Origin of the sequence: Parasphingomonas zepuensis, from assembly GCF_036663735.1 — a bacterium.
Classification (GTDB): Bacteria; Pseudomonadota; Alphaproteobacteria; order Sphingomonadales; family Sphingomonadaceae; genus Sphingomonas.
Map to the genome: position 1 here is coordinate 115344 of NZ_JAXOJO010000004.1, position 112800 is coordinate 228143.

Below are 112800 nucleotides of genomic sequence, written 5' to 3' on the forward strand. Positions count from 1 at the left end.
GCGGGCATCGTATGGTGCAACACGCCGATGATGCGCGAGCTGCGCGCACCATTCGGCGGCTGGAAGGAATCCGGCATCGGCGCTGACGGCGGCCGGGCGTGCGAGGATTTCTATACGCGGCAGAAAGCGGTCACGATCCCGCGCCGCCCGATCACCCTGAGGAAGCTCGGGGCTTAAGAGGCGGTCTTAGACCGCCCCCTTCGACGCATCGACGATCTCGTCGCCGCGGGCGAACCAGGTGGCGGGACGGGCGGCGAGATCGGCGAGCAGGCGTTCGAACGCGTCGATCCGGTAAGGCAGGCCCATGATGTACGGCGTGAGGTTGAGCGGCAGCATGCGGCCGCCGAAGGTCGCGCTTTCGGCTTCGAGCAGGTCATAGGCGTCGGTCATCTGCTCGACATAGGAATCGACCGAATGCTGCTGGTTGACCAGGATCTGGCGATCCGACAGCTCGTGGTTGAGCGGCAGGTTGACGATGTCGCCCTGGGCCGTGGTGAAGCGATAGGGAAGTTCGTCGTTCACCCAATCGCACATATAGTCGAGGCCTGCCTCGACCAGCAGGCCGGGCGTGGCGAAGCTTTGCGAGCGGGCGATCGAATGCCAGCCGCGCGGGCGCTTGCCTGAAACCTTTTCAAGCGAATCGAGCGATTTGAGGATCAACTCTCGCTCCGCGTCCGAATCCATGCCACCGGCAATGGCGCCGTTCATGTCAGTCGAATGCGCGACGATCTCATGGCCCGCGGCGACGATGTCGGCGATGATCGAGGGATAACGATGGGCAATGGCCGCGTTGACCGCGACCGAGACGGGCGCGCCGACCTTCGCGAAAGCATCGAGCAGGCGATAAAAGCCGACGCGCGTGCCATATTCGCGCGCCGTATAATGGCGATAATCGGGATAGGCGGTCTGCATGTGCCCCGGCGCGCGGAACGGCTTGTCGGCCGGGGTGATCGGAAACCATTCGAGATTGACCAGCATCCATACCGCGACGCCCCTGCCGCCGGGCCAGGCGAGCGGCGGTCGTTCGGTGATGCTCGACCATGGATAGAAATCATGGTCCATGCCGTGGCGGCGCCGGGAATATTCGAGATACGCGGGATCGAGCGCCATTACCGGCCTTTCGTCGTGTAGCGCGCCGCGTCAGCGGTGGCGGCGTCGTAATCATGGGCCAGGAAATGATCGGCGATGTCGCCGCTGCGCGTGATCCAGGCGCGCCCGTCGGCGGCGATGTGGCGTAGCACTTCTTCGAACGCGCCGATGCGGTGCGGCTGGCCGATCAAATAGGCGTGCAGCGGAATGCACATCACCGTGCCGGACTGTGCGCCTTCCGCCGCGAGACGATCAAATTGGCGGATCAGCGTTTCGGCATATTCCCGGGGGGACATGTTGTAGACCGAGAAGCCGTAATGATCGTTCACCTCCAGGCTGTACGGCATCGACACCAGCCGACCCGTAGCGACATGCACCGGCCCCGGCTGATCGTCGTGATACAGATCGCAGGTATAGGTGAGGCCATATTCGGCGATCAGATCGAGCGTGCGTGGCGTGTGGGTGAGGGCAGGGGCGAGCCATCCCTTGATCGTCTGGCCCGTCGCGTCGCGGACCGTGCGGATCGAATCCTCGATCAGCGCGCGCTCCTGCGCCTCGTCCATGCCGTAGCTGTAGCGTGTGTTGTAGACGCCGTGGCTGAAGAATTCCCAGCCAAGCGCATTCACCTGAGCGATGATCTCCGGGTGATGCTGGCACATCGCGACCGACAGCGAGACGGAGCCCCTGAAACCGTGGCGTTCCATGACGTCGACCAGCCGCTGGTGGCCGACGCGGTTGCCGTAATCGCGGTGGCTGTAGCCGACCACGTCCGGATGCGGCTTCGCCCAGCTCTTGCGATGCGGGTTGGCCGGCGGATCCAGTTCGTAGAATTCGATGTTCGGGGAGATCCAGACGGCGACTGTCTTGCCGTCGGGCCAGGCGATCTTCGCACGATCGCGGTAAGGGCGGAAATCGTACAGGCCGGGATCGGCATCACCTTCCCGCATCAACGCGCCTCCAGCCAGTCGATCACGGTCTGGACCGGCTCGACATCGGCATATTTCAGCTGAAGATCGGTGAGGTTGGCGAAGTGATAGCTCTCATGCTTGTCGGCACAGGTCTCGATCGGGACAATCGTGCGATAGCCGCGCGAGAGCGAGTCGACCGCGGCCGCGCGGACGCAACCCGAGGTCGAGCCGCCGGTGATCACCACCGTATCCACCTTGTGCCACACGAGCAGGCTCTGCAGCGGCGTTTCGAAGAAGGGCGAGGGCATGCGCTTGGTGTAGATCGCGTCCTTCGCATGATCGATCTCGCAGCGATCGTCAAACGCGTGGCGGCGCGAGTCATATTTGATGTTCTGCAGAGAATCCGGGGTGTTGGTGCGCGTTCCCCACACACCGGCATCGGACGCGTCCTCGGCATAGGCGACGTGAGTCCACACCACCGGCATGCCCTTGGCGCGTGCCAGGCGGGAGATGGTGTTGACGTATTCGATCTGGCGCGGATCGGTTTCATAGGCAGTCTTGAATTCGTCGATGCGGGTATAGGCGTTCTGGAAATCGACGTTCACGATCGCGAGTTTGTCGCCGAAGCCGAACTTGGCACGCGCCGGGTTGGCCATCACCTCGTCGAACAGCTGTCGCGCGGTCTTGCCGTCGCTGACCATCTTCGTGCCGACGATATTCATGCAACCTCCTCGATCCGGCGCACAGCGGCCGTCTTGAACCCGAGCGGCAGGCCCGCATCGGGGATAAAACCATAAAGCGGCTCGCCCGGCAGGGCGTGCGCCAGAATATCGCGCACCGCGGTCAGCCGATCGATATCGATGCCGGTGCGCAGGCCCATCGCCTCGAGCATGAAGACGAGATCCTCCGTGACGATATTGCCGGACGCCCCCGGCGCAAAGGGACAACCGCCAAGACCACCCAGAGACGAATCGAGTGTGGTGAGGCCGCAGTCGAGCGCGGCGAGCGCATTGGCAAGGCCGAGGCCGCGCGTATTGTGCAGATGGATGCCGGTGACGGCATCGTGGCCGACGGCATTCCGCACCAGCGCGATCAGCCGCTTCACCGCGGCGGGATCGGCATAGCCGGTGGTATCGGAGATGCCGACCTCGTCGCAGCCGGCCGCCATCAGCCCCTCGGCGAGACGGGCGATCTGGGCGTCGGGAATCGGGCCTTCGAGCGTGCAGCCGAACGCCGTCGACAGGCTGCCTTCGAAATGCGGCCGGCGTTCCGCGGGCAAGGCAGCGATCATTGTGGCGATTTCCCTGGCACCGGCCAGCACCTGTTCGTGCGTGCGGCGCAGATTGGCCAGAGAATGAGTCTCGGACACCGACAAGGGCAGGGTGATCTTGTGCGCGCCGGCCTCGATCGCGGCCTGCGCGCCGCGCACGTTGGGAACCAGCACGGCGACGGTGAGGCCGGGGATGGTGCGCGCGTGAGCGACGATCTCGGCAGTGTCGGCGAGTTGCGGCAGGACGCTGGCGGGGACGAAACTGCCGACCTCGATCTCGCGCACGCCGGCGGCCGCTTCGGCGCTGATCCACGCCTTTTTCGTCTCGGTTGGCATGATCGGCGAGATGCTCTGCAAGCCGTCGCGCGGGCCCACCTCGCTGACGAGAATGTCGATGCCGTCCATGACGTTCACTGGAGGACCTTTCGTTGCCCGTTGCGTTATTTGTCTTACGTCTATATCAAATGAAATGCGCCATTCAAGGCGTGCTTACAGCAATATCGAGATACGAATGCAGCAGAGCGCCTTCCCGCTGGCCGGCCTGAAAGTTGTCGAATTCACTCATATGGTGATGGGTCCAGCGGTCGGCGTGATCCTGGCGGACCTTGGTGCCGAGGTCGTCAAGGTCGAGCCGATCGGCGGCGACCAAACGCGCGAGCTGCTCGGTTCGGGCGCGGGATATTTTCCGATGTTCAACCGCAACAAGCGCAGCATCTGCCTCGACCTGAAGAGCGAAGCCGGGCTGAAGGTGGCGCGCCAGCTGGCCGTCGACGCCGATATCCTGATCGAGAATTTCCGCCCCGGCACGCTCGCCCGGCTGGGGCTGTCGTACGAATCGCTGAAAGTCGAGAATCCGGGGCTGATCTATTGTTCGGCCAAGGGATTCCTCGCCGGCCCCTATGAGAACCGCACCGCGCTCGACGAAGTGACTCAGATGATGGGTGGCCTTGCCTATATGACCGGGCCGCCCGGGCGCCCGCTTCGCGCGGGTTCCTCGGTGATCGACATCACCGGCGGCATGTTCGGCGTGATCGGCATCCTTGCCGCGCTGGAACGCCGCCACCGCACCGGGGAAGGGGGCGAGGTGCGCTGCTCGCTGTACGAGACCACCGCCTTCCTGGTCGGCCAGCATATGGCGCAGGCTGCGGTGACCGGTCAGGCGGCGCGGCCGATGCCAGTGCGCATTTCGGCCTGGGCGATCTATGACGTATTCGATACCGCCGTGCCGGACGAGCAATTGTTCGTCGGCGTGGTGAGCGATGCGCAATGGGTGGCGTTCTGCACTGCGTTCGGGCTGGACGCGCTGGGGGCCGATCCGCGCTTCGTCAAGAACAACCAGCGCGTGCTGGCGCGCGACGAGATTGTGCCGCAGATTCGCGCCTTGTTCGGCGCGATGCCGCGCGCCGAGCTGATCGCGAAAGTGGAGGCGATCGGCCTGCCGTTCGCCCCGATCGCGCGGCCCGAGGATCTGTTCGACGATGCCCATCTGAATGCGGGCGGCCTGATCGAGCTGACCCTGCCCGATGGCCGTACGACCAAGCTGCCGGGCCTGCCGGTCGAGCTGGACGGCGCGCGGCTTGAGCTTCAGCGCGACATTCCCCAGATCGGCGCCGACAGCGATGCCGTGCTGGCCGAGCTTGGCTATGGGGCGCCGGCGATCGCCGAGCTGCGGGCGAACGGTGGAGTCGCCTGACCATGGGCCGTACGCTGTTCGACAAATTATGGGACCTGCACACCATCGCCGATCTGGGGGAGGGGACTGACCTGCTCCTGATCGACCGGATATTACTGCACGAACGCACCGGCAGCGTTGCGCTGGAGAGCCTGGCCGAGGCGGGCCGTGCGGTCGCCGTGCCGGCCCAGGTATTCGTGACGATGGACCATATCGTCGATACGCTGCCGGGGCGGGGCGATCGCACGATCATGCCGACCGGCACGCAGTTCATCACTGCCACGCGCAAGGCAGCGCTGGACGCCGGGCTGACCCTGTTCGACATCGGCGACCCGCGGCAGGGCATCGTGCATGTGATCTCGCCCGAGCAGGGCATCGTGCTGCCGGGCCTGTCGCTGGTCTGCCCGGACAGCCATACCTGCACGCAAGGGGCGCTTGGCGCGCTGGCCTGGGGCATCGGATCGACCGAGGCCGAACATGCGCTGGCGACCGCCACGCTGCGAGTGCGCAAGCCGAAGACGATGCGGATCACCGTCCGCGGGCGGCTCGGCACGGGGGTGACGGCGAAGGATCTGGCGCTGCATATCGTCTCGCGGTTCGGATCGGCCGGGGCGAGCGGGCATCATCTCGAATATGCCGGTGAGGCCGTTCGCGCGCTCGACGTCGAGGGGCGGCTGACCCTGTGCAACATGGCGACCGAGCTCGCTGCCTTTTCCGCCATCATCGCGCCGGACGAAATGGTGTTCGCCTATCTGCAGGGGCGCAGCTACGCACCCGACGCCGCGGCATGGGACGAGGCGGTGGCATTCTGGCGCACGCTGAACTCCGACGAGGACGCGGTGTTCGACACGGATCATGTCATCGATGCGGCCGATGTGCCGCCGATGGTGTCCTGGGGCACCAGCCCGCAACAGGCGCTGGCGCTGGGCGATCCGGTGCCGGCCTTCGATGCAGTGGCGTGCGGGACCCAGGCGGGGCATGACCGCGCGCTCAGCTATATGGGGCTTCAGCCCGGTGACCGGCTGGAGACGCTGCCGATCGACGCCGCATTCATCGGATCGTGTACCAATGCGCGCATCTCCGACCTGCGGCGCGCGGCGGACATCCTGCGCGGACGCAAGGTGGCGGCGGGCGTGAAGGCGATCTGCGTGCCGGGCTCGACCGCCGTCAAGGCCGCGGCCGAGGCCGAGGGGCTGGATCGCGTTTTCCGCGACGCCGGGTTCGAATGGCGCGAGGCAGGGTGCTCCATGTGTTTCTTCGCCGGTGGCGAGAGCTTCGGTTTCCGGCAGCGGGTGATCACCTCGACCAACCGCAATTTCGAGAGCCGGCAGGGGCCGGAGACTCGATCGCACCTGGCCTCGCCGGAGACGGTGGCGGCCTCGGCCATCGCCGGGCATATCGCCGATCCGCGGATGCTGGCGGCATGAGCGCGGCCCCGTTCCGATCGCTCGCCGCCGTCGCACTGCCGCTGGTGCGCGACAATATCGATACCGACGCGATCATCCCGTCGCGCGAGATGAAATCGGTATCGAAGAAGGGGCTGGCGGACGGACTGTTCGCCGGGTGGCGCTATACCGCGATCGGCGGGCGCGAGCCCGAGCCCGGTTTCGTGCTCAACCGGCCTGAATTTGCCGGGGCGAAGATCCTGATCGGCGGCGCGAATTTCGGCTGCGGATCGAGCCGCGAACATGCCGCCTGGGCGCTGGCCGAATATGGCTTCCGCGCAGTGATCGCGACGAGCTTCAACCCGATCTTTCGCGGCAATTGCGTGCGCAACGGCATCGTGCCGGTCGAACTGACCGAAGATGCGGTGCGCGCGATCGCCGATATGGTCGAGGCAAGCGATGGCGGCGAACAGGTCACGATCGATCTGGAGGCCATGCGCGTGTCGGTGGCGGATCGCGACTGGGCCTTCCGGATCGACGACGAGGCGCGGCGGATGCTGCTGTTCGGGATCGACGCGATCGACCTGACGCTCGAACGCGGCGCCGAGATCGCGGCGTTCCAGGCGGCCGACCGGGCGCTCAGGCCCTGGGCCTATCTCGGCTGACCCGGCCCAACAGGAGTTCCCCCATGTCGAACGCCCGTACCGCCTTGCTGCTGATGGATTTCCAGGCCGACATCGCCGAGCATTCGCGGGCGGCCGGCACGGTGCAGGTCGCGCTCGATGCGCTGGCGGCGGCGCGGGCCAGCGGGGTGAGGGTGATCTTCGTCAAGGTGGGCTTCCGCGATGGCTATCCCGAGATCGGCGAGGAGACTCCGGTCTTTTCCGGGGCGAAAGCGGCGGGTCGGTTCAGCGGCGCATCGTCGCGGCTGCTCGAGGAATTCGTGCCGCAGGACGGCGAGCCGGTGATCGACAAGCGCCGCTTCAGCGCCTTTGCCGGTAGCGGCCTGGAACTGGTGCTGCGCACGCACGACATCCGCGATCTGGTGCTGGCCGGCGTATCGACGGGTGGCGTGGTGCTCTCGACGCTACGCCACGCGTTCGACATGGCCTATCGCATGACCGTGCTGTCGGATGGCTGTTTCGATCCGGATGCCGAAGTGCACGACGTGCTGATGCGGAAGATATTCCCGCGCCAGGCCAGGGTGGTTTCGGGCGCCGAGTGGGCGGCTGGCCTGGGATCAAGCGGATGATATGGTCGACCCGCCGGGGTGGATCGCCGCATCGCTGATCTGAGATTGCGGGGTCGCGATCAATCACTACCGTTCGCGCAAGGCGATCGCCGACTCAAAGGGACATCCAGCGCGGCCTCGAGGTCTGCTGCGGCCTTTCGCACAAATCGACCGACGCTTGTGCCGTCGCCGTCTTTTGCCGGCTTGCTGTCGTGACCTCGTCTGCGACGCGCAATTCGCCGGGCAAGCCGAATTGCTGCAGCGGGGGCTCCAGCTTGATTCCCGCCGTCAACCCGTGGAAAGCGGGAAGTCGCCAGCTCTCCATGGGCTGATAATTGAAAGACCCCAGCAATGGCCAAGTCCGATCCCGAGGCAAGCGAATCCCAAATGCCAGCTCAGCGTGCCGTCGACGATGACTACATCCCGTCCCTTGAGAAAGGGCTGGCCGTACTGGAGCTATTCGGTGCCGAAAACCCGGAATGGACGCTAAGCCAGATCGCGCGTGAGCTTAAGCTCACACCAGGCAGCACGCGGCGGATTCTGCGGACTTTGGAAAAGCTGGGATACGCAGTCTCCGACGAAGGGCGTTTCTGCCTTACCCCTCGGGTCCTCAACCTCGGCTTTGCCTACCTGTCGTCTCAGCCTTTTTCCAAAACTGCCCAGCCGCTGCTCGTTCGGCTGGCGCGCCAGCTCGACGCCACGTGCTGCATCACCGTCCTGGACGAACGCGAGATCGTGTACATCGCGCGCGGCACGCACAAGCAGATCGAGCCGTTCTACGTCCATGTCGGCGCCAGACTCCCGGCATACGCCACCGCACCCGGAAAGGTCCTGCTTGCCGGGTTGCCGGCAGACGAATTAAAGCGCCGGCTGAAGGGTTGGAAACTGGACCCGTTTACCCCCAACACCGTATCCAGCGTGGATCAGTTGCGCGACCAGGTCGCCATGGCACGCATCCGCGGTTTCGCCATCAACGATCAGGAGATATTCCTCGGACAACGCTCGATCGCCGTCCCGCTGTCGCTGGGCGGGATGCAATCTGCGGCAATCGTAGCGGCGACATCGGTCACCAAGGCTTCGGTTGAGCGCCTGATCACGGATTTACTGGGACCCTTGCAAACAGCGGCAGGAGAGATCGAGCAAGCTGCCTCCTCCTTGCTGTAGTTACGCGACCTTGAATGATCGAAGATCAGGTTTGCCAGGAACTCTTCCACGTTGCGCAGATCTTGTTGCCGTCGGGATCGCGGAGATAGGCAATATACGGCTGCCCGTAACTGTCCGGGCGAATGCCCGGGGCTCCATCGTCGGCCCCGCCATTGGCCAGGCCGGCGCGATGGAACGCGTCGACCTGGTCAGTGCTGCCGGCACGGAAGCCAATCGTTCTACCGTTGGCCGAGGTGGCTGCTTCGCCATTGCGCGGAGCACGCACCGCGAACCCGTAGTCGCCACAGCGACAGGACACACCGGCGCGCCTTGTGACGCCCCGTTGGCATACCCCAGGGCGCGCGTCACCGCGTCGTAGAAGGCGCGTGCTTTTTCCAGATCGTTCGTACTGACCAGCACATGATTGAACAGCATCGCGGCGGTCCTCAGCCTGCTCGGCTGGTGTTGGCGGCATCGGTGCAGCCAGCATCATCCAGGGGGATGCCGGCGACGGAAATGCGCTGCATGATCCGCCGTTGGCCGTGATAATCGTTCACCGCATAGTGCAGGACCTGAAGATTGTCCCAGAACGCAACCGTGCCGGGCCTCCACTTCAATCGCACCTGATATTCCGGCTTATAGGCTCCAGCCTCCTTGAGAGTCGGAAATTTTTCCGGTAAATGCGGTACGTGCTCGTCACATGCATGAACCAGCGGCGTGAAAATCCCGGTGGCCAACGCCGCGGATTGATCGGGTCAAGGGACGTTCGAGCATGTTTCGATAACAGGCATATGCCGGTGGATATAGACCAGACAAAGAGCCCGCCAGGCGCGGTGACTGGCCGGCCAAGTCTTTCATAAGGGTAAGCGAAAACCATGATCATGATAGCGCGCCTGGTGAAGGCTGGCGTCCGGCGCGGCCTCGTCGCCGCAGCGGCAGCCGGCCTGCTGTCCGCCACGGCCGGGGCGGCGCCGATCGTCATCGAACGGCAGGGGTCGTTCTTCGCGGGTGGCACGACGATCGGCGATTCCACCAGCGGTCAGCTGTCGTGCGACCATGGCTTCGTCGAATATCAGGTTCCCGCACATGCCAGGAAGACCGCGCTGCTGTTGTGGCACAGCTCCAGCGTGGCGGTATGGCAAAACCGCTGGGACGGCGGAGAGGGATTCCAGAGCATCTTCCTGCGCCGGAGCTATCCCGTATATCTGTGGGATGGGCCGCGCGTGGGCCGGGCCAATTGGGGTTGCCAGCCCTACACCTACAAGCCCGTGCCTGGGCGCGATCAGGGCAATTTCACTGCGTGGCGCCTCGGTTCCGAATACCCCAACTGGTACCCGGGCATCCAGTTCCCGGTCGGTGATCCGGCGGCATGGAACCAGGCCACGCGCGCGCGATATGACGAATTCGACACGGTGGAGAACGCGCTGCTGCAAGCCGCCGCCGCGGCGGCGGCGATCGATCGGATCGGCCCGACCGTTCTCGTTACCAATTCGGCCGGCGGGCTGCGCGCCTTTCTGGCAGCGCTCAAGAGCGACAACGTCAAGGGTATCGTTGCCTATGAATCGCCTGGCTATATCTTCCCGGAAGGGCAGGGGCCAGCGGCAGGGTCGGGTCCGTTCGGGCCGATCACCGTGCCGCTCGAGGAGTTCAAACGGCTGACCCGTTTTCCGATCCAGATCGTGTTCGGTGACAACATCGCCCGGTCAAAGAACTGGAGCGCGGCGTACAGTCTGTGCCAGCAATTTGTGGCGATCGTGAACGCCAATGGCGGCCACGCGGAGATCCTGTCGCTGCCGACCGTCGGCCTGAAGGGCAACACGCATATGCCTTTTGCCGATCTCAACAATGTCGCGGTCGCGGATCAACTCTCGGCCTTCCTCAAGCGCAACAAGCTCGATCGGCGATGAAGGGCTGGCCAGGGTTCAGCCGATCCGACGAGGCACCATCGGTCCGATCAGGGCCGTGGTGGCATGTTAAGTCCGCGCTGTGTCGTGAAACGCGTAGCGGCAATTATCGCGCCGCGTGCGACCGTCATAGCTGACCGGCATCCCAAGGGCCGTGCATTTCTCCGCAAGTCGCTGGCCGATGCGACCAAGTCCGGCGATTCCCACGCGGCGGGTGCTGACCCGGTGCGCACTTGGAAACCGCGCCCTGGACCACGCTCCGCTGCGCGCGAACCGGTCTGCCTCCACGATCTTTCGCTGTACGGCGTACATCAGGCCAAGTGCGAAATCGGCAACATCCTCGGTGAACTGGTCGGGGGTGTGGGCCAATTCCACCCCACGCGCCGCAAGCGCGATCGCGTCGATATTGTCCAGCCCAGCCCCCAGTGACAGAACCAGGCCAAGGTCTGGCAGCGCTTCGATCAAACCGGGCGGGACGCCCAGCACCGCTCTGGTCGCAACCGCGCGATAGTGCGCGGAAATGGCATCGACCGCGATTGCGTGAGCACCCTCGAGCGGCTCGTCGACCAGGGCAAAATCCTTCGACAAGGCGTGACGCAGATCAGCGGGCAAATCCGCGATTACCGCCATTTCTGGCCGTCGGTCCGTCATTCACCATTCCTTGCTCCGCGTCGCTTGCATGACCTATAGATTTGGGTCAATAGCTCAAGCGACGCGGATGGGTGTCGCCGAGCCTGCGCTGAATCGAGCCAGGCTGGATCTTTGGGGATCGCATCGTGACTGAATATCCCGATCCTGCATCTGCCCCATGGCCAACGGTGCAACTGCCGCGCGGCGCGTGGGACTGCCACATGCACGTGTTCGGGCCGTTTGATCAATTTCCTGTTGCGGAAGCAGGCGCCTATGCGCCGCCCGTGGCCGATCGCCAGATGCATCGCACGCTGCTCGACGTGCTGGGCTTCGATCGTGCGGTGCTGATCCAGCCTTCGTCCTATGGAGGCGATCATCGCGCCCTGCTTGATGCGGTGGCGCGAAGCGGCGGGCGGCTGTGCGGAATCGGTTCCTGCGATCGATCGGTCAGCGGGCAAGCGCTGAGTGAGTTGCGCGCGCTCGGCATCGTCGGGCTGCGGTTCGTGGGCGTCGCCGGGCCGGGCGGTGGCCGCTATCCCGGAACCCAGGGCCTTGACATGCTTGAGTTGTTGCGGGGCGACATGGCCCATGCCGGCATGCATGCACAGCTATGGGCCGATCTGGATATGTGCACCGATGCGGCGTTTTCCGCGGCGGCGCACGGCATGCCCCTGGTCCTCGATCATCTTGCCGGCATGACTCCCGACGATCGCCCTGGGTCGTACCGGTTCGACCGCATGGCCGATGCGCTCGCCAGCGGCACGGTGTGGATCAAGCTCACGTATATGCGTCGGTCAGCCCTGCCGCTCGATTATAGCGACATGCGAGCAACTGTCGCTGCACTGGTGGAGGCGGCGCCGGATCGGGTGATCTGGGGATCCGACTGGCCCTTCGTGCGGATGGACGCGCGCCCGGATTCCGAGATTCTGCTCCACCAACTCCATGCCTGGCTGGGGCACGACGCATTCGTTCGCTGCGTCAGGGACAACCCGGCGGCGCTCTTCGTCACTGGAAATCATACCGGCAAAATGCTTGACGGCCCGAACGGCTCAATTTAAAGGTAAAACCTAGTTATATGGATGTTGTAACAGCATGATTACCGAAGACCTGATACAGGAGATTTCGGAATCGCTGTATTCGGCTGCTTTGCGGCGGGTGCCACCCGACACCCTGCGTGCCCTGGAAAACGCCCGCGAGCGTGAGGAGCAGGAGAGCGCTCGAGCGACCCTGGGCCTCATGGTACGCAGCACGCGCCTGGCTGAGGAAAATGACAAGTTCGTCTGCTCCGACAGCGGAGTGCCAACCTATGTCGTGGAAATTGGCGGCTCGGCTCGATGGCGCGGCGATATCAAGGCTGCCGAACGGGCGCGCGAACGTCTGCCGGAAATCATGGCGACCCTCACGCAGCGCCGCGACGCGGCGGAAAGCCGGAACTGATTATGGCAAATGCTCATCCCGTCTTCCTCGATCCGGCCGACAGCGCGGCGTTCAAGCGCGGCGTCTTCAATGCGATCATTGCGCCGCGTCCGATCGGCTGGCTCAGCACGGTCGATGGCGAAGGCTGCGCGAACCTGGCGCCGTTTTCCTATTTCAACATCGTTTCGAATCTGCCTCCGATCCTGATGTTCTCCTGCAACACGCCTGAGGATCGGGCTGCCAAGGATACGCTGGCGAATGTGCGGCTGAACGGCGAATTCGTCTTCAATCTGGTCGGCGCCGATCAGGTTGCGGCGATGAACGAGACATCTTCGCCCGTCCCTTACGGTATCGACGAATTCGAGCATTTCGGAATCGAAAAGGCGGCTTGCCGGATGGTTGCGCCGCCGCGTGTCGCGCAATCGCCGTGCAGCCTGGAATGCAAGGTAATGAAGATCGTCTCGTTCGGCGGTGGCGATCTCGGCCCTCAGACCAACGTCACGTTCGGCCAGGTGGTGGGGATGCATATCGCCCCTGGTTACCTGCATGATGACGGTCATTTCGACACCCTTGCCGCCCGGCCCGTGTCCCGACTGGGCGGTGCGGAATATGCGGTGACCGAAGAAAGCTTCGTGCTGGCGCGCAAATTTACCCGAGCCAATGAAGCCACTTACTGAAAGCTCCATCAGCGCATGACCCAACCCCTCCGACCGCCCCTGTTTCTGGATCTGCAATCGCACGGCGTGCAGCCGGGCCGTGCCGCCGCACGGGGGCAGAACTTCACGATCGAACGAATCTGCGGTGAGCCGGGCGGCGGCTATTCGTTTGCCTCGCGCACCGAAATCATCATCCTGTTGCCCGAAACCGGCGCAAGGCTGTCCGGAGACCATCAGGGGGATTTGCCCGGCCACGCCATCGCCATTCTGCCCGCCGGGACCTATGCAGTCGAGAAGGTCGGCGCGGGCGATGTATATATCCTCGCAACCGACCGTTCCGACGCAGCCGGCGGCGTCGAAACCATCAATGCGAGGGCCTATGCCGCGCCCGATGAACGTGTGCGCGCGGTTGGCGCGCCCTATGCCCGCATTGCATTCCTGGACCAGCTTCGCATCTACCGCATCGAAGACGTGGCGATACCGCCCGACAATGGCAGGCTGCGCTTCATCCAGAGCGAAACGATGAGCCTGAACTGGGTCGAATATGATGGCGCCCGTGATCGCGGCGCGTTGAGCCCCCACGCGCATGCCGACGCCGAGCAGGCGACCCTGGCGATCGACGGCAGCTTCGTTCATCACTTGCGTACCCCCTGGGGTCGCGACGCGGAGGCGTGGCGTGAAGACCTGCATCTCGTCGCCGGGCCGGCCAGCGTCGTCATCATCCCCCCGGAGATCATCCATACGACAGAGGGTAATGGCGACGGACGGCACGTGCTCGTCGATGTCTTCGCGCCGCCGCGGCAGGATTTCATCGCGAGGAACTGGGTCTTCAACGCGGGGGAATATGCCGCCCCGGTCGAGCGGCAGGCATGATCGCGGACGGCCCGCGCGGCCTGTTCATCAAGACGCCGGCGCCACAGATCGTCGAGATCATCGCGCTGGCGGGCCCCGATTTCGCGGTGATCGATGCCGAACATGCCCCGTTCGATCGGGTGACGCTTGATCTGATGCTGCTTGCCGGGCGCGCCGCCGGCCTGCCGCTGCTGGTGCGGGTCGCGGACGCGCGCGCCAGTTCGATCGGCGGGGCGCTCGATCTTGGCGCCGCCGGAGTGATGGTGCCGCATATCGCGTCGGTGGAGATGGCCCGGGCGGCGGTTGCCAATGCGCGTTACCGTGGTGGCACGCGCGGCTTCTCCAGTGCGCCGCGCCACGCAGGCTATGGCACGCACACCATGCGCGACATCATCGATGCGGCGGACCGTGCCCAGGTCCTCGTTCAGATCGAGCATCCGGACGCCGCGGCGCAGGCCGGCGCCATCCTGGCGCAGGACGGAGTCGACGGGATCGTCGTCGGGCGTGCCGACCTGGCCATCGCGATGGGCGAGAGCGATACGGCTTCACCAAGGGTGGAAGAGGTCGTGCTGGCGATCTTTTCCGCGGTTCGTGCCAGCGGCAAGATCAAGGGCGTGGTGGTGTCGAGCGAGGCCGAGCGACGTCGTTACGCGCAATTGGGAGCAAACTGGTATATCATGGGAAATGATCAAAGCCTTTTGCGCTCAGCTGCCCGCCAGCTACTCTCGGCCTGATTTCGAAGGAGATAGGCTGTGAAACCGCATGCCTCCCAGCCCGCCTTGTGGACATCCGGCAGCCAGCCTGGCGACGCCAAGGCGGACCACAGCACCCGGGGCATTGCCCGCTACCACCAGCTGGCAACTGTCTTCCGGCGGCATATCGAAACCGGAATATGGGAAGTCGGCAGCCAGATCCCCACGGTAATCGAATTGGCCGAGTCCTACGACGTAGCGCGAGAGACGGTGCGTCAGGCGCTTGGCATGCTTGCGGCTGACGGGCTGATCCGTCGTTTCCGCGCCAAGGGCACGTTCGTGACGGCCGCGCCGCGCGAACAAAGCTGGTGCCAGCTGGAAACCAACTTCCTTGGTCTGTTGCAGGCCCGGGAAGGCGCGCAAATCGAATTGCTTGATGAAGAACGCAAGGTTGGCATCAGCGGCAAGATCGAATTCGGCCTGGCGGACGGGACGTATCGCAAACTGCGCCGCCGACACTGGCGTGAGGACCAGCCCTACATGATCGCCGAAGTGTTCATTTCGGAAAAATGGGCCAACAAGATTCCCCGGGCGGCCTTCACCAACCGGACTGCGCTGAAGCTGGTTGCGGATATCGACGGACTGATCATTGCCGACGTCGAACAGATCATGACGATCAGTGTGGCTGATCTTGTGGCATCGGATGCCTTGCAGATCGCGCTCAACGCACCGGTCGCGCAGATCGAGCGGTACGTCACCGACACGGACGGAATGCTGGTGCTATTTGCGCGCAACACCTATCGTGGCGACGTGGTTCGGCTCAACATCAAGTCGAAATGACTTCCGGCGATCAGCAGCGAGCGAGAACGCGTTGCCGAGAGGAATTCGCACTGAAGGGCCGCTTGGTGCCGATCGACCTCCATCTAGCCCTTTACTGACCTAAAAACTGGATATATAGGTTTTGGTTCAGGGAGCGCGGGATCGCAGTGCGAATCTCGCTTATAGGGAGAGGCACGCATGGATCGTCCGCAGATGGCGGGAATTTGCTTCGCCATCGCCTCGGCGGTGCTGGGGGCGATTGGCCTGCTTCAGTCGAAGCCGCTGCCCCTGTCCGCGCGCCTGGGTGAAATGGCGCCCATCGATGCAAACAACGACGGACGCATTTCGGCTAGTGAATGGAAGTCAGCCGGCAGGGCTGCTCCAGCCCTGAGTGCGCTCGATTCCGACCATGACGGCTATCTCGAGCCAGGCGAAGTCAAACGTCGCCGCGGCGCGGGCGCAAGGCATTGAGCGTGGTTGTCCCCGCCAATGACGCGGCCCCTATCGCTGGGGAAAAGCGCGCGAAACTCTCCGGGCAGCAGCTCTGGACCCTGGCGCTGCTTGGCGTCCTGGCCGGTTTCAACATGGTCGATCGGGGGTTGCTGGCGCTCAATCTCGAATCGATCAAGCTCGAGCTGGGGGCGTCCGATACCCAGATGAGCATTGCCGCCGGCATTGGCTTCTTCCTGCTCAACGCCATTGCCGGGGTTCCGCTCGCGCGTCTTGCCGAACGGTACAGCCGCCGGGACATCATCGCCATCGGCTTCGGCTTCTACAGCTTCATCATGGGCACGATCGGCATGGTGACCAACTTTGCCGGCCTGCTCTTTACCCGAATGCTGCTTGGCATCGGCGAAGCGTCTGGCAATGCGCCGTCCAGTGCGATGGTCAACGATCTGGTCCCGCCCCGGAACCGACGGATGGCGCTGGCGGGCTTGCGCGTATTCAGCGCCATCGTCGTTTTGGTGATGATGAGCAGCCTGGGCCATATCTCGGACACATATGGCTGGCGCGCGTCCTTTTACGTCCTGGCCTTGCCAGCGATCCTGTTCGTCCCCCTGATGATCTTCACGGTGCGTGAGCCCGATCGTGAGAAGGGGACCGATGGCAAGACCGTCAAGCCGGTCAGCATGCGCGAAGCCTGGGCTCAGTGGCGCCGTTCGCCCGCATTTCTGCTGGTTCTTGCCGGATTTGCGCTTTCGGGTGTGACCTTGCAGGCCAACAGCGCCTGGGCGGCCGCTTTCCTCGCGCGCGTCCGCGAACTGTCGCCGACCGAAATCGGTGTGTTGTCGGGGATCTCGCGCGGTCCGGCGCTGCTGATCGGTTCGCTGGTCGGGGCCTGGGTGACCGATCATTTCGCGCGACGCGATCATCGCTGGCGCTTCTGGGTGCCGGGCGGGATGCTGATCCTGGGCGCGCCGGCCGAACTGACCTATCTGATGGCTGACAGCTACTGGGTCTGGATGCCGGCATATCTGTTGACCGGCATGCTCATCATGGGTTCGCAAGCATCCGCCGTTGCCATCTGTATGGATGTTTCGGGTGCCGGCCTGCGCGCAACCGGTCTGGCCGTCGCCCTGCTCGTCAGCAACCTGATCGCCGACCTCATCGGGCCAACGAGCATCGGCATCATGAATGACACGATCTTCGCGTCGCTCGGCACTGATGCGCTGCGTTATTCCTTGGGTATCGTCGCCTTCGCCGCTGCGCTGGGCGGCATCCTGATGGTCTCTGCCGCGCGCTTCGAGACTGAGCGGACCCGGTCGGGCTGAGCCCGTCCCAACGTGGGTTGTACAGCTGGCGTGGCGGTCGGTTCGGACCGGGGTGGCCGTCGGATCAGAGATGCCGACCGGGCCGGCCAGCCGCACCAACGGAGTTCAAGAGCGACTATGATCGACAAGACGTTCGCCACTGCCGGCGCAGCCGTTGCCGGCCTGTTCGACGGTGCCTCCGTGATGGTCGGTGGCTTCGGCACGGCGGGAATGCCGGACGAGCTTATCGACGCGGTAATTGCCTCCAACGTCGGTGACCTGACCATCATTAGCAACAATGCCGGAAATGGTGAGACCGGCGTGGCCGCGCTGATCAAGGCCGGACGAGTCCGGAAGATCATTTGCTCCTTTCCGCGCCAGATCGATTCCCACCACTTCGACGCGCGGTTTCGTGCCGGCGAGATCGATCTGGAACTGGTCCCGCAGGGCAATCTGGCCGCGCGCATTCAGGCTGCAGGCGCTGGCTTGGGAGCGATATTTACCCCGACGGGGTTTGGCACCCAACTTGCCGACGGCAAGGAAACGCGCCGGATCTCGGGCCGGGACTATGTGCTCGAATATCCGATCCATGCCGACTTCGCCTTGATCAAGGCACATCATGGCGATCGCTGGGGTAACCTTGTCTATCGCAAGACCGCGCGCAACTTCGGCCCGATAATGGCGATGGCTGCCGCCACCTGCATCGCACAGGTTTCGCAGGTCGTCGAACTCGGCGCGCTCGATCCGGAAGCGATCGTGACGCCGGGTATCTTCGTCCAGCGGGTGGTGGAAATCCCCGCTGCATCCGCTGCCATCGCCGCGTGAAGGAGGTTTTCAGATGATCCGCCTCGATCGAAGCCAGATGGCGCAGCGTGTCGCGCAGGACATTCCCGAAGGCGCCTATGTCAATCTTGGCATCGGTTTGCCCACCAGGGTGGCCGATTTCCTGCCGGTGGATCGCGAGATCTTCCTCCAGAGCGAAAATGGCCTGCTCGGCATGGGCCCGGCGGCCGCGGCCGGCGAGGAGGATTGGGAGCTGATCAACGCGGGCAAGCAAGCCGTCACGCTTCTCGCTGGCGGCGCTTATTTCCATCATGCCGACAGCTTCGCCATGATGCGCGGCGGCCATATCGATATCTGCGTTCTGGGCGCGTTTCAGGTCTCGGTGGCCGGTGACATCGCCAACTGGCACACCGGGGAGCCGGGCGCGATTCCGGCCGTCGGTGGTGCGATGGACCTCGCGATCGGCGCCAAGCAGACGTTCGTGATGATGGAATTGCTGACCAGGCAAGGGGAGAGCAAGCTCGTCGCCGAATGTACCTATCCGTTGACCGGACTCGCCTGCGTTTCGCGCGTCTACACTGACCTTGCGGTGTTCGACATCGGTCGCGCCGGTGCCGTGGTGACCGAGATGGTCGACGGTCTCAGCCTTGACGAGCTGAGGCGCCTCACCGGCGTTCCACTGGCCGACGCGCCGCTTCGCACTGCCTGATTTCACGTTGAAAGGGACGATAGTTGACTGATGCCTTCATCTGCGACGCCGTTCGTACGCCGGTCGGGCGCTATGGCGGAGGCTTGGCTGGGGTACGGGCAGACGATCTTGGCGCTATCCCGTTGAAGGCGTTGGCCGAGCGCAATTCCGGGCTTGATCCCACGGCGATCGAGGAGGTGTTCAACGGCTGCGCCAACCAGGCGGGCGAGGATAATCGCAACGTGGCGCGAATGAGCCTGCTGCTGGCCGGGCTCCCCGCAACGGTCCCGGGCGTCACGCTCAACCGGTTGTGCGCGTCGGGTCTCGAAGCGGTCGGCGCTGCGGCGCGGGCGATCCTGTCGGGCGAGATGGCGATCGCGATCGCGGGGGGCGTCGAAAGCATGAGCCGGGCGCCGTTCGTCATGGCCAAGGCGGAGGGCGCGTTCGCCCGTGATCAGACGCTCATGGATACGACCATGGGCTGGCGCTTCGTCAACCCGGCGCTCGACGCGCTTTACGGCACCGAAACCATGCCCCGCACCGGTGAAAACGTGGCGGAAGCATTCAACGTCACCAGGGCCGACCAGGATGCCTTTGCCCTGCGCAGCCAGCAGCGCGCGAACCTTGCCCGCGAGGCTGGCTTTCATGCCGCCGAAATCATTCCAGTTGCCACGCCGGGCCGGAAGCGCGGCGAAATCCTTCTTGTCAATTCCGACGAACATCCCCGGGCGGGCACGAGCATCGAGACGTTGGCGGCGCTGAAACCGCTGTTCGGCGCCAGCGGAACGGTAACCGCCGGCAACGCGTCCGGCATCAACGACGGCGCGGCGGCGATGATCGTCGCCAGCGAAGCCGCCGCGAAGCTTCACGGCCTGACCCCGCGGGCGCGGATCCTCGGGATCGCCTCAGCCGGTGTCGAGCCACGGGTGATGGGGATCGGGCCAGTGCCGGCGACGGAGAAGCTGATGGCGCGGCTTGGTCTCTCGATTGGGGACTTCGACGCGATCGAACTGAACGAGGCGTTCGCCAGCCAGAGCCTGGCCGTGCTGCGTGCGCTCAGGCTCGAGGACGATGCCCCCCATGTCAACGCGAATGGCGGTGCGATCGCGCTCGGTCACCCGCTGGGCATGTCAGGCGCGCGCCTCGCGCTAACGCTGGTTCATCAACTTGAGCAGTCGGGCGGCAAGCTCGGCCTCGCGACGTTGTGCGTCGGTGTAGGCATGGGGGTCGCACTGGCGCTGGAGCGCGTGTGATCGCCGGCACGGTTTGAACTGCCGCGAAACTACCTACACGACCGCAGCTTCCGCCAAACGGCGCGCGGCCTGGCCGGTCGAAACGACCACTCAGGCGCGCGCGCGTTGATCTTCATCAGGCAGTTCGGCGAGCCGGACGAGCCGGCTCGCCTTGCGTCTAGAAGCTCTTTTCGAGCGTGAGGTAGAACTGGCGCGGCGCTGCCGGCTGCGCCCCGGTATAGGCTGCGCCAAGTGCCTGGGAGTCGAACACGTTGTAGAAATACACTTTCTTGAACAGGTTCGTTACCCCGGCAGCGATGCTGAAGCCATGCGGGTCGTTCTTGTACGTCAAGCGCGCATTGAACACCGACCGGGCGGGCAAAAGGTTATCGAACGTCGTCGACGTTCCCGAAACGACCTGGCTCGATTCATAGACCCAGTCGATGCGCGGGGTCACTGATCCGGCCAGGGCGGCGATATCGAAGCCGTATTGGATGCCGGTATTGGCAGTCCAGAACGGGGTATTCTGACGCTTGTTGACCAGCCTTTCCCGAATGTCCGGTGCGGTCAGCTTGGAATAGCCGATCGAACCGTTGATCAGCAGGTTGTCGACCGGGTTGATCGTATATTCGGCCTCGAAGCCACGGATCTTGGCCGGTTGATTCCGATAATAGGTGCGGCCGAGGCAAGTGATGCCGGTATTCGCCGGGACCAGCACCCCGCATGCGGTGGAACCGGCGGGCCCGCCAGCGAGAGGCACCAGCGTACGGTTCCCGGGGACTGGCTGGCCACTGGCATTGAGCAGCGCCTCCGCGCCCGATATCGAGGTCGGCCGGTTTTTGAAATCGGTATAGAAAGCCGCGACGTTCAGACGCACCCGACGATCGAGTAGATCGAGTTTGGCCCCGATCTCATACGCGATGTCGTCATTGCCGTCATACTGGGCGATCTGGGATGGCTGCTGCGGGCGTGGGTCGAAGCCCGGGAGCGAGTTGCCCGTGGCGGCGGAGACGTAAATCAAGGCGTTGCGCGTGGCCTGGTAATTCAGGCCAGCTTTCCAATCCAGCCGCCGCTGCTTCGGCACGACGTAGAAAATGGTGTCGCTGGGGCTCGGGGACGTGTCGAGCACATTGTAGAAATCGACGACCTTCTTGTCGTCCGAGTAGCGCAAACCGCCTACGATACCGAAGTCTTCGCCGAATGGACGTACCGTCGCATTGGCGAAAAGCGCTTTGCTGGTTGGGTTGAATTCGGAGTCGATCAGCCGCTGGAAAGAGCTTTGCGGAGATATGAACGCAGCGTGCTGCGAGCCGTCCGCCGTAAAATAGAAACCGCCGACCACCCAGTCGATGAGGGCGCTATGGCCTGAAAGGCGGGCTTCCGCGGTCCAATATTTTTCGGAGAAGGTGTTCGAGCGCAAAACCACGTTAACGGGGGAGCCATCGTCGTCATAGGAATGGTTCTCGATCATGTTCCGATGAGATACCACCGCCAGGAAGTTGATGTCGGACGTGACATCCCAGTTGAGCTTCGCCGAGACGCCCCAATTTTTGAGATCGATGAACGGAGAGAAGTGCGCACCGCCGCGCACCGCTACGCCGCCAACCTTCAGCCCGTTATAGAAGCTGTTGCCGGGAATGACGGTTCCGGCCGCGATGGGATCGCTGAAGCTGGCGAAGGTGCTGTACGGACTGCCCGTGACGAACCGGTTATCGTAAACGATGCCGTAAGACGCGGCCGCCGAGACGACGGTTGACGACACGCGGTTGTTGACGATGTTCACGATGGTGTCGGCGTTATTCTCGCTGGTGTCGCGAATATAATCTCCCGTGACGGTGATCTTGACGTCGTCAACCGGCTTCCACAGCAGCGATCCTCGATAGGCCTGAACGTCCTCGCCGCCCTGATGGCCGACGACGCAGCTCTTCGGGGTGTGCCCGGAAGTCGGCATATTGAGCTGCGATGAATACGGCAGCGAGCCCGCAAGTTCCGGTGTACCGCGCCGCTGCATTTCGCAGGTGAAATCGAGGATTTTCTGATAACCGGTCCGCTTCTTCGCGAGGCCGGACACGGACAAGGCAAGCCGCTCGCCCAGTGGCAGGTTGAGCGCCCCACGGATATCCATGCGGTCATACGAACCAGCGGTCACCTGGACGCGGCCCGACACCTCATTTGTCGAAGGCTGGGTGCTGACGATGTTGACCGCGCCGGCAAGCGAGTTGCGGCCGAACAAGGTGCCCTGCGGACCACGCAGCACTTCGATATGGTCGATTTCGAGAAGATCGAAATTGGAGCCGAGCAGCGTGGGATAATATACGTCGTCCAGATAGAAGGCGACCACGGGCTCGCTGGCGAGGCTGGTATCGCGGTTGCCGATGCCGCGGATCGTCGCGTCGATGCCAGGACCGAACGCACCCTGCGATTTGCGGAACTGCGCGTTGGGCACAACCGCGGTGAGCTCACCCACGCTGGTGATACCCTGCTGTGCCATGGATTCCGACGTGACCGCGGTGATCGCGATCGGGGTATCCTGCAGGTTGGTCGACCGCCGGGTGGCGGTAACGATGATGTCCTGGATGCCCCCATTGTCCGCGGCCTGCTCGGGGGTGTCGCCTTGCGCATCTTCCGCCGGGACAGCCTGTGCCGATGCAGCGGTGGCCAGTAGCGCCAGTGGGATGGCCAGGGCGGTCATGGCCGCCAATTCCAGTCTTTTCATCGCAATCTCCCTTTAATCCCGTTGCAGGCGCGCGTTGTGGATGCAGGGAATCCTGTCCTTGCTGACCCAGTCGCGCTTCCAATACCGGATATTTTTCCGGTTAAGCGGCTATAACGAACTGCCCCTGCGCTCGCAAATAGAAAATTTGGGTTGGTATATGGCGATCGGAAAGTCTGCCCATAGCAATCTCAACAAAAATGGCTGAGAAGCTGTGTCAACGAAGACAAATGTTAAAGCGGCATTAGTAAATATTCGTCGGTATTTCTTCGATTTCGGCTTCGAATCGTCAAGATATTTAGTATGTTCGTTGTTCATCGGGTTAAAGTATTGCCGAAGAATGGTAGTACGACCGTCTCGAAACGCGATGACACTTTGTTTGTATGATTGCCCGGGTAAACCTCAAGCTGGTTTGGGATAGCATAGTTATCTAGGTTTTTATGAAGCTGGGTAGCGGCGGGAACGATCGAATCCTGATCGCCGACATCGATGCCGATCGCGCGATAGCTTCGCAGTGCGGCAACATGCTGATCAATGATGGCCAGCGGAGCGTTGGCCGCCCGCTTGGCAAGGATGTCGGGCCGCAACTCGCCGGTTTCGCTGACCGGCAAATCGACAAACAATGGCGGCTTGGCCGGATTGGGAGAAAATGCCGCGGACGTCGCCAGCGGGCCGGCATATTTGAATGGCAAGCCCACCGCGTCGGATGGCGCCTTGAAGGTGGCGATCTCCGCGACCGTCTCGGTGGCCAGTCCCTGTACGCCCAGCGGGGCGAGGCAACAGGGTGACATCAGATAGAGTGCGCCGAACCGTCCCGGCCGCCGCATGCCGATACGCGCGGCACCATAGCCGCCCATCGAGTGGCCCATCAGTCCGCGTGATGCGGGCCGGGGGATCGACCGATAGGTTCGATCGATAAAGGCCGGCAGTTCCTCGGCAATGAAGTCCTCGAAATTGCCGGTAACCTGCGACTGACCATAGAAGGAGCCGCCATATTCGTTGCTGCCGTCGGGAAAGACGATGATCATCTCGGGCGTTCCCGTGGCGAAAGCTGCCTCGATTGCCGCCTGGGCGTGCAATTCGTCCAGCCACTTTGCCGCGTTAATCGAGAAGCCGTGCAGCGCGTAAACCACTGGATAGCGTCGGCCAGGCTGTTGGTCATAGCTTGGGGGCAGGGCGACGTAGACGTCACGATCGGGGGAAGTGCCGAGCAGGTTCTCGGCAATGGCGGCGGAGTGGATTACGCGCTTCTCGATCCGTACGCGCCCGGCCGGTTGTGCTTTTTTCGGCGGGGTAGACACTTCTGCGCAAATCGCACTTGCAGGCGAGGCGGCCAGCAGCAGCGAAAGGAGCGTGGCTATCGCGGACTTCATATAAGACGATCCCCTCGTGAAGGCTTCGCCATATCGCCAGGTCGCGACATGGCTTGCGGACATCTGCAAAGTCCTGGTCGGTCGGAAACAATCGACGAGACCTCACCGGCTTCACCAGAGTCATGAACACTGGCTACTATGTTAGCTTTATAGCCTAGGTTAGTAGGCTTTGTCTCGGCTACGGTCAATCCTGCCGCAATCGGGGCATCCAAAGAGGAGGGCCCGGGCAGGCATCACAATGAGAGAGATGGAGGGCCGCATGATTCCTGCACTGTCGATGTGCAGATGTCAGGACCGGCGTCACCCTGTCAAGAGTTCTTGACACTTCGGAGTCGGGACTGTAAAGAGCTCTTTACAGCAGGAGTGTTGTCTTGGAAAACCGACTGAGAGGGATGCGCGAGGGGCGGGGATGGAGCCAGGGCGAGCTCGCCCGGCGGCTCGGCGTCTCGCGCCAGACGATCAACGCGGTCGAAACCGACAAATATGATCCGAGCCTGCCGCTCGCGCTGCGCATGGCGAAGCTGTTCGGCGTCGCCGTGCCGGAGCTGTTCATCGACCAGTGGGAACCGGAAGAGGAGTGATGGCAATGGTAGAAAGCATGCCCATGCCCAAGTGGCGCAATTTCGCGGCCTGGAGTGCGGCGGGAGCCATATTCTACACCCTCGCCGTGTGGAGCTTCTCCGCCTTGCTGCACAAGGACAGCATGAGCGCGATATTCCGATCGACGCAGGTCGTCGCGTTGCTGGGCCTGGCGTTGATCGTCTCGACGGCGGTGACTGGCTTCAGCAACCGGAAGCGCCCGATCAGCCTCCGCACCGTTCGCAATTTCGTCATCCAGAACGCGGTGGCCATCATTGCTGGCCTGACCGTCATATGGGGTTTCAGCGCGCTGACCGGCAGGGGTGCGGTCGGCGTCTCGGAATGGGCTGCCGCCGTGACGGGCTCGACCCTGATCCTCATCGCCTGCATCGGTACTCTCGCTGTGGCGAGTGCTCACACGAGCGCCAGTTTCGTCGATGACGGGGCGGCCCGCGAAGACATGCGCGAGCGCGGCCGGTTGTTTCTCTGCAGCTTTGCCTGGACGGCTGCTTGCGGCCTGTGGCTGCTCCTGCTGGCTCTTGCCGGGCCCGGAGGCCCGGTATCGCCGACGGCTGCCCTGGCGGGCGCACTGGCGCTGATCGCCGTCCTCACGGCGCTCGGGATCGCTGCCTGGCGGCTGTCCGACGAACTGGGCCGCACCTTGTCGTACGAGACCGGCAATATGGCCTTCTACATGATCCTCGTGTTCGGCGGCGGCTGGGCGATGCTGGCCCATCTCGGCTTCGTGATCCGGCCTGCGCCGCTCGACTGGCTGAACCTGTTCGTCGTGCTCCTGTTCGCGGCGAGTTTCATCGTGGTGGGGCGACGGAAACTGCTCACGCGCTGAAAGCAGGTTCGCCCGCCCGCCGGCATCGAAGCGATGGCTGCAGTTGCCGCACATGCCGCTTTGCGTTCATATCGGGGCATGGCGTTACCCGGAATCGAGGAAATAGGGCCGGGCGTCGCGCTCGATCTGCGGACGCGGTCCGAGCCGGCGATCCTGCGCGGGATCGCGACCGACTGGCCGGCGGTGCGAGCCGCCGACCCGGCTGCCTATCTCGCGCGCTTCGACACCGGGACGACGATCGGCATTGCGGTCGCGCCGCCCGCGGCGGATGGATGGTTGTCCTACGCGCCGGGCATGACGGCGCTTAACTTCACCCGCCACTGGGGCACGCTCGCGTCGCTGTTCGCACGATTGAGCGACGTTGCCGATGCAGCCGAGCCGCCGGCAATCGCCGCGCAGGCCCTTGCTATCGACGAGGCCTTGCCGGGCTTCACCTCGGAGAACCGGATTGGCCTGGTCCCGGAAGGGGTGGCGCCGCGCATCTGGATCGGCAACCGCGTGCGGGTCGCGACGCATCACGACATGAACAGCAACATCGCCGTGGTGATGGCCGGCCGGCGCCGCTTCACTTTGTTCCCGCCCGACCAGGTCGGCAACCTCTATATCGGTCCGTTCGAGTTCACGCCGGCGGGCACGCCGGTCAGCCTGGTCGATCCGGACGCGCCGGATCTCGCGCGCTTCCCGCTGGCGGCGGACGCGATGATGCAGGCGCGGGTGGCCGAGCTCGCGCCGGGCGATGCGATCTTCATCCCGCATATGTGGTGGCACCATGTCCGCTCGCTCGATCCGGTGAGCATCCTGGTCAATTACTGGTGGAACGAGGCCCCGCCGCCGCAGCCCGGCCTCGCGCCGATCGATGCGATGATCCACGCCATGCTGACCTTTTCGGGCCTGCCCGAGACTCAGCGTGACGCCTGGCGCGCGATGTTCGACCATGTCGTGTTCGGCCCGCCGGCCGATCACATCCCCGCCGAGCGCCGGGGGATTCGCGGGAGCCTGAGCGAGGACAGCAAGGAACGCCTGCGACGCCAGATCGCCCAGATGATGGGGCGCTGAGGAGCGGCGACGACTGGCAGCGACTCGGGCACCGGGCCTGTTCCGGCCCGTTATTGATCGCCCATTTTTTTCTTTCCCTGTTATGTTGGATTTTCCGGGTAAATCCTTTTGTCTTTTCAGGGGCTTCCGGTCGCTTTCCCTGTTATGGGATAACAGCGGAAAAACACGCGGAGACGGCCGTCGGTTCGCGATAAAAGGGCGCGCAGCCGTCCAATATTTCCGGTCATGTGAAAGAGCGGGACGGGGCCATTGCACCCCGTCTGCGCGTACCGTCCCATGTTCGGCGGAAGGTTGAATCGAGCCGGCGCCTATGGCGGCGGCCAGCCCCCTAAGCTGCCCGACTCAGCGCGGCGCTGGGCTGGCCGCCGATCCAGGTCTCGTGCACCGCGAAGTCCCGGTCGACCAGGACGAGATCGGCGCGCATGCCGGCGGCGATGATGCCGGTGCGACCGGCGAAGCCGAGAAATGCCGCCGGGGTGGCCGAGGCCATCGCCACGGCGTCGCGCAGCGGGACGCGGCCCTGCGAGACCATGTTCGCGACCGCGCCGGCCATGGTCAGGGTCGATCCCGCGAGCACGCCGTCGGCACCGTGCAGCGTATCGCCGTCGCGCCAGATCTCGCGCCCCTGGAGCATGAAGCTCGGCGAATCGGTGCCGACGCTCGGCATGGCATCGGTCACCAGCATCAGCCGGTGCGCGCCCTTGGCGCGGACCGCTACCCGGAGCGTCGCCGGATGGAGATGATGCCCGTCAGCGATGATCCCGGCAAAGGTCGCATCGTCCTCGAGCGCAGCGCCGACCATGCCCGGCGCACGATTGGCGAGCTGCGACATCGCATTGAACAAATGGGTGAAGCCCGACAGGCCGGCATCGATCGCCGCGCGCACCACCTCATAGGGAGCATCGGAATGGCCGGCCGCGACGATCACGCCGCGAACGACGAGGCGCGCGATCTGATCGGGGGTCGCGCATTCGGGCGCGAGGGTGACGAGCGTCCTGCCGTGCTGCGCTGACGTCAGCAGGTCGAGATGATCGTCCCGCAGCGGCTGGAGCTTGCCCTCGCTATGGATGCCGCGCCGCGCCGCGCTGAGGAACGGGCCCTCGATATGGATGCCGAGCACGCCGGGCACGCCCGCCTCGATCGCCGCGTCCACTGCGCGGATGCCGCGTTCGACCACCGTGAGATCGTCGCTGATCAAGGTCGGCAGCAGGCCGGTCGTGCCGTAGCGCGCATGAGTCGCCGCGATGGTGCGGATCGTGGCGACGCTGGGATCGTCGTTGAACAGCGCGCCGCCGCCGCCATTGACCTGTGTGTCGATGAAGCCGGGCAGCAGCAGCTTGCCGCCGAGATCGACCAGCGCCGCGTCGGCGGGCGGGGCGGAGGAGACGGAGCGGATCTCGCCGTCGCCGATCACGACGCAGATATCGTCGCGCAGGCCGGAGGGCAGCAGCACCTGGCCGTTGATGAGAGCGGTCAGCATCAAACGGTCTCGGTGACCTTGGCGAGGTGGGGCGGTCGATCGGGATCGCGGCCGCGCGCGACCGCCAGCGCATTGGCGAGGCGGTAGAAGCTCTGCACCAGCAGCAAGGGTTGCAGCACCGGATGCGCCTCCAGGACCGGCAGGCGGATGCCCGGCACGTCGCCGACTCCGGCGCTGATCACCAGCGCTCCGCGTGCAGCGAACTCGGGCGCGAGCCCGGCGACGCTCTCGCGCGATTCGTCGTCCTGACCGAGCAGGAGCACCGGAAAGCCCTTTTCGACGATCGCCATCGGGCCGTGGCGGACCTCGGCCGCGCTGAAGGCCTCGGCGTGGAAGCCGCTGGTTTCCTTGATCTTCAGCGCCATTTCCTGAGCGATGCCATAGCCGGGGCCACGGGCGACAACGTAAAGATTTCGCGCGTCGACCAGCGGGGGCAGGGCTTCGGACCAGTCCATGGCCCAGGCCCGTTCAAGCAGTGCCGGCAGGTCGTCGAGCGCGCGGAGCAGGACGGCATCCTCGTCCCACGCGGCGATCAGGTGAATCAGCGCGGCGACGCTGGCGATGAAGGACTTGGTCGCCGCGACGCTCTTTTCAGGCCCCGCGGCGAGCGGCAGGAAGGTATCTGCGAGCGCGGCTAGGGGCGATGCAGCGTCGTTGACCAGAGCGACCAGCCGCGCGCCGCCCTGCCTGGCCATGCCCGCCGCGGCGAGGAGATCGGGACTCCGGCCCGACTGCGAGATCGCCAGCATGAGCGTGCCGTCATAATCTGGGGCAGCGTCATAGACGGAGGAAACGGAAGGCGACGCCGAACTCGTCATCAGCCGCAAATGGGTTTCCACGAGATACCGCGCGACCGTTGCGGCGTTGTCCGAGCTGCCCCGCGCGAGCGTCACCACCGCGCGCGGTGGCGATTGGCGCAACGCCGTCGCCAGCGCTGCCCGTGCCGCCCGCTGCACGGCGGCCTGGAGCATAACGACGGCGGGCGCCTGGGCGGCCTCGGCGAACATCAGCGTATCTTCGGGGGCGATAGGAACGGGCAAAAGGAAGCTCCGGCTCAGGCAGGCGGGACGTTGAGTTCGGCGACGAAATCATAGGCGTCGCCGCGATACCATGATTTGGTGAACTCGACCGTGCGCCCGTCCTGGGTATAGCCGCGCCGCTCGATCTCCAGCCCGGGGGCGTTGCGCTCGATCCGGAGCAGTTCGGCCTGTTCGTCCGTGAACAGCACCGCGCGGAAGCGTTGCAGCACGCGCACCGGACGGTCGGCACCAAGCGCATCGTAGAGTGATTCGGCGACGGCATCGAGCGAGGGCAGCGAGCTGGCCGGGACGGTGGCATATTCGAGCGCCATCGAGACATCGTCGGCATAGCGGATGCGGGTGAAGCGATAGACCTGGCTGCCGGGGCTGAGCCCGAGCGCCATGGCCTCCTCGGGCGCGACCGTGCCCTCGGTACGGGCAAGCCATTCGCTGCGCGGCGAGCGGCCGCGCGACAGCATATCCTCGGTAAAGGACGAGATGGTGGCGAAATTCTTTTCCACCCGGGCCGCGACGAAGGTGCCGGCGCCCTGTTTGCGCGTCAGCAGCCGCGCATCGACCAGCCCGTCGAGCGCCTTGCGCACGGTGACGCGGGAGACATTGTAGGCGATGGCGAGATCGCGCTCGGGCGGGAGCGCTTCGGCCGGGCCGAGCACCTGGCGCTCGATCGCGCTGCGCAGCACGCGCTGCAGCTGCTGATACAGCGGCGCGGTATCGCCCTTAATCAAATTTCCGACGCGATCGACGAACATGCAGAACCCCCTGAGACGTTATCCTTAAGCCAACTGTTAATGCCATTTCAATACCAAAGTGCGCAGTTATTTTTAACTGGTATTGTTTTTGGTATTGCAAATTCATGACCGTTGCGCCTTTATGACCTCCTGAAGGCCCTATCCGGTGGCAAAAACAAACCGGAGGGGCATCCACGAGTCTTTTGGTCGTATTTTGGTAGCGTCCAATTCCGGGGTTAAAGGGGAAAAATCATGGTCAAGATTCACAAGACGATGTTCACCTGTACTGCAAGCGTGCTGGCGCTGGCCATGGCCAGTCCGGCCTTCGCGCAGGAGGCTTCGGCGAACGGCCAAAGCACCGCGCCAGCCGAAGACGAACCCACCGACATCGTCGTCACCGGCATCCGCGCCTCGCTCGAGGCGTCGCTCCAGGCGAAACGCCTCAACGACACCATCTCCGAAGTCATCACCGCGCAGGATATCGGCAAGTTCCCCGACAAGAACGTCGCCGACTCGCTCGGTCGCCTGACCGGCGTCAACGTCGTCACCGGATCGGCCAATGCCGGCGGCTTCGGCGAGAACCGCTCGGTCTCGATCCGCGGCACCGATCCCACGCTCAACCTCACTCTGCTCGACGGGCACTCCGTCGCGACGGGCGACTGGTTCGTGCTCGACCAGACTTCGGGCGGGCGCAGCTTCGATTTCAGCCTGTTGCCGTCCGAGATCGTCGGCAAGCTCGAAGTGTTCAAATCGTCCCAGGCCGACCTGCCCGAAGGCGGCATTGGCGGCACGATCAACCTGCACAGCCGCAAGCCGCTCGACTTCGACGCCAATACCTTCAGCCTGACCGCCCAGGCCAATTACAACGACCTGGCCGACAGCTGGAAACCCCAGGTCTCGGGCCTGTACAGCTGGAAGAATGAGGCCGGCACCTTCGGCGTGCTTGCCGCCGGCTTCTATCAGGAGCGCGAGTTCCGGCGCGACGGGCAGGAGTTCCTCGGCTTCACCACTTATACCAACTTCGCGAATTCGGGGCAGACGGTCACGGCGCCCAATCTGATCGGATCGGCCTATTTCACGCAGAAAAGGGTGCGCAAGGGCGGCACCCTGGCGATCCAATATGCGCCCGATGACCGGTTCGAGGTGACGCTGAACGGCATCTATACGCGGATGGACGCCGACAACGTCAACCGCAACAGCATGGCCTGGATCAGCCGGATGATCGGGAACAACTCGACGCCCGGGACGCCCGGCTATGCGCTCGCCAGCTACAAGGTCGATAAGGGCTATCTCACTCAGGCGGCGTGGAATGCGACGGCAGCCGATGGATCGGCTGTGCAGGGGCGCGTGCACGACGACATCTTCCGCAAAGCCTATTCATCGACCTGGGTGCTCAACCTGGAGACCAAGTGGAAGCCGAGCGACCATCTGACCCTGTCGGGCGAGGTGGGCTATACCAAGGGCAAGGGCGCCACGACCGACACCTTCGCCTGGGAGACCTATTGGGATACCGGCGTGAACTATGCCTTTGCCGGCAAGGGCGCGACGGTGAATTATCCCGGTCTGCCGACCGATCCGAAATCGGCCGCCTATCTCAACAATTATTACAGCTGGTCCTGGGGCGGCCGGATCATCTCGCCGGACGAGGAAACCTATGTCCGCGCCGATGCCGAATATGAATTCGACAACAGCTTCCTGAAATCGATCAGCGTCGGTGGCCGCTATACCGATCACACGCGCTCGCTCAATTATGATGCCTATTCCTGGGCCGGCAATGGGCTCTATTCGGGGACCAAGGGCGTTGGCCTCGGCACGGTGTTCGACGGCGAGATGACGCCGGACGATTATGCGTCGCGGATCGGCGGCCTGCCGCCTTATTCAGTCGCCGATCAGGACAAGACACTCGCAGCGCTGGCCACCCAGGGCGGTCGCCAGTTCGCCTTCTATCCGCAGGCCAGCTTCTCGGTGAAGGAAAAGACCGAGGCAGTCTATGCGATGGCCAAGCTCGGCAACGACAGCGACTGGCGCGGCAATATCGGCATTCGCGCTGTGCACACCAATCTCGATACGACCCAGTATACACCCAACCCGTTGACCACGGGGGGAAGCGGGAAGGTCTTCTCACCCTTCTGTCCCAAGCAGGCGGACGACCAGAATTGGTGCGACACCAACGGAGTGAACCGCGGCTATTGGGATTTCCTGCCCAGCGCCAATCTGACCTATAATGCGCGGCCGGACCTGCTGCTGCGCGCGGCCGTCGCCAAGGTGATGACCCGGCCGGGCTATGCGCAGCTTGCCGGCGCCTTTACCCTCAGCGACCTCGCGCTCACCGGCACGGCGGGCGGCAATCCTTATCTCGATCCGACCCGGGCCTGGCAGTTCAACGTCGCGGCGGAATGGTATTACGGCAAGCAGGCGCTGGTCTCGGTGAACCTGTTCTACCTCGACATCAGCTCCTATATCACCACCACGACCTCGACCCGCTTCCTGGTCACCCAGCAGCACCCGGCCGGTGCTGACTTCCTGATCACCGGCCCGGTCAACGGCCAGGGCGGGACCAACAAGGGCGTCGAGGTGAACGTGCAGCAGCCAATATGGGGCGGCTTCGGGTTCCTGGCCAACTACACCTATTCGGACGCCAAGGGGGACAATGGCGAGGTGATCGACGGCAATTCGAAGCATACCTACAATTTGACCGGCTATTTCGAGAACTCGCTGCTCTCGACTCGCTTCGCCTATACCTTCCGGTCGAAGTTCCGATCCGGCATCGATCGCGCCACGCCGATGTGGCAGGACGATTTCGGATCGCTCGATGGCTCGGTGACCGTCAATGTCACGAAATATCTCGCGATCACGGCCGACGCGCAGAATCTGCTCAACAAGAAGCTGTATTATTTCGTCGGCGATCCTTCGGTGCCGCGCGCTTATTACGACAATGGCCGCACCTTCTGGGTCGGCGCGAAGGTGCGTTTCTGAGCCTGTTGCACAGCATTCGTACCGCGTAGGATCGCGCCATGCGCCGCTTCCTTTCCGCCGCCGTCATGTTCCTCTGCATGCCGGCGGCGGCATGGGCCGCTCCCGACCTGCCGCTGCTGCCCTTGCCGGCTGCCGTGACATTGCAGGCCGGCAGTTTTTCCTTGTCCCGGGCAAGCATTTCCGCCGACGACCCAGGCGCCGTTGCCGCGGCGCGACGGCTGGCCGAACTGGTCGGGCGGACCGGCGGGCCCAGACTGGTTCTCGCACCGGACGGGGCGATCCGCTTTCGCCGCGATGCCGCCATCACCGGGAGTGAAGCCTATCGTCTGAGCATCGCGCCGGGCGGCGTAACGATCTCGGCCGGCAGCGATGCCGGCCTGTTCTATGGCGCGACGACCTTATGGCAGCTGATCGCCGCTTCACAGGATGGTCGCATCCCGGCGCTGGCGATCGACGATGTGCCCGCTTTTGCGTGGCGCGGCGTGATGCTGGATTCTGCGCGCCACTTCCAACCGCCGGCCTATGTGAAGCAGCTGATCGATCGCATGGCGATGGAGAAGCTCAACATCCTGCACTGGCACCTGACCGACGATCAGGCCTGGCGCGTGCAGATCGACAAATATCCGCGGCTCACCTCGGTCGGCGCGTGGCGCCGGCCGGCGGGCGCGGCGGGGTTCGATCCGAAGACGGGCAAGCCGGTGCGCTATGGCGGCTTCTATACCAAGGCGGAGATCCGCGAGATCGTTGCCTATGCTGCCGCGCGCCACATCATGATCGTGCCCGAGATCGAGATGCCCGGCCATGCCAGCGCAGCCATCGCCGCCTATCCGCGTTTCGGCGTGACCGCCACGCCGCCGGCCGCGCCGCTGTCGAGCTGGGGCGTGATGGACAATCTGTTCGGCACCGACGACGCGACCTTCGGCTTCCTGACCGATGTGCTCGACGAAGTGATCGCGCTGTTTCCGTCGCGCTACATCCATGTCGGCGGCGACGAGGCGGTAAAGGACCAGTGGAAGGCCGACCCGGCGACCCAGGCGCGGATGAAGGCGCTCGGCATCGCGGACGAAGCGCATCTCCAGGGCTGGTTCATGACGCGCATCGCCGATCACCTGAAACAGCGCGGGCGGCTGATGCTGGGCTGGGACGAGATCCTCGAAGGCAGGATGCCGCCATCGGCGACGGTGATGTCGTGGCGCGGGATCGACGGGGCGGTCGCCGCGGCGAAGCTGGGGCACGACGCGATCCTCGCGCCGTCGCCCGATTTCTATCTCGATCATTTCCAGAGCGAGGCGGCCGACGAACCGCCCGGGCGCGCCGGGGTGATGGACTGGAAGCATGTCTACAGCTTCGATACCGCACCGGCGGCGCTGGCGCCCGAGCTGCGGCGGCACCTGATCGGGGTGCAGGTCAATCTGTGGACCGAGCATATCCGCACCACCGCCTATGCCGACCGCATGTTGTGGCCGCGCGCCGCCGCGCTGGCCGAGCTTGGCTGGACGCCGGCGGCGCGGCGCGACTGGACGAGCTTCGCGGCGCGGCTGCCGTCCGAGTTCGATCGCTATCGCGCGATTGGGCTTGGCTATGACCTTACGCCGCTCGAGCCGCTGGCGCGGTTCGATGCGACGGGGGAACGGGTGAGCGTGGCGTTGCGCCAGCCGGCGGGTATCGGGACTGTGCGCTATACGATCGACGGGACAGCGCCCGTTTCGGGTTCGCCGGCCTATCGTGAAGCGCTCACGCTGGAGACCGGCACGCAGCTTCGCGCGCAGGCTTTTGCCGGCGACGTGGCGCTCGGCATCGGCCGAACATGGCGGATCGACGCCGCGCTGGCACGCACCCGCAGCACGGCGGAGCTGGAACTGTGCTCGTCCAGCGTGGCGCTGCGGCTCGAGGATGATGGCGCAACCGCGGGGACGCGTCGGGTGCTGTTCGGGGATATCATGCGGCCTTGCTGGATATGGAAGGCGGCGGCGCTCGACGGCGTGACCCGCATCTCGGCAGAGGTAGGGCAGGTGCCGTTCAACTTCTCGATCGGCGCTGATCTGGCCAAGGTCGTGTTCGACAGGCCGCGCACCCCGAAGGGCGAGCTGCTGGTGCGACGCGATTCCTGTACGGGGCCAGTCATCGGCAGCATTGCGCTGGGCATGGCGGCGGCGAACGCCGGCGTCACGCGCATAGCGGGTTCGATCGCGCCGCAGACTGGCCGACACGACCTGTGCGTCACCTTTGCCCAGGCCGGCCCCGATCCGTTGTGGATGCTCGATCGGCTGACGCTGGACGCCAGCCGTTGAGCGTTGCCATTCTCAGCCCGCTGGCCGGCTGGATCACGCCATTGGCCGAAGTTCCCGACGCCGTGTTCGCGGAAAGGATGCTGGGCGACGGTGTGGCGATTGATCCGATCGCGGGCGAACTGGTGGCGCCGGGCGACGGGGTAATCGTCTTGGTCCATCCCGCCGGCCATGCGGTGACGGTGCAGCTCGACGCCGGGCCGGTGCTGCTGCTGCATGTCGGGCTTGAGACGGTCGGGCTGGGGGGCGCGGGTTTCACGCGGCACGTCACCGATGGACAGCGGGTCGCGGCGGGGGATTTGCTGATCGGCTTCGATCTCGACCGGCTCGCGCGTACAGCAAAAAGCCTGGTCACGCCGGTGGTGGTTACCAATGGAGAGGCTTTCACGCTTCAGCCCGTGACGGCTGGCCGGGCGATTGTGGCCGGCGCGCCGTTGTTCGAGCTCGTTCCGACCGGAGTGGCGGTGGCGGTCGAGACCCGGATGGCGACCGCCTCGCGCACGCTGCGACTGCCGCTGGCGCAGGGACTTCACGCCCGGCCGGCTGCGCGCGTTGCCGCGCTGGCCGGCGGCTATGCGGGGCCGCTTGAGCTGGTCGGGCCGGACGGCCGGGTCGCATCGGCGCGCAGTGCCGTCGCGATGCTGGTACTGGCGCTGCCTTATGGTGGCCCGGTGACCGTCCGCGGCAGTGATGCTGCGGGCGTGGACGCGATCGCCGAGCTGCTGGCGAGCGGCATGGGCGAATATCGCGCAATCGTCGAAGCGCCAGCGGCAGTGACGCGGCCCGCGCCGACGTCGCTGGGGGGCGTGATCGCCGTGCCGGGTATCGCAATCGGGCCGGCCTTTCGGGTGTCGGCGGTCGAGCTGAAGATACCCGATCGAGGGGCAGCAGGTGAGGCAGAGCGCGCCGCGCTGGCCGCTGCCAGGGATCATGTTCGTGTCGGCCTGCGCGCCGAGGCGGAAGGGCACGGGCCACAGGCCGGGATCGCCGCTGCGCATCTGGCGTTCCTCGACGATCCCGAGCTCGACGCGGCCAGCATGGCGTCGATAGCTGCCGGGGCGAGCGCCGGCGCCGCGTGGCGGGGGGCGATCGGCGGCCATGCCGATGCGTTGCGCAACACCGGCGACGCGCGCTTTGCCGAGCGGGCGGACGATCTGCTCGATCTCGAGCGCAGCGTTCTGATCGCGCTGTACGGAGCGCCGGACATGCCGCGCCCGCCGGCGGGTTCGATCCTGATCGCCGAAGACCTGCTGCCGTCGCAGCTGATGGCGTTCGCCGATGCCGGCCTTGCTGGCATTGCGACGGGGAAGGGCGGGCCGACATCGCATGTCGCGATCATCGCCGCCGGGCTCGGCCTGCCGACCCTTGTGTCGCTTGGTCCCGACCTCGCCATGATCGCGGATGGCACCCAGCTGGTGATCGCCGATGGGCACCTTGCGATCGCCCCGGACGCAGCGAGTGTGGGCCTGCTTCGCGCCGCCGCCGCCGTGCGGGACGTTCGTCGCCGCGCGGCGGTGGCACGCGCGCAGGAGACGGCGGTGACCGTTGACGGCAGCCGGATCGAGGTCTTCGCCAATCTCGGCTCGGTTGCCGATGCTCGGACAGCGGTCGTGGAGGGCGCCGAGGGATGCGGGCTGTTGCGCACGGAGTTCCTGTTCCTCGACCGGGCCGCGGCGCCGGACGAGGAGGAGCAGCGCAGTGCCTATCAGGCGATCGCCGACGCGCTGGGGCCGCGTCCGATGATCGTGCGCACGCTCGATATCGGGGCCGACAAGCCGGCAAGCTATCTGCCGATGGCGGCAGAGGAGAATCCCGCGCTTGGCCTTCGCGGCATTCGGCTGCAACTGGCGGTGCCGGGCTTGCTCGATACCCAGTTGCGGGCGTTGCTCGGCGTACGGGCGCAGGCGCCGCTCCGGATCATGCTGCCGATGGTCGCCGATCGCCGCGAGCTGCTTGAGGCGAGGACCGTGCTCGATCGGCTGGCGGCAGCGATGGGCGTTGCGGCGCCCGAGCTCGGCATCATGGTCGAGACGCCGGCGGCGGCGCTCTCCGCCGCGTCGCTGGCGGCCGATGCCGCGTTTTTCTCGATCGGCAGCAACGACCTGACTCAATATACGCTCGCCCGGGATCGCACCAACGCGGCGGTCGCGGCGGGGCTGGACGGGCTTCATCCCGCGATACTGCGGCTGATCGCGGAGACGGTGCGCGGCGGCGCAGTGCATGGCCGCTGGACCGGTGTGTGCGGCGGACTTGCCGCGGAGCCGGCGGCGATCCCGTTGCTGATCGGCCTTGGCGTCACCGAATTGTCGGTGCCCGCGGCCGCAGTGGCCGAGACCAAGGCGCTGGTCCGCACGCTCGGCCTTGCGGCCTGCCGCACGCTGGCGGCGCAGGCACTCGACGCACCCAACGCCCTTGCCGTTCGGGCGCTGGTCGATCCTTTGCTGGAGCATGCCGCATGAAGCTCTCGCTGCAATGGCTCCAGCCGCTCGGACGCGCGCTGATGCTGCCGATCGCGGTCCTGCCGGTCGCGGGCCTGTTGCTGCGGCTCGGCCAGCCCGATCTGCTCGACATCCCGTTCGTCGCGGCGGCGGGCGGGGCTATCTTCGACAATCTCGGGCTGTTGTTCGCGCTCGGCATCGCCGTCGGCATTGCGAAGGACAATAATGGCGCGGCCGGGCTTGCCGGAATCGTGTGCTTCCTGGTCGCGACGCGCGGTGCGATGGCGCTGTTCGTCGTTCCGGCGGAAATCCTCGCCGGCGTACCCAAGGCGCTGGCGAGTATCGCCGAAGAAGCGTGGCGGGCAAAGGCGATCGCTCGGCTTTCGGTGCCGATCGGCATTGCCTCGGGGCTGATCGCGGGGGCGTGCTACAACCGCTACGCCAATGTGCGGCTGCCCGATTATTTAGCCTTTTTCGGTGGTCGGCGGTTCGTGCCGATCGTCTCCGGCCTGGCCGGATTGGCGCTCGCGGCCCTGGTCGGCTTCGGCTTCGCGCCCATTACTGGCGGGATGGACGCCCTGAGCAACGGCGTGGTCCATGCCGGGGTGGTCGGGCTGTTCTTCTACGGTCTGCTCAACCGGCTGCTGATCGTCACCGGGCTGCACCACATCATCAACAATGTCGCCTGGTTCATCATCGGCGATTATCACGGCGCGACCGGTGACCTGAACCGCTTCTTCGCGGGCGACCCGAGCGCGGGTGGCTTCATGACGGGGTTCTTCCCGGTGATGATGTTCGGCCTGCCGGCGGCTTGCCTCGCCATGTATCGTTCGGCGCTGCCCGAGCGGCGCAAGGCGGTGGGGGGCATGTTCCTGTCGATGGCGCTGACCGCCTTCCTCACCGGGGTGACCGAACCGATCGAGTTCACCTTCATGTTCCTAGCGCCGTTGCTCTATCTGCTCCACGCGGTGCTGACCGGGACTGCGATGGCAGTGATGGCTATGCTCGGCGTGAAGCTGGGCTTCGGCTTTTCGGCGGGGTTTCTCGATTATGTGCTTAATTTCTCGAAGTCGACGCGGCCCTGGCTTCTGATCCCGATCGGGCTCGCCTATTTCGGGATCTATTACGGCGTATTCCGCTGGGCGATCCTGCGGTTCGACCTCAAGACGCCGGGCCGGGAAGCGGAAGCCGTCGGCGAGGAGATCGGCGACGCGCCGGACGAGCGCGGCGCGGCGTTCGTCGCGGCGCTGGGCGGCGGGCCCAATCTCGTCAGTATCGATGCCTGTACGACGCGGCTGCGGCTGGTCGTCGCGGATCAGGACAAGGTCAGCGAAGCGCGGCTGAGGGCGCTCGGCGCGAGGGGCTTCATCCGGCCCTCGGCGCAGGGGCTGCAGGTCGTGCTCGGGCCGATCGCCGATGCCGTCGCGATGGAGATGCGCGCTGCGGCCGGCGCACCCGCTAGTCCCGCGCCAGCTTTGGCATCCCCAGCGGTCGCCGCCGCCGATCCGGCGCCGTGGCTCGCGGCGCTGGGCGGGCGGGCCAATGTTATAGCGGCGGGCTCTGCGTCGAGCCGGCTGTGGCTCGACCTGGAAGATCCCGAACGGGTCGACGAGGCAGGGCTGACGGCACTCGGGGTGCGGCTGATCGCGCGGCCGTCGCCGGCCACGCTTCACCTCATCATCGGTGCTGAGGCGGAAGCGATCGCCACGGGGCTTCAGGCGGCATAACCGCCGCGCGCGATCGCGTCTTCCAGCACCAGGCGTACCGGCTCGAGTTCATCCGCATAATGCCGCCAGCGACCGATCGAGCGGTCGTTGAGTGGCTCCTGCACCTGGGCATAGCTCGGCGTCGGCGCGAAACGGCGGGACTGGTGGAAGACGAGCTGTGCCGGCTCCATCGCCAGGCCGAGATGCGCCATCAGCGCGGTGGTCTCTGGCGCCTGCGCGGCGACGAGGTGTTCATAACCCAATGCATGAGACTGGAAACCGAGCGCAGCGCGCCAATGTGCCGCCAGATCCGCCATCGTCGCATAGTGGTGCGCCACATCTTCCAGTCGGTAGCCGCAGTCGAAGCCGTGCGTGAAATCATGGCTCATCGCGGACACCATCACGTCGAGCGGGTGCCGTGTCGCGCTGATCAGGGGAGAAGCGGGGAAGGCGAGGCGGAGAAGGGGCAGATACAGTTCGTTGAGCGGCATCTTGTCAGTGAAGAATGTGGCGCCGGGCGCGAGCAACCCATAGGCCCCAGCACGGGCGAGATAATGGTCGCGCAATTCGGTGGCGAGGCTCGCGCGCATTGGGGCGGCCAGCGCGTCGAAGCTGGCCGGATAGGCCCCGGCGCTGCGTTCGGCAGCGATCGCGGACAGTTCGGCGGCAAAGGGGAGTTCGCCGCCGGCGCGAATGCCCGAATGGCTGGCGAGGACCTGTTCGGTCAGGGTTGTCCCGGAGCGCGGAAAGCCGAGGATGAAGATCGGTTGGGGTATGTCCGGGCGGACGGGTGCGGGAACCAGATGCGACAGGTTGGTTGGTGCAAAAAACGCCCGCAGCTCCGCGACGAGGCGATCGATTTCGGTGCGCGGATATATTCGCCCGGAAACGCCCGCCAGGGCGGCCTTGCCGGTCGTGAAATCCCGCCACGCTTCGTCGTGGCGGCCGGCGCGATCGCGCAGCCGGCCGCGCTGTAGCAAAGCCGCACCCGACAGACTGCGCTCGCGGTCGAGCAGCGCCAGGCCGCGGCGCCAGTCGGGCGTGCGCGACAGCAAGATCGCGCGCTGCAGCGTGACGTCGCTGCCTTGCTTCAGCGCCAGAGCCTCGGCAGCATCCAGCATGGCGGACGCCTCGTCGAACCGTCGGTCCTGTTCCAGCAGCTCGGCCAGCCAGGCGATCGGCGGAAGCACGTCGGGTGCCGCCTCGATCGACTGGCGGAGCAGAGGCTCGGCTTCCTCCAGCCTGCCCTGGCAAGCGAGATTGCGGCCGAGATTGGCCTGCAACTGCGCGTGCGGCCCGGCCAGGGCGATCGCCGCGCGGAGATGCCGGGCACCGTCGACCAGTTCCTCCCGCTCCGACAGGAGATTGCCGAGCATCGCCTGCGCATTGGCATTGGCCGGATCCGCCTGAATCGCGTCGCGACACACTTGTTCCGCCAGGTTTGCCCGGCCACCGTCGAGCAGCAGCCTCGCGAGATCGTCCCGCGGCCAATGGCGCTCGGGCGCGACCGCGATCGCTGCGCGAAGCAGGCGTTCGGCCTCGGCGATATCGCCGAGCGCCTGATGGGCGAGGGCCTTTACTTCAAGCGCATCGAGTTCGGTGCGGTGGTCCGCCAGCGCCGCTCCGGCGAGCTGCGCGGCTTCGGCGTGCCGTCCTGCGCCATAGGCGGCTCGGGCCCGGGCGATCAGGGTGGAAGCGTCAATCGCTGTCATGCGTCCCCGGCTGCCGTGCCGATCAAGGGGCGCCGGATCGGTGACGCAATCTTGGCCTGAAATCTTGGCCGAACTGCCGCTCTTCTAGACAATCGCATCACACCATCGAGCATAGAGCAACGGGGACGCGGAAAGTCCATGAGGATCGACGAACCAAACTGGCGGATCTCGACGCCAGCAATCTTCGAGCAGTTCGGCGGTCGCCAGGATCTCGTGTGCGACTACGGGCGCCTGGTTCGCTGGCCCGACGGTGCACCACCGCGCCACCGCGCGCGGTTATGAAAGCGCTCGCCCATGGCCTCGGCCTGAAACACGGATCGTCGGCAACCGTTTCGTTCGCAAGTTCGTGCCCGCACGAAGACTCCCAGGCGGCCAGAGGCTGATCCAGTGCGCTCCGTGCCGGCGCCATCAAGGCTAGTTGGGTCTGCGAGCAGCCCCACCGCGATGGCCGCGGGCATGTCGTAATCGGCGGCGAGTATCAGAAGCAGGACGGCATCGGCGATTGTTCGAAGGTCCGGCTGTGGTGTGCCGAAAGTTGGGATATCTACGTCAATTCCAATGTCATTTTGCCCGGTGGCGGTGTCTCGGGTTATAATGTGAACGGATCGCCCGGAGACGCCCTGCCGAACTTCGTCGTCGGGCCGGGATCGAAGCAGGCGTTCAATGATCGGCGCGGCGTCGTACGCGATCGTGCGCCGGCGGCGCTTGCGGCGCGCAACATCCGTTTCACCGACGATGGCAAGGGCATCATCCAGTTCGATCCCGGACAGTTCGTCAGCGCGTCTCAGATCGGGCCGCGGCAGGGAGGCGATGGCGTGTCGACCTACGACGTCGCGGGCGGGTTTCGCCTGCGCGGATCACGCTCGCGTGATATCCGGGCGGCTTCGTTCCGCGAGCTGTTCCTCAAGAACGTCCCGACCGAGCCGGGATCGACTTCGGGTATCGTGGATAACCCCGCCATCCCCGGGTCGGCCGGCGGCGATGATCCGACGCCGATCCTCGGCGGTGGAAGCTTCGCGCTGACCCCAGAAAAAGCGGATACGACCACGCTCGGTGCGGTCTTCGCTCCGCGTTTCCTCCGCAATCTCAAACTCTCCGCCGACTGGTATTAGATCAAGATCACGGACGCGGTGACCTCGCTGACCGGCCAGCGCATCGTCGACTTTTGCGACCAGTTCGACCTGTTCTGCGATCGGATCACGCGTGCATCGCCACGCGACATCAGCTTCGTCGATGCCCGGCGGGTGAATCTCGGCAATCTGACGGTGCGCGGGGTTGATATCGAGGTGGATTACCGTTGCCGCTCATCGACGTGTCGAGCAGGCTCGATGGCACGCTTGGCATGCGGATTCTCGGCAACCGGCAATATGATTTCATGATCCAGCCGAACCAGACCGTACCCAGCCGCGACTATGCGGGGCAATCGGGCCCAGTGGTCGACGCCGGTGATTTCAATCCGGCGCCGCCGTGGATCTGGAATGGCTTCTTCAGCTACGACACCGGGGCCTTCAATACGACGTTCAGTGTGCGCCACCTCAGCAAGGGCATCCTCAACGTCGAGCGGACCGGGCCCGAGGAGAAGGGGTATGATCCCAACCTGCCGAACAGCATCAGCACCAACAGGGTGAACGCTGCGACCTATTTCGGGCTCGCCATGTCCTACCGGTTTGGCCAGTCCAGCGGGAAGAATTTCGAATTGTTCGGTACGATCGACAATCCGTTGGACAAGAAACCTCCGGTTGCGCCGGGCGGCGGGGGAGGCGCCGGGTCAAACTATCCGACCAATCCCGTCTATTTCGATACATTCGGAATGCGCTGGCGGGCAGGGGCTCGCGTAGCCTTCCAAGGCGGGCACGAACGTGCGGGCGGAGCATCGCGGTTCCGCCCGCTGACGCTGCCGCACTGGCGGGCTCCGGGATCCACCATCGCGCCACTTCCTTTCGTCGGACCGTGCCCGCTTTCCTTGCGCAGTCGCCCGTTCCCAATGTGTGGTTCGGCCAGCAGCAGGCGCGCATCCTCGATCATCATCTCGGCGCGTTCGGTCGCCGTCATTTCAACGGCAAGGGATCTACCGGCCTCTACCTGATCGCTCGGCCGGCAGCTCATTGACGGGCAGAAGCAATCGTGTGCGCCGGAAACGGATCAAGGGTCATCTTGATCCGTTCCCCGGTCCGCGCGATGCGACGGCGGTGTGCCAGAGTTCCTTTCGGCCTGCCCGAATCTCAAGCGAGAGGCCGGCTGTGGCCGGGTCAACGTGTTTCCCTGCCTTAAGCGATTCGATGCTGGCGGGTGTCAGTCTTTCTCTCGTTCCGTTTCCGGCTCCAGGCCAGTCCAGGACTCGTATGTGGTGCCGGTTGCAGGAATCGAACCCGCGACCTTCGGTTTACAAAACCGCTGCTCTACCAGCTGAGCTAAACCGGCGCTGGGGCGCTAACCCCGATTCATGGTGCGCGCCCCAATGCGTCAGACGACGCCGAAGGTCCAGCCCTCTCGGTGCGCAATGTCGCGAGTCAGGTCGGGCGGGTGCCATAGCTCTGCACGCCGCGCATTGGCGCGGAGCCACGCTGCGGTGAGAATCGCGTCGGTGGCGTGATCGGTATAGCGCGTGAGCGGCGCATGCGGCTTAGATCCCATCGTCGCGAGCGCCACGTCTAGCGTTGCGCCGTCGCGGAACTTGCTCAGGCCCTTGCGCTTGCCCGCGGCGCGGGCGGCGATCGAGGTGTATATCTCGACGATCATGGCGCCCTTGTCGGGCACCGGATCGAATGGCCAGACCGGAATGGCCGCGCCCAGATGGTGCAGCAGTCGCATGCCCGCGAAGCTCGCCTTCGCCACCTGGGCCGCCCCGATCGCGTCGTAGAGCGAAGAGGGTTTGTGCCCGCCGCCTGCCTTGTAGTGGATTTCGCTGCGGCGCAGGTGGATGAAGCTGGCCTTTGGCCCGTCGGCCGCCCCCAGATAGAAATGGCGCCCACGCCGGCTCTCCAGGAAGGAGGCGGCGCCCAGGTCCATGTCAGGGCTGGCTGCATCGACATAGCCCCAGAAGGCGCGTGAGGTTGCCGGCGTATCCTCGCCGGGCAGATAGGCACCGCGCTCGAGGATCGGCGGCGAGAAGCTGAAATCGAAGCCGGTCAGCAGCGGCTCATCGGCGCGGGCACGGAGCCATTCGAGAATCTCGGTGCGCGACCAGGCCTTGCCGGGCGGATCGACCAGCACCGGCGCCGCGTCGCCGGCCTCGCAGATCGCGAGCGCGATGCCGGGATGCCGGAGGCCCTTCGCGCCCGACCAGTCGATCGCGGCGAAGCGGGTGAAATGATCAGGGGCGCTCGCCACCATGCCTCGCTCGCTGCGCGCCGGAGGCGCGATCCCACCAGGCCCGCTCGATCAGCACGCGCAACCGCTCCGGATCGGCCACCGCCGATCGCACCAGAACGCAGGGCCAGCCCTCATATTGCGGCGTCTGCCAGAAACAGTCCGGGTCGGTCTCGATCAGCACGCCGATTTCTTCGCGCGTGGCGCGCAGCACGAAATCGCCCGGCGTCCGGCCTTGCGAGACGATCTGCTTTCCGCGAACTTGTGGCGAGGTCGATCCCCGCGCGCCGGCACCCATCGATACGCCCGGCAAGGTCAGGGCGAAGGCGACCGCCTCGTCCCAGCTGAAGCTCATGCCTTTGCTTTGCGCGGCTTCGGCCGGGGGCGGGCGGCGGTCCAGTCGCGGGATCGCTCGATCATGGCGTGGACTCGCTCGGGATCGGCGCTGTCGTAGCGCACCAGCAATCCCGGCCAGCCTTCGTAATGCGGCGTCTGCCAGAAGGTGTCCGGATCGGTCTCCATCAGCATCTCCTTCGTGTCGTGATCGATCGCGAGCACGAAGGAATCCGGTTCCCGGCTCGGATGGAGGAAGGCCCGGCCGTTGGAGACGATCTTGATCGCCGGCTTGCCATAGCTGGTCGACAGCTCGGTATCGGGCAAGGCTAGCGCGAAGGCGGTTATACCGTTCCAGTCGAGACTCATCCGCCGCGCTCCTTCAGCTCCTGCCAATAGGCCATGCGTTCCGCGATCCTTTTCTCCACGCCGCGATCGGTCGGGTTGTAGAAGGTCTGCGGACTCATCTCGGCCGGCCAGTAATTGGACCCGGAGAACCCCTCCGACGTGTCGTGATCATAGGCATAGCCCTTGCCGTAGCCGATATCCTTCATCAGCTTGGTCGGCGCGTTGAGGATATTCTGCGGCGGCATCAGCGAACCCGTTTCCTTGGCGCTCCGCCAGGCGGCCTTTTGCGCTGCATAAGCCGCGTTCGATTTGGGCGCGACGGCGCAATAGAGGCAGGCCTGGGCGATCGCGAGTTCGCCCTCGGGCGAACCGAGAAACTCATAGGCGTCCTTCGCGGCGAGGCACTGCACCAGCGCGTTGGGATCGGCGAGGCCTATATCCTCGCTGGCAAAGCGGGTGATGCGGCGCAGCACGTATAGCGGCTCCTCGCCCGCGGTCAGCATCCGCGCGAGATAATAGAGCGAGGCCTGGGGATCGGATCCGCGCATCGATTTGTGCAGCGCCGAGATGAGATTGTAATGCCCCTCGCGGTCCTTGTCGTAGACCGCGACGCGGCGCTGCAGGAAGGCGGACAGGCCGGCCGGATCGAGCGGCTCGGGCAGATCGACCGAGAACAAAGTCTCCGCCTGGTTGAGCAGGAAGCGGCCGTCGCCATCGGCGCTGGCGATCATCGCGTCGCGCGCCTCCGGGGTGAGGGGCAGGGGCCGTTCCTCGATCTCCTCGGCGCGGTCGAGCAGCTTTTCCAGCGCGGCCCGGTCGAGCCGCTGGAGGATCAGCACCTGCGCGCGACTGAGCAAGGCGGCATTGAGCTCGAACGATGGGTTCTCGGTCGTCGCACCGACCAGGGTGACAGTCCCGTCCTCGACATAGGGCAGGAAGCCGTCCTGCTGGGCACGGTTGAAGCGGTGGATCTCGTCCACGAACAACAAGGTGCGCTTGCCGATCTTCGCGTGCTCGCGCGCTTCGGCAAAGGCTTTCTTGAGATCGGCGACGCCGGAAAACACCGCCGAGATCGCGACGAAGCGCAGGTCGACCGCATCGGCCAGCAGCCGCGCAATGGTGGTCTTGCCGGTGCCGGGCGGTCCCCACAGGATCATCGAGGAAAGGCGCCCCGCCGCGACCATCCGGCCGATCGCGCCCTCCGGCCCGGTCAGATGCTCCTGTCCGACAACGTCCTCCAGCCGCCGAGGGCGCAGCTTGTCGGCGAGCGGCGCATTCTCGGCAAGCGCCTCGCGGGCGGGCGGATCGAACGTCGCGAAAAGGTCGGCCATCAGGGGAAGATAGGCGAGGGGGAGCGCCGTAACCACCCCAAGGCACATTCCTTTCCGGGCGGCAGCCAGGGCAGGTGAGAAGGGTGGTTTTTTGGTGGGGGACCGGGAAATTTTTCCTCTTGCAAAAATCGACTCAAGATATATCTTAGCGCTATCGTGATACAAAAAGGACGAACAAAAATGTTTCATCATATGCATGGCCGCAGTTGCGGCCCCCGGGGCGGGCGCTTTTCGCGCGGCCCCTTCTCCTTCCAGTGGGAAGTGCACGGCGAGGGCGAACGCGGCGGCCGCAGCCGGCGCATGTTCGACGGCAGCGAGCTGCGCCTCGTGCTGCTCAAGCTGATCGAGGAGCAGCCGCGCCACGGCTACGACCTGATCCGAGAGATCGAAGAGCGCACCAGCGGCGCCTATGCGCCGAGCCCCGGCGTGATCTACCCGACCCTCACCATGCTCGACGATATGGGCCTGATCGAGGAGCAGAAGTCGGAAGGCGCCAAGAAGCTCTATGCGATCACCGTCGCGGGCAAGGCACTGCTGACCGAGCGCGAGGAGGAAGTCGAGGCGCTGTTCGCACGGCTCACCGATCTCGGCTCGATGCGCGCCCGCACCAGCGGCGGGCCGATCCGCCGCGCCATGGGCAACCTCAAGGCAGTGCTGCAGCAGAAGCTCGGCGCCGGCGAGATCGACGGCGACACGCTGCATGAGGTGGCGGCGCTGATCGACGAAGCCGCGCAAAAGATCGAGCGGCTGAAGTAACGCGTGACGCGTTTGCAGCTATTGCGCCGGCGGTTGGGTATCGAACCCGCCGCCGGCCCCGAAGACCGAACACTGAAAGGACCGCGTTCATGGACAGCGCAACCGCCAGCGTGCCGACGGCAAGTGGCAGCAAATATCTCCAGCAACTCTGCAAGCACTGGCAGCACAACCTGACGGTGGAGTTCACCCCGGAGCACGGCACGATCGTCTTCCCGAAGGACGCGCGCGGCGCCGATCACCCCGGCGACGGGCTCGTCACCTTCGACGCCAGGGCCGACACGCTCGACGTCAGGATCGACGCGACCTCCGCCGCGCAGCTCGAAGGCCTGAAGGGGGCGGTCGCGCGCCATCTCGACCGTTTCGCCTTTCGCGAAGCACCGCTGGCGTTCGACTGGAAATAAGATCCCCGGCGGGAGGCGGTTATTTTTTTCGCCGCGCGAGCACAGCCAGATAGGTGTCCAGCACCGTCTGGTTGATCGTGTCCCAGCGATAGCCGGCCGCCTTGGCGTGCCCGGCCCGGCCCGCGGCGAGGCGGAAATCATCGTCCTCGCAAAAACGTTGCAAGGCGTCGGCATAGCCCTGGATGTCGGTCGGACCGACGATCAGTCCGGTGACGCCGTCATCGATCAGCCCGACCGCACCGGAGGCGTGGGCGGCGACGACCGGCACCTGTGCGGCCATCGCCTCGAGCGTGACGTTGCCGAAGGTCTCGGTCACGCTCGGGTTGAAGAACACGTCCATCGAAGCGACGGCGCGGCCGAGATCGTCGCCCGTCTGGAAGCCGGCGAACACGGCGTCCGGAATCTCCTGGGCGAACCAGTCGCGCGCCGGGCCTTCGCCCACCACAAGGGTCTTGTGCGGCACGCCGCGGGCGTCGAGCGCGTGCATCACCTCGGCGAACACGTCGAGGCCCTTTTCCTTCACCAGCCGGCCGAGGAAACCGACCGCGATCTCGTCGTCGGCGATGCCCAGGCTCCGCCGCCACGCCATATCGCGCCGGCCCGGGTTGAAGCGCTCATGGTTCACCCCGCGCGACCAGCGCGAGATATGCGCCTTCACGCCCCATTCCTCCAGGATCTCGCCCATCATCAGGCTCGGCGCCAGCACTTCGTCGACGCGCGAGTAGAATTTGCGCTGGGCGTTGATGATGATCGGCTCGAGGAAGCCGATCCCGTAATAGCGGACATAGGTCTCGAACCGCGTGTGATAGGACGCGACGGAGGCAATGTCGTTCCGTTCCGCATACCGCACCGCCGCATGCCCCAGCCAGTCGGGCGCCGAGACGTGGATCAAATTGGGGGCGAAGGCATCGAGGTCGCGGCGGACCTTGGGTGGCAGACCCAGCGCCAGCTTGTACTCGGCGCGTCCGCCCGGCAGCTTGATCGACGGCACGCGGACCAGATCGCCGGTGGGCGCAAAAGCGGGACGGCGGCTGGTCGGCGAATAGACGCGCACCGTGGCGCCCTTGCTCAGCAGATGGCCGACCAGAAGGTTGAGTGCCTGGTTCGCGCCGTCCCGGGTGTAATTGTAATTGCCGCTGAACACGGCCACGCGAAGATCGGTCGCTTGCATCTGCGGGCGCATAGACCCCCCGGACCCAAAGGCCAATCTTTGTGCGCATGGCTGATGCCTTTGGCGCGTTCATGGCGAGAGAGCTCGCACCGGAGCCCTCCCGTCCGGATCATTCCGCCGTGGCGGGCACGCGTGACCAGAGATCGTTGAATTCGATCGAATCGAAGAAGGCGGAGGCCCGGATGATCCGCCCGGCGCGCATGTCGAGGAACCAGGCATAGGTGTTGAGATAGGGCTTGCCGTCGCGCGCCGTGCCACGGGCGTCGAAGAACACGATCACCGTATCGCCATCGGCATGAAGCGACCGGATGCGCGGCTTCAGGCCCTGCTGCATCCGCGCGTTGAATGGCCGGATGACCTCGCGCAGGAAAGCCTCGCGGTTCGGATAGGTCTTCGCGGCCACCGAATTGCCCGTGATCGTCCAGCGCGCATCCTCGGCGAGCAGGTCGAACGGGCTGCCGTTGCCGGCGGCCCAGGCGTCGAATGCGCGCTGGATCGTCTCCCGGTTGCGCTCGGGCGCGGGCGGCGTTTCGGCGTTGGCGGGGGTGGCGATGCTCGCCGCCAGCATCGAGAAAATCCCCAGCAGCGGAGCGCCCAGCCAGGGTGTGATCGTCCGGATATTCATGGCTCCATCCTTTTCGGTAAAAGAGGTCCCCAGGGTCGGTGAGACCCCGGGGACGGGCCGGCGCGGCAGAAGGGGAAGTCTGCCGCGCCGCGAGGTCGGCTCAGATCCGGTTTTCCCAGGCGGCGAGCTGATGCGCTTTCAGCATGTTCTCGATCGCCTTGGGGGAGACGTTGCGGAACTTACCGGTGTCGGCGGGCACGATCTCGATCATCGCGTCGATCTGTTCCTGAGCGTCCATTTTGCCTTCGGGCGTCGCGAAGAAATCGTCGAAGCCCTTGCGCAGGTCGGCGCGCTTGGTGAAGTTCTTGCTGTCGTCGAGCCAGCGGAAGGGGTTGTCCGCCATCGTCTCGTTATAGCCGGTGAAATAGGCGCCCGGATTGATCGTCTGGACCTTGATCCCATAGCCTGCGAGCTCCTGCTGCATCGCCTCGGCCAGCGCTTCGATGGCATGCTTGGTCGAGACATAGGTGCCCCAGTTGGCCGGGGTGAACAGGCCGCCCATGGAGGAGGTGAAGACGACCTTCTTACCCTCGCTCCTGCCTTCGCGAATCCAGCGCTGGACGACCGCCTGGGTCAGCTCAAGCGGCAGGAACACGTTGTTTTCGTAATTGCGGCGGACGATATCGACCGGGATTTCCCAGACCGGACCGGGCTCGCCGCGGCCGGCATTGTTCCACAGGATGTCGAAATCCCAGCGCTGCGCCTGTTTGATGTCATAAGGGTCATAGAGGTCGAGGCGCTCGACGCGGATCTTGTCGCTCAGGCCGAGTGCTTCGACTTCGGCGCGCAACGCACTCACCATCGGCGAGACCTCGCAGGTGGCGATGATGTCGTGGCCGTTCCGGGCCATGCCGATGGCTGCGCCCTTGCCGAAGCCCGAGCCGGCGCCAGTGATGAGGATGGTCTTGGTCATGATGAAGTCCTTTCGAATTTGGGTTGGTTGAAATCGGGTTAGACGTGGTTGGTCAGTTGCCGATTGCCGCGGCGGCGGCTTCGGCGATCTCCCGGTCCTGGGAGACGGCACCGCCGGACACGCCGACTGCGCCGATCATCGTGCCGTCGGCGCCCGTCAGGGGGATGCCGCCGGCAAAGGTCATGAGGCCGCCATTGCTGAGCTGGAGACTGGGCGCGGGTGCGCCCGGCTTGCAGTAATCCCAGACGGCTTCGCTGGTGGTCTGGAAGAGCGCGGCGGTCCGCGCCTTGCCCATCGCTACGTCGATCGATCCCAGCACCGCGCCGTCCATCCGGACGAACGCCTTCAGGTGTGTGCCCGCATCCAGCACCGCGATGTTGACCGGAACACCGATCTCCGCGGCCCGTGCCTCGCCGGCGGCGATGATCTTGCGGGCCTGGTCACTGGTCATCATCCCATGTCTCCTGCCTTTGAGGGGTCGGCCTGGGATCAGCGATCCCGTTCCGATGACACAGGTCTAGGCGGCCGCCCGGCGGCGGTATTTTCACATCTTGCGGAGCGATGTGCAGATCTTGCTGTGTGCGATCCCGCGCAGGCGGGATCTGCGCTAGCGGGGCTCGCTGCCCCGGAACTGGCCGGGCGTCAGGCCGGTGACCTTGCCGAACACGCGGGTGAAATTGGCCTGTGACCCGAAACCGGTATCGAGCGCGATCTCGACCAGCAAAGAATGGTTGAGCGCCAGCTTCGCCTTGGCCGCCTCGACCCGGCGGCTCGTGACATAACGGTGGGGCGTCTGCCCGATCGTGTCGCGGAACTGCCGGGCGAAATGGAAGGGGCTGAGACAGGCAACCGCGGCGAGGTCTTCGAGCGAAATCTCTTCCGCCAGCCGCGCCTCGATATAATCCAGCACGCGCTTCAGCCGCCTCGCGTCAATCGAGGGCGCACGCGCCGGCGCCTTCCAGCGATCGGCCGAATAGCTGCCCAGCAGATGCGCGGCGAGCGCTGCCTGCATGCCATCGACGAACAGCCGGTCGGTCGGTTGCGCCCCGCGATCGAGCAGCCCGCGAAAGGCCGAACTGATCTGCGCGATCATCGGATCGGAGAAACCGCCGGCATAGGCGAGCTGAGTTTTGGCCGGATCAAGATCGTAATCCGCCAGCGCACTCTGCTCGATCAGGGTTGGGGGCAGGAACAGGTGCACGCACTCGATCGACGCCGTCATCTCGACATCGCGTTCATGCACCCCTGCAGGGCAGATCCAGATCATGCCGGGCCGCGAGACCGTTTCCTGCCGTTCGCCGTCGCCGGTGCGGCGGATACCGGACCGACCGTCCAGGAGCAGCACGACCTCGGTGCTGTCGAGGATCAGGTCGGACTGGACACCGGGGCTGTGCCGCCAGAGCTCGACGCGCAGCGACGACCATTCGGCTGGATCCTTCAGCCGCTCCCCCGTGCGATATTTCCTGTCGCCATGGGCTATCACCGTCATGCCGCACTCCGGTCACGGTCCGCCGTCTCGCTACGCCATACCCATAACCGTCCATTCTGGCTATATCGCGCCGGCATGGATGCAAGCGCGCAACCGCGCTCCTATCTTGCGCGCGAAGGAGACCTCCATGACCGATCTGTCCGATTTCCCGATCACGCAGCGCTGGCCGGCCGCGCATCCCGACCGCATCCAGCTCTATTCGCTGCCGACGCCCAACGGTGTGAAGGTGTCGATCATGCTCGAGGAAACCGGGCTGCCCTATGAGCCGCATCTCGTCGATTTCGCCGCCAACGACCAGAAGTCCCCCGAATTCTTATCCCTCAACCCAAACGGCAAGATCCCCGCGATGATCGATCCAGCCGGGCCCGGCGGAAAGCCGATCGGTCTGTTCGAGAGCGGCGCGATCCTGCTCTATCTGGCCGGCAAGACGGGCAAGTTCATCCCCGCCAACCCAAATGGGCGCTGGGAGGCGACTCAATGGGTGATGTTCCAGATGGGCGGCGTCGGGCCGATGTTCGGCCAGCTTGGCTTCTTCAACAAATTCGCCGGCAAGGACTGGGAGGACAAGCGCCCGCTTGGCCGGTACGTCGACGAATCGAAGCGCCTGCTCGGCGTCATGGATGCCGCGCTGGCAGGCCGGACCTGGTTCCTCGGTGACGACTATACCATTGCCGACATCTCGATGCTCGGCTGGGTGCGCAACCTGATCGGCTTTTACGAGGCGCGCGAGATCGTCGGGTTCGACGATTTCAAGAATGTCGCCGCCTGGCTGGAACGCGGTCTGGCGCGGCCGGCTGTGCAGCGCGGCCTGACCATCCCCGCAAAGCCGGTGTAACTTTTCGCGTCGGAGCCTAATTGTGCTCCCGCGAAGGCGGGAGCACAGACTGGGTCCCCGCCTTCGCGGGGACACGAGGGTTCCTGGTCGAATGGGACAAGCGCCAACAAGTCCGGCATGATGTGCTGATGAAAGTTTGTTCCCCTCCCGTTCTTTTCTCGCTAAGGCTTCGGCATGGCAAAACCCCAGAAGCGCTATGTCTGCCAGGCCTGCGGATCGGTCGCGAACCGCTGGGCGGGGCAGTGCGCCGATTGCGCCGAGTGGAACACGCTGGTCGAGGAAGTCGGCGGCACGGTGACGCCCTTCCAGGCCAAGCATAACCTGCAATCCGGCGGCCGGGCGATGACGATGGTCGGGCTCGATGCCGAAATCGCGCTGCCCGAACGCATGCAGAGCGGCATTGCCGAGCTCGATCGCGCTCTGGGCGGCGGTTTCGTCGAGGGGTCGGCGACCCTGATCGGCGGCGATCCCGGCATCGGCAAATCGACTCTGCTGCTCCAGGCAGCGGCGAAGATGGCGCTGGCTGGCCTCTCGGTCGCCTATGTCTCCGGCGAGGAGGCCGCCGATCAGGTCCGCCTGCGCGCGCGGCGGCTTGGCCTCGGCCATGCGCCGGTGCAGCTTGCCGCCGCCACCTCCACGCGCGATATCCTGACGACGATGCGCCAGGGTCCGGCCCCGGCGCTGCTTGTGATCGATTCGATCCAGACCATGCATTCGGACCTGATCGAAGGCGCGCCCGGCACGGTCAGCCAGGTGCGCGCCTCCGCGCAGGAACTGATCCGTTTCGCCAAGGAACGCGGCACCGCGGTGGTGCTGGTCGGCCATGTCACCAAGGACGGCAGCATCGCCGGCCCGCGCGTGCTCGAACATATGGTCGATACCGTGCTGAGCTTCGAGGGCGAGCGCAGCCACCAATATCGCATCCTCCGCGCGATCAAGAACCGCTTCGGCGGCACGGACGAGATCGGCGTGTTCGCGATGGTCGCCGAAGGCCTTGCGGAAATCGCCAACCCGAGCGCGCTGTTCCTCACCCAGCGCGACGAGGGCGTGACCGGCACGACCGTCTTCCCCGCGCTGGAGGGCACCCGGCCGGTATTGGTCGAGATCCAGGCGCTGGTCGTGCGGCTGGCCAGCGGCGCGACGCCGCGGCGCGCGGTGGTCGGCTGGGATTCCGGCCGGCTGGCGATGGTGCTGGCCGTGCTCGAGGCGCGCTGCGGGCTCAGCTTCTCGTCCTCCGAGGTGTATCTCAACATCGCCGGCGGCTACCGCGTGCAGGATCCGGCGGCGGACCTCGCGGTCGCCGCGGCGCTCGTCTCGGCGCTCAGCGAGCGGCCGGTGCCGTCGGACGCGGTCGCGTTCGGCGAGATCGCGCTGTCGGGCGAGATTCGTCCGGTCGCGCACGGCGCGCTGAGGCTCAAGGAATCGGGCAAGCTCGGCTTCGAACGTGCGCTGGTGCCCGCCGCGGTAACCAGCGAGAAGACCGCCTTGAAGCTCTCCGGTTTCCGCACGCTCGGCCAGTTCGTTGACCATATGCTCGGGCGGGGATAGCGACGGCGCTGGCCACTCCCCATCTCGGGACGGACACGGGGGATCAGGACGTACCGCGATGGGATTAACCACACTCGATATTCTCGTCCTGATCGCGGTCGGCGGCGCGGCGATCCTCGGGCTGATGCGCGGCTTCGTGACCGAGATATTGTCGCTGTTCGCCTGGGTCGCGATCGTGTTCGCGCTCAAGCTGTTCCACATGCCGCTGGCGAAATTGCTGGCGGGCTCGGTCGGCACCGTCACCGGTGCGGCCGTGCTGGCCTTTGCGATCATCGCCGGCGTCACCTATTTCGCCGGGCGCGCGGTGGCCAAGGCGCTCGGGTCGCGCACCCGCGATTCGATCGTCGGGCCGGTCGATCGCGCGCTTGGCTTCGGGTTCGGGGCGCTGAAGGGCCTGATCCTCGCCAGCCTCGGCTTTCTTCTCGTCGCCTTGATGACGGATACAGTGAGCGGCGGCCCGGCGCATCGGCCGCTCTGGCTCACCTCGGCGCGGACATACCCCCTGCTCAACACCACCAGCGCCAGCATCGCCGATTTCGTCGATCGCCGGCGCAAGGGGCAGCCGGTCTTCGGCAACGCATCCATCGTCGCCACCGCGCCCGCGACCACCAATTCCAGCGGGGAAAGCAAGTGAACGTGCCGCTCTACAATACCGAGATATTGCGCCTCGCCGCGACCATCCCGCATCACGATCGCCTGCCCGATCCGATGGGCAGCGCGGAGAAGCGCTCGCCCGTATGCGGCAGCCGCGTGACGGTCGACGTGAATGTCGATGCGGCCGGGCGGGTGAGCGAGGTGGGCCTGCTGGTGCGGGCCTGTGCGCTCGGCCAGGCATCCTCGTCGCTGCTCGGCGCCAGCGTGATCGGCAAATCCCCCGAGGAGCTCGCCGCCGCGCGGGACGCGCTGACCGCGTGGCTGGCGGGGGAGGGGCCGTTGCCCGACTGGCCGGGCTTCGCGCTGTTCGCCCCGGCGCTGCCGCACAGCGCGCGCCATGCGTCGATCCGTCTTGCCTTCGAGGCCGCGGCCGAAGCGGCCGAAACCGCCCGTGCGAGGCAGGTCGCGTGAGCGAGTCGGTGCTCACCGATGCGGTGATGCTGCTCGGCTTCGGGCTCGTCTTCGTCCTGATCTTCCGCCGCTTCGGGCTCGGTGCGACGCTGGGCTATCTGGTTGCGGGCGCGCTCGTCGGGCCTCAGGCGCTCGGGCTGGTCGGCGGGGCCGAGGCCATGATCACCGTGGCCGAGCTCGGCATCACCCTGCTGCTGTTCATCGTCGGGCTCGAGCTCAACCCCGCGCGCCTGTGGCGCCTGAAGAACGAGATTTTCGCGCTCGGCCTGATGCAGGTCGTGCTGTGCGGCATCGCGGTTTCGATGGTGGTCTGGCTCGTCACGCAATCCTCGCTCGCTGCCGCGCTTGCCCTCGGCCTGCCGCTCGCGCTTTCCTCGACCGCGCAGGTGCTGCCGATGCTGCAATCGGCCGGCCGCATGCGGACCCCGTTCGGAGAGCGCGCCTTTTCGATCCTGCTGTTCCAGGATCTGTCGATCGTCCCGCTGATCACGATCATCGCGGTGATGTCCCGCAACCCGGCCGATGCCGCTGGCCCGCCCGGCTGGCAGCTGTTCCTTTATACCGTGCTGGCGGTCGCCGGGCTGATCCTGGCCGGGCGCTACGGGTTGCGGCCGCTGTTCCGCATCATCGGCAATATGGGCGAGCGCGAGATGTTCGTGTTCGCGGGGCTGTTCACGGTGATCGCCGCGGCGGCGCTGATGGAGGCACTGCATCTGTCGACCGCGCTCGGTGCCTTCGTCGCCGGCGTGATGCTGGCGGACAGCCCCTATCGGCACGAGCTGGAGGCCGATGTCGAGCCGTTCCGCTCGATTCTGCTCGGGCTGTTCTTCCTCGCGGTGGGCATGATGCTCGATCTCCATGCGATCGCGGATCGGCCCTTCTTCGTCGTCGGCATGGCGCTGGCGCTGATCGCGACAAAGCTGGTGATCATCATGGGCCTCGGCTTGCTGTTCAAGATGACCTGGCGCGGCGCGCTGGCGCTTGGCCTGTTGCTCAGCCAGGGCGGCGAATTCGGCTTCGTGCTGTTCGCCCAGGCGCAGAATGCGATGCTGATCCAGCCCGAGGCGGCGAGCCTGTTCGGGGCGATCGTGACTCTCTCCATGGCCACCACCCCGTTCCTGATGAAGGTGACGGAGCGTATCCGCACCGAGCCCGAAACCGATGGCGGCACGCGCGAAGGCCCGATGTCGGACGGCGCCAATGCCCTGATCGTCGGCTATGGCCGGTTTGGCCAGACGGTCGGCCAGATGCTGATCGCGCAGGGCGTGCCGGTCACCCTGATCGATACCGATATCGAGATGATCGACGTCGCCGCCAATTTCGGCGCGAAAGTCTATTATGGCGACGGCACCCGGCTCGATCTGCTGCGCCAGGCCGGCGCAGGCGAGGCGGAGCTGATCCTGTTCTGCACGGACGGCGATCAGATCACGCCGGAAATGATCGAGGCAGTGCACGAAGCCTTCCCCAGGGCCGGTATCTTCGTGCGCGCCTATGACCGGCGCTCGCTGATCAAGCTGAAGGGCGCGCCGGTCCGCGGCGTCGTCCGCGAAGTGCTCGAATCTGCGATCAAGATGGCGCGCATGGCGCTCTCCAGCCTGGACATCGAGGACGATGAGATCAACCGGACCGAGGATATGTACCGGGCGCGCGACAAGGAACGGCTCAAGGCTCAGGTCGAGGCCGGCGATATTCGCGCGGCCGGCGACCGGATGATCGTCCAGCCGGTCCGCGGCGAAAGCGAAACGCAGTGAAGAACCGCTCGATCGGCGCGCGGATCGGTTTCGCGCTGTCGGGCTGGAAGGTCGCGTGGCGCCGCGAGCGCAGCTTCCGCACGCAGGCCTGGTGTGCGCTCGTCGCCTTTGCCGCCCTGATCGTGCTCCGCCCGCCACCGATCTGGTGGGCGCTGATCGGGGTCGTCTGCGCGCTGGTGCTCGCGCTGGAACTGATCAATTCCGCGCTCGAAGCGGTCATCGATCTGCTCCATCCCGGCATTCACCCTGAAATCAAGGCGATCAAGGATATGCTCGCCGGGGCCGTGCTGGCGATCAGCTGCGCGGCCCTGTTCGTCGCGGTCGTGCTGGCGCTGGCCTATGGCTGGGCGCAGCTGGCGGCCCTGCAAAGCTGAAGGAATGCCATGAACCCGATCGTGATCGCCGCTGCCCTGTCGGGCGCGCTTGCCGTGGCCGCCGGCGCCTTTGGCGCGCATGGCGCGAGCGGTGTCGCTGCCGACTGGCTCAGGACCGGCGCGCAATATCAGATGATCCACGCCGTCGCCGCGCTGGCGGTGCTGCGGCTGGAGGCGAAGGGACCCGCCTGGTTGTTCCTCGCGGGCGGCGCGATTTTTGCCATTTCGCTGTATCTGATGGCGCTCGGGGCGCCGCGCATCCTTGGAGCGGTCACGCCGATCGGCGGGGTGCTGCTGATCGCGGGCTGGCTGTGGCTGGCGTGGAGCGCGCGCCACCGCATTTCGGGGTGAGCTGACCAATCCCGTTTGGGGCCCTGGACATGATGGGGGTGTCGAAGGCCTGCTTTTATCCTCCGCGGAAGAGGATAACCCTTCGAAGATTTGGCGCGGGGCAGGCGATCGCATCCGACCGGCGCGGCGCGCGTTGAAGCCGACCGCTATCCGTTCAGAGGTAAGCGTCCGGCAGGAGGAAAGAGCCGCCGGTCTTGAAGCGCCCAATTGCGGACGCTTGCCGCCACAGCTACCAAGGGCTCGTCGGGGCAGTAGGGAACGAGTGGCGGACGATGAACCTCTTTGCCTCCGTGACCGTCATCGCCCCGACAATGGTGGTGGTGCTCATCGCCGAAAGCTATCTCAGAACAATGCCCCAGAGCAGGCAGCTGAAGTTGGGCGGTTTCCTTCTTTGCTTGGCGCTGCTTCCGATCGCGGGATCATTTGCTGTTATCCCTGGAGGCACCTTTTCCGATGCCCCACCATCGTTGTCGCAGTCACTTGATTACGTCCTATATCTCGCGCTGTGCCCGATGGCCGGCCTCCTAATTCTTTCGGTGACGACAATCACAAGAGGCCTTTGGAAGTTCACTGCGCGGCCGCTCCATGATCGTCCGGGCAATGACAGCTAACCACCAAATTTTTCCCCGTTCCCGTCCCATCGATCGACGCGAGCCGCCTGAAAGCCGACGGGCATGTTTCGGGATGGAAAGCGGCTGGGCGGCAAGTGCCACGGTAGCGGACCCACGCAACATATCGTATGCGCGAACCATGCTCGATCCTCGAACATGGACTCTGCTCGAAGCCGACGCGCTCGCCGTTCGCGCCTTGCGCGAATCTGACGACGATTCCACCGCCACCCGCCCGATCACTGTTCGGTTCAGCGGGTCGAAGGTGTCACTAGAGTATTTTCAGCGCGATATGGCCATGACCGGATGGGAGATCACTCGACTCCCGCCCGTTTACGACGAGACTACGATCGAAATGCAGTGGGACGGAACGTCCGATGACGAGGCGCTGCGTGAGTTGAGTGCGAGGCTTCGAGACATCGCAAGTAGCTATGGAATCGTCTACGAAGGTTGGTCGCTGCCCCCAATCTTCGGAGGGCGATGAACTTACGCTGGCCACCAGAAGGCTTGGCGACGCTATATTTAACTGTCATTTGTCTTTGATAGTTGATTTCGCCTAGAGCGCTGAAGATAGTAAGTATAGTTCCCCTGAAATTTAAAATTTCTGAATCCGGTATTGTCCCCCAATCGCTTTATAACGCGGCCTTCTGAGGATGCTGCCTATCACACGTTTGTCGCTTGATATTTGTAGTTTCAAGGCAACCAACAGGTGTACGAAGTGATGGCAAGACCGCCGACACTGGAGCGCCCGTGATTGATACCCGCCCCGTCATGACTGATGACGAATTTGCCGAAGCTGCCAGCGACACTTATCCGAATTGGTGGATGACCGGCGAACGCTTGATCCACGTATCGTCCGTGATGAATGTCGAGGGCTGGAATTCATACGGCCACCCCGGCCATCTCGCTCTGGCACCAGCGCAGCGAACGCTGATGATGTGGTCCGACATCGTGGGCCAAGTCAGCAACGGGGGGTTCATTCAATTCTGCGATAACTACGCGAATGCGCTACCTTTGGCGGTTGGAGCGGTAGGCTCGCTGGAATGGCCGGATCTCAATGAGCGGTTTTGCCGCGCCATGACCGAACAGGCATCCGATGCTTCGGCTCCCGTTAGACGACAGCCAGTTCCATTGAAGGATGATCCCATAAAGTGGGCGGCGAGCCGAATGCGAGTGGTTGGTCATCTTGCGCGTCGTAAGAAGCGTTGGTGGCAGCCGACGACGGCTGGTAGCATTGCGACCGTTCACCTCCTGAATGATGAAGCGCAATTGCAACTTAAGTACCAATTGGCGGTTCTCAGCGGTGAAATGGCATCCGGCGGAGAGCGCTTTTTCGACTTTGACCCGCCACCAGGCGACGAGGCAGAAGCTTTCGACGACTGGTTCTATAGCACCGAGGCAAAGGAAGCATCAGCGCACTATGTTCATCGCTATATTATGCACCATCGCGACCAGCTTTATCGAACGGACTAACAAAATCGTGCTTGCTGATTCGGCAATCTCATTCTCGATCCCTTTCGGAGTAGCGGGGTCGAGTGACCGGCAAACAGGTGTTTTTCGCCATCGGAAGATTCGGGGAAACTATACTTAACTGGCATCCGTCTTTGACAGATGATTTCGCCGAGAGCGCTGAAGATAGTTAAGTATAGTGTCCCTGAAATTTGAAACCGATCAATAGACGCGCTCGACTCTTCTTCTCTTCGCTTCCCCGGCGAAGGCCGGGGTCCAGCTGGAAAGGTTGTAATAATTACGCGTAGCGCTTCGTCATGATCGTACCCCAACTGGACCCCGGCCTTCGCCGGGGAAGAGGATCCTGGACGATGTTGGCTGATTTAACGTTCGCCGCCCTGGCTGGTCGGGCCGTCGAGAAACGCCGCTACGTCAGCCAGCTCCACGGATTTGTCGAGAAAAGTCTGCCCGATGCCGCGCGCGAGGAGGAAGGGCAGGGTACCGGCGTCCATTTTCTTGTCGTGCAGCATGTGATCGACCAGCGTCACGCCGCCCGCCTCGATTCCTGCCGCGGCCACGCCGTCCGGCAGGCCGGCCGCGCGCAGATGCGCCGCGACCCGCTCGGCATCCTGGCCCGGCGCCAGTCCCTTCGCCGCCGAATAGCCGAACGCCAGCGCCATGCCCGCCGCGACGGCCTCGCCGTGGAGCAGCCGGTCCGAAAAGCCCGCCTCCGCTTCGAGCGCATGGCCGAACGTATGGCCCAGGTTGAGCAGCGCCCGAACCCCGGTCGTCTCGCGCTCGTCGGCGGCGACGATCCGCGCCTTGGCGCTGACCGAGTGCGCGATGGCATAGGCGCGGGCGTCGGGATCGCCCGCGAGCAGCGCGGCGGCATGCGCCTCGCACCATTCGAAAAAGGCGAAATCGTCGATCAGCCCGTATTTCACCACCTCGGCATAGCCGGCGCGCACCTCGCGCAGCGGCAGCGTGTCGAGCACCTGCGGATCTATCAGCACCAGCGCCGGCTGGTGGAACGCACCGATCAGATTCTTGCCGGCGCGGGTGTTGATCGCGGTCTTCCCGCCGACCGAGGAATCGACCTGCGCCAGCAGAGTCGTCGGAATCTGCACGAAGCCGCAGCCGCGCTTCAGGATCGCGGTCGCGAAGCCGACCAGATCGCCGATCACGCCGCCGCCCAGCGCGACGACATGGTCGCCGCGCTCGATTCCCAGATCGAGCAGCCGGTCGCTCAGCGTCTCCAGCGTGGCCCAGCTCTTGGATCCCTCGCCGGGTGCGAGCACGATCGCTTCGCTCGCGACGCCGGCCGCTGCCAGCGAGGCCTGCAGCGTGGCGAGGTGCGGCCGGACATTCTCGTCGGTCACGATCGCCATCGTCCGTCCCCGCGCCAGCGGCGCGAGCCGCTCGCCCGCGCTGGTCAGCAGCCCATCCTCGATCACCACCTCATAGCTGCGCGCGCCGAGGGAAACGGTGATGCTCGTCATGGGTGCAGGGCCTTCAGGATCGCGTTCACGGTGGTCTCGTGCGGCGCGTGGTGGCTGGGGATTCGGATCGGCGCCAGCGCGTAGAAGGGATTGCGGACCTTGGCCAGTTCGTCGAGCACGGCGCGGGGATCGCGGCCGCGCAGCAGCGGGCGGCTGTCGCGCCGCTTCACTCGCTCGGCCAGAACCGCCGGATTGGCGTCGAGCCAGATCGCCAGCGCCTGATCGAGGATCAGCGATCGGGTCTCGTCATTGACGAAGGCGCCGCCGCCGGTGGCGATCACCTTGGGCGTGCCGTCGATCAGCCGGGCGATCACGCGACGCTCGCCGTCGCGGAAATGCGCCTCCCCGAATCGCTCGAAGATGTCGTTTATCGACATGCCGGCGGCGGCCTCGATCTCCGAGTCGGCATCGACGAAGGGCAGCCGCATGCGGGCTGCAAGGCGGCGGCCGACGGTGGATTTTCCAGCACCCATCAGCCCGACGAGCACGATCGGCAGGCCGGTCCAGTCCGGAAGGGGAGGGGTGCTTTGCATCATGGAGGCGGGGGCTATACAGCGAGCCCGCGTCTCGGGCAAAAGGCGCGCGCAGCCATTTTTTTCACGCCCGTTTCCCGCTGTCTGTACAAGGTTCGCTCATGTCCCGTCCGCTAATCGCGCTCATCATCATCCTGGTCGTCGTGATCGGGGGCCTGTTCGTCCTGGCCGGGCGGTCGAACGAGAAGCCGCTTACCCGCGTCGAGAAGGTGGTACCGCTTGCGAATCTCTCGAACTAGCGTCGCGCTCGGCGCGATCGCCACAATATTGATCGGCGCGGGGCTTCCCGCGCTGGGCCAGGACAAGCCGGAATCGCTGCTGCCGCCCGGCTTCGGCGATCCCGTCGCGACGCCGACCGCCGCGCCGGCGCCGTCCCGACCGAGCACCCCGGTCCCCTCGGCCAGCCCGATCCCGGGCGGCGATCCCGGTGCCGTGCCCACGCCACTGCCATCGGCCTCCGCGACGCCTGAGGCGCCGGTCCCGCTCGATCCGGCCCAAATCGCCCGCTACGACATGCCCGATTATGCGCGTCGTTCGCTGGCGTCGGTCGGGCCGGTCGGCCCGGACGGCGGCGGGCTCACCCCGCGCGCGTTCGGCACGGCCGAAGGGCCCTATCTCGAATCGCTGATGCGCCGTCTCGACGTGCCGATCGCGTCGCGCTGGCTGTCGATCGCCCTGCGGCGTGCGCTGGTCTCGCGGCTCGATACTCCGCGCGGCGTGAACGGTGCCGATTTCGCCGCCGAGCGCGCCTGGCTGCTGTTGCGCATGGGCGAATCGATCTCGGCGCGCGGCGTCGTGCAGAGCGTCGACGGCATCGATTACACGCCAAAGCTCTACGAGATGGCGATGCAGACGGCGCTGGCCACCGGCGATCCGGCCGGCCTGTGCCCGGTCGCGGAAGGCGGCGCGACGCTCCGGCGGGAGCGCGCCTGGGTGCTCGCCCAGGCGATGTGCGCCGGCCTCTCCGGCGAGCCGCGCAAGGCGCAGGCCCTGATCACCGCGGCCCGCAACGGCGGCCTCGCCAAAGGGATCGATCTGCTGCTCGCGCAGAAGGTCACCGGCAGCGGGGCAAGCGGCCAGCAGGCGGTGACGATCGAATGGGACAGTGTCGATCGCCTGACCGCGTGGCGCTACGGACTCGCCACCGCGACCGGCGTCGAAATTCCAGCCACGCTGCTCGCGACGATTTCGCCGCACGTCCAGGGCTGGCGCGCGCTGTCGCCGGCGCTGACGGCGCGCCAGCGCGCCGGCGCGGCCGAACAGGCCGCCGTGCGCGGGGTGTTCTCCGGCGCGGCGCTGGTCGATCTTTACGGCGCGATCGATGCCGAGGATGATTCGTCCGCTGCCGAAACCGGCGTCGCCCGCGATCTGCGCAGCGCCTATACGGCCGGCGATTTCCCGGGCCGGCTCGCCGCGCTGAAGGGCCTGTGGGACGGTGTCCAGACCCCTGACGCGCGCTTCGCCCGGCTGATCCTGACCGCCCGCGCCGCCGCGCGCATTCCCGCGGGGACCGAGGGCGCCGATCCCGACCGGCTGGTCGCGGCGATGCTGACCGCGGGGATCGATCGCGGCGCGATGCGCTGGCGCTCGAGCGTTCCGGTCGGCGGAGACGCCTGGGCGATGCTCGCGCTCGCCAATCCCGATCCGGCGAGGTCCTCCTGGTCCGAGATCGGCCGGTACAAGAGCGCGAACGATGCGAACGGCCTGAAGCAGCGCCTGTTCTTCGCCGGCATGGCGGGCCTCGGCCGGCTTCCGGTGGACGATATCGAGCGCGGGGCAAGATCGCTCGATATCGCGATCGGCAGCGAGAATGCGTGGACGCGGGCGATCGCCGGCGCGGCGCAGCGGCGGGAGCCCGGCACGGTGCTGCTGCTCGCCGCCATCGGCATGCAGACGCCGCAGTGGCGCGGGGTGCCGCCCGAAGCGCTGTTCCACATCGTCACGGCGCTGCGCACGGTCGGGCTAGAGGCGGAGGCGCGGATGATCGCCGCCGAGGCCCTGGCGCGGCTTTGACCGGCGCGCCCGGCCCGGGCAAGGATCGCGCGCTGATCGAGCGCTTCCTGGAGATGATGGCGGCAGAGGCGGGTGCGGCGCCGAACACCCTCGCTGCCTATCGCAGCGATCTTTCGCTCGCCTCGGCTTTTCTGGACCATCGCCTCGTGGCGGCGTCGCGGGAGGATCTGGCGCGCCTGGGCGGGGAGTGGCTGGCGCTTTCCCGGTCGAGCGTAGCGAGGAAGTCCGCGGCGCTCCGCCGATTCTTCGCCTTCCTCGCCGATGAGGGGCACCGCACCGACGATCCCGGCGCCGCGCTGCCCCGGCCGGGGGCGCAGCGCCCCTTGCCCAAGGTGCTGAGCCATGACGATGTCGATCGCCTGTTCGCCGCGATCGCCGATCGGATCGCGCGCGTGCCGGCCGATCCCAACGATCTCAGGCTCTCGGCGCTGGTCGAATTGCTCTACGGTTCCGGCCTGCGCGCGACGGAGCTTGTCTCGCTCCCGCGCAACGCCATCGCACCCGACCGACCTTATCTGATCCTGCGCGGCAAGGGCGGGCGGGAACGGCTGGTGCCGATCTCGGATCGCGCGCGGGCGGCCGTGGCGGCGTGGCGCGCTCATGTCGCAAGCGATCGCATCTGGTTGTTTCCCTCGGGCAAGTCCTTCCTGTCGCGCGTGCGGCTGTATCAGCTGCTCAAGGGGCTGGCGGCCGAGGCCGGCATCCCGCCCGACCGGGTCAGCCCGCACGTGCTGCGCCACGCCTTTGCGACTCACCTGCTCGCCGGCGGCGCGGATCTGCGCGCGCTGCAGTCGATGCTCGGCCATGCCGATATCGCCACGACCGAGATTTATACGCATGTCGATGCCAGCCGGCTGGTCGAGCTGGTCAACACCTGCCATCCGCTCGTTGACGTAAAGAGGCGCGGGGCCTAACCGACGCGACCGATGGCAAGCTTCCTCGATTTCGAAAAACCGATCGCCGAGCTTCAGGGCCGGATCGATCAGCTCCGCGAGACCGCCGCCGATGGCGCGGTCGATATCGATTCGGAGGTCGGGCGGCTCCAGGCCAAGTCCGACAAGCTCCTGCGCGATACCTATGCGAAGCTGACGCCGTGGCAGAAGACTCAGGTCGCGCGCCACGGGGAGCGGCCGCATTTCGGCGATTACGTCGCCGGGCTGTTCGACGAATTCATGCCGCTCGCCGGCGACCGTGCGTTCGGGGACGATCAGGCGATTCTCGGCGGCTTCGCGCGCTTTCGCGGGCGCAAGGTGATGGTGATCGGCCATGAAAAGGGCGACGATACCGCCAGCCGGCTCCGTCACAATTTCGGCATGGGCAAGCCGGAGGGCTATCGCAAGGCGATTCGCCTGATGCAGCTGGCCGACCGGTTCGGCCTGCCGGTGCTGACCCTGGTCGACACGTCGGGCGCTTTCCCGGGCGTGCAGGCCGAGGAGCGTGGCCAGGCCGAGGCGATCGCCCGCTCGACCGAACAATGCCTCGCGCTGGGCGTGCCGCTGATTTCGGCCGTGGTCGGAGAGGGCGGTTCGGGCGGCGCGATTGCGCTCGCTGCGGGCAACCGGGTGCTGATGTTCGAACACGCGGTCTATTCGGTGATCTCGCCCGAGGGCTGCGCCTCGATCCTGTGGCGCACCGCCGACAAGGCAGCCGAGGCAGCCGAAGCGATGAAGGTGACCGCGCAGGACCTGAAGGAACTGGCCGTGATCGATACGATCGTGTCGGAGCCGCTGGGCGGCGCGCACCGCGATCCGGCGCTGGCCATCGCCAATCTGGGCGATGCTATCGACGGCGCACTGGGTGAACTGGGCGACCAGAATGCTGACGAGCTGCGGCGTGGGCGCCGCGCGAAATTCCTGGCGATCGGCCGGCTGTAATCGGCGGCTGGCGCAGGGATGCGCCGTTGGCTCGACATCTGATCATTCTTTCACGCGGGACGGATGCGTCTTCCAGATGCAACTGCCCAACCGCTTTTCCGATACGAACACGAAAAAGGGCGGCGGAACCGAAGTTCCGCCGCCCCCATTTCGTCGATAGTGAAAGCTTACGAAGCCTTCATGTTCGAAGAGACGTTACCGAAGGTGGTCTTGAGCTGGTTGCCCAGGCCCTGCATCGCGGCAATGGCGGCGACGGCGATCAGAGCGGCGATCAGGCCGTATTCGATTGCGGTGGCGCCCTTGCTGTTCTTGATGAACTTGCGGATGGTCTGCATGATTTCTGTCTCCAATGGTTCTAAAGCTTCAGTACCCGGCCGATCCGGTGTCCCGGATCAGCTCCATCAATTTAGGAGATCTAGGTTTAGAAAAAGTTTAAGCCGGAAAGATTTTTTCGAAAGGCCGTTCAATTGGCGGTGCGCGCCGTCTCGATCGTGGTGTGGACATTGCTCCACATGCCGGTCGTGGTATCTGCCAGAAGAATGAAGGACGCGATCATGGCGATGACGACGAGCGCCGCGATCAGGCCATATTCGATCGCTGTTCCGCCCTTGCGGTCCCGCGCCAGTCTTCGGATCTTCTTGATCGGCATGAAGCGTCGTCCTGACCGGGATATTTCACGGAAATCTAGTCTTTGTGAGTTAATGAATGGCGAATAGCCCGGAACATCCTGCGATCACTGTCCTTTTCCCCGTGGTGGCGGTCGCGTTGATCGATCGCGAGGGGCGCGTCCTGGTGCAGCGGCGCCCTGCCGGAAAGATGCTGGCCGGCCTGTGGGAATTCCCCGGCGGCAAGATCGAGCCGGGCGAGACGCCGGAGGCAGCGCTGGTCCGCGAGCTGGCGGAGGAGCTCGGCATCGTGGTGGATCCCGCGCACCTCGCGCCGGCTGCCTTCGCCAGCGCGCCGCTGGCGGGGCGGCACCTGCTTCTCCTGCTCTACATCTGCCGCGAATGGGCCGGCACGCCGCGTCCGCTCGACGCAGAAGAGCTGCTGTGGTGCCGCCCGGCCGAGCTTCATGGCCTCGCCATGCCGCCGGCCGATCTGCCGCTGATTGCTCCGCTGGAGGCGCTGGTCTGAAACGGGGGTTGGTGGATCGTCCGGGCCGGTTTCGCGGATCGCTAAGCTCTGTCATAGTCGGCCCATGATGCGGGGGCAGATCGACGCGGAAGCGCTGGCGGGGGAGGGGATTGCGGCGCTACGCCGGGGTAATCCGGCGCAGGCGCGCCGGCATTTCGAGGCTCTGATAGAAGCTTCCGTGCCTGGTTTCCCGCCGCCCTGGTTCCTCCTGGCGCAAGCCTGTCATCAACTGGGCGACGATGCGGGCGAGGAGGCAGCCCTCGACCGGCATCTGGCGGTAGACACGCGTCATCTGGCGAGCCTGCTGATGCTCGGCGATCTGAAGGTCAGGACGGGTGATACCCGCGCAGCGTCGGCGTGTTACGCCACCGCACGCAATGTTGCGACGGCCCGGCCCGACCAGGTCAGAGGTCAGCTCCCGGCGATGCTCGATCGCGCCGCCGCCTGGCAGGCCGAGCAGGATCGCCTGTACGCCGCCCGGTTGCTCGACACCGTTGCTGGCCTGCCGGACGGGCCCGCCGGCGCGCGCGTGCGCCAGGCGATCGATCTCCTGCTCGGCCGGACCCAGCTCTATCTGCAGCAGCCATCGATGTTCTATTTCCCCGGCCTGCCGCAGCGCCAATATTACGAGCGGGATGAATTCGCCTGGCTGCCCGGACTCGAGGCTGCGGCGCCGGATATCCGCGCCGAGCTGCTGGCGCTGATGCGCGAGGACGCACCCAGTTTCATGCCCTATGTCGAGGCCGTGCCAGGCCGCCCGCGCCCGGCCAACCCGTTGCTCGACGATCGCAGCTGGAGCGCGTCCTACCTCTGGCGTGGCGGCGCCCTGGTGGAGGAGAACGCCACGCGCTGCCCGGCGACGGTCGCCGCGCTTGAGCAGGTGCCGATTCCGCGGATCGCCGGCCGATCGCCGATGGCGCTGTTTTCGATGTTGCGGCCCCACACCCGGATCCAGCCTCATCACGGGATGCTCAATACGCGGCTGATCTGCCACCTTCCGTTGCTGGTTCCGGGCGATTGCGCGCTCCGCGTCGGTAACGAGACGCGCGCCTGGCGCGAAGGCGAGGCGGTCATCTTCGACGATTCGATCGAGCATGAAGCCTGGAACGAGAGCGATTCGATTCGCGTCGTGCTCCTGTTCGAAATCTGGCGGCCCGAGCTTACGCTCGATGAGCGCGCGGCGCTGACCAGGATTCTCGAAACCGTCAGCGGCTATGAAGACGGAAATTAGGCGCGTGGACAAAACAGCCTTGAATCAACACAGTGAGACGGCGTCAACGGTCGTCGCGCAAGGCGTGTCGGTCTTATCCGGTAGTGTCAGCGGCTGAAAACATGGTTCATCCGGACAAACCGGTGGGCCCATCATAAAATGCTTGACGATAATAAGACGACCGGTCATATATTAATTCATGCCCAGACCAGCCAATCCTGAAACGCGATCGCGCCTCCTCGAGAAAGGGGGAGACCTTGTGAGCGCCCGGGGCTTCAACGCCACGGGCGTGCAGGAGATTACCGCGGCAGCCGGCGTGCCCAAGGGGTCGTTCTATAATTACTTTGACAGCAAGGAGGCCTTTGCCGTCGCGGTACTGACCGAATATTGGGACGCGGTCGTCGCTGAATTTGGGGCCATTTTGGATCAAGGCCGGACACCGGCCTTGTTGCGCATCGCGCGCTATTTCGCCGGGCTTGCCGAGTTTCACGAGCGCCGCCGTTATGCAGTCGGCTGCCTGATCGGGAACATGGCGCTCGAGGTCACGCCGACGAGCGAGGATGTGCGGATCAAGCTCGCCGCGATCTATCGCGAATGGTCGGCCGCGCTTGCCTCATGCTTGCGGGAAGCGCAGGAAAAGGGGGAATTGTCGGCCGGAAAGGATGCAGGGCAGCTTGCCGTCGCGCTGATCGACACGTTCGAAGGGGCGGTCATGCGGGCCAAGGTCGAACGTAGCCGGGCGCCCTTCGACAGCTTCGAGCGCGTTGTTTTGCCGTCCCTACTGGCGTAAACATTTGAACAATTAATAGACGACTGGTCACATTGATTTGCCGGATCATCGCTGGAACGCCGCGCCAGCGAGCGATGACCCTCATCCGCGGCATATTGTGAAGGACTGAACAATGCCTACGATCACGACTACGGATGGCGTAAACATCTTTTACAAGGATTGGGGATCGGGCCAGCCGATCGTTTTCAGCCACGGCTGGCCGCTGTCGGCCGACGACTGGGACGCCCAGATGACCTTCTTCCTTCGCCACGGCTATCGGGTGATCGCCCACGACCGGCGCGGCCACGGCCGGTCCGACCAGCCCGGCACCGGCAACGACATGGACACTTGGGTTGCCGACCTCGCGGCCCTGACCGAACACCTCGATCTGCGCGACGCGATCCATATCGGGCACTCAACAGGTGGCGGTGAGGTGGCTCGCTATGTCGCTCGCCACCAGGAGCGCGTCGCGAAGGCGGCGCTGGTCGCTTCCCTGACGCCGAACATGTACCGGAGCGACGATAATCCGTCCGGTCAACCGCCGGAGTGGTTCGAAACGATCCGGGCGGGCGTGCTGGGCAACCGGGCGGAGTTCTACCGTTTCGTCCCCGAGAATCCGTTCTACGGTTACAATTTGGACGGCGCCGAGCCCTCGGAGGCAATCATTGCGAACTGGTGGCGCCAGGGCATGGCCGGCGGTGCCCTCGCTCACCACGCGACTGTCGCCTCCTGGCTCGAAGATTATACCGAAGACCTCAAGAAGATCACCGTGCCGGTGCTGGTGATGCATGGCGAGGCTGATCAAGTCGTCCCGTTCGCCAGTTCCGTGCCGCGTGCGGTCGACCTGCTCAAGAACGGGTCGCTCAAGACCTATCCCGGTTACCCCCATGGCATGCTGACCACACATGCCGATGTCCTCAATGCCGACCTGCTCTCGTTCATCAGGTCTTGACGACATCTCTCTCCGGTCATCGCCTATGGTGAAGACCGGGAGTCGTAAACTGAGGAGGGTTCGGGTTTCGTCGTAGTAACGAAGGAACGAAAAGGAAGCTCAAACCCTCCTCGAAAATTCGTCGGCCAAGGCCCCTGGCAAAGCGGCGGCCTTGGAGGCGTTGCTCGACCATGACGGAGGCCACTCGCGCCTCGCTCTGTGCCGCCCAAGGGCGTCTAAGGGGCAACCGTGGCAGGTGGAATTTGTCCACGTCGCCTGAGCTCCGGACCGGCTGATCGACCCGGAAGCGCTACGCTCGCCGGGCTCGATTCATCCCCCAAAAAATGGCTCGCTATCCTGCGCGGTTGTCCCAGTTCGCAGAGAATGCGGCGGCTCGGGCAATGAAGAAACAGCGGCGGGGTCGACGTTGCCTGGCAAAAATCCCGCGATATTTGCGAGCCGACAATATCCATATCGCGGCTTTGCTTGCGGCTACGGCTCGCCGGCGCGTCAGCGCACCCCCAAGGCAGCCGCCGCGGCTTGCAGTCGCGCTGCCTCGCCCGGATTGGCCGCCCCGCCGCCTTCAGCGCCGCGCTCGCCTTTGCCGCCTCGCCGAGCGTCATGCGGCTGCGCGTCAGCATGATCCAGCCATCGACATTGCCGGGATTGGTCGCGAGCTTCGCGTCGAGGCTCGCGAACATCGTCTGCACCATCGCATCCTGTTGGTGTGGCGGCAGCGTCGCGGCAGCGCGCATCTCCCCGCGCTGGGGCCGGGGATGGCGCCGCCGGCGGTCGGCGCCAGCGGATGCTGGGCGGGCTGTTTCACCGCGGCGAGTTGAGCGGCGACGTCGATCCCGTTGATCTTGCCGAACTGCTTGATCGTGCGGCGCAGGTCCTGCTCCCACGGCGCCCCCGGCGGCGTGTCCTGCAGCAGCGCCAGCCAGTCGCCGATCGTCCCCAGGTCCGCCACGCCCATGCCGAGCGCACCGATCCGATGATATGGCCCCCGATCGCCATGCAGCGCTCAGTCCTTTTGGCCACCGGCGCTATGCGCTTCGGCAGCGTGTCGAAACGCATGCAACCCGTTCGACTATCTGCCCGAAACGGCCCTTGTCGAACAGGGGCAAACTTGGTTGCCGACAGGCCGGCGGCGGCGGCTCAGCGCCGGCGAATGACCAGATTGCGGATCTCGGTCATGTCCTCCATCGCGAAGCGGATGCCTTCGCGTCCGAGCCCGGAATCTTTCACGCCGCCATAAGGCATGTTGTCGACGCGGTAGCTCGGCACATCGTTGATGACGATGCCACCCACTTCGAGCCTGTCCCAGGCATCGAACATCTTGAACAGGTCGCGGGTGAAAATCCCCGCCTGGAGTCCGAACTTGCTGTCATTCACCTCGGCAAGAGCGGCGTCGAAGTCATTGAACTTGCTCAACAATGCGACAGGACCGAATGCCTCCTCGCGGTACACCGCGCTCGACCGGTCGACCTCCTCCAGCAAGGTCGCCTCGAGCATCGCGCCCTCGCGTTTGCCGCCACACAGCAGCCGCGCGCCACCCGCCACCGCTTGCTGGATCCACCCGTCGAGCCGCCGCGCCTCGCTCTCGGAGATCATCGGCCCGATAAAGGTCGCGCGGTCCTTGGGATCGCCCGCCACCAACGTCTTCGTCTTCGCGACCAGCATGTCGCGGAACCGGTCATAGACCGCTTCATGGATGATGATCCGCTGCACTCCGATGCAGCTCTGGCCGGACTGGTAGAAGGCGCCGAAGATCACCCGCTCCAGCGCATCGTCCAGATCGGCGTCATGATCGACGATCACCGCGGCATTGCCGCCGAGCTCGAGCACCACCTTCTTCTTGCCCGCTTTGGCCTTCAGGTCCCAGCCGACTCCGGGCGATCCGGTGAAGCTCAGCAGCTTCAGCCGTTCGTCCTCGGTGAACAGGTCGGCGCCCTCGCGGTGCGCTGGCAGGATGGAAAAGGCGCCCTCGGGCAGATTGGTTTCGGCCAGCACCTCGCCGATGATGATCGCGCCGAGCGGCGTGCGGCTTGCCGGCTTCATCACGAAGGGGCAGCCGACCGCGAGCGCGGGGGCGATCTTGTGCGCGGCCAGGTTGAGCGGGAAGTTGAAGGGGGAGATGAACGAGCAGGGACCGATCGGCACGCGTTTCCAGATGCCCTGATAGCCCTTCGCCCGCGCCGAGATATCGAGCGGCTGGACCTCGCCGGTCATGCGCACCGATTCCTCCGCGGCGATACGGAAAGTGTCGATCAGCCGGCCGACCTCGCCCTCGCTGTCCTTGATCGGCTTGCCAGCCTCGACGCACAGTGCATAGGCGAGCTCATCGAAGCGTTGTTTGAAGCGATCGACGCAGTGTTGCAGCACTGCCTGGCGCTCGTAGGAGGCCATCCGCGCCATCGGTTCAGCGGCGCGGACGGCACCGGCGATCCCCGCATCGATCGTCGCCGCGTCCGCCTGCGCAACCCGGAAGGCGAGCGCGCCGGTGAACTTGTCGGTGACTTCGAGATCGGTGTTAAGCTGCTCCGCCTTGTTGTTGAGATAGAGCGGATAAATGTCTTTCAGGGTGGGCATCCAAGGCTCCTAAAGTCATTCCCGAGGGCAGAGGGAAGGTCTGAGTGCAGCACTCAATTCCTTGATCTCGTGGTTCAATATCCGGTCGTTGTCGGCATAGTCGACCGGACAGTCGATCAGATGCACCCCCGGCAGGGCCAGCGTGTGGCGGAGCAGTTCCGGCAGATGCGCCGCGCTCTCCACCCGGTGGCCGGAGGCGCCATAGCTCTCGGCATATTTGACGAAATCGGGATTGCCATAGGTCAGGCCGAAATCGGCAAAGCCCATATTCGCCTGCTTCCAGCGGATCATGCCGTATGCGCCGTCGTTGAGGATCAGAACGGTCAGGTTCAGCTTCAGCCGGACCGCGGTCTCCATCTCCTGGCTGTTCATCATGAACCCGCCATCGCCGCAGATCGCCATCACCTTGCGGCCGGGATAGAGCATCGCCGACGCCATCGCGGAGGGCAGGCCCGCGCCCATCGAGGCCAGCGCATTGTCGAGCAGCACGGTGTTCTGCTTGCGCGCGGGATAGTTGCGGGCGAACCAGATCTTGTAGATGCCGTTATCGAGCGCGACGATCCCGTCGCTCGGCATTGCCGCGCGGACCTCGCGCACCAGGTTGGCCGGGAAGATCGGAAACCGCTGATCGCCGTCGAGCGATGCGGTATGCGCCACCTCGGCCCGGCGTGCGGCATGCATCATGTCGAACGACCAGGTCGGGGAGGGGACGATGTCCTGCTTCATCTGCCAGATCGCGTTGGCGATATCGCCCAGCACTTCGATCTGCGGGAAATAGACCGGGTCCACCTCGGCTGACCGGCTGGATACGTGGATCACCTCGGTGCCGCCCGCCTTCATGAAGAAGGGCGGTTTCTCGATGACGTCATGGCCCACATTGACGATCAGGTCGGCGGATTCGATCGCGCGGTGGACGAAGTCGCCCGACGACAGCGCCGCGCAGCCCAGGAATTTCGGATGGAGCTCGTCGATCACCCCCTTGCCGAGCTGAGTCGTGACGAAGGGAATGCCGGTCTTTTCGACGAACTGCAGCAGCATCCTGCCGGTGAGCTTGCGGTTCGCGCCCGCCCCGATCACCAGCACCGGCGATCGCGCCTGCTCCAGCCGCTTCACCGCGGCATGGACTGCCTTGGACTCGGCCGAAGGGCGGCGGGACAGGCTCGCCTTGATCGGCCGGCTCTCCGTCTGTTCCTCGGCCACGTCCTCGGGAAATTCGAGATGCGTGGCGCCCGGCTTTTCCTCCTCGGCCAGGCGAAATGCTTCGCGCACCCGGCTCGGGATATTGTCAGCGCTCGCCAGCTGGTGGGTATATTTGGTGATCGGTCCCATCATCGCGACGACGTCGAGGATCTGGAACCGGCCCTGCTTCGATTTCTTGATCGGTTTCTGCCCGGTCACCATCAGGATCGGCATGCCGCCGAGCGTCGCATAGGCGGCCGCGGTGACGAGGTTGGTAGCGCCGGGCCCCAGCGTGGCGAGGCACACGCCCGTCTTCCCGGTATGGCGGCCATAGGTAGCGGCCATGAAGCCAGCACCCTGCTCGTGGCGGGTCAGGATCAGCTTGATCGGGGAGCGCGAGAGGCTGTCGAGGAAATCGAGATTTTCCTCGCCGGGCACGCCGAACACATAGTCGACGCCCTCTTCCTCCAGGCATTTGATGAAGACGTCCGAGGCTTTCATCGATCGTTCCCCTTGCGTGGCCGGTGCATCGCCGAACACCGCGCACAAAGGCTATATCGCCTATGTCACGGCGCGCGACCATTTCCGCCTCGTAAAGTGGCGGGACCGGTGCGATCACGCACCGGTCGGCAGAATTTGCAGGAAAGAAGTGGAGGCCCGACCGGGAATCGAACCCGGGTGCAAGGATTTGCAGTCCTCTGCGTCACCACTCCGCCATCGGGCCAAGGCGGGCGCAGATGCGAGGTTTCGCCGGCGTTGTCAAACGCCGTTCTCGCTTCTTGCCGTTTCGCCGGTCAGTTGTCGGAATGCTCCTGTGGGAGAAGCCTGGCACCGCTCGCGCCGGCAAGCTGCCAGGTGAAATCGTCCTTGATCATCGCGCGCCCGCAACCGCGGCAGACGCTCACCCACCGGCCATCGACCATCCGCGAATGCCGTCCGGAGCGAGCATGGTTTCCCGTCGCGCAACGCAGCAGTTGCATCAAGTGCATCTCGAATGTCCCGTCCCGACTTTGCGGCCCCGTCTTGCTGCATAGCACAAACACATGATGATTAATTGGCGTTTTCATGAATTCGTCGCGAGAATCGGTTCTTTCGCCCTTTCGTAATACGGCGCGGTGCGCTGCGATAATATCGGTCCGGCTCCGCTTGGCGTGCGGGCCGGCGCGCGATACAAGCCCGCAGGGACAACAAGTGTATTGCATGACTAAAACAGTTGTGCGACAGGGTGATGCGATGGAGCAGACGGTTATGGATTCGGATCGCTTCGAGGCGATGCGCCACGCGATGGTGGCGAGCCAGCTGCGTACCAACGCGGTTAGCGACGCACGGGTCGTCGCGGCGATGGCGCGTGTCCCGCGCGAGGCGTTCCTTCCGGCCGAGGTGCGGGCGATCGCCTACCGTGATACCGCCGTGCCGCTCGGGCGCGAACGCTATCAGAATGTGCCGATCGCCACCGGGCGCCTTCTGACCGAGGCCTATCTGCTGCCCACCGATCGCGTGCTGCTGGTCGGAGCCGCGGGCGGCTATACCGCCGCCGTGCTTGCCGAACTGGTGGCGCAGGTCGTCGCCGTGGAAAGCGATCCCGGCCTTGCCGCCGACGCGCAAACCGCGCTCGGCGCCTATACGAATGTCACGCTCGTCGAAGGGGCGCTCGAAGCGGGCCATGCGGCCGGCGCGCCTTACGACGTGCTGGTGATCGACGGCGCAGTGGAGCAGGTGCCCGATGCGCTGGTCGCGCAGCTCGCCGCGGGCGGGCGCGTCGTCGCCGGCATTGCGGATCGCGGCATCACGCGGCTCTCGTCGGGCCGCAAGACGGCCGGGGGCTTCGGCCTGCTGGATTTTGCAGACATCGATTGCGTTTCGCTTCCGGGATTCGCCCGGGCCAAGACCTTCACCTTCTGAAAGATGCCGCGACCTATGCGACGGACCCATTTGCTTGCCGGTGTAGCGGTGTTGCTGACCACTACGGCACCAGTCGCGGCGGAGACGCTGCGCGGCGCACTGGTGAAGGCGTATAACACCAACCCGACACTGGCGGCCGAGCGGGCCAATGTCCGCGCCATTGACGAGAATGTGCCGATCGCCCGCTCGCAGGGGCTGCCGGGGGTCAATCTCACCAGCAGCTATACCGAGAACGCGCTCAATTCGGCTCCCAGCGTCAACTCCCCGGATCGCCAGCTCACCGGCGCGACCACCTTGTCGGTGCCTGTGTTCAACGGCGGCGCGGTGAAGAATTCGGTCCGGGCCGCCGAAACGCGGGTCGATGCCGGCCAGCTCGGCCTGCGCGGCACTGAGGCAAACCTGTTCACCAACGTCGTCGGCGCCTATATGGATGTCATTCGCGACGAGGCGATCGCTTCGCTGAACGAACAGAATGTGAAGGTGCTCGACGTCAACCTGCAGGCGTCGCGGGACCGGTTCCAGGTCGGCGATCTCACCCGCACCGACGTCGCCCAGTCCGATGCCCGCCTCGCTGTCGCGCGCAGCCAGCTGCAGACCGCCCAGGCACGTCTGATCTCGAGCCGCGAGAATTATATCCGCCTGGTCGGCACGCCGCCGGGCGAGCTCGAGGTGCCGCCCGAGCTGCCGAACCTGCCGGCCGATCCGAACGCCGCGGTCGGCGTCGCGCTCCGGAACAACCCGACTCTGCTCGCGGCGCAGAAATCGCGCGACGCCAGCGCGTACGATATCGATGTCGCGCGGGCCGGGCGTCTGCCGCGGGTCAGCGTCAATGTCGGCGGCAACTACAATAATTATCTCGATTCGCTCGGCACTTCGGTCGGCCTGCCCAATTCGTCGTCGGCCGGTACGGTCGGCGTCGGCCTGACCCTGCCGTTGTTCCAGGGCGGCCGCCCGGCCGCGCAGGTGCGCCAGGCGCAGGAGCGCCGGGCCCAGGCGAACGAACAGGTCATCGAGACCGAGCGCGGCGTGATCTCGCAGGCGCGCTCGGCGTATGCGGTGTGGCGTTCCTCGCTCGAGGTGATCGCCTCGTCCGAGGTGGCGGTGAACGCCAACAAGCTGTCGCTGGAGGGCGTGCGCGCCGAGAACAGCGTCGGCAACCGCACCATCCTCGATATCCTGAACGCCGAACAGGAACTGCTCAACTCGCAGGTCACATTGGTGACGGCGCGACGCGACGCCTATGTCGCCGGCTTCGCCCTGCTCGCGGCGATGGGCGAGGCGGAAGCGCGCGATCTCGGGCTCGATGGCGGGCCGCTCTACGATCCGGTCGCCAATTATCAGCGCGTGCGCCACAAGATCTGGGATTTCGGCTCCCAGCCCGATCCAGCCCTGGTCGGCACGAGCACCGCGGGCACGCCCGCCCAGGGCTCGGTGGTGACCCGGCCGCTCGATCCGATCCTCGATACGCCGGTGGACCGCGGAGTTGACACGGGGACCGCGAATCCCGCAGGTGGCGCGAAGTAAGGATCGCTGACGAGCGGTCCCGGTCACGGGGTTCGGTCGATGGGAGATATCAGCGCGGAGCCTTCGATGGAGGAAATCCTCTCATCGATCAAACGCATCATCGCGGATGAAGGCGAGCCCGCGACCGGCGCTCGCCCGCGCCGCGCCGCGCGGCCCCCCGCGGAGCCCGGGTCGTTCGGCCATGACGAGATCCTCGAACTTAGCGATCCCGTCCGGCGCGAGCCGGTGCCTGCTGCAACGCCAGCGGCGGGCGTGAAGCCGGCGGGCGCCGATCCCATATTGTCGTCGCGCGCCGCCGAGGCGAGCCGCGGCTCGCTCGACGCTCTGTCGCGCATGGTGGTGAGGCCGGAAGTGGCCGGCAGCGACACACTCGAGGCGCTGGTCCGCGAGATGCTGCGCCCGATGCTGCGGGAATGGCTCGACACCAATTTGCCGGCGATGGTCGAAACCCTGGTCTCGCGCGAGATCGCCCGGATCACCGGCGGTCGCTGATCCGGTTTGCCGCCGCCCGATTGCAGGCGGCGCAACCTTCTGCTCTATCGGCGGCATGAAAATGCTCCTTTCCGCGAGTATCCTCGGGCTCGCCGTCGCCGCGCCGGCCAATGCCCGCCAGCTCACCATCGACGACCTCACCATGCTCTCGCGCGTCGGCGCGCCGACCGTTTCGAAGGACGGCCACTGGCTCGTGTGGCAGCAGCGCGAGACCGATCTCGCGGCTGACCGCGGTCGTTTCGACCTTTGGCGGCTCGACCTGACCCGAAAAGGCGCCGCGCCCGAGCAGCTCGTCGCCGAGCCCGAGGTCAACGAAACCAGCCCGCAATTCTCGCCCGACGGCAGCACCATCTATTTCCAGTCCGACAAGGGCGGCGACGATGCGGTGTGGGCCGTGCCGGCATCGGGCGGCGCGCCCAGGCAGGTGACGAATTTCAAGGGCGGGTTCAGCGGCTTCAAGGTCGCGCCGACCAGCGACAAGCTGCTGGTCTGGGCCGATCGCCGCCCCGGCGCGCCGAGCCTCGAGCCGGCCATGGTCAAGAAGGATCCGAACGCGGGCGCAGGCCGCACCTATGACCAACTGTTCGTACGCCACTGGGATACATGGGCCGACGGCACGCGCTCGCAGCTCTTCGTGCTGCCGCTGACGGCCGAAGGGGCGACCGGCAATGGCGTTGCGATCGGCGGCGCGCTGGTCGGCGATTCGCCGTCAAAGCCGATGGGCGGTGGCGAGGAAGTCGACTGGTCGGCCGACGGCCGGACCGTCTTCTTCGCGCTGCGCGAGGCCGGCCGGATCGAGCCGACCTCGACCAATCTCGACATCTTTGCCGCTCCGGCGGATGGCTCGGCCGCGCCGACCAACCTGACGCCGGACAATGACGGGACCGACAACCTCCCGACCGCATCGACAGACGGGAAATGGCTCGCCTATTTCTCGATGAAACGGCCAGGCTATGAAGCCGACCGCCAGGTGTTGATGCTGCGCGACCTCGCGACCGGGCAAGTCCGCGCATTGACGGAAAGCTGGGATCGCTCGGTCGGGTCGATCGCATGGGCCGCCAATGGCAAGACCATCTACGTCACCGCCGACGATACGCAGGAAACTCCGGCTTTTTCGGTCGATGTCGCCAGCGGCAAGGTGACGCGGCTGACCCAGGAGGGGCATGTCTCCTCGATAAGCGTCACGCCCAAGGGTCTGGTGCTGGCGATGAACAGCCTGACCGCACCTGACGATTTCTATCTGCTCTCGGGCAAAAAGACCGCCCGGCTCACTGCGGTCAACGCCGCGAAGCTCGCCGGTATCGATCTGCCGACCGTCACCCGCTTCAGCTTCACCGGCGCCAACAACGACACCGTCTGGGGCTATGCGGTGAAGCCTGCCGGGCTCGCCGCCGATGCGAAGGTGCCCGTTGCGTTCATGGTACATGGCGGGCCGCAGGGATCGAGCAACAACAGCTGGTCCTATCGCTGGAATCCTGCGGTGTTCGCGGGTGCCGGCTATGGGCTGGTCGCGGTCGATTTCCACGGATCGACCGGATACGGCCAGGCCTTCACGGACGCGATCCGCAACAATTGGGGCGGCTGGCCGCTCGAGGATCTGCAAAAGGGCCTTGCCGCCGCGACCGCCAAATTCACCTGGCTCGACGGCGGCAATGCCTGCGCGCTGGGCGCATCCTATGGCGGGTATATGATGAACTGGATCGAGGGCCAGTGGCCCGATCGCTTCAAGTGCATCGTCCAGCATGACGGCGTGTTCGACGCCCGCGCCATGGCGTACGAGACCGAGGAATTGTGGTTCGACGAGTGGGAACATGGCGGGAAAACCTATTATGAGGACCCCGCCGCGTTCGAGAAATGGAACCCGGTAAACTTCGTCGACCGGTGGAAGACCCCAATGCTGGTGATCACCGGCGAGAAGGATTTCCGCATCCCCTATACCCAGGGTCTGGCCAGCTTCACCGCGCTTCAGCGGCGCGGCATCCCCTCGCGCCTGCTGGTCAACCCGAACGAGAACCACTGGGTGCTCAAGCCGAAGAACAGCCGCCAATGGTATCGCGAGGTGCTCGGCTGGATGGACAAGTGGACGGGCAAGAAACCCGAGTGAGGGGCTTTTCGCGGCAGCGCCGCGCGCCTAGATTGCTGTTGAGGAGTCCCCGATGACACAAGCCCGGAAAACCCGTCCAAGCGATCTTCCCACTAAGCGGGTGGTCGCGTCCGACGGCTCGGTCATTCAGATGAAGGTGGTCCAGGCGGAAAGCCCCACGTTGGGCGCTGATCTATTGGCGGCGTTCCGCTCCAATGTCCGGCGAATCAGGGAAGACCGGCGGGACCGTCAGCGTGCCGCTCAAAACCCCTCGTAAGCCCGACCGCCCGATACTTTGGATCGTCGCCGGCCCCAATGGCAGCGGCAAAAGTTCCTTCTACAATCGTACCGACATCGAAGGCTGGGGCGGCTCGGTCTGGATCATCAATCCGGACCTGCTGACCCAGCAGATCGTCGAGCAGGAAGCATTGCTTCTCGATCAGGCGAATCTGGCGGCGGTCCGGCGCATCCAGCAATGGCTCGAAGCGTCGATCGAAACCTATCAGACGATCGGCGTCGAGACGGTCCTGTCGTCGCCCAAATATCGTGATCTGGTGTTGAAAGCGCAGGCGCGGCGGTTCCGCGTCAAGATGATCTATGTGCTGCTTCGCTCCGCTGAACTTCAGATCGAACGTGTGAGGATCAGGGTCTCCGAAGGTGGCCATGACGTTCCCGTTGAAAAGATTGTCGATCGCCGCCGTAGGTCGTTCGTCGAACTGTCCTGGTTCATCCGGCACGTCGACGAGTGCTACGTCTTTGACAATTCGACGGGCGAGCCGGAATTGTTGGCCGCCTTGGCTGGCGGCGCGCTGGTGCGCATGGGAAATCTCCCTGCAGATCTCGAAGCGGCATTGAATGAATCCGATCCGATCAATTTGGGAAGCTGATAGGGTTTGGCTTTTGGGGCGATGGCTGGCTAAAGCCGCCTCACCATGACCGAACTCCCCAAAACCTTCGACCCCGCCGAAATCGAATCGCGCTGGTATGCGCATTGGGAAGGCGAGGGGCTGTTCCATCCCGATCGCGCGGGCGCCGAACCCTGGACGATCGTGAATCCGCCACCCAACGTGACGGGCAACCTCCATATCGGCCATGCGCTCGACAATACGCTGCAGGACATCCTCGTCCGCCACGCGCGACTGAAGGGCAAGGACGCCTTGTGGGTGGTCGGCACCGATCATGCCGGCATAGCGACGCAGATGGTGGTCGAGCGCAACATGGCGCTCCATCAGCAGAAACGCACCGATTTCACCCGCGAGGAATTCATCGCCAAGGTGTGGGAATGGAAGGCGGAAAGCGGCGGGATCATCACTCAGCAACTCCGCCGCCTCGGTTGCTCGATGGACTGGGCGAACGAGCGCTTCACCATGGACGAGGGCTTCAGTAAGGCCGTCCTCAAGGTGTTCGTCGATCTCTACAATCAGGGCCTGCTCTACCGCGACAAGCGGCTGGTGAACTGGGATCCGGGCCTCGGCACCGCGATCTCCGATCTCGAGGTCGAGACGCGCGAGATCAACGGCCAGTTCTGGCACCTGCGTTATCCGCTCGAAGACGGGTCGGGCTTCATCTCGGTCGCCACCACGCGACCGGAAACCATGCTCGCCGACATGGCCGTCGCGGTGAACCCGACCGACGAGCGCTATACCGCGCTGATCGGCAAGAACGTGAAGCTGCCGATCACCGGCCGGCTGATCCCGATCGTCGCCGATGAACATGCCGATCCGGAGCTCGGCTCGGGCGCGGTGAAGATCACGCCCGGCCACGACTTCAACGATTTCGAAGTGGGCAAGCGCGCCGGGTTCAAAGCCGGCGACATGCTCAACATGCTCGATGCGAAGGCGCAGGTTCAGCAGACCGCCGACGGACTGATCCCGGGCGACCTGATCGGCCTGTCCACCGCCGATGCCCGAAAGAGGGTCGTCGCGTTGCTGGATGAGGCCGGTCTGCTCGAACGCGTCGAGGATCGCGTGATCCAGACCCCGTTCGGCGATCGCTCCGGCGCGGTGATCGAGCCCTGGCTGACCGATCAATGGTATGTCGACGCGGCGACGCTGGCGAAGCCTGCGATCGAGGCGGTGAAGACGGGCGCGGTCAAGGTCGTGCCGAAGACCTGGGAAAAGACCTATTTCAACTGGATGGAGAACATCCAGCCCTGGTGCGTCTCGCGCCAGCTCTGGTGGGGTCACCGCATCCCGGCATGGTTCGCCGAGGACGGCCGCATCTTCGTTGCCATGGACGAGGCCGGCGCTCAGGCGCAGGCGGGTGAGGGCGTCGCGCTGCGCCAGGATAGCGACGTGCTCGATACCTGGTTCTCGTCCGCGCTGTGGCCCTTCGCCACGATGGGCTGGCCCGAGGACGGCGATCCGACGCTCCACGGCCGTTATCCGAACGACGTGCTGATCTCCGGCTTCGACATCCTGTTCTTCTGGGATGCGCGCATGATGATGCAGGGCATGCACTTCATGAAGGACGTGCCGTTCCGCACGCTCTATCTGCACGGGCTGGTCCGCGCGGCCGACGGCTCGAAAATGTCGAAGTCGAAGAACAACACGGTCGATCCGCTCGGCCTGATCGACCAATATGGCGCTGACGCCCTGCGCTTCTTCATGGCAGCGATGGAAAGCCAGGGCCGCGACATCAAGATGGATGAGGAGCGGGTAAAGGGTTACCGCAACTTCGCGACCAAGCTCTGGAATGCCGCGCGTTTCTGTCAGTCCAATGGCATCGGCGCGAGCGCGACGCTGGAGGCACCCGAAGCGACCCTCGCGGTCAATCGCTGGATCATCGCCGAGACGATCCAGACCGTGCAGGCGGTCGATCTCGCGCTGGCCGATTACCGCTTCGATGGCGCCGCGAACGCGGTCTACCAGTTCGTCTGGAGCCGCTTCTGCGACTGGTATCTGGAACTGATCAAGCCGCTGCTCGGCAATGCGGAAGGCCCGGCCACCGGCGCCGAGGCGGAAGAGACCCGCAAGGTCGCGGGCTGGGTGCTCGATCAGATGCTGGTCCTGCTTCACCCGTTCATGCCGTTCATCACGGAAGAACTGTGGCACGCTTTGGGCCAGCGCGATTCGGACCTGATCGTCGCGAAATGGCCGATGGCCGATGCGCGTTCGATCGATCCGGAAGCGAGCAAGGAGATCGACTGGCTGATCCGGCTGGTCGGGGAAGTCCGCGCGGCGCGGAACGAACTGAACGTCTCGCCCGGCGCCCGCATGCCGTTTTACGTCCGGGATGCCGACGCCGCGACGCTCGCCCGCCTGGATCGTCAGGCGCCCGCGATCGCCCGGCTGGCACGGATCGACCGCGCGGAGGGCGAAGCGCCGGGCAGCGGCGCCGTCCAGGTCGTGATCGACGAGGCGACTTTCGTCCTGCCGCTCGAAGGCGTGATCGATCTCGGCGCCGAGCGCGCGCGCCTGACCAAGGCGATCGAGGCAGTGGTCAAGAACCGCGACATGCTCTCTGCCAAGCTGGCAAACGTCAATTTCGTGGAAAAGGGCAATCCGGTCGCCGTCGAGAAGACCCGTACGGATCACGCCGAGAAATCGGCCGAGGCAGAACGCCTGACGGCAGCGCTCGCGCGGCTGGGATGAGCAATCCCGGCCACCCCGTCACCCCGGTGGAGGCCGGGGCCGCTGTGTTGTCGATCGCTGGGATTGCCCCAAACCCAGCGGCCTCGGCCTCCGCCGGGGTGACGCGATAATGGCATCCAAACCCAGCCGCAAAGGCCAGCGCGATCTCACCACGGGGCCGATCGCCACGACCCTGCTTGCCTTTGCGCTGCCGACGCTTGGATCGAACATCCTTCAGTCGCTGAACGGATCGATCAACTCGATCTGGGTCGGCCGCTTCCTCGGCGAGGGCGCCCTTGCCGCGACCTCGAACGCCAACATCATCATGTTCCTGATGTTCTCGGCCGTGTTCGGCTTCGGCATGGCGGCGACGATCCTGATCGGCCAGTCGGTCGGGCGCAACGATATCGAAGCGGCGCGGCGCGCCTTCGGATCGACCGTCGGGCTGGTGGTCGGCGGCGCGGTGCTGATCGCGGTCCTGGGCTGGCTGTTCACCCCGCAGATCCTGCGCCTGCTTGCCACCCCCGGCGAGGCGCAGAACATGGCGCGCGATTATCTGCGCGTGATCTTCCTCGGGCTGCCCTTCTCGATGCTCGGGGTGCTGATCCAGATGAGCCTGCGCGGCACCGGCGATTCGCTGACGCCCTTGTGGTTCATGCTCCTCAGCGTGCTGATCGACAGCAGCTTCAACCCGTTGCTGATCGAGGGCATCGGGCCATTCCCGCGCATGGGCATTGCCGGCTCGGCGACGGCGACCCTGCTGGCGGGGATCGTCTCCTCGGCCGGGCTGCTCGTCTATGTCTATTGGCGCGATCTCCCGATCCGGCTGCGCGGCCGCGAATTGCGCTATCTGATCCCCGACGCGGCGCTGGTGAAGACGATCGTTGCCAAGGGGCTGCCGATGAGCGCGCAGATGCTGGTGATGTCGAGCGCGGGGCTCACCATGGTCGGCCTGGTCAACCGCCTCGGCGTCGATACGGCGGCTGCCTATGCGGTGTCGCAGCAGCTCTGGACCTATATCCAGATGCCGGCGATGGCGATCGGCGTCGCGGTCAGCAGCATGGCGGCGCAGAATATCGGCGCGGGCAAATGGGATCGGGTGAACGCGATCAACCGCGCTGGAATCATCTACAACACCGTCATCACGCTGGCCGTGATCGTCGCGATCATCCTGTTCGACCGGGAGGTGATGGCGCTGTTCGTGGGAAGCGACAGCCCGGCGATCCCGATCGCCCGGCACATCCAGCTCATCTCGAGCTGGACCTTCGTCATGTTCGGCGCGACGATGGTGCTGTTCTCGACGGTGCGCGCCAATGGCGCGACGGTCGCGCCGCTGATCATCCTGGCGATCGCTTTCTATCCGGTCCGCATCGGTTTCGCTCTGATCGGTCAGCGGTTCATCGGGCCGGACGCTTTGTGGTACGCCTTCCCGCTCGGATCCCTGGTCTCGCTGGTGCTGGCCGCCCTCTATTATCGTAGCGGTCACTGGCGCGAGCAGGTCTTGATCGTGCCTCCCGATGCCGAAGAGGCGGGGGAGCACGCCCATGGCGCGGGCGAACCGGCTGGCCGGCTCCATCCTACGGGGTGACAATAGAAAAATTCTCTAAGCGATTGATTTATAATCAATTTACTTTCTCTGCGTCGCGCAAAAAAATGTCAGCGACTTGCATGACATTCCCAACAACCTTGTAGTCCGCCCCCTGATTCAACGAAGGGGCCTTCTGACCTATTGGTCTAGGCACTTGAGCAGAAGTCGCCTCGCCGCGGGCTTGCGCGGGCGGGCGGGAGGGATCAAAAGCCGCGCATGTCAGCCCAATATCCAGCGCTTCGTCTCCGCCGCACCCGCGCCTCGGCGTGGAGCCGGCGGATGTACGCCGAAACCGTTCTCACCCCCGCCGACCTGATCTGGCCGCTGTTCATCGTCGATGGGCAGGGGGTGGAGGAGCCGATCCCGAGCCTGCCCGGCGTATCGCGCTGGTCGGTCGACGGCATCGTGGCGCGGGCGAAGGAAGCGCGCGATCTCGGTATTCCGTGTCTTGCCCTGTTCCCTAACACGCAGCCCGATCGCCGCTCCGATCGCGGCGAGGAAGCGCTCAACCCGGACAATCTGATGTGCCGCGCGATCCGCGCGCTGAAGGATGCGGTGCCCGAAATCGGCGTGCTGACCGACGTTGCGCTGGATCCCTATACCAGCCACGGCCATGACGGGCTGCTCGACGATACCGGTTATGTGCTCAACGATGAGACGGCGGAGGTGCTGGTCGGGCAGGCGCTCAACCAGGCCGCGGCGGGCGCCGACATCATCGCGCCGAGCGACATGATGGACGGCCGGGTCGGGCTGATCCGCGAGGCGCTGGAGGGCGACGGGCGGGTCAACGTCCAGATCATGGCCTATTCGGCTAAATATGCGAGCGGCTTCTATGGCCCGTTCCGCGATGCGGTCGGCTCGCGCGGCCTGCTCAAGGGCGACAAGAAGACCTATCAGATGGACTCGGCCAATGCCGAGGAGGCGCTGCGCGAAGTCGCACTCGATATCGCCGAGGGTGCGGACAGCGTGATGGTCAAGCCGGGGCTGCCCTATCTCGACATCATTCTGCGCGTGAAGAGCGAGTTTCAGGTTCCGGTCTTCGCTTATCAGGTGTCGGGCGAGTACGCGATGATCGAGGCAGCGGTCGCGGCTGGCGCGGCCGAGCGTGACGGCGTGGTGCTGGAGACGCTGATGGCGTTCAAGCGTGCCGGCTGCTCGGGTGTGCTGACCTATCACGCCGCTCATGCCGCGAGACTGCTCGGCGCGTGATCGAGACCGCGCGCCTGATCCTGCGGCCGCCCGTTCCGGCGGATCGTGCCGCGTTGCACGCCATGTGGGCCGATCCGGCGGTCATGGCCGATCTCGGCCCGGTCAAGTCGGCGGCGGATAGCGACACGACCATCGCGCGTCATGCCAGCTATGGCGACAGCCACGGTCTTGGCTTCTGGGCGGTCGAGCATCGCGACGAGAAAGTCCTGATCGGCTTTTGCGGGCTCAAGCCCGGAGCCGAAGGCACGCCGATCGCCGGAGAGGTGGAGATCGGCTGGATGCTCGCGCGGCCATGGTGGGGCGGGGGCTATGCCCGTGAAGCCGCCGCGGCGAGCCTCGACTGGGCCTGGGCCAATCTCGCGGCGCCGCGGGTAACCGCGATCACCGCGGCGCAGAATGTGCGAAGCCAGGGCCTGATGGAACGGCTGGGGATGCACCGGCTGGGCGCCGACTTCGATCACCCGGCTTTCGACGAACTGGATCCGCGCCGGCGCAGCGTCGCCTTCGTGATCGATCGGCCGGACACCACCCGATGATCGTCACCGAGCGGCTGATCCTGCGCGGCTGGCGCGCGGAGGACCATGCGCCCTTCCATGCGATGGGCAATGATCCGCGGGTGATGCGTTTTCTCGGCCCCTCGCTGACTCACGCCGACGTCGCCGCGGCGATCGACCGGCAGAAGGAGTTGTTAGGCAATCTTGGTTATTGCTTCTGGGCGATCGAGCGGCGCAGCGACAGCGTGTTTCTCGGTTTCTGCGGGATCAAGCCGGGCCCGTCCGGCACGCCGATCGCCGACGAGACCGAGATCGGCTGGCGTCTCGCTTACGACCATTGGGGGCACGGCTATGCGCGGGAAGCGGCGCAGGCCAGCCTCGACTGGGCGTGGGCCAGTCTCGACGCGCCGGGCGTCGCGGCGATGACGGTCCAGGCGAACGAAGCGAGCTGGGGGCTGATGGTGCGACTTGGAATGCAGCGCGTGATCGGGGGTGATTTCGATCATCCGCTCTTTTCGGAAGGCGACCCGCTGCGCCGCCACATCCTTTACCGCATCGCCCGACCCGCCTGATGGCGACATTTTCGATGCCCGCGCGGTTCGCGCGGCCCTTGTTCGTGGTCGCGATCCTCACCGGATCCTTCCTGCTGTTCCTCGTCCAGCCGATGGTCGCGCGCATGGCGCTTCCCCGCCTCGGCGGCGCGCCCGCCGTGTGGAATTCGGCGATGCTTGTCTATCAGGCGCTGCTGCTTGGCGGCTATGCCTATGCCCATGCGCTTGGCCGGGTGACGCCGCGGCTCCAGGCGGCGATCCATCTCGCAGTGCTGTTGATCGCTGCCATATGGCTGCCGATCGGCCTGTTGCAGACTCAGCTTCCTCCCAATGCCCAGCCGGCGATCTGGGTGCCTTGGCTGCTCTGCGCGTCGATCGGTCCGTTGTTCTTCGCGATCTCGGCCCAGGCGCCGTTGCTGCAGCGCTGGTTCAATGTGTCGAGCAAGGGCGAGGATCCCTATGCGCTCTACGCGGCATCCAATTTCGGCAGCTTCGCCGGGCTGATCGCCTATCCCTTGCTCGTCGAGCCGGGCATGGCGCTGAAAGGCCAGAGCGCGCTGTGGACTGCTGGCTATATCGTCGTCGGGCTGCTCGTCGCGGTGTGTGCGATGACCTTGCCAAGGATGAAGCTGGCAATCGTCGAAGGACCGGTCGCGGCGAGTTCGCCGCCGAGCCGCAGGCGGGTCGCGCACTGGATCGCGCTCGCGCTGGTCCCATCGGGGCTGATGCTCGCGACTTCGACTTATATCACCACCGACGTCGTCGCGATGCCGCTGCTGTGGGTGCTGCCGCTCGGCCTCTATCTGCTGAGCTTCACCATTGCCTTCGCCACGCGGCGGGGCCCGGCCGATCTGCTGACCAGGCTGGCGCCGGTCGTCATCCTGCTGATCGGCGGCGTGCTGGTGGGCGGGTTGCAGGGCAAGCCGTGGCTCAATGCCGGGCTCGCGCTGGTGCTGCTGTTCATGGCCTCCGTGGCGCTGCACACAGCGATGTACCGGATCCGGCCCGAGCCTGACCGGCTGACTGGATTCTACCTCGCCATGTCGGTCGGCGGTGCGCTGGGCGGTGTCTTCGCTGCGCTGGTCGCGCCGCTCGTGTTCGACTGGACCTACGAATATCCGCTGCTGGTGCTAGCGGCGGGCGTGCTTACCCCGCAGGCCTTCCTGATTCCGGAGATCGGCCTACTGTGGAACCGGACGGCTCAGCAGCGGCGGATCATGACGATGGCGGTCGCCTTGCTGATGGCGGTGCTGATCCTCCTCGTGCTGCAGGGCCCTGGCGCTGGCATGGAGGATTCGGGTCCACTCCAGGGCATCGTGTTCGTCGTGATGGTCGTGGTCGGCGTCGTGACGATCGGCGCACGCACTGCCTTCGTCATCGCGCTGGGCGGGGCGCTCATTGTGTTCGGCGGTTACCGGTCGATCCTGTTGTCGCTCGAACCCGGCGCCCGGACCCGCAGCTATTTCGGCGTCTACACCGTCGGCGGCAGTCAGGAGGTGCGGCAGCTCCAGCACGGAACCACGGTCCACGGCACGCAGTTGCTGGGCAGCGAAGCGCGCGAGCGCACGCCGACTGCTTATTATGTTAAGGGATCTGGCGTCGGCCAGGCGATGCAGCTGGTCCCCCAGTTGTTCGGTGATCGGGCGCGAATCGGGGTGGTCGGGCTCGGTGCGGGCACACTCGCCTGCTATGCCCGGCCGGGCCAGACATGGCGCTTCTACGAGATCGATCCGGCCGTGGTGCATATTGCACGCGACACGGGCCAGTTCAGCTTCCTGCGGCGTTGCCTGCCGCATCCGACGATCGCGATCGGCGATGCGCGGCTCAATCTGGAAACGGAAGAGACTGGCTCACTCGATCTTCTGACGCTCGACGCCTTCTCATCGGACGCGGTGCCGATGCACCTGATGACCCGCGAGGCGTTCGATACCTATGGCCGGGTGCTGGCGCATGACGGCGTGCTGCTGTTCCACATCTCCAACAAGTTCCTCGATCTGGAACCGGTCGTATCGGCCGCCGCCTCGGCGGGCGGGTGGAGTGCGGCCAAGCTGATCTATTTCCCGGGGCCTGAGGTGGCGGAACCCCGCGCCGTGTCCTTCTGGGTGGCACTGTCGCAAGATCCGGCGACGATCGCCGCGCTGAAGGCGCGCAGTGCCGCGTGGCGGCCGCTCAATCGCTATCCGGGATTCACGCCCTGGACCGACGATTATTCGACGATCGTTCCGCTCGTGAAGCTGTTCCGGAAACCCTAGGCCGGATCTCAGGACTCGGGCAGCATCGCCTGGATCGCCGCGATTCGCGCCGTTTCCGTCTTGAGCTGCGCTTCGGCGGCTGCGCGCAGCGTCTCGATTCCGGGATAGTCGGGCTGCCCCGCGGTCGCACGCGCGATCGCGAGATCCTCGATATCGGTGAGCGCGGCGGAAGTGGTCGCCCGGTAGCCGTCAAGCTCGGCAAGCGCGGTCTGCGCCGTGATCCAGCGCTCGCTTCCGGCCGGTTGTCCCTTTGCCAACGCAGCGGCCTGCTGCGCGCGCTCTGCGGCGGGCGCAAAGGCCGATTCGGTTTCAGCCAATGTGGTCTTCACCGTCGCGAGCTTCGCATCGGTCGGCGCGTCCGGAGTCGCGATGGCGGCCGGCGCCGGCTCCGGCTCGGCCAGGCTGGTCGATTCGATCGGTCGTGGCAGAAGCGAGGGATAGTGTCCGGTCGTCCGCCCGGCGCAGCCGCTCAGGAGGGCAATACAGGCGAGCGGGAGGGAAGCTTTCATCGCTTGTCGCTCTATGCCGTCAATTAGTCGGGTGCAACGCACTTGCGCTACCGAAAAGACGCATCTATGAGCCCACTTCCCGCGCACCCGTAGCTCAGCTGGATAGAGCATCAGACTACGAATCTGAGGGTCGGGCGTTCGAATCGCTCCGGGTGCGCCAATTTTCCATATCGTTAGATCATTCCCTTCGGGGACCCCCATGATGGTGCCGACGGCGGACAATCACGCGGTGACGAGATCCCTGAATTCGAGGGTGAAGACGGCACCGCCCTCGGCGTGGTTGCTGGCCCTAACGGTCACCTGCATCGCGTCGGCAAAGCCTTTCACGATCGCGAGGCCGAGGCCGCTCCCGCCAGCACGGTCGCTGCCCGCGCCCCGGGTGAAGACCTGGAACAGATCGCGATCGGGCGCCGGCAGGCCTGGACCATCGTCGCGAATCGCCATCGTGACGGCCTCCGGCGTGCGCCGGCCCTCGATGGTGATCGTTCCGCCCGCGCCGCCATGCTGGGCCGAATTGACCAGCAGGTTGATCAGGATGTGGTGGAGCAGGGTGGGGTCGGCACGGACCAGCGGCAGATTGGCGGGCACCTGGAAATCGATATGCTTGCCCCGCAACAGCTCCTTCAGATCGTGGATCGCCGCGCTCGTCGCGTCGGTCAGGTCGATCGGCTCGATCGACAAGGTCAGCGCGCCGGTATCGAGCCGGACCATGTCGAGCAGATCTTCGAGAAAGCGGCGCAGCCGCTGAAGTTCCGCGCGGGCTAGCGGGACGGCAGCTGATTCGGGATGCTCGGCGGCAACGCCCTCGACGGCGCTGGTCACTGCAGTCAGCGGCGTGCGCAAATCATGACCGATCGAGGAGAGCAGGGCGGCGCGCAGCCGGTCGCGCTCCTTCAGCACCGATAGCTCGCGCATTTCGTCTTCGAGCCGCAGCCGTTCGTGCGCGAGCGAAGCCTGGCCGACCAAGGTCGAAAGCAGCACGGCGCGGTCGGAGGGCACGGGATCGCCGCCGTCGCTCCGCGCGACGCCAAGCACCGCGAGCACGCCGAGCGAGGTCTTGAGCGGATGGAATTGCCAGTCGGAAGCGTTGAGCGTCACCGTGCCGTATCCGGCGGTCTCGCCGCGCTTGAACGCCCAGTCAGCCGCGGCCCGGTCGATCGGGGTCAGGCTGCTGGCCGGCGGAAAGGCGGCCACGATCTCGGGCCGGCCGTCGCGGTCGGCGAGCAGCACCGCATTCACGCCGAGCAGCTGCGAGATCTCTATACAGACGGTGTCGGCCGTGGCCTGAGCGTCGGATACGCGGGTGAGGGCCTGAGCGAAGGCGGCGAGCGCTGCGTTCTCCCGGGCCCCGCGCACGCCGATCGCGGCACGCGAGCGCATGCCTCCAGTCAGGCGGCTGGTGAAGGCAGCGATGCCGATCAGCACCAGCACCGTCAGCAAGCTCTGCGGATCGGCGACGCTGAACGTGTAGAGCGGCGCCAGGAAGAAGAAGTTGAATGCCAGCGCAGCAAGCACGCCAGCGGCGAGCCCCGGTTTCAGTCCGTAGCGGCTGGCTGCGACGACCACCGGCAAGAGATAGACCAGGTCGACCGCTCCGGTGCCGATCAGCGGCTCGAGCAGCCGGGCCAGCAAGGTCGTCGCGGCCACCAGCGCGATCACGATGCCGTAGACGGCGGGGCGTGCATCCCACCGGAACCCCTGCCTGGCGGGGCGTAGTGTCTCGGTCCCGGCCGGAATGACGTGGATGGCCAAGCCGTCGAGGCTGCGCAGCATCTTCTCGACGACCGAACCGTGTCGGAGCTCGAACCACCAGCTGCGCCGCGACTTGCCGATCACCAGCTGAGTGGCACGCATGCCGTCGACCTGCGCGCGCAGGCCCTCGATCACGCTTTCGGCCGGCACCGTGGCGATGGTCGCGCCAAGGCTGGCGGCAAGGCGGAGCGTGGCGGCGATCCGCGCCTTCTCCTCGGTGCCGAACCCCTCGGCACGCGGGGTTTCGATATAGACCGCGGTCCAGGGCGCGCGGAGGGCGTCCGCAAGGCGCTTGGTCGTACGCACGAGCGCTTCGGCGCCCGGCAGTTCGCTCACCGCGACCAGGACGCGCTCTCCGGCCGCGAACGCGCCAGGCAGGGCGCTCGCGTCGAGATGCTCGAGCATCTGCCGGTCGACGTTCATCGCCGCGCGGCGCAACGCCATCTCGCGCAGGGCCGACAAATTGGCCTTGGAGAAGAAATGGCCGAGCGCCCGCGTCGCCTCGGCCGGGATATAGACTTTGCCTTCCTTGAGTCGCTCGATCAGCTCGTCGGGCGGGATATCGACCACCTCGATCTCGGCATCCTCCAGCACGCTGTCGGGTACCGTTTCGCGGACGCGGACCCGGGTGAAGCTGGCGACCACGTCGTTGAGGCTCTCGACATGCTGGATGTTGAGGGTCGTGAACACGTCGATCCCGGCGTCGAGCAACTCCTGGATATCCTGCCAGCGCTTCGGGTGGCGGCTGCCCTCGACATTGCTGTGCGCAAGCTCATCCACCAGTACGAGAGCAGGGCGGCGTGCGAGGATCGCGTCGAGGTCCATTTCGGTCAGCGCCTGGCCGCGATAGTCGATAGTGCGGCGGGCGATCACCTCGAACGGCGCCACCAGCGCTTCGGTTTCGGCCCGGCCATGGGTTTCGACCACGCCGACGACGACATCCGCACCGGCGCGGAGCCGGGCGGCTCCCTCGTTCAGCATCTCATAGGTCTTGCCGACGCCCGGCGCGGCCCCGAGGAATATCTTCAGCTGCCCACGCGCCTCCCGCTCCGCGGCACGGAGCAGGGCGTCGGGGGAGGGGCGTTTATCGGTCAAACCGGTCATCCATTAGTGTCCGCCGACTATGAGAGCGGCCATAGGCAAACGCTACGCCTTCGACGCGATCTATATGCGAACTTAACGCCAACCGCCCGCATTCGCCGTCGCACCTTAACGGCCCCCACGCCTATCTGCCCTTCCGACCCGGCCACACTGCGCCGGCACATCGGAGGCATTGCCCCATGACCGATATCCTGTGGCTCGGCGCCCTCGCCGGGCTGTTCGCGCTGACGCTGGCCTATATCCGCTTGTGCGACGAGGCGTGACGATGACGCTGCACCTCACCCTGGCCGCGATTACCGCTGCCGCTCTCCTCCTTTACCTCGTGGCCGTGCTCCTGCGGCCCGAGCGATTCTGATCGGTATCGCGCCATGAATCTTCAGGGCTGGGGGCTGATCGCCCTCTTCGTCATCATCCTCGTCGCGCTCGCAAAGCCGATGGGCCTGTGGCTGTTCGCGCTATACGAAGGGCGCCGCACGCCGCTCCATTATGTCTTCGGGCCGGTGGAGAAGGGCTTCTACAAGCTCGGCGGCATCGATCCCAACGCCGAGCAGAGCTGGCGCCGCTACGCGGTCCACATGATCGCGTTCAACCTCGCGCTTCTGCTGTTCACCTATTTCGTCCTGCGCTTCCAGGATCTGCTGCCGATGAACCCGCGCGGTTATGCCGGGATCGCACCGGACGGCGCGTGGAACATCGCGGTCAGCTTCACCACCAACACCAACTGGCAATGGTATTCGGGCGAGGTCGCCCTTTCCAACTTCAGTCAGATGTTCGGGCTGGTGATCCATAATTTCCTGAGCGCAGCCACCGGCATCGCGCTGGCCTTCGCCCTGTTCCGGGGTTTTGCGCGGCGCGAGTCGAAAGCGATCGGCAATTTCTGGGCCGATACCACCCGCGTCACGCTCTACCTGCTGCTGCCGATCTCGATCGTCTACGCCGTCTATCTGATCTGGAGCGGCGTGCCGCAGACCTTTGCCCAGTCGATCGACGCGACAACGCTCGAAGGCGTGAAGCAGACCATCGCGCTCGGCCCGGTCGCCTCGCAGGAAGCGATCAAGATGCTCGGCACCAATGGCGGCGGCTTCTTCAATGCCAACAGCGCGCATCCGTTCGAGAATCCGAGCGCGATGACCAACCTGGTCCAGATGCTCTCGATCTTCCTGATCGGCGTCGGGCTGACCTGGACCTTCGGCAAGGCCGTCGGCAACACGCGCCAGGGCTGGGCGATCCTCGCCGCCATGCTGCTCATCTTCGTCGCCGGCACCGGCATTGCCTATTGGCAGGAAGCTGCGGGCAATCCCGTGCTTCATCAGCTCGGCGTCGCCGGCGGTAACATGGAGGGCAAGGAAGTTCGCTTCGGCATCGCGGCCTCGGCTTTGTTCGCCAGCGTCACCACGGCTGCCTCGTGCGGCGCAGTCAACGCCATGCACGACAGCTTCACCGCGCTCGGCGGCATGATCCCGATGATCAACATGGAACTGGGCGAAATCGTCGTAGGTGGCGTCGGCGCCGGTATTTACGGCTTCCTGCTGTTCGCCATCCTCGCGGTGTTCGTCGCCGGGTTGATGGTCGGGCGCACGCCGGAATATGTCGGCAAGAAGATCGAAGGCCGCGAGGTGAAGTTCGCCGTGCTGGCCATCGCCGTGCTGCCGCTGCTGATCCTGGGCGGTACGATGATCGCCTCGGTTCTGCCCGCCGGGCTGGCCGGGCCACTTAACAAGGGGCCGCATGGCTTTTCGGAGATCCTCTACGCCTTCAGCTCGGCCGTCGCGAACAACGGGTCTGCCTTTGCCGGTCTGACTGCAGGCACGCCCTTCTACAATGCGCTGCTGGGCATCTGCATGTGGGGCGGTCGGTTCTTCATGATCGTGCCGATGCTCGCGATCGCCGGCAGCCTCGCGGCCAAGAAATACACGCCGCCGTCGTCGGGCTCCTTCCCGACGACCGGACCGCTTTGGGTGGGGCTGCTCATCGGCGTCATCCTGATCATGGGCGGCCTGACCTTCCTCCCCAGCCTCGCGCTTGGCCCGATCGCCGATCATCTCGCGATGATCAGCGGCCACCTCTCCTGATCGGATCACGATATGTCCGCACCAACCTCCATCTTCACCGCGAGCCTGGTCGTCCCGGCGATCGGCGATTCGTTCAAGAAGCTCGATCCGCGCCAGCTGATCAAGAACCCGGTGATGTTCACCACAGCAGTGGTCGCGACCCTGCTCACCGTGCTCCTTATCGTCGGCGGGGAGCCGCTCAGCTTCGGATTCCAGATCCAGCTGATCGTCTGGCTGTGGCTGACCGTGCTGTTCGGCACCTTCGCCGAGGCGCTGGCCGAGGGCAGGGGCCGCGCCCAGGCGGCGTCGCTGCGCGCGACCAAGGCCGATCTCAAGGCGAAGCGTCTGCTCGGGGTAGGCGACACCTATGAGATCGCCTTCGCCACCCAACTCGAGAGGGACGATATCGTCCTGGTCGAGACCGGCGACCTGATCCCGGCCGACGGCGAAGTCGTCGAGGGTGTAGCCTCGGTCAACGAAGCCGCGATCACCGGCGAGAGCGCGCCCGTGATCCGCGAGGCGGGCGGCGACCGTTCCGCCGTCACGGCGGGTACGCGGGTGATCTCCGACCGGATCAAGGTGCGCGTCACCCAGGAACCGGGCCGCGGCTTTCTCGATCGCATGATCGCGCTGGTCGAAGGCGCCGAGCGGCAGAAGACGCCGAACGAGATCGCGCTGACCATCCTGCTCGTCGGCCTGACGATCATCTTCCTGATCGCGGTCGCGACCATTCCGGGCTTTGCTTCCTACGCAGGCGGCGGCGTGCCGGTGGCGATCCTTGCAGCCCTGCTGATCACGCTCATCCCAACGACCATCGCCGCGCTGCTCTCGGCGATTGGCATCGCGGGCATGGACCGGCTGGTGCGCTTCAACGTGCTCGCCAAATCGGGCCGTGCGGTCGAGGCGGCGGGCGATATCGACGTGTTGCTGCTCGACAAGACCGGCACGATCACGGTCGGCGACCGCCAGGCGAGCGAATTCTTCCCGGTCGGCGGCATCGACGTGGACACGCTGGCCAGCGCCGCGTCGCTGGCGAGTATCGCCGATGAAACGCCAGAGGGGCGCTCGATCGTGGTGCTGGCGCGCGAGCGCCATGCTATCCCGACCCGCGTGATGCCGGCCGATGCGGAGATCATCCCGTTCACCGCGCAGACCCGTGTCTCGGGCATCGTCACCGGCGGCAGCACCATCCGAAAGGGCGCGGTCGACGCGATCCTGCGGGCGGATCCTGGTCTCGGCAACACGCCGGTTGCGGTCGAACTGCGCCGGGTGACCGAAGAGATTGCCCGTTCAGGCGCCACGCCGCTTGCCGTCTCCCGCGACGGCCGGCTGCTCGGCGCGATCGCGCTCAAGGACGTGGTCAAGGCCGGCATCCGCGAACGCTTCGGCGAACTGCGCCAGATGGGCATCCGCACGGTGATGATCACCGGTGACAACCCGCTGACCGCCGCCGCCATCGCGGCCGAAGCAGGCGTGGACGATTTCCTCGCCGAGGCGACGCCCGAGGACAAGCTCGCGCTGATCCGCAAGGAGCAGCAGGGCGGGCGGTTGGTCGCTATGTGCGGTGACGGGACCAACGACGCGCCGGCTTTGGCCCAGGCCGATGTCGGTGTGGCGATGAACACTGGCACCCAGGCCGCGCGGGAAGCCGGCAACATGGTCGATCTCGACAGCGATCCGACCAAGCTGATCGAGGTCGTCGGCCTCGGCAAGCAGCTGCTGATGACGCGCGGCGCGCTGACCACTTTCTCGGTCGCGAACGACGTGGCGAAGTATTTCGCGATCATCCCGGCGATGTTCGTCGCGCTCTATCCGGGACTGGGCGTGCTCAATGTGATGGGGCTGGCGACGCCGCAATCGGCGATCCTGTCGGCTATCATCTTCAACGCGCTGATCATCCCGCTGCTGGTGCCGCTGGCGCTGAAGGGCGTGAAGTACCGTCCGATGCCGGCCGGGCCACTACTGGCGCGCAACCTTGCCGTTTACGGGCTGGGCGGGCTGCTGGCGCCGTTTGTGGGGATCAAGCTGATCGATCTCGCCGTCACCGCTCTGCACCTCGCCTAGCCCTCCTTGTGTCCCCGCGAAGGCTGGGACTCAGTCTGGGCTCCCGCCGTCGCGGGAGCACATAAGGAATTGAAGATATGCTCACCGATCTGAAAACCGCCCTGCGTCCCGCGCTTGCGCTCACCATTGCTTTCGCGCTGCTGCTGGGCCTGGCCTATCCGCTCGCGCTCACCGGCATCGGCCAGGCGCTGTTTCCGGCCCAGGCGAACGGCAGCCTGATCGTCGAGAAGGGGGAGGTCATCGGCTCCGAGCTGATCGGCCAGGCCTTTGCCAGCGACCGCTATTTCCACGGCCGGCCTTCGGCGGCGGGCAAGGGCTATGACGCCAGCGCCTCGTCCGGATCGAATCTCGGCCCGGCATCCCAAGCACTCAGCGACCGCGTCGCGGCGGATATCGCCGCCAATCCCCCTTCACCAGGCAATAGGGTCCCCCCCGATCTGGTGACGACCTCCGCCTCGGGACTGGATCCCGATCTGAGTCCCGAGGCGGCTTTTTATCAGGTGGGCCGGGTCGCGAAGGCCCGGGGCTTACAGCCTGAGAAAATCCGCACGCTGGTCGAAGCGCAGGTTGAGCGGCCGTTGCTGGGTTTCCTCGGCGAACCGCGCGTCAATGTGCTTGCGCTCAACCGCGCGCTCGACCGGGCGGGCGGGCGGCCCTAACAAGGGGCATGCCGATCGCCGCCAGGGTCCTGATCATCGAGGACGATGCCCATATCCGTCGGCTGCTGCGCGTCGCGGCGGAGCGGGCCGGGTACAGGACCGGCGAGGCGGCGACGGCCCGTGAAGGGCTGTCGCTCGTCGATATCGACAAGCCGGATGTGGTGCTGCTCGATCTTGGGCTGCCCGATCGCGATGGGCTGGAATTGATCCAACTGATCAAGGCGCGCGGTGCGACGCTGATCGTCGTCTCGGCGCGGGAGGATACGGCCGAGAAAGTCGCCGCGCTCGATCTCGGCGCCGACGACTATATGACCAAGCCGTTCGATACCGAGGAGCTGCTCGCGCGTATTCGCACGGCGCTGCGCCACCGACTTGCCGACCAGACGGCCCAGTCCGTCCTGACGATCGGCGAGGTGACGATCGATCTGGCAGCGCGCCGCGTGCTGCGCGGTGGCGAGGAAGTGCATCTCGCGCCAAAGGAATATGGCGTGCTGGCCGAACTGGCCAAAAAGCCCGACCGGATCGTCGGCCATGCGCAATTGCTGCGCGAGATATGGGGACCGGCCCAGGAGAGCCGGGTCGAATATCTGCGCATCGTGGTCCGCAACCTGCGCCAGAAACTCGAGCCGGATCCCGCCCGGCCAACCATTATCCGGAATGAGGTGGGTGTCGGTTACCGGCTGACCGGAGCGGCCTGAGCGCCCTGGGCAGCGGGTAAGGATGATTGTCGGTGAACCGGGCTGCGATCCAGTAGCGCCGGGGCTCGAAAGCCCCTAGTTGGCGGGCACGCGTGATCCGAATCATATAGGATGGCGGCGATAAGCGATGAGGGGATTTCCGCCAGTGCGTTCCATTTACGGCCTGCCTCTTATTGCCCTGTTGTTGCCCATGCCGGCTCTTGCCCAGGAAACGCCAGACGCGGCCCACCCGGCCGATATCATCGTGCTCGGCACCGGACTGCCGCTGCCGCCAGGCACGCCGGCCTATGGTTCGGTGGTGATCGACCGCGACCGGCTGAACGGCGATGCTTCCGGTCGGCTGGAAGACGTGCTGGCCGATGTGGCGGGGCTGCAGCAATTCCGTCGCTCGGACAGCCGGTCAGCCAATCCCTCCGCGCAGGGCGTGACGCTCCGCGCGCTTGGAGGGAACGCGTCGAGCCGCGCGTTGGTGCTGCTTGACGGCGTGCCGCTGGCCGATCCGTTCTTCGGCTATATCCCGTTCAACGCGCTGGCGGCAGACCGGTTCGCGGGCGTGAGGATCACGCGCGGCGGCGGCGCGGGGGCGTTCGGCGCCGGTGCGGTCGCGGGGACGGTCGAGCTAGCCAGCGCGACACGCGCCGATCTGCCGCTGCTGGCTGGCAGCGCCTTTTACGGCAGCTTTGATTCGCAGAATGTCTCCGCCAGCCTGACGCCGGATCTGGGCAGCGGCTTCGTGTCGGTTTCGGGCAAATGGGAGCGCAGCGACGGCTATCGCACCACGCCCGAATCCCAGCGGACGCCAGCCGACGCGCGGGCCCGGTTCGAGGATTGGTCGGGCGGCATCCGCGCGGTCGCGCCGATCGACGCGCAGACCGAGCTCCAGGCGCGTGTCCTCGTCTTTCGCGACAACCGCACCTTGCGTTTCCGGGGCGCCGACAGCAGTTCGCAAGGGCAGGACGCCAGCGTCCGCCTGGTCCACCGCGGCGACTGGGCAGTCGACGCGCTGGCCTATGTCCAGGCACGCAACTTCACCAACAAGGTGATCAGCGCGACCAGCTTCAAGCTGACGCTCGACCAGCGCAACACGCCTTCGACCGGCTATGGCGGCAAGATCGAGGTACGTCCGCCGGTCGGCCCCGACCATGTCCTGCGCATCGGCGTCGATGCGCGGCTGGCCGACGGCGAATTGTTCGAAGATGGCTATGCCGCCAGCGGTGCCGTCACCGCGCGCCGCAACGCCGGCGGCAACAACAGCACGATCGGCGTGTTCGTCGAGGACGACTGGACGATCGGCGACCTGATCCTCACCGGCGGCGTGCGCGGGGACCGCTGGACCATCACCAACGGCTTCTTCCGCGAGTTGGCACCCAGCGGCGCGCTGAACAGCGACAAGCGCTTCGCCGACCGCGATGGTTTCGAGGCGACCGGACGGGTGGGTGCGCTATTCCATGCGAGCAGCGCCGTCGCGGTGCGCGTGGCCGGCTATACCGGCTTCCGTTTGCCGACGCTCAACGAACTGTACCGACCCTTCACCGTGTTTCCCATCGTGACTCAGGCCAACGAGAATCTCGGGCTGGAGAAGCTCAAGGGGATCGAGGGAGGGATCGACCTGACGCCGGCGCCGGGAGTCTCGCTTGGCGTCACTGCCTTCTATAACCGGCTGGACGATGCCATCGCCAATGTGACGATCGGCACCAACACCCGCCAGCGCCGCAACGTGGACGCGATCATCGCCAAGGGCGTCGAGGTCACGGCGGGCATCCGGCATGGGGCGATCTCGCTGGACGGCTCCTACGCCTTCAGCGACAGCCATGTGCGGGCGCCGGGCACCCCGCTGAACGATATGGTCCCGGCGCAAAGCCCGCGCCACGCGGCGAGCGCGACGCTGGCTTGGGAACCGAAGGCGGGACCGTGCTTCTCGACCACGCTGCGCTATGTCGGCCTGCAATATGAAGACGATCTGGAAACCGGGAACCTGCCCGATGTGCTGACCGTCGATGCCGTCGCCCGACTGCCGATCGGCAAGCACTTCACGGTGATCGCCCGGGCGGAAAACCTGTTCGACGAGACGGTGATCACGCGCAACGCCGACGGATCGATGGACTTGGGCACGCCGCGCACATTGTGGATCGGGGTCAAGTTCAGCGGCTGAACCAAACCGATGGGGAAGAAATTCCAATTTCTCCGGTCATGAGAAAGAGCGGATCGCGGCAAGCGTGATTGCCGCATTGCCATAATGGCATGCGTGGAACAGGTTTGAATCGACGGGCACCGGCGTTGCGAGCGCCGCAGCCGCTATCCCGCTACGGAGCCGCCGCGGCGACCGCCGCAAGGACTGCCTCGGCATATTCGGGCCGGCAGATCAGCAGATCGGGCAGCAGCGGATCGGCGCAATTATAGACGAGCGGGCTGCCGTCGATCCGCGACGCGTGCAGCCCGGCCGCCAGCGCGACCGCGACCGGCGCGCAATTGTCCCACTCATATTGCCCGCCGGCATGGAGATAGATCTCGGCATGGCCGTCGACCACGGCCATCGCCTTGGCGCCGGCCGAGCCCATCGGCACCAGCTCGGCGTCGAGCGCCGCGGCGACCTGACGGACGATCTCATGCGCGCGTGTGCGGCTGACCACCATGCGCGGTCGGGCCGGCAGGGGCGGCAGGGCAGGGACCGGATCGTCGGTTACGAACACCTTGTGCACCGCGGGCAGCGCGACCGCGCCCGTCACCGGTACGCCATCGATCGCGAGGCCGATATGGACTGCCCAATCTTCCCGCCGTTCGCCGAACTCACGCGTGCCGTCGAGCGGATCGACCACCCAGACTCGGCTCGCGGCGCAGCGGGTACGATCGTCGGCCGCCTCTTCGGACAGGACGAAATCATCGGGCCGGGCCGCGTGGAGCTGAGCGAGGATCAGCGTATTGGCCTCGGCATCGCCGCGCCGCTTGAGATCGCCGTCAGCGCAATTTCCGGCCGCGCACAGATCGCGCAGCAGCGCGGCGGCGGCCAGCGCCACGGAACGAGCGACTTCGGCATCGGTGCGGGTCGTCACAGGTCCGGGCTCCACACGCCCATGATGTGCTCGACGATGCGCTCCGCGGCGGCTTCGGGGCTTTCGCGTGTGGTATCGACGCGGATCTCGGCGCGCTCGGGCACTTCATAGGGGCTCGAAATGCCGGTGAAATGCGCGATCTCGCCGCTGCGCGCCTTGGCGTAGAGGCCTTTCACGTCGCGTTTCTCTGCCTCGGCCAGCGGGGTATCGACGAAGATCTCGACAAACTCGCCCGCAGGCAGCATCGACCGCACCAGGTCGCGCTCGGCCCGGAAGGGCGAGATGAAGGCGGTCAGCACGATCAGCCCGGCATCGGCCATCAGCTTGGCGACTTCACCGATGCGGCGGACATTCTCCACCCGATCGGCATCCGTGAAGCCCAGATCCTTGTTGAGCCCATGGCGGATATTGTCGCCATCGAGCAGGAAGCTGTGGCGGCCGAGCGTGTGGAGCTTTTTCTCAACCAGGTTGGCGATGGTCGACTTGCCCGAGCCGGACAGGCCGGTGAACCACAGCACCTTCGGGTTCTGGCCCTTTTGCGCGGCATGCGCCTCGCGGGTGACGTCGATCGCCTGCCAGTGCACGTTCTGCGCGCGGCGGAGCGAAAAGCTGAGCATGCCGGCCGCAACGGTCGCGTTGGTGGCGCGGTCGATCAGGATGAAGCCGCCGAGATCGGCGCCGTCGCTGAACGGCTCGAACACGATCGGCCGGTCAGTGTAAAGCTGAGCGACACCGATGTCGTTCAGCCCCAGCGTCTTCACCGACAGTTCGGCCAGCGTATTGATGTCGACCGCATAATCGGGCGGCTGAACGCTCGCGCCGACCAGTTGCGTGCCGATCTTCATCCAGTAGGTGCGGCCGGGCAGCAGCTGCTCCTCCGCCATCCAGACGATCGTTGCCTTGAACTGGTCAGCGACCTCCGGGGGCGCAGCCGCGGTCGCGATGACGTCGCCGCGCGAGCAATCGATTTCGTCGGTCAGCGTCAGCGTGATCGACTGACCCGCTACGGCCTCACCCAGGTCCCCGTCCATCGACACGATGCGCGCGACCCGGGTGGTCTTGCCCGAAGGCAGGATGCGCACCAGATCGCCGGGGCGCACCACGCCCGAGGCAATCATGCCGGCAAAGCCGCGGAAATCGAGATCGGGGCGGTTGACCCATTGCACCGGCAGCCGGAACGCGCGCGCCTGCGCGGCATCGGCGCCGAGCGGGACGGTTTCGAGATGCTCGATCAGCGACGGGCCGGCATACCAGTCCATCGCGGTGGAGCGCGACGCGATATTGTCGCCGGCGAGACCGGAGAGGGGGATGGCGGTGAAACTGTCGATGCCGATCGAATCGGAGAAGGCGCGGTATTCCGCGACGATCGAGTCGAACACAGCCTGGTCATAGCCGACCAGATCCATCTTGTTCACGGCGAGCACGATGTGCCGGATACCGAGAAGGTGAACGAGGTAGCTGTGCCGCCGCGTCTGGGTGAGCACGCCCTTGCGCGCGTCGATCAGGATCACGGCGAGATCGGCGGTCGAGGCGCCGGTCACCATGTTGCGGGTATATTGTTCGTGGCCGGGGGTGTCCGCGACGATGAACTTGCGCTTCTCGGTCGTGAAGAAGCGATAGGCGACATCGATCGTGATGCCCTGCTCGCGCTCTGCGGCGAGGCCGTCGACGAGCAAGGCGAAGTCGATATTCTGCCCCTGGGTACCGACGCGCTTGCTGTCCGCTTCGAGTGCGGCGAGCTGATCCTCGAAGATCATCTTCGAATCGTAGAGCAGCCTGCCGATCAGGGTCGATTTGCCGTCGTCTACCGAGCCGCAGGTGATGAAACGGAGCAGCGACTTGTTCTGGTGGAGCGAGAGATAGGCGTCGATGTCCGACGCGATGAGCGCGTCGGTCTGGTAGACCTCGTCGCCCCGGCCGATGCCGCTATCGATAGCAGGGGCGTCCGTGCCGCCTGCGACCCCGGCCTTCGCCGGGGCGACATGAAATGTGCCATTCATGTCAGAAATACCCCTCCGCTTTCTTCTTTTCCATGCTCGCGCTCTGATCGTGGTCGATCGCGCGGCCCTGGCGTTCGCTGGTGGTGGTGAGGAGCATTTCCTGGATCACTTGGGAGAGCGTGGTGGCCTCGCTTTCGACCGCGCCGCTCAGCGGATAGCAGCCGAGCGTGCGGAAGCGGATCGAGCGTTCCACGGGGACTTCGCCGGGTTCGAGCCGGAAGCGATCATCATCGACCATCAGCAACAGGCCGTCGCGCTCGACAGTGGGGCGCGGCGCGGCGAGATAGAGCGGGACGATCTCGATGCCTTCGGCGAGGATGTACTGCCAGATGTCGAGCTCGGTCCAGTTGGACAGGGGGAAGACGCGGATGCTCTCGCCGCGGCTCTTGCGGGCATTGTAGAGCTTCCACAGCTCGGGGCGCTGGTTCTTCGGGTCCCAGCGCTGGCGGGCCGAGCGGAAGCTGAAGATGCGCTCCTTCGCGCGGCTCTTCTCCTCGTCGCGCCGCGCGCCGCCGAACGCTGCGTCGAAGCCATATTGGTCGAGCGCCTGTTTCAGCCCCTCGGTCTTCCACATGTCGGTGTGGAGGCTGCCGTGATCGAACGGGTTGATCCCGCGGGCCTCGGCCTCCGGGTTGCGATGGACCAGCAGCTCCATGCCTGCCTCGGCCGCGGCGCGGTCCCGCAGGGCGTACATGTCGCGGAACTTCCAGGTCGTGTCGACATGGAGCAGCGGGAAGGGCGGGGGCGCCGGGAAGAAGGCCTTGCGGGCGAGATGCAGCATCACCGCCGAATCCTTGCCGACCGAATAGAGCATCACCGGGCGCTCGGCCTCGGCCACGACCTCGCGCATGATGTGGATGCTCTCGGCTTCGAGGCGTTGCAGATGAGTCAGAGCGGTAAGGCTGGGGGAAGCAGGCATCGTCGTGCAGATAGTGGCGAAACCGCCGAGCGCGATCAACTTATCCTGTTGCGGGTGAAAGGTGGCTCACTCCATCGCCGTCCGCTCGACCGAATCGAGGATGCGCGCGCCGGCCATGAAGACCGCGATCGGGCAGACTGCAAACAGCAGCCAGCCACCGAAGCCGGGATATTGCTCGAGATAATGCACGCCGCGTTCCACCGCGCCGGTGCCGAGGCCGTAGATGACCGCAAAGGCCTCGAACTTGGTCTTGATGATGAACAGGCGAGAGATTTTGGTCCACATGTCCCTCCGTTAAGCAATGACCGGGCCAATGGCGGATTCCCGCGATTCCGGACTCATAAATATGGTTAAATGTAAATTAACTCGACGATTCCCGTCGCCTCCAGCAGTGCGGTGCGGGCGCGTTCGATCGTGGCGATCAGCGCCGGATCGGCGATGGCGTCATGGGGAATCTCCTCGGGCCAATGGTGCCCAACAACGCCGGCGATCAGATCGAGCCGTGCCTCATCGACCAGGAAGCGCGGATCGATCGTCGCCGGATCGGCCACCACGCGCAGGCGCAGGCAGGCCGGGCCGCCGCCATTGGCCATGGACTGGCGGACATCGACCACCTCGAGCCGGCGGATCGGGCCGTTTCCCGCGATCATCTCCTGCAGCCAGGCCCAGACCGCTTCGTTTTCGCGCGCTTCCTCGGGCAGGATCAGCGCCATCCCGCCATCGGGGAGAGTCACGAGCTGAGCGTTGAACAGATAGGAGGAGACGGCATCGGCCAGGCTGACGCGCGCCGCCGGGACCTCGACGATCTCGACTTCGGGCAGACGGGCGCGCAGATCGGCGTAGAAAGAGTCCTTGTCGGCAAAGGCCAGTTCGTGCGCGAACAGCACACGTTCATTGGCGACGGCGACCACGTCGTTGTGGAAGGCACCGGCGGCGATCACCGCTTCGGATTGCTCGACGAACAGCGCCCGCGCGAGCCCATGTCGCCGCGCGACCGCCATGCTGGCCTCGCGGTGCTGCCGCGCGGGGAAGGGGCCGCCGGAGACGCCGTAGACGAAGATCTCGACGCCCGGCTGACCATGCGCGACGCACAGCCGCATGTGATTGGCGGCGCCCTCGTCGCCGAACGGGGCGGGCACCGGGCCGTGCACGGCGAAGTGCGGATCGGCGAAGGCGAGGCGCAACTGGGCGAGGGTGCCGGGCCATTCGTGGCTGCGGTGGGACATCGTCACAAGATTGGCGACGGAGAGGTGGCAGCGGCCGTCGGACGTGTCGGGCGCGGGCGAGACGGTCGCGGCGTTGGCCGCCCACATCGCCGAGGCGGACAGCGCCTGTGCCTGAAGGTGGGGCGATGCGGCGGCGTAATCGGTCGCGAGGCTGGCCAGCCAGGCATGATCGGGCCGTGCGAGCGGGAGCAGCACGCCCTGGGTCAGGCCGAGCGCGAGGTTGGCCCGCATCTTGGCGATTCCCTCCAGCGCGGCGCGGCGCGGCGCGGCGACCTTGCCGGCGTTGCGGGTCGCGGCGAGGTTGCCGGGGCTGAGGCCGGCGTAATTATGGCTTGGGCCGATCAGGCCGTCGAAGTTGATCTCCTTCAGCATCTTAAAGCCGGCCGACATGGCTGATCTCGTCCTGCTCGGTGAGCGCCAGTGCCGCGGCGGCGGTGCGATCGACAGCGACGCCGCCGTCTTGCGGGCGGACACGGCCATAGGCGCAGCGGAAATCGGCGAGCCGGCCGGTCGCGATCAGCGCTGCCTCGCCACCGTCGTCGTCGATCGACGCGATGGTGGCGCTGGACGCCTCGCGGATGGTGCGGACATTGTCGGTCTTCGCGGTCATGGTCGGGCCGCCGTCGAAGATGTCGATATAATTCTCGAAGGCGAACCCCTCATTCTCCAGCATGCGCATCGCAGCGCGGCCCGAGGGGTGGGGCAGGCCGATCGCGGCGCGGGCGCTTTCCGAGAGCATGGCGATGTAGATCGGATGCTTGGGGAAGAGATCGGCGATGAACTGGTGGCCGCGCACCGCATTGAACTGGTCGGCATCCTGGAAATTCATGCCGAAGAAGCGGCCGGCCAGCCCGTCCCAGAAAGGCGATCCGCCGGCCTCGTCGATGATCCCGCGCAGTTCGGCGAGGATGCGGTCGGCGAAGCGGGCGCGGTGGCGGGCGATGAACAGGTAGCGGCTGCGTGCGAGCAGCAGGCCGAGGCCGCCGGCACGCTCGCCGGGGTGAAGGAACAGGCCGCCGACTTCGCTGCAGCCTTCGAGATCGGTGGTGAGCGAGAGCATGTCGGCGCGGAAGGTGCGGTTCAGCTCGGCGCTGTGCTGAGCGAGCGTGCCGATGCGGTAGCTGTAAAAGGGATAACGCTGCCCGACCTGCGTGAAGATCTGGCAGGTGCCGCGCACTTCGCCGGTCGTGACATTCTCCAGCACGAGTACGAACAGATCGTCCGCCAGGCTGTCGTCGGGGCGCGCAAACGCATCGTGGCTGCGGGCAAGCTTGATCTTCAGCGCGGCGCGATCGGCGGGCAGGTTGGTGAAGCCGCCGCCGGTCAGCTTGGCCATCTCGTACAGCGGCTGCAGATCCTCGTCGCGCGCGGCCCGGATACGAAAGCTCATAAGGTTCCTTTTGCGGCGATGCGCAGCATGGTGAGAGTCGACAGCGCGGCGCGTTCGGCGAGGCTGTCGACGAGGAGGAATTCGTCCGACGAATGGATCGCGCCGCCGCGCGGGCCCATAGTGTCGACCACGGGCACGCCGCATGCGGCGATGTTGTTGCCGTCGCACACGCCGCCGGTCGCGCGCCAGGCGATAGCGAGGCCGAGATCGGCGCCGGCCGTCCTGACCAGTTCGAACAGCTTTTCGGCGCCCGGATCGACTGGCTTGGGCGGACGGTTGAAGCTGCCATGGACCTCGACGCGCACGTCGTGCTCGGCGGCGACGGCGGCGGCAACGGCATCGATCGCGGCCTGGGCGCGGGCGATCTCGGCCTGAGTCGCGGGGCGGAAATTGACGCGCAGGATGGCGAGCTCGGGCACGACATTGTTGGGTCCGCCGCCCTCGATCCGCGCCGGGTTGACCGCGAGGCCGGGGCCGCGCAGCCGGCTCAGGCGCAGCGCGATATCGGCGGCGGCGACGATGGCATTGCGGCCTTCCTCCGGATTGCGGCCGGCATGCGCGCTGCGGCCAGTGACCACGATCGAGAAATTGCCGGTGCCGCCGCGCGCACCGGCGAGCGTGCCGTCCGGCAGGGCGGGTTCGTAGGTCAGCGCAGCGATCTTGCCCTGCGCGGCGCGGGCTAGCAGCGCGGCGGAGGAGAAGGAGCCGGTTTCCTCGTCGGAGTTGATCACCACCTCATAGCCGATCCGGCCGGCGAGCGGCGACGCTTCGACCGCGCTCAGCGCGGCCAGCATAACCGCAAGCCCGCCCTTCATGTCGGCGACGCCGGGGCCGTTGAGCGCGCCGTCCGGGCGGAAGGTCAGTGCTTGGAACGGGTGATCGACCGGATAGACGGTGTCCATATGGCCGGTGAACAGCATCTGCACCGGCGCGTCGGGGCGGACGGTGAGGTGGAAGTGCCGGCCATGCGCGAGATCGGAGACGGTGCCATCCGGGCCGACGCTGGTGACCGCGGCGGGCTCGACCAGCTCGATCCGGCCGGGCAGGGCTGCGAAGGCATCGCCGAGCTTGCCCGCCATGGCAGCGATTCCGGCGAGGTTGCGGGTGCCGCTGTTGATCGTCGCCCAGTCCTGCAGCTGGGCAAGCATCGCCGCGTCGGAGAGGGTGGCGATGGCATCCCGTTCGGCGGTGGAAAGCGCGGTCATGACGCGGTGGTAGCCGGATTCCCGGGGTGCGGGAACAGCAGGAACATTCTCGTTACGATGTCGTAATGGAGAGAAGTATTTTTTCTTTCCCTGTTACGGGCCGTTTTGTTGGATAAAATACTATTTTTTTTCAATTTCTTGATGCCCGTTTTCCCTGTTATTCGATAACAGGGGAAATGTGAGCCGTCACAGTGTCGAAATCGGCGACAACGGCCGCATGAAATGGTCATGAAGAGGCACTCGATTTGGCGCCCGGCGATGGCGGGCGTTCGTGTTTCGGAACTGTTCGCTGCCGGTCACTGACACTGGACGATCGAATGTTGAATCGCCCTGCGACGCACGATTCGAATCGTCATCCGTCGGCGAATCTTGGTTGATTGCTCGCTGCATGGGCGAGGTATCGAGCGCAATCCCAAGCGTTGATCGATGCCGGGCGATACAGACGCGAGCCTGCTTGTCAGAAGCTGTACGCCAGCGACGCGCGGCTTGTCGTGTCGGTGCCGACGCGTCCCACCGGCGGCATGCTTTCATATTGCACGATATAGGAGAAGCGCGCGGCCAGCGGGCCGATCAGCTTCGCGCTGAGCGCGGTCGTGCTGCTGACGGTGCTGTTGTAATGCTGGACATAGGCCGATGCATCCTGGCTGAGCGAGATGGTCTTGCTCAGCTTCCAGTCGAAATCGACCGAGCCACGGGCGGCGACGCTGCTTTCGGTGGTGCCGTCCGTGAAGGAAGTGTCGCGATAGGCCGGGCCGAGCTCCAGATCGAGCGAGACGCCAGATTTGCGGATCGCGCTGTAGCCGGCGCCGAGCGAGGCCGAATAGCGGCTGGTGTAGCCGAGGAAGCGATCGGCCTCATATTGCGCCGCGCCATAGACATAGCCGCGCGGCGAGAATTTGAAATTGGGCTCATAGGCAGCGAGATAATGTTCGCGGCTGACCACCCCGGCGCTTTTCTTGTAATCGGCGGCGAGCTGGACCTTGTGGCGCCAGCGCACCGTCTCGCGCGACAGGTCGATCGCGCCGCTCACCCCGGTATCATGGGTGTTGCCGGCGGTCAGGTAACCGCCAAGCTCGGCACGGCCATGCCAGAGATCGAGCGGGCCGGCCTCGCGCAGGCTGGCCTCACGCTGCGCCGTGCGGGCCTTGCTCCAGCCGTCGACCGCGGCAGCGATCGCGTCGGCCGAGTCGGGCGCGGCGGCACGGGCATATTTTGAAACGGTCGCGACTTCGGCTTCGTTGCCTGACGCCATGGCGGCATCCAGCATCGCCTTTACAGGCTGCGGTATCGGCGCCTGCTGCGCGTTTGCGAGCATCAGCGGCGCGGCGAGCAGGAGCGGGAGGCGGGTCACGCCGACAGGGATAGCGTGCCTGCGCGTGCGATCAACCGAGATGCGGGGCAAAGGCGGACAGGACGTTCTCGTAGAGCGTTTTCTTGAACGGCACGATGATCTCGGGCAGCTCGGCGGGCGCCACCCAACGCCAGGCGCGGAATTCCTGGTGCATGGTCGCGATGTCCACGTCGTTGTCTTCGCCGAAAAAGCGGTAGAGGAACCAGCGCTGGCGCTGGCCGCGCCATTTGCCCTTCCACACCTTGCCGACCAGGTCCGGCGGCAGATCGTAGAAGAGCTCGTCCGGCGCGGCGGCGATCAGCGCGACCTTGTCGGGCATGACCCCGGTTTCCTCGCCCAGCTCGCGCAGCGCTGCTGCCTCGGCATCCTCGCCGTCGTCGATCCCGCCCTGCGGCATCTGCCAGGCTTCGACCGTGGAATCGATGCGCTGGCCGACGAACACGAGGCCGGCGTGGTTGAGCAGCATGACGCCAGCGCAGGGGCGGTAGGGGAGGGTGGCCGGATCGATCATCAGCCGGCTGCCTGGGCCATGACGCGGTCGCCTTCCGCCTCGACGATCACCGTCTTCAGGGCTGCCAGCGCGCCCGCCACGTCGCCGGCCGAGGAGGGAATTGCCTTTCGCAGGGTGACGAAGCCGTGGATATTGCCCTTCGCTTCGCGAAAAATCACGGGCACCCCGGCCACCGCGAGCGCACCGGCATAGGCGCGACCCTGATCACCGATCGGATCGAGACTGGCGGTAATCACCACCGCCGGCGGCATACCGGCCAGATCGCCGATCAGCGGCGAGGTGCGGATATGGGTAGCCTCGGCATCATAGGAGGCCTGGAACCAGTCCATGCTGTCGCGGGTCAGCAGAAAACCTTCCGCGTAAACGGTGTAAGAAGGATATTCCTTCGAGGCATCGGTGGCCGGATAGATGGGGAATTGCGCGATCACCGGCACGGCGGCGGGCGCGTCGCGCAGCACCATCGCGGTGACGATCGCCAGATTGCCGCCGGCGCTGTCGCCGCAGACGACGAGGCTGGTGACCTTGCGGCCAAGGTCGGCCGGGTTCGCCGCCACCCACCGGGCTGCCGCCTCGCAATCGTCCGGCGCGGCGGGCCAGGGATTTTCGGGTGCAAGGCGGTAATCGACCGAGATGACCGGGATATCGAGGGTCCGGGCGATCTCGGCGCAGAAGCTGGCATGAGTCTCGATATTGCCGATCACGAAGCCGCCGCCATGATAATAGAGCATGGCCGGGCCGGGCTCGCGGTGCGCCTTCGCATCGAACAACCGCGCCGGGATGGCGCCGGCCGGGCCGGGAATGGCGAGATCGAGGATCGTCGCGAGCTCGCCGACCGGCGGATCGGCCACGTCCTTCATCGCGGCATAGACGCCGCGCGCGGCGGGCGCGTCCATTTCGTGCATCTTCGGGCCGGGCATGGAGTTGAGGAAATCGAGAAAGGCGCGGACGTCGGGGCGGACAAAGGGTTCAGTCACAAAGCTCTCCCATCGGCGCCGCATGGCGACAGCGCGATCGGCCACTTACGTAGGGAGGATGATCCCGGTCGTCCATCACCCCGCTTATGTCGTGCCGGCGCCCTCAAGCAGCGGATATCGCTGGAACAAGAACGGCATGATCCGCGACCTGTTGCGCGAGCGGGGCGAGACCTTTGCCTGGTTCGAGCCGGCGGCGATGCCGCGCTGCTGGATCGAGGAAGCGCATGACCCGGATTATGTCGCCGAAGTGATCGCCGCGCAGGTGCCGCGTGATAAGGAGCGGCGGATCGGCTTTCCGGTCACCCCGCTGGTGGCGGCGCGCGCGCAGATCGTGCCGGGCGGCACCTGGCTCGCCGCCACGCTGGCGCTGGAACATGGCTTTGCCGCGAACAGCGCGGGGGGCAGCCATCATGCGCTGGCCGCGACCGGGGCGGGCTATTGCATCTTCAACGATCTCGCCATTGCCGCGATCCGGCTGGTCGAGGAGGGGCGGGTTGAGCGCGTGCTGATCGTCGATTGCGACGTGCATCAGGGCGACGGCACCGCCGCGCTCACTGCCGGGCGGCCGGGAATCGCGACCTATTCGATCCATGCCGAGAAGAATTTCCCGGCGCGCAAGGCGCGATCGACGGTAGACGTGGCGCTGGCCGACGGGGTGGGGGACACGGCCTATCTCGAACGGCTCGAGGCGACGCTAACGCCGCTGCTCGACTCGTACCGCCCCGATCTCATCCTCTATCAGGCAGGCGTGGACCCCTTTGCCGAGGATCGGCTTGGTCGTCTGGCGCTGAGCGAGGCTGGGCTGGAGCGGCGGGAGGCGCTGGTCGCGCGCCTCGCGATCGAGCGCGGGATTGCGCTCGCGAGCACGGTCGGCGGAGGCTATGGTGCCGATGTGCTGGCGGTCGCGCGGCGCCATGTCGCGTCGATCGTCGCGCTGGGCCGCGCCTTTGCTCGCGCCCGAGCCGGACGCGATTGAAAAGAAGGATTTGCACTGGCCCCCGATCGAACTAGCTTGGCCAGTCAACGCTCCGGGCATAGAGGGCGTGTACAAAATCCACAGGAAGTGCATCAATGGCATCCGCCGTTCACGAATTGACGCCAGCCGAGGCGTCCGCCCACCCACCCGCAGAATCGATCGTTGTGCGCTTCGCCGGAGACTCCGGCGACGGCATGCAGCTGACCGGCGGGCAGTTCACGCTTTCCACCGCCCTGGCCGGCAACGACCTGGCGACCTTCCCCGATTTCCCGGCCGAGATCCGCGCGCCGCAGGGCACCTTGTTCGGCGTCTCCGCCTTCCAGATCAATTTCGGATCGACCGCGATCGAGACCGCGGGCGACGCGCCGGACGTGCTGGTGGCGATGAACCCGGCCGCGCTCAAGACCAATGTCGACGCGCTCAAGCCCGGCGGGCTGATCATCGCCGACGAAGGCGAGTTCGGCGACCGCAACCTGGCCAAGGCGAAATATGCGGTCAGCCCGCTGCACGATGGCAGCCTGGCCAAATGGCAGCTGCTGGCGTTCAACATCTCGCAGCTGACGCTCGACGCGGTCAAGCCGTTCGGGCTGGGCAACAAGGAAGCGCTCCGCTGCAAGAACATGTGGACGCTGGGGCTCGCGCTGTGGATGTTCGACCGCGAGCGTCAGCCGATCGTCGACTGGCTGAAGGCGAAATTCGCCAAGATGCCGGTGTTGGCCGAGGCCAATATCGCCGCGCTCAACGCCGGCCACGCCTATGGCGAGACGGCCGAGCTGGCCGGGCCGATGAAGCAGCATCATGTCGCGGCGGCGCCGGCCGAGCCGGGCCTGTACCGCACCGTGACGGGCGCCGAGTCGATCTCACTCGGCCTGGTCGCCGGCGTCCAGCTGGCCGGCGTGAAGATGTTCTTCGGTGGTTATCCGATCACGCCGGCCTCGGCGATCCTGCATCATCTGTCGCGGCTGAAGGAATTCGGCATCACGACCTTCCAGGCGGAGGACGAGATCGCCGCGATCGCCAGCGCGATCGGCGCGTCCTATGCCGGGCAACTGGGTGTTACCTCGTCCTCGGGCCCGGGCATCGCGCTCAAGGGCGAGGCGATGGGGCTTGCGATCATGACCGAGCTGCCGCTCGTCATCGTCAATTCGCAGCGCGGCGGCCCTTCGACCGGGTTGCCGACCAAGACCGAGCAGTCCGATCTCTATCAGGCAGTCTATGGCCGTAACGGCGATTCGCCGATGCCGGTGAT

Annotated in this window: 109 protein-coding genes and 3 tRNA genes (2 of these 112 running past the window's edge); 68 read left to right on the top strand and 44 right to left on the bottom strand. The window is 65.6% G+C overall.

Going from position 1 to position 112800, the window contains the following annotated elements; genetic code table 11:
* Positions 1-177: the 3' portion of an aldehyde dehydrogenase gene (locus tag U1769_RS15670; RefSeq protein ID WP_332717831.1), read on the top strand. 1290 nt of this gene lie to the left of the window's left edge; 177 of the gene's 1467 nt are visible here — the last part of the coding sequence; the start codon falls outside the window, past its left edge; it ends in the stop codon at positions 175-177.
* A gap of 9 nt (positions 178-186) precedes the next feature.
* On the opposite strand, the gene U1769_RS15675 is transcribed toward U1769_RS15670, so the two are convergent.
* From U1769_RS15675 to U1769_RS15690, 4 genes are read right to left on the bottom strand one after another with little or no spacing between them, the layout of a single operon-like run.
* Complete coding sequence (locus tag U1769_RS15675; protein WP_332717833.1) at positions 187-1110, bottom strand: polysaccharide deacetylase family protein; 924 nt, start codon at positions 1108-1110, stop codon at positions 187-189.
* Positions 1110-2036: a polysaccharide deacetylase family protein gene (locus U1769_RS15680; RefSeq protein WP_332717835.1), complete on the bottom strand. Its 927-nt coding sequence runs from the start codon at positions 2034-2036 to the stop codon at positions 1110-1112. Before U1769_RS15680 ends, U1769_RS15675 begins: the two co-directional genes overlap by 1 nt.
* Entirely contained in the window at positions 2036-2719 is a 684-nt protein-coding gene (locus tag U1769_RS15685) for an isochorismatase family protein (protein WP_332717837.1), read from the bottom strand. Before U1769_RS15685 ends, U1769_RS15680 begins: the two co-directional genes overlap by 1 nt.
* Positions 2716-3672, bottom strand: a complete 957-nt coding sequence (locus U1769_RS15690; protein ID WP_332718722.1) for a hydroxymethylglutaryl-CoA lyase — start codon at positions 3670-3672, stop codon at positions 2716-2718. The genes U1769_RS15685 and U1769_RS15690 overlap by 4 nt, the downstream gene beginning before the upstream one ends.
* A 64-nt stretch (positions 3673-3736) precedes the next feature.
* Here U1769_RS15690 and U1769_RS15695 point away from each other — a divergent pair, with 64 nt between their 5' ends.
* The 5 genes from U1769_RS15695 to U1769_RS15715 all read left to right on the top strand — a co-directional run bounded on the left by U1769_RS15695 (position 3737) and on the right by U1769_RS15715 (position 8719).
* Positions 3737-4960 carry a CaiB/BaiF CoA transferase family protein gene (locus U1769_RS15695; RefSeq protein ID WP_332717839.1) on the top strand — a complete coding sequence of 408 codons (1224 nt, stop codon included), beginning with the start codon at positions 3737-3739 and terminating at the stop codon, positions 4958-4960.
* Between the two features lie 2 nt (positions 4961-4962).
* Positions 4963-6366 carry a 3-isopropylmalate dehydratase large subunit gene (locus tag U1769_RS15700; RefSeq protein WP_332717841.1) on the top strand — a complete coding sequence of 468 codons (1404 nt, stop codon included), beginning with the start codon at positions 4963-4965 and terminating at the stop codon, positions 6364-6366.
* Positions 6363-6989, top strand: coding sequence for a 3-isopropylmalate dehydratase small subunit (gene leuD, locus U1769_RS15705; RefSeq protein WP_332717843.1), 627 nt, complete (start codon positions 6363-6365; stop codon positions 6987-6989). The genes U1769_RS15700 and leuD overlap by 4 nt, the downstream gene beginning before the upstream one ends.
* A 23-nt stretch (positions 6990-7012) precedes the next feature.
* On the top strand, positions 7013-7576 hold the full coding sequence (locus tag U1769_RS15710; RefSeq protein ID WP_332717845.1) for a cysteine hydrolase family protein: 564 nt from the start codon (positions 7013-7015) through the stop codon (positions 7574-7576).
* A gap of 330 nt (positions 7577-7906) precedes the next feature.
* Positions 7907-8719, top strand: a complete 813-nt coding sequence (locus tag U1769_RS15715; RefSeq protein WP_332717847.1) for an IclR family transcriptional regulator domain-containing protein — start codon at positions 7907-7909, stop codon at positions 8717-8719.
* A 25-nt stretch (positions 8720-8744) separates the two neighbouring features.
* Here the strand turns inward: U1769_RS15715 and U1769_RS15720 are convergent, their stop codons facing one another.
* Positions 8745-8984, bottom strand: a complete 240-nt coding sequence (locus U1769_RS15720; protein ID WP_332717849.1) for a VOC family protein — start codon at positions 8982-8984, stop codon at positions 8745-8747.
* Between the two features lie 160 nt (positions 8985-9144).
* Positions 9145-9435 carry a TauD/TfdA dioxygenase family protein gene (locus U1769_RS15725; protein WP_332717851.1) on the bottom strand — a complete coding sequence of 97 codons (291 nt, stop codon included), beginning with the start codon at positions 9433-9435 and terminating at the stop codon, positions 9145-9147.
* 144 nt (positions 9436-9579) lie between these two features.
* Between U1769_RS15725 and U1769_RS15730 the strand changes: the two genes are divergently transcribed.
* Positions 9580-10605: an alpha/beta hydrolase gene (locus tag U1769_RS15730; protein ID WP_332717853.1), complete on the top strand. Its 1026-nt coding sequence runs from the start codon at positions 9580-9582 to the stop codon at positions 10603-10605.
* Between the two features lie 66 nt (positions 10606-10671).
* Here the strand turns inward: U1769_RS15730 and U1769_RS15735 are convergent, their stop codons facing one another.
* Positions 10672-11253, bottom strand: coding sequence for an NAD(P)-dependent oxidoreductase (locus U1769_RS15735; RefSeq protein ID WP_332717855.1), 582 nt, complete (start codon positions 11251-11253; stop codon positions 10672-10674).
* 200 nt (positions 11254-11453) lie between these two features.
* Here U1769_RS15735 and U1769_RS15740 point away from each other — a divergent pair, with 200 nt between their 5' ends.
* The 11 genes from U1769_RS15740 to pcaF all read left to right on the top strand — a co-directional run bounded on the left by U1769_RS15740 (position 11454) and on the right by pcaF (position 20142).
* Positions 11454-12290 (top strand): amidohydrolase family protein, encoded by an 837-nt coding sequence (locus U1769_RS15740; protein WP_332718724.1) that lies wholly within the window; start codon positions 11454-11456, stop codon positions 12288-12290.
* A gap of 34 nt (positions 12291-12324) precedes the next feature.
* On the top strand, positions 12325-12669 hold the full coding sequence (locus U1769_RS15745; protein WP_332717857.1) for a fumarate hydratase: 345 nt from the start codon (positions 12325-12327) through the stop codon (positions 12667-12669).
* A gap of 2 nt (positions 12670-12671) precedes the next feature.
* The gene (locus U1769_RS15750; RefSeq protein WP_332717859.1) at positions 12672-13325 is read left to right on the top strand and encodes a flavin reductase family protein; all 654 of its coding nucleotides are present in this window, start codon (positions 12672-12674) and stop codon (positions 13323-13325) included.
* A gap of 15 nt (positions 13326-13340) precedes the next feature.
* Positions 13341-14177 (top strand): cupin domain-containing protein, encoded by an 837-nt coding sequence (locus U1769_RS15755; RefSeq protein ID WP_332717861.1) that lies wholly within the window; start codon positions 13341-13343, stop codon positions 14175-14177.
* On the top strand, positions 14174-14890 hold the full coding sequence (locus tag U1769_RS15760) for an HpcH/HpaI aldolase family protein (protein WP_332717863.1): 717 nt from the start codon (positions 14174-14176) through the stop codon (positions 14888-14890). Before U1769_RS15755 ends, U1769_RS15760 begins: the two co-directional genes overlap by 4 nt.
* A gap of 18 nt (positions 14891-14908) precedes the next feature.
* Positions 14909-15688, top strand: coding sequence for a GntR family transcriptional regulator (locus U1769_RS15765; protein WP_332717865.1), 780 nt, complete (start codon positions 14909-14911; stop codon positions 15686-15688).
* A 177-nt stretch (positions 15689-15865) separates the two neighbouring features.
* Positions 15866-16138, top strand: a complete 273-nt coding sequence (locus U1769_RS15770; RefSeq protein ID WP_332717867.1) for an EF-hand domain-containing protein — start codon at positions 15866-15868, stop codon at positions 16136-16138.
* Between the two features lie 2 nt (positions 16139-16140).
* The gene (locus U1769_RS15775) at positions 16141-17439 is read left to right on the top strand and encodes an MFS transporter (RefSeq protein WP_332718726.1); all 1299 of its coding nucleotides are present in this window, start codon (positions 16141-16143) and stop codon (positions 17437-17439) included.
* 117 nt (positions 17440-17556) lie between these two features.
* Complete coding sequence (locus U1769_RS15780; RefSeq protein WP_332717869.1) at positions 17557-18243, top strand: 3-oxoacid CoA-transferase subunit A; 687 nt, start codon at positions 17557-17559, stop codon at positions 18241-18243.
* Positions 18244-18256: 13 nt separating this feature from the next.
* Positions 18257-18910: a 3-oxoacid CoA-transferase subunit B gene (locus tag U1769_RS15785; RefSeq protein WP_332717871.1), complete on the top strand. Its 654-nt coding sequence runs from the start codon at positions 18257-18259 to the stop codon at positions 18908-18910.
* A gap of 23 nt (positions 18911-18933) precedes the next feature.
* Positions 18934-20142, top strand: a complete 1209-nt coding sequence (pcaF, locus tag U1769_RS15790) for a 3-oxoadipyl-CoA thiolase (RefSeq protein WP_332717873.1) — start codon at positions 18934-18936, stop codon at positions 20140-20142.
* A 157-nt stretch (positions 20143-20299) separates the two neighbouring features.
* Here the strand turns inward: pcaF and U1769_RS15795 are convergent, their stop codons facing one another.
* Together U1769_RS15795 and U1769_RS15800 are read right to left on the bottom strand one after the other, a co-directional pair.
* The gene (locus U1769_RS15795; protein WP_332717875.1) at positions 20300-22837 is read right to left on the bottom strand and encodes a TonB-dependent receptor; all 2538 of its coding nucleotides are present in this window, start codon (positions 22835-22837) and stop codon (positions 20300-20302) included.
* A gap of 311 nt (positions 22838-23148) precedes the next feature.
* The gene (locus U1769_RS15800) at positions 23149-24270 is read right to left on the bottom strand and encodes an alpha/beta hydrolase (RefSeq protein WP_332717877.1); all 1122 of its coding nucleotides are present in this window, start codon (positions 24268-24270) and stop codon (positions 23149-23151) included.
* 308 nt (positions 24271-24578) lie between these two features.
* On the opposite strand from U1769_RS15800, the gene U1769_RS15805 reads away from it, so the two are divergent.
* The 3 genes from U1769_RS15805 (at position 24579) to U1769_RS15815 (ending at position 26689) form a co-directional block, all read left to right on the top strand.
* Positions 24579-24788: a helix-turn-helix transcriptional regulator gene (locus tag U1769_RS15805; protein WP_332717879.1), complete on the top strand. Its 210-nt coding sequence runs from the start codon at positions 24579-24581 to the stop codon at positions 24786-24788.
* Between the two features lie 17 nt (positions 24789-24805).
* Positions 24806-25633 (top strand): hypothetical protein, encoded by an 828-nt coding sequence (locus tag U1769_RS15810; RefSeq protein ID WP_332717881.1) that lies wholly within the window; start codon positions 24806-24808, stop codon positions 25631-25633.
* A gap of 78 nt (positions 25634-25711) precedes the next feature.
* Positions 25712-26689: a cupin-like domain-containing protein gene (locus U1769_RS15815; protein WP_332717883.1), complete on the top strand. Its 978-nt coding sequence runs from the start codon at positions 25712-25714 to the stop codon at positions 26687-26689.
* Between the two features lie 328 nt (positions 26690-27017).
* Here U1769_RS15815 and nagA read toward each other — a convergent pair whose 3' ends face one another.
* From nagA to U1769_RS15830, 3 genes are read right to left on the bottom strand one after another with little or no spacing between them, the layout of a single operon-like run.
* Positions 27018-28169: an N-acetylglucosamine-6-phosphate deacetylase gene (gene nagA / locus U1769_RS15820; protein WP_332717885.1), complete on the bottom strand. Its 1152-nt coding sequence runs from the start codon at positions 28167-28169 to the stop codon at positions 27018-27020.
* Positions 28169-29176, bottom strand: a complete 1008-nt coding sequence (locus tag U1769_RS15825) for an SIS domain-containing protein (protein WP_332718728.1) — start codon at positions 29174-29176, stop codon at positions 28169-28171. The genes nagA and U1769_RS15825 overlap by 1 nt, the downstream gene beginning before the upstream one ends.
* 47 nt (positions 29177-29223) lie before the next feature.
* On the bottom strand, positions 29224-29958 hold the full coding sequence (locus U1769_RS15830) for a GntR family transcriptional regulator (protein ID WP_332717887.1): 735 nt from the start codon (positions 29956-29958) through the stop codon (positions 29224-29226).
* Between the two features lie 231 nt (positions 29959-30189).
* Here U1769_RS15830 and U1769_RS15835 point away from each other — a divergent pair, with 231 nt between their 5' ends.
* Genes U1769_RS15835 through nagE form a run of 4 tightly spaced genes read left to right on the top strand, consistent with a single transcriptional unit; the run spans position 30190 to position 39366 of the window.
* Positions 30190-32913 carry a TonB-dependent receptor gene (locus U1769_RS15835; RefSeq protein WP_332717889.1) on the top strand — a complete coding sequence of 908 codons (2724 nt, stop codon included), beginning with the start codon at positions 30190-30192 and terminating at the stop codon, positions 32911-32913.
* 38 nt (positions 32914-32951) lie between these two features.
* The gene (locus tag U1769_RS15840; protein WP_332717891.1) at positions 32952-35204 is read left to right on the top strand and encodes a family 20 glycosylhydrolase; all 2253 of its coding nucleotides are present in this window, start codon (positions 32952-32954) and stop codon (positions 35202-35204) included.
* On the top strand, positions 35201-37660 hold the full coding sequence (ptsP, locus tag U1769_RS15845; protein ID WP_332717893.1) for a phosphoenolpyruvate--protein phosphotransferase: 2460 nt from the start codon (positions 35201-35203) through the stop codon (positions 37658-37660). Before U1769_RS15840 ends, ptsP begins: the two co-directional genes overlap by 4 nt.
* Entirely contained in the window at positions 37657-39366 is a 1710-nt protein-coding gene (nagE, locus tag U1769_RS15850) for an N-acetylglucosamine-specific PTS transporter subunit IIBC (RefSeq protein WP_332717895.1), read from the top strand. The genes ptsP and nagE overlap by 4 nt, the downstream gene beginning before the upstream one ends.
* On the opposite strand, the gene U1769_RS15855 is transcribed toward nagE, so the two are convergent.
* Positions 39354-41057 (bottom strand): tetratricopeptide repeat-containing sulfotransferase family protein, encoded by a 1704-nt coding sequence (locus tag U1769_RS15855; RefSeq protein ID WP_332717897.1) that lies wholly within the window; start codon positions 41055-41057, stop codon positions 39354-39356. The two genes, nagE and U1769_RS15855, sit on opposite strands and share 13 nt — an antisense overlap.
* A 596-nt stretch (positions 41058-41653) precedes the next feature.
* Between U1769_RS15855 and U1769_RS15860 the strand changes: the two genes are divergently transcribed.
* The 3 genes from U1769_RS15860 to U1769_RS15870 are packed head-to-tail and all read left to right on the top strand — an operon-like array spanning position 41654 to position 43143.
* Positions 41654-42169 (top strand): hypothetical protein, encoded by a 516-nt coding sequence (locus tag U1769_RS15860; RefSeq protein ID WP_332717899.1) that lies wholly within the window; start codon positions 41654-41656, stop codon positions 42167-42169.
* Positions 42170-42187: 18 nt separating this feature from the next.
* Entirely contained in the window at positions 42188-42436 is a 249-nt protein-coding gene (locus U1769_RS15865; protein WP_332717901.1) for a hypothetical protein, read from the top strand.
* Positions 42400-43143, top strand: coding sequence for a hypothetical protein (locus U1769_RS15870; protein ID WP_332717903.1), 744 nt, complete (start codon positions 42400-42402; stop codon positions 43141-43143). The genes U1769_RS15865 and U1769_RS15870 overlap by 37 nt, the downstream gene beginning before the upstream one ends.
* A 259-nt stretch (positions 43144-43402) precedes the next feature.
* Here the strand turns inward: U1769_RS15870 and U1769_RS15875 are convergent.
* From U1769_RS15875 to U1769_RS15895, 5 genes are all read right to left on the bottom strand, one after another.
* A tRNA-Thr gene (locus tag U1769_RS15875) sits at positions 43403-43478 on the bottom strand.
* A 42-nt stretch (positions 43479-43520) separates the two neighbouring features.
* Positions 43521-44390: a hypothetical protein gene (locus U1769_RS15880; RefSeq protein WP_332717905.1), complete on the bottom strand. Its 870-nt coding sequence runs from the start codon at positions 44388-44390 to the stop codon at positions 43521-43523.
* Positions 44371-44721: a hypothetical protein gene (locus U1769_RS15885; RefSeq protein ID WP_332717907.1), complete on the bottom strand. Its 351-nt coding sequence runs from the start codon at positions 44719-44721 to the stop codon at positions 44371-44373. Before U1769_RS15885 ends, U1769_RS15880 begins: the two co-directional genes overlap by 20 nt.
* Positions 44718-45068, bottom strand: a complete 351-nt coding sequence (locus U1769_RS15890; protein ID WP_332717909.1) for an MmcQ/YjbR family DNA-binding protein — start codon at positions 45066-45068, stop codon at positions 44718-44720. Before U1769_RS15890 ends, U1769_RS15885 begins: the two co-directional genes overlap by 4 nt.
* A complete protein-coding gene (locus tag U1769_RS15895; protein ID WP_332717911.1) occupies positions 45065-46378 on the bottom strand; it encodes a replication-associated recombination protein A in 1314 nt (437 codons plus the stop codon). The genes U1769_RS15890 and U1769_RS15895 overlap by 4 nt, the downstream gene beginning before the upstream one ends.
* A 180-nt stretch (positions 46379-46558) precedes the next feature.
* Here U1769_RS15895 and U1769_RS15900 point away from each other — a divergent pair, with 180 nt between their 5' ends.
* Both U1769_RS15900 and U1769_RS15905 read left to right on the top strand, forming a co-directional pair.
* A complete protein-coding gene (locus tag U1769_RS15900; RefSeq protein ID WP_332717913.1) occupies positions 46559-47134 on the top strand; it encodes a PadR family transcriptional regulator in 576 nt (191 codons plus the stop codon).
* Positions 47135-47223: 89 nt separating this feature from the next.
* Positions 47224-47535 (top strand): DUF2218 domain-containing protein, encoded by a 312-nt coding sequence (locus U1769_RS15905; RefSeq protein WP_332717915.1) that lies wholly within the window; start codon positions 47224-47226, stop codon positions 47533-47535.
* A gap of 19 nt (positions 47536-47554) precedes the next feature.
* On the opposite strand, the gene U1769_RS15910 is transcribed toward U1769_RS15905, so the two are convergent.
* The 5 genes from U1769_RS15910 to U1769_RS15930 all read right to left on the bottom strand — a co-directional run bounded on the left by U1769_RS15910 (position 47555) and on the right by U1769_RS15930 (position 51733).
* Positions 47555-48706 carry a glycosyltransferase family 4 protein gene (locus U1769_RS15910; RefSeq protein ID WP_332717917.1) on the bottom strand — a complete coding sequence of 384 codons (1152 nt, stop codon included), beginning with the start codon at positions 48704-48706 and terminating at the stop codon, positions 47555-47557.
* Between the two features lie 109 nt (positions 48707-48815).
* Positions 48816-49331, bottom strand: coding sequence for a nuclear transport factor 2 family protein (locus tag U1769_RS15915; RefSeq protein WP_332717919.1), 516 nt, complete (start codon positions 49329-49331; stop codon positions 48816-48818).
* A gap of 100 nt (positions 49332-49431) precedes the next feature.
* Positions 49432-50244 carry an SDR family oxidoreductase gene (locus U1769_RS15920; RefSeq protein WP_332717921.1) on the bottom strand — a complete coding sequence of 271 codons (813 nt, stop codon included), beginning with the start codon at positions 50242-50244 and terminating at the stop codon, positions 49432-49434.
* Positions 50245-50296: 52 nt separating this feature from the next.
* A complete protein-coding gene (locus tag U1769_RS15925; RefSeq protein ID WP_332717923.1) occupies positions 50297-50695 on the bottom strand; it encodes a GlcG/HbpS family heme-binding protein in 399 nt (132 codons plus the stop codon).
* Between the two features lie 156 nt (positions 50696-50851).
* Complete coding sequence (locus tag U1769_RS15930) at positions 50852-51733, bottom strand: helix-turn-helix domain-containing protein (protein WP_332717925.1); 882 nt, start codon at positions 51731-51733, stop codon at positions 50852-50854.
* A gap of 127 nt (positions 51734-51860) precedes the next feature.
* Here U1769_RS15930 and U1769_RS15935 point away from each other — a divergent pair, with 127 nt between their 5' ends.
* The 10 genes from U1769_RS15935 (at position 51861) to U1769_RS15980 (ending at position 59738) form a co-directional block, all read left to right on the top strand.
* Positions 51861-52568: a glutathione S-transferase family protein gene (locus tag U1769_RS15935; RefSeq protein ID WP_332717927.1), complete on the top strand. Its 708-nt coding sequence runs from the start codon at positions 51861-51863 to the stop codon at positions 52566-52568.
* A gap of 174 nt (positions 52569-52742) precedes the next feature.
* The gene (gene radA / locus U1769_RS15940) at positions 52743-54116 is read left to right on the top strand and encodes a DNA repair protein RadA (RefSeq protein WP_332717930.1); all 1374 of its coding nucleotides are present in this window, start codon (positions 52743-52745) and stop codon (positions 54114-54116) included.
* 58 nt (positions 54117-54174) lie between these two features.
* Positions 54175-54750: a CvpA family protein gene (locus U1769_RS15945; protein ID WP_332717932.1), complete on the top strand. Its 576-nt coding sequence runs from the start codon at positions 54175-54177 to the stop codon at positions 54748-54750.
* The gene (locus U1769_RS15950) at positions 54747-55181 is read left to right on the top strand and encodes an iron-sulfur cluster assembly scaffold protein (RefSeq protein ID WP_332717934.1); all 435 of its coding nucleotides are present in this window, start codon (positions 54747-54749) and stop codon (positions 55179-55181) included. The genes U1769_RS15945 and U1769_RS15950 overlap by 4 nt, the downstream gene beginning before the upstream one ends.
* A gap of 26 nt (positions 55182-55207) precedes the next feature.
* Positions 55208-56932 carry a cation:proton antiporter domain-containing protein gene (locus U1769_RS15955; protein WP_443030398.1) on the top strand — a complete coding sequence of 575 codons (1725 nt, stop codon included), beginning with the start codon at positions 55208-55210 and terminating at the stop codon, positions 56930-56932.
* On the top strand, positions 56929-57306 hold the full coding sequence (locus U1769_RS15960; protein WP_332717938.1) for a diacylglycerol kinase: 378 nt from the start codon (positions 56929-56931) through the stop codon (positions 57304-57306). The genes U1769_RS15955 and U1769_RS15960 overlap by 4 nt, the downstream gene beginning before the upstream one ends.
* 9 nt (positions 57307-57315) lie before the next feature.
* Positions 57316-57657 (top strand): DUF423 domain-containing protein, encoded by a 342-nt coding sequence (locus U1769_RS15965; RefSeq protein WP_332717940.1) that lies wholly within the window; start codon positions 57316-57318, stop codon positions 57655-57657.
* A gap of 272 nt (positions 57658-57929) precedes the next feature.
* On the top strand, positions 57930-58268 hold the full coding sequence (locus U1769_RS15970; protein ID WP_332717942.1) for a hypothetical protein: 339 nt from the start codon (positions 57930-57932) through the stop codon (positions 58266-58268).
* A 139-nt stretch (positions 58269-58407) separates the two neighbouring features.
* Positions 58408-58749: a ribonuclease E inhibitor RraB gene (locus tag U1769_RS15975; RefSeq protein WP_332717944.1), complete on the top strand. Its 342-nt coding sequence runs from the start codon at positions 58408-58410 to the stop codon at positions 58747-58749.
* A 287-nt stretch (positions 58750-59036) separates the two neighbouring features.
* Positions 59037-59738, top strand: a complete 702-nt coding sequence (locus U1769_RS15980) for a DMP19 family protein (protein WP_332717946.1) — start codon at positions 59037-59039, stop codon at positions 59736-59738.
* 359 nt (positions 59739-60097) lie between these two features.
* Here the strand turns inward: U1769_RS15980 and aroB are convergent, their stop codons facing one another.
* Positions 60098-61213, bottom strand: coding sequence for a 3-dehydroquinate synthase (aroB, locus tag U1769_RS15985; RefSeq protein ID WP_332717948.1), 1116 nt, complete (start codon positions 61211-61213; stop codon positions 60098-60100).
* Positions 61210-61746, bottom strand: coding sequence for a shikimate kinase (locus U1769_RS15990; RefSeq protein ID WP_443030374.1), 537 nt, complete (start codon positions 61744-61746; stop codon positions 61210-61212). Before U1769_RS15990 ends, aroB begins: the two co-directional genes overlap by 4 nt.
* 101 nt (positions 61747-61847) lie before the next feature.
* Here U1769_RS15990 and U1769_RS15995 point away from each other — a divergent pair, with 101 nt between their 5' ends.
* Genes U1769_RS15995 through U1769_RS16010 form a run of 4 tightly spaced genes read left to right on the top strand, consistent with a single transcriptional unit; the run spans position 61848 to position 65633 of the window.
* Positions 61848-61985: a hypothetical protein gene (locus U1769_RS15995; RefSeq protein ID WP_332717952.1), complete on the top strand. Its 138-nt coding sequence runs from the start codon at positions 61848-61850 to the stop codon at positions 61983-61985.
* The gene (locus U1769_RS16000; RefSeq protein WP_332717954.1) at positions 61966-63759 is read left to right on the top strand and encodes a hypothetical protein; all 1794 of its coding nucleotides are present in this window, start codon (positions 61966-61968) and stop codon (positions 63757-63759) included. The genes U1769_RS15995 and U1769_RS16000 overlap by 20 nt, the downstream gene beginning before the upstream one ends.
* Before the next feature lie 53 nt (positions 63760-63812).
* Positions 63813-64673 (top strand): tyrosine-type recombinase/integrase, encoded by an 861-nt coding sequence (locus U1769_RS16005; RefSeq protein ID WP_443030400.1) that lies wholly within the window; start codon positions 63813-63815, stop codon positions 64671-64673.
* Between the two features lie 12 nt (positions 64674-64685).
* Complete coding sequence (locus U1769_RS16010; RefSeq protein WP_332717958.1) at positions 64686-65633, top strand: acetyl-CoA carboxylase carboxyltransferase subunit alpha; 948 nt, start codon at positions 64686-64688, stop codon at positions 65631-65633.
* A 167-nt stretch (positions 65634-65800) separates the two neighbouring features.
* Here the strand turns inward: U1769_RS16010 and U1769_RS16015 are convergent, their stop codons facing one another.
* Both U1769_RS16015 and U1769_RS16020 read right to left on the bottom strand, forming a co-directional pair.
* Positions 65801-65968, bottom strand: a complete 168-nt coding sequence (locus tag U1769_RS16015; protein WP_242146058.1) for a Flp family type IVb pilin — start codon at positions 65966-65968, stop codon at positions 65801-65803.
* Between the two features lie 128 nt (positions 65969-66096).
* On the bottom strand, positions 66097-66282 hold the full coding sequence (locus U1769_RS16020; protein WP_332717962.1) for a Flp family type IVb pilin: 186 nt from the start codon (positions 66280-66282) through the stop codon (positions 66097-66099).
* Positions 66283-66338: 56 nt separating this feature from the next.
* On the opposite strand from U1769_RS16020, the gene U1769_RS16025 reads away from it, so the two are divergent.
* The 4 genes from U1769_RS16025 to U1769_RS16040 all read left to right on the top strand — a co-directional run bounded on the left by U1769_RS16025 (position 66339) and on the right by U1769_RS16040 (position 69698).
* Complete coding sequence (locus U1769_RS16025) at positions 66339-66767, top strand: (deoxy)nucleoside triphosphate pyrophosphohydrolase (protein ID WP_332717964.1); 429 nt, start codon at positions 66339-66341, stop codon at positions 66765-66767.
* 64 nt (positions 66768-66831) lie between these two features.
* Positions 66832-67998: an aspartyl/asparaginyl beta-hydroxylase domain-containing protein gene (locus U1769_RS16030; RefSeq protein ID WP_332717966.1), complete on the top strand. Its 1167-nt coding sequence runs from the start codon at positions 66832-66834 to the stop codon at positions 67996-67998.
* Between the two features lie 238 nt (positions 67999-68236).
* Positions 68237-68767 (top strand): TetR/AcrR family transcriptional regulator, encoded by a 531-nt coding sequence (locus U1769_RS16035; protein ID WP_332717967.1) that lies wholly within the window; start codon positions 68237-68239, stop codon positions 68765-68767.
* A gap of 112 nt (positions 68768-68879) precedes the next feature.
* On the top strand, positions 68880-69698 hold the full coding sequence (locus tag U1769_RS16040) for an alpha/beta fold hydrolase (protein WP_332717969.1): 819 nt from the start codon (positions 68880-68882) through the stop codon (positions 69696-69698).
* Positions 69699-69913: 215 nt separating this feature from the next.
* Here U1769_RS16040 and U1769_RS16045 read toward each other — a convergent pair whose 3' ends face one another.
* The 5 genes from U1769_RS16045 to U1769_RS16065 all read right to left on the bottom strand — a co-directional run bounded on the left by U1769_RS16045 (position 69914) and on the right by U1769_RS16065 (position 74515).
* A complete protein-coding gene (locus U1769_RS16045; protein WP_332717971.1) occupies positions 69914-70432 on the bottom strand; it encodes a tetratricopeptide repeat protein in 519 nt (172 codons plus the stop codon).
* 403 nt (positions 70433-70835) lie between these two features.
* Positions 70836-72269, bottom strand: a complete 1434-nt coding sequence (locus U1769_RS16050; protein WP_332717973.1) for an aldehyde dehydrogenase family protein — start codon at positions 72267-72269, stop codon at positions 70836-70838.
* Between the two features lie 15 nt (positions 72270-72284).
* Positions 72285-73949 (bottom strand): acetolactate synthase large subunit, encoded by a 1665-nt coding sequence (locus U1769_RS16055; protein ID WP_332717975.1) that lies wholly within the window; start codon positions 73947-73949, stop codon positions 72285-72287.
* Between the two features lie 149 nt (positions 73950-74098).
* Positions 74099-74172, bottom strand: a tRNA-Cys gene (locus U1769_RS16060).
* Positions 74173-74242: 70 nt separating this feature from the next.
* Positions 74243-74515 carry a hypothetical protein gene (locus U1769_RS16065; RefSeq protein ID WP_332717977.1) on the bottom strand — a complete coding sequence of 91 codons (273 nt, stop codon included), beginning with the start codon at positions 74513-74515 and terminating at the stop codon, positions 74243-74245.
* Between the two features lie 166 nt (positions 74516-74681).
* Here U1769_RS16065 and U1769_RS16070 point away from each other — a divergent pair, with 166 nt between their 5' ends.
* From U1769_RS16070 to U1769_RS16120, 11 genes are all read left to right on the top strand, one after another.
* Positions 74682-75350, top strand: coding sequence for a protein-L-isoaspartate O-methyltransferase family protein (locus U1769_RS16070; RefSeq protein ID WP_332718730.1), 669 nt, complete (start codon positions 74682-74684; stop codon positions 75348-75350).
* Positions 75351-75365: 15 nt separating this feature from the next.
* Positions 75366-76874 carry a TolC family outer membrane protein gene (locus tag U1769_RS16075; protein WP_332717979.1) on the top strand — a complete coding sequence of 503 codons (1509 nt, stop codon included), beginning with the start codon at positions 75366-75368 and terminating at the stop codon, positions 76872-76874.
* A gap of 39 nt (positions 76875-76913) precedes the next feature.
* Positions 76914-77366: a DUF2497 domain-containing protein gene (locus U1769_RS16080; protein WP_332717981.1), complete on the top strand. Its 453-nt coding sequence runs from the start codon at positions 76914-76916 to the stop codon at positions 77364-77366.
* Between the two features lie 55 nt (positions 77367-77421).
* Positions 77422-79470, top strand: coding sequence for a S9 family peptidase (locus U1769_RS16085; RefSeq protein WP_332717983.1), 2049 nt, complete (start codon positions 77422-77424; stop codon positions 79468-79470).
* 194 nt (positions 79471-79664) lie between these two features.
* On the top strand, positions 79665-80336 hold the full coding sequence (locus U1769_RS16090; RefSeq protein ID WP_332717984.1) for an ATPase: 672 nt from the start codon (positions 79665-79667) through the stop codon (positions 80334-80336).
* 45 nt (positions 80337-80381) lie between these two features.
* Positions 80382-83042 (top strand): valine--tRNA ligase, encoded by a 2661-nt coding sequence (locus U1769_RS16095; RefSeq protein ID WP_332717985.1) that lies wholly within the window; start codon positions 80382-80384, stop codon positions 83040-83042.
* Positions 83043-83151: 109 nt separating this feature from the next.
* Positions 83152-84609, top strand: coding sequence for an MATE family efflux transporter (locus U1769_RS16100; protein ID WP_332717986.1), 1458 nt, complete (start codon positions 83152-83154; stop codon positions 84607-84609).
* A gap of 216 nt (positions 84610-84825) precedes the next feature.
* Complete coding sequence (hemB, locus tag U1769_RS16105) at positions 84826-85818, top strand: porphobilinogen synthase (RefSeq protein ID WP_332717988.1); 993 nt, start codon at positions 84826-84828, stop codon at positions 85816-85818.
* Positions 85815-86354: a GNAT family N-acetyltransferase gene (locus tag U1769_RS16110; RefSeq protein WP_332717990.1), complete on the top strand. Its 540-nt coding sequence runs from the start codon at positions 85815-85817 to the stop codon at positions 86352-86354. Before hemB ends, U1769_RS16110 begins: the two co-directional genes overlap by 4 nt.
* Positions 86351-86884 carry a GNAT family N-acetyltransferase gene (locus U1769_RS16115; protein ID WP_332717992.1) on the top strand — a complete coding sequence of 178 codons (534 nt, stop codon included), beginning with the start codon at positions 86351-86353 and terminating at the stop codon, positions 86882-86884. Before U1769_RS16110 ends, U1769_RS16115 begins: the two co-directional genes overlap by 4 nt.
* Positions 86885-86898: 14 nt before the next feature.
* Positions 86899-89115, top strand: a complete 2217-nt coding sequence (locus U1769_RS16120) for a spermidine synthase (RefSeq protein ID WP_332717994.1) — start codon at positions 86899-86901, stop codon at positions 89113-89115.
* Between the two features lie 8 nt (positions 89116-89123).
* Here U1769_RS16120 and U1769_RS16125 read toward each other — a convergent pair whose 3' ends face one another.
* Entirely contained in the window at positions 89124-89624 is a 501-nt protein-coding gene (locus U1769_RS16125; protein WP_332717996.1) for a hypothetical protein, read from the bottom strand.
* Positions 89625-89707: 83 nt separating this feature from the next.
* Here U1769_RS16125 and U1769_RS16130 point away from each other — a divergent pair.
* Positions 89708-89784, top strand: a tRNA-Arg gene (locus tag U1769_RS16130).
* A 62-nt stretch (positions 89785-89846) separates the two neighbouring features.
* On the opposite strand, the gene U1769_RS16135 is transcribed toward U1769_RS16130, so the two are convergent.
* Positions 89847-92471, bottom strand: coding sequence for a DUF4118 domain-containing protein (locus U1769_RS16135; RefSeq protein ID WP_443030375.1), 2625 nt, complete (start codon positions 92469-92471; stop codon positions 89847-89849).
* 271 nt (positions 92472-92742) lie between these two features.
* Between U1769_RS16135 and kdpF the strand changes: the two genes are divergently transcribed.
* The 6 genes from kdpF (at position 92743) to U1769_RS16165 (ending at position 100101) form a co-directional block, all read left to right on the top strand.
* Positions 92743-92832, top strand: a complete 90-nt coding sequence (gene kdpF / locus U1769_RS16140; protein ID WP_272626678.1) for a K(+)-transporting ATPase subunit F — start codon at positions 92743-92745, stop codon at positions 92830-92832.
* Between the two features lie 13 nt (positions 92833-92845).
* The gene (gene kdpA / locus U1769_RS16145) at positions 92846-94549 is read left to right on the top strand and encodes a potassium-transporting ATPase subunit KdpA (protein WP_332718004.1); all 1704 of its coding nucleotides are present in this window, start codon (positions 92846-92848) and stop codon (positions 94547-94549) included.
* Positions 94550-94561: 12 nt separating this feature from the next.
* Complete coding sequence (gene kdpB / locus U1769_RS16150; RefSeq protein WP_332718006.1) at positions 94562-96592, top strand: potassium-transporting ATPase subunit KdpB; 2031 nt, start codon at positions 94562-94564, stop codon at positions 96590-96592.
* Positions 96593-96669: 77 nt separating this feature from the next.
* A complete protein-coding gene (gene kdpC / locus U1769_RS16155) occupies positions 96670-97251 on the top strand; it encodes a potassium-transporting ATPase subunit KdpC (protein WP_332718008.1) in 582 nt (193 codons plus the stop codon).
* A gap of 8 nt (positions 97252-97259) precedes the next feature.
* A complete protein-coding gene (locus tag U1769_RS16160; protein ID WP_332718010.1) occupies positions 97260-97949 on the top strand; it encodes a response regulator in 690 nt (229 codons plus the stop codon).
* A gap of 190 nt (positions 97950-98139) precedes the next feature.
* Positions 98140-100101: a TonB-dependent receptor gene (locus U1769_RS16165; RefSeq protein ID WP_332718732.1), complete on the top strand. Its 1962-nt coding sequence runs from the start codon at positions 98140-98142 to the stop codon at positions 100099-100101.
* A 151-nt stretch (positions 100102-100252) separates the two neighbouring features.
* Here U1769_RS16165 and U1769_RS16170 read toward each other — a convergent pair whose 3' ends face one another.
* From U1769_RS16170 to U1769_RS16215, 10 genes are all read right to left on the bottom strand, one after another.
* A complete protein-coding gene (locus U1769_RS16170; protein WP_332718014.1) occupies positions 100253-100999 on the bottom strand; it encodes a 3'(2'),5'-bisphosphate nucleotidase CysQ in 747 nt (248 codons plus the stop codon).
* Positions 100996-102999, bottom strand: a complete 2004-nt coding sequence (cysN, locus tag U1769_RS16175; protein WP_332718017.1) for a sulfate adenylyltransferase subunit CysN — start codon at positions 102997-102999, stop codon at positions 100996-100998. The genes U1769_RS16170 and cysN overlap by 4 nt, the downstream gene beginning before the upstream one ends.
* A gap of 1 nt (position 103000) precedes the next feature.
* Entirely contained in the window at positions 103001-103918 is a 918-nt protein-coding gene (gene cysD, locus U1769_RS16180) for a sulfate adenylyltransferase subunit CysD (protein ID WP_332718019.1), read from the bottom strand.
* Positions 103919-103984: 66 nt separating this feature from the next.
* A complete protein-coding gene (locus U1769_RS16185) occupies positions 103985-104203 on the bottom strand; it encodes a hypothetical protein (RefSeq protein WP_332718021.1) in 219 nt (72 codons plus the stop codon).
* 65 nt (positions 104204-104268) lie between these two features.
* The gene (locus tag U1769_RS16190; protein ID WP_332718735.1) at positions 104269-105516 is read right to left on the bottom strand and encodes an N-succinylarginine dihydrolase; all 1248 of its coding nucleotides are present in this window, start codon (positions 105514-105516) and stop codon (positions 104269-104271) included.
* Between the two features lies 1 nt (position 105517).
* Complete coding sequence (locus U1769_RS16195; protein WP_332718023.1) at positions 105518-106534, bottom strand: arginine N-succinyltransferase; 1017 nt, start codon at positions 106532-106534, stop codon at positions 105518-105520.
* Positions 106531-107739, bottom strand: coding sequence for a hydrolase (locus tag U1769_RS16200; RefSeq protein WP_332718025.1), 1209 nt, complete (start codon positions 107737-107739; stop codon positions 106531-106533). Before U1769_RS16200 ends, U1769_RS16195 begins: the two co-directional genes overlap by 4 nt.
* 457 nt (positions 107740-108196) lie before the next feature.
* A complete protein-coding gene (locus U1769_RS16205; RefSeq protein ID WP_332718027.1) occupies positions 108197-109090 on the bottom strand; it encodes a DUF481 domain-containing protein in 894 nt (297 codons plus the stop codon).
* A 31-nt stretch (positions 109091-109121) separates the two neighbouring features.
* Positions 109122-109601 (bottom strand): RNA pyrophosphohydrolase, encoded by a 480-nt coding sequence (locus U1769_RS16210; protein ID WP_332718029.1) that lies wholly within the window; start codon positions 109599-109601, stop codon positions 109122-109124.
* Complete coding sequence (locus U1769_RS16215; RefSeq protein WP_443030377.1) at positions 109601-110599, bottom strand: alpha/beta hydrolase; 999 nt, start codon at positions 110597-110599, stop codon at positions 109601-109603. The genes U1769_RS16210 and U1769_RS16215 overlap by 1 nt, the downstream gene beginning before the upstream one ends.
* Before the next feature lie 34 nt (positions 110600-110633).
* On the opposite strand from U1769_RS16215, the gene U1769_RS16220 reads away from it, so the two are divergent.
* Positions 110634-111551: a histone deacetylase family protein gene (locus tag U1769_RS16220; RefSeq protein WP_332718738.1), complete on the top strand. Its 918-nt coding sequence runs from the start codon at positions 110634-110636 to the stop codon at positions 111549-111551.
* Between the two features lie 95 nt (positions 111552-111646).
* Positions 111647-112800: the 5' portion of a 2-oxoacid:acceptor oxidoreductase subunit alpha gene (locus U1769_RS16225; RefSeq protein WP_332718033.1), read on the top strand. Its footprint extends 838 nt past the window's final position; the window shows 1154 of its 1992 coding nt (coding positions 1-1154); the start codon lies at positions 111647-111649; its stop codon lies beyond the right edge, outside the window.

Bases quoted from the DNA above. Each gene is read 5' to 3' on its own strand.
- U1769_RS15675 (WP_332717833.1), bottom strand. From the start codon at position 1,110: ATGGCGCTCGATCCCGCGTATCTCGAATATTCCCGGCGCCGCCACGGC.
- U1769_RS15680 (WP_332717835.1), bottom strand. From the start codon at position 2,036: ATGCGGGAAGGTGATGCCGATCCCGGCCTGTACGATTTCCGCCCTTAC.
- U1769_RS15685 (WP_332717837.1), bottom strand. From the start codon at position 2,719: ATGAATATCGTCGGCACGAAGATGGTCAGCGACGGCAAGACCGCGCGA.
- U1769_RS15690 (WP_332718722.1), bottom strand. From the start codon at position 3,672: ATGGACGGCATCGACATTCTCGTCAGCGAGGTGGGCCCGCGCGACGGC.
- U1769_RS15695 (WP_332717839.1), top strand. From the start codon at position 3,737: ATGCGCCATTCAAGGCGTGCTTACAGCAATATCGAGATACGAATGCAG.
- U1769_RS15700 (WP_332717841.1), top strand. From the start codon at position 4,963: ATGGGCCGTACGCTGTTCGACAAATTATGGGACCTGCACACCATCGCC.
- leuD (WP_332717843.1), top strand. From the start codon at position 6,363: ATGAGCGCGGCCCCGTTCCGATCGCTCGCCGCCGTCGCACTGCCGCTG.
- U1769_RS15710 (WP_332717845.1), top strand. From the start codon at position 7,013: ATGTCGAACGCCCGTACCGCCTTGCTGCTGATGGATTTCCAGGCCGAC.
- U1769_RS15715 (WP_332717847.1), top strand. From the start codon at position 7,907: ATGGCCAAGTCCGATCCCGAGGCAAGCGAATCCCAAATGCCAGCTCAG.
- U1769_RS15730 (WP_332717853.1), top strand. From the start codon at position 9,580: ATGATAGCGCGCCTGGTGAAGGCTGGCGTCCGGCGCGGCCTCGTCGCC.
- U1769_RS15735 (WP_332717855.1), bottom strand. From the start codon at position 11,253: ATGACGGACCGACGGCCAGAAATGGCGGTAATCGCGGATTTGCCCGCT.
- U1769_RS15740 (WP_332718724.1), top strand. From the start codon at position 11,454: ATGCACGTGTTCGGGCCGTTTGATCAATTTCCTGTTGCGGAAGCAGGC.
- U1769_RS15745 (WP_332717857.1), top strand. From the start codon at position 12,325: ATGATTACCGAAGACCTGATACAGGAGATTTCGGAATCGCTGTATTCG.
- U1769_RS15750 (WP_332717859.1), top strand. From the start codon at position 12,672: ATGGCAAATGCTCATCCCGTCTTCCTCGATCCGGCCGACAGCGCGGCG.
- U1769_RS15755 (WP_332717861.1), top strand. From the start codon at position 13,341: ATGACCCAACCCCTCCGACCGCCCCTGTTTCTGGATCTGCAATCGCAC.
- U1769_RS15760 (WP_332717863.1), top strand. From the start codon at position 14,174: ATGATCGCGGACGGCCCGCGCGGCCTGTTCATCAAGACGCCGGCGCCA.
- U1769_RS15770 (WP_332717867.1), top strand. From the start codon at position 15,866: ATGGATCGTCCGCAGATGGCGGGAATTTGCTTCGCCATCGCCTCGGCG.
- U1769_RS15780 (WP_332717869.1), top strand. From the start codon at position 17,557: ATGATCGACAAGACGTTCGCCACTGCCGGCGCAGCCGTTGCCGGCCTG.
- U1769_RS15785 (WP_332717871.1), top strand. From the start codon at position 18,257: ATGATCCGCCTCGATCGAAGCCAGATGGCGCAGCGTGTCGCGCAGGAC.
- U1769_RS15795 (WP_332717875.1), bottom strand. From the start codon at position 22,837: ATGAAAAGACTGGAATTGGCGGCCATGACCGCCCTGGCCATCCCACTG.
- U1769_RS15800 (WP_332717877.1), bottom strand. From the start codon at position 24,270: ATGTCCGCAAGCCATGTCGCGACCTGGCGATATGGCGAAGCCTTCACG.
- U1769_RS15810 (WP_332717881.1), top strand. From the start codon at position 24,806: ATGCCCATGCCCAAGTGGCGCAATTTCGCGGCCTGGAGTGCGGCGGGA.
- U1769_RS15815 (WP_332717883.1), top strand. From the start codon at position 25,712: ATGGCGTTACCCGGAATCGAGGAAATAGGGCCGGGCGTCGCGCTCGAT.
- nagA (WP_332717885.1), bottom strand. From the start codon at position 28,169: ATGCTGACCGCTCTCATCAACGGCCAGGTGCTGCTGCCCTCCGGCCTG.
- U1769_RS15825 (WP_332718728.1), bottom strand. From the start codon at position 29,176: ATGTTCGCCGAGGCCGCCCAGGCGCCCGCCGTCGTTATGCTCCAGGCC.
- U1769_RS15830 (WP_332717887.1), bottom strand. From the start codon at position 29,958: ATGTTCGTCGATCGCGTCGGAAATTTGATTAAGGGCGATACCGCGCCG.
- U1769_RS15835 (WP_332717889.1), top strand. From the start codon at position 30,190: ATGGTCAAGATTCACAAGACGATGTTCACCTGTACTGCAAGCGTGCTG.
- U1769_RS15840 (WP_332717891.1), top strand. From the start codon at position 32,952: ATGCGCCGCTTCCTTTCCGCCGCCGTCATGTTCCTCTGCATGCCGGCG.
- nagE (WP_332717895.1), top strand. From the start codon at position 37,657: ATGAAGCTCTCGCTGCAATGGCTCCAGCCGCTCGGACGCGCGCTGATG.
- U1769_RS15855 (WP_332717897.1), bottom strand. From the start codon at position 41,057: ATGACAGCGATTGACGCTTCCACCCTGATCGCCCGGGCCCGAGCCGCC.
- U1769_RS15870 (WP_332717903.1), top strand. From the start codon at position 42,400: ATGCGGATTCTCGGCAACCGGCAATATGATTTCATGATCCAGCCGAAC.
- U1769_RS15880 (WP_332717905.1), bottom strand. From the start codon at position 44,390: ATGGTGGCGAGCGCCCCTGATCATTTCACCCGCTTCGCCGCGATCGAC.
- U1769_RS15885 (WP_332717907.1), bottom strand. From the start codon at position 44,721: ATGAGCTTCAGCTGGGACGAGGCGGTCGCCTTCGCCCTGACCTTGCCG.
- U1769_RS15890 (WP_332717909.1), bottom strand. From the start codon at position 45,068: ATGAGTCTCGACTGGAACGGTATAACCGCCTTCGCGCTAGCCTTGCCC.
- U1769_RS15895 (WP_332717911.1), bottom strand. From the start codon at position 46,378: ATGGCCGACCTTTTCGCGACGTTCGATCCGCCCGCCCGCGAGGCGCTT.
- U1769_RS15900 (WP_332717913.1), top strand. From the start codon at position 46,559: ATGTTTCATCATATGCATGGCCGCAGTTGCGGCCCCCGGGGCGGGCGC.
- U1769_RS15905 (WP_332717915.1), top strand. From the start codon at position 47,224: ATGGACAGCGCAACCGCCAGCGTGCCGACGGCAAGTGGCAGCAAATAT.
- U1769_RS15910 (WP_332717917.1), bottom strand. From the start codon at position 48,706: ATGCAAGCGACCGATCTTCGCGTGGCCGTGTTCAGCGGCAATTACAAT.
- U1769_RS15915 (WP_332717919.1), bottom strand. From the start codon at position 49,331: ATGAATATCCGGACGATCACACCCTGGCTGGGCGCTCCGCTGCTGGGG.
- U1769_RS15920 (WP_332717921.1), bottom strand. From the start codon at position 50,244: ATGACCAAGACCATCCTCATCACTGGCGCCGGCTCGGGCTTCGGCAAG.
- U1769_RS15925 (WP_332717923.1), bottom strand. From the start codon at position 50,695: ATGACCAGTGACCAGGCCCGCAAGATCATCGCCGCCGGCGAGGCACGG.
- U1769_RS15930 (WP_332717925.1), bottom strand. From the start codon at position 51,733: ATGACGGTGATAGCCCATGGCGACAGGAAATATCGCACGGGGGAGCGG.
- U1769_RS15935 (WP_332717927.1), top strand. From the start codon at position 51,861: ATGACCGATCTGTCCGATTTCCCGATCACGCAGCGCTGGCCGGCCGCG.
- radA (WP_332717930.1), top strand. From the start codon at position 52,743: ATGGCAAAACCCCAGAAGCGCTATGTCTGCCAGGCCTGCGGATCGGTC.
- U1769_RS15945 (WP_332717932.1), top strand. From the start codon at position 54,175: ATGGGATTAACCACACTCGATATTCTCGTCCTGATCGCGGTCGGCGGC.
- U1769_RS15955 (WP_443030398.1), top strand. From the start codon at position 55,208: ATGCTGCTCGGCTTCGGGCTCGTCTTCGTCCTGATCTTCCGCCGCTTC.
- U1769_RS15965 (WP_332717940.1), top strand. From the start codon at position 57,316: ATGAACCCGATCGTGATCGCCGCTGCCCTGTCGGGCGCGCTTGCCGTG.
- U1769_RS15970 (WP_332717942.1), top strand. From the start codon at position 57,930: ATGAACCTCTTTGCCTCCGTGACCGTCATCGCCCCGACAATGGTGGTG.
- U1769_RS15975 (WP_332717944.1), top strand. From the start codon at position 58,408: ATGCTCGATCCTCGAACATGGACTCTGCTCGAAGCCGACGCGCTCGCC.
- U1769_RS15980 (WP_332717946.1), top strand. From the start codon at position 59,037: ATGACTGATGACGAATTTGCCGAAGCTGCCAGCGACACTTATCCGAAT.
- aroB (WP_332717948.1), bottom strand. From the start codon at position 61,213: ATGACGAGCATCACCGTTTCCCTCGGCGCGCGCAGCTATGAGGTGGTG.
- U1769_RS15990 (WP_443030374.1), bottom strand. From the start codon at position 61,746: ATGCAAAGCACCCCTCCCCTTCCGGACTGGACCGGCCTGCCGATCGTG.
- U1769_RS15995 (WP_332717952.1), top strand. From the start codon at position 61,848: ATGTCCCGTCCGCTAATCGCGCTCATCATCATCCTGGTCGTCGTGATC.
- U1769_RS16005 (WP_443030400.1), top strand. From the start codon at position 63,813: ATGATGGCGGCAGAGGCGGGTGCGGCGCCGAACACCCTCGCTGCCTAT.
- U1769_RS16010 (WP_332717958.1), top strand. From the start codon at position 64,686: ATGGCAAGCTTCCTCGATTTCGAAAAACCGATCGCCGAGCTTCAGGGC.
- U1769_RS16015 (WP_242146058.1), bottom strand. From the start codon at position 65,968: ATGCAGACCATCCGCAAGTTCATCAAGAACAGCAAGGGCGCCACCGCA.
- U1769_RS16020 (WP_332717962.1), bottom strand. From the start codon at position 66,282: ATGCCGATCAAGAAGATCCGAAGACTGGCGCGGGACCGCAAGGGCGGA.
- U1769_RS16025 (WP_332717964.1), top strand. From the start codon at position 66,339: ATGGCGAATAGCCCGGAACATCCTGCGATCACTGTCCTTTTCCCCGTG.
- U1769_RS16030 (WP_332717966.1), top strand. From the start codon at position 66,832: ATGATGCGGGGGCAGATCGACGCGGAAGCGCTGGCGGGGGAGGGGATT.
- U1769_RS16040 (WP_332717969.1), top strand. From the start codon at position 68,880: ATGCCTACGATCACGACTACGGATGGCGTAAACATCTTTTACAAGGAT.
- U1769_RS16045 (WP_332717971.1), bottom strand. From the start codon at position 70,432: ATGCGCGCTGCCGCGACGCTGCCGCCACACCAACAGGATGCGATGGTG.
- U1769_RS16050 (WP_332717973.1), bottom strand. From the start codon at position 72,269: ATGCCCACCCTGAAAGACATTTATCCGCTCTATCTCAACAACAAGGCG.
- U1769_RS16055 (WP_332717975.1), bottom strand. From the start codon at position 73,949: ATGAAAGCCTCGGACGTCTTCATCAAATGCCTGGAGGAAGAGGGCGTC.
- U1769_RS16065 (WP_332717977.1), bottom strand. From the start codon at position 74,515: ATGAAAACGCCAATTAATCATCATGTGTTTGTGCTATGCAGCAAGACG.
- U1769_RS16070 (WP_332718730.1), top strand. From the start codon at position 74,682: ATGGAGCAGACGGTTATGGATTCGGATCGCTTCGAGGCGATGCGCCAC.
- U1769_RS16075 (WP_332717979.1), top strand. From the start codon at position 75,366: ATGCGACGGACCCATTTGCTTGCCGGTGTAGCGGTGTTGCTGACCACT.
- U1769_RS16080 (WP_332717981.1), top strand. From the start codon at position 76,914: ATGGGAGATATCAGCGCGGAGCCTTCGATGGAGGAAATCCTCTCATCG.
- U1769_RS16085 (WP_332717983.1), top strand. From the start codon at position 77,422: ATGAAAATGCTCCTTTCCGCGAGTATCCTCGGGCTCGCCGTCGCCGCG.
- U1769_RS16090 (WP_332717984.1), top strand. From the start codon at position 79,665: ATGTCCGGCGAATCAGGGAAGACCGGCGGGACCGTCAGCGTGCCGCTC.
- U1769_RS16095 (WP_332717985.1), top strand. From the start codon at position 80,382: ATGACCGAACTCCCCAAAACCTTCGACCCCGCCGAAATCGAATCGCGC.
- U1769_RS16100 (WP_332717986.1), top strand. From the start codon at position 83,152: ATGGCATCCAAACCCAGCCGCAAAGGCCAGCGCGATCTCACCACGGGG.
- hemB (WP_332717988.1), top strand. From the start codon at position 84,826: ATGTCAGCCCAATATCCAGCGCTTCGTCTCCGCCGCACCCGCGCCTCG.
- U1769_RS16115 (WP_332717992.1), top strand. From the start codon at position 86,351: ATGATCGTCACCGAGCGGCTGATCCTGCGCGGCTGGCGCGCGGAGGAC.
- U1769_RS16120 (WP_332717994.1), top strand. From the start codon at position 86,899: ATGCCCGCGCGGTTCGCGCGGCCCTTGTTCGTGGTCGCGATCCTCACC.
- U1769_RS16125 (WP_332717996.1), bottom strand. From the start codon at position 89,624: ATGAAAGCTTCCCTCCCGCTCGCCTGTATTGCCCTCCTGAGCGGCTGC.
- kdpF (WP_272626678.1), top strand. From the start codon at position 92,743: ATGACGCTGCACCTCACCCTGGCCGCGATTACCGCTGCCGCTCTCCTC.
- kdpA (WP_332718004.1), top strand. From the start codon at position 92,846: ATGAATCTTCAGGGCTGGGGGCTGATCGCCCTCTTCGTCATCATCCTC.
- kdpB (WP_332718006.1), top strand. From the start codon at position 94,562: ATGTCCGCACCAACCTCCATCTTCACCGCGAGCCTGGTCGTCCCGGCG.
- kdpC (WP_332718008.1), top strand. From the start codon at position 96,670: ATGCTCACCGATCTGAAAACCGCCCTGCGTCCCGCGCTTGCGCTCACC.
- U1769_RS16160 (WP_332718010.1), top strand. From the start codon at position 97,260: ATGCCGATCGCCGCCAGGGTCCTGATCATCGAGGACGATGCCCATATC.
- U1769_RS16165 (WP_332718732.1), top strand. From the start codon at position 98,140: ATGCCGGCTCTTGCCCAGGAAACGCCAGACGCGGCCCACCCGGCCGAT.
- cysN (WP_332718017.1), bottom strand. From the start codon at position 102,999: ATGAATGGCACATTTCATGTCGCCCCGGCGAAGGCCGGGGTCGCAGGC.
- cysD (WP_332718019.1), bottom strand. From the start codon at position 103,918: ATGCCTGCTTCCCCCAGCCTTACCGCTCTGACTCATCTGCAACGCCTC.
- U1769_RS16185 (WP_332718021.1), bottom strand. From the start codon at position 104,203: ATGTGGACCAAAATCTCTCGCCTGTTCATCATCAAGACCAAGTTCGAG.
- U1769_RS16190 (WP_332718735.1), bottom strand. From the start codon at position 105,516: ATGCTGAAGGAGATCAACTTCGACGGCCTGATCGGCCCAAGCCATAAT.
- U1769_RS16195 (WP_332718023.1), bottom strand. From the start codon at position 106,534: ATGAGCTTTCGTATCCGGGCCGCGCGCGACGAGGATCTGCAGCCGCTG.
- U1769_RS16200 (WP_332718025.1), bottom strand. From the start codon at position 107,739: ATGACCGCGCTTTCCACCGCCGAACGGGATGCCATCGCCACCCTCTCC.
- U1769_RS16210 (WP_332718029.1), bottom strand. From the start codon at position 109,601: ATGATCGATCCGGCCACCCTCCCCTACCGCCCCTGCGCTGGCGTCATG.
- U1769_RS16215 (WP_443030377.1), bottom strand. From the start codon at position 110,599: ATGCGGCGCCGATGGGAGAGCTTTGTGACTGAACCCTTTGTCCGCCCC.
- U1769_RS16220 (WP_332718738.1), top strand. From the start codon at position 110,634: ATGATCCCGGTCGTCCATCACCCCGCTTATGTCGTGCCGGCGCCCTCA.